Here is a 115,343-nt window from a genome sequence, read left to right as displayed (position 1 = left end):
GAGCTTCAGCGGGCTGGTCTTTTCAGCACGACGGGCCTGGTAATCCAGCTCACCGGCATTGGCACGGTCAAGAATATCCAGCGCGGCCTCTTCCAGCTGTTCGTCCGTCACCACCGCGTCGACGGCGCCCACTTTTAGCGCGGCATCGGCACGGTTTTCGGTACCACCGGCAATCCACTCGATGGCATTATCGGCGCCAATAATGCGCGGCAGGCGTACACAGCCGCCCCAACCGGGCAGAATGCCGAGCTTGGTTTCTGGCAGTCCGATCTTGGCTTTCTCGCCCATCACGCGAAAATCAGTGGTCAGCAATACTTCGCAGCCGCCACCCAGTGCCAGACCATTGATCGCCGTTACAGTAGGGAACGGCAGATCTTCAATAGCGTTAAAAATATCGTGAACCTTGAGATTCATCTCCTCAAGGTAGGCTTCGCCTTTATCAAATAGACTGTGAAACTCGGTGATATCGGCGCCCACGATAAACACATCTTTCCCGCTCGCAATAAGTAAACCTTTTAAGCTATTTTCAGCTTGAATGGCTTTTACTGCTTCGCTCAGCTCTGCGACCACCGCGCTGGAAAGCTTGTTGACGGACTCATCTTTCAGATCGAAAGTGAGCATTGCGATATCATTGCCACTCGGGGTGTCACGACGTGTCACCGTGATGGCGTTGCCTTGATAGATCATCCGCGCTCTCTCCACATTTTCGGGCTGGCTCTGAAAAGAGAACCCGCCACATTTCTCATACGGCTTCCACACGACTTTCATACGGTCGTTTGATTGCCTTAGCTTGGTTGAGTTGCCTGATAACGTCAAGCCCAGACTTTTGGCTAATTTACTCATTTAGTGAGACCAGCGCTCTCCGGCATCCGTTCATAGAGCGCCGTCTGAGTGAATGTAACCGATCCCGCCATAAGCATGGATTTGCAGTAGATCAGCGTTAATCCTGACAGCCTGTTAGAATCGCGCTTCCTATTACTTTGCAGGTTATCTTGTTATGGGCGCACTGCTCACGCCTTCACGTATTGAAGCCATTCAGCAGCGAATTGAACGCATTGTCGAACGCCTCAAGCCCTGGAGCTGGCTTTGGCCACCAATGGCCTTTGCTGCCGGGCTAAGCAGCTTCTTTTTAGTTGATCGCCAGCAGTGGTTAGGCGCAGCGCTGGCGCTGGGATTACTGTTTGCCTGGACGCTACTGCTTTCGGAAGGCTTGATCAGCCGCTGGTTATCGCGCCGGGGTCACCCCACGCCACCCCGGGGCGTAACCACTTTTATTGCCCAGATGATTCACCAGGAGACACTTTTCTTCACCCTGCCGTTTATCTTAGTCACCACGGTGTGGAATAGCGGGCAAACGCTGTTTGCGCTGCTGGTGGGCGGCATGGCAATACTGTCGATTATCGATCCGCTCTACTTCAAAGTCGCGGAGCGCTGGCGCAGTCTCTATTTCGTCTTTCATGCCCAGTGTGTCTTCCTGGTACTACTGGTCACACTCCCCATCATGGTGCACCTTACCACCGGCCAGAGCCTGCTACTGGCCCTGGGGATCACCATTTTGGTGGCCTTGCCAAGTTTTTGGCACTTGCTTAAGCAGCGCTCGCTCAAACGCTGGTGCGCTTTTTTTGTGTTGACGCTGCTACTCGCCTATGGAGCTTGGCTGGGACGTATATGGGTACCGCCTGCCAGTCTCTGGATGACCAGTAGCGCGCTCTCTCCTGGTTTTAATGTTGAGCAGCGCCTGCCTCAAGGCTCGATGGCGTTAACGCCACAAGCCATCAGCGAAAATGGCCTTTATGTTTACACCGCTATTCGGGCACCGCGGGGATTAAGTGAAACTATTACCCATGCCTGGCATCACAATGGTGTGCCAATGGATGTTGTGGAGCTTAATATCGACGGTGGACGCGAGCAGGGTTACCGCGCATGGAGCCACAAGCAAAACTTTCCCGAAGACCCTACTGGCGATTGGCGCATTGATATCATGACAGGTACGGGCCAGCGCTTGGGATTAATACGTTTTGAGGTCTCAGACGATGCTCAGCAAGCCACGCTGGCAGATGGAGAGATACGCGCCAGTGGTCTAAGTGGATTAAACTTACGGCGGTTTGTGCCGGGTAGCCCTAACGATGAAGAGGCGCGACCGGAAGATTGAAGGGTTAAGCGCCTTGCATTCAGCGGCGTAGCTTATGACAATTCGACTACTCACATTTATTGGCAGCTAGTTACCTATGGCTTCAACGATTGGATTTCGCATCGCACGCTTGCCCCACTTATGGCGCTCCATCTTGGATCGCCGCTTGGCGCCGTTGGGATTAACCCAAACACGCTGGGTGACGCTATATCACCTGTGGCGTCTTGGCGAAGGCCATCCGCAGTGCGATCTCGCCCGTGTGATTGGCGTCGAGGCGCCCTCTCTTGTGCGCACCCTGGGCCAGCTCGAAGAACAAGGCTTAGTTGAACGCCGAGCCTGCGACAACGACCGTCGCAGCAAGCGGATTTATCTTACCCCTGCCGCTATGCCGCTGCTGGAACAGATCGACAGCGTTGCGCAACAAGCGCGCAAAGAGATGTTCGCTGGCTTAAGCGAAGAGAACCTCGAACAACTCAACGAATGGTTGGCAGTGATCGAGGCAAACGGCTTGGCGATACAAGCACGGGATCAGGATAATCCGGCATCTTGATCGCTGACTGTGGATGACGCCTGCTCAGTGCCCTTTAATGGCTGGCTGAAAGGCTGGTCGGCACGGCCACGCAGCGCCTCCCGCAGTTGCTGAAATTCGGGTAGATAGGTCGCGAATCGCTCCGCGGTTTGCGACTCCCACCACCAAAGCGTCAATGCATAGGGCGTTGACTGCACCACCAAGGCATCTTGCGGCAAGCGTTCAAGTAGTGTTTTTAACGCTGCGGTGGCGGCATCAGGTAAAGGCCGCAAGGGGGCAATCCGCCAGCGCCAGCCAGCATGAAATGGCGTTAAGGCTTCACTGGCATTGCTGTCTCTTACCAATAGAAAATCAGGGCCCGGCTCTTCCTGGGGATAGTGCCAGCGATAAGCTGGCATGGTGCCTCTAAAATGGTGTAGTGGCGGCTTTTCCAGCTTGATACTGACGCCCTGTTTGGCGATTTGAGTACGCAGCGCCTGCTGGCGTTTTTGACGCGGGCTAGGCTTTAGCCACATCACCGGCGCAATTACAAACAGCATAATAAACACGATAATCAACCATTCCATCTCTACATTTCCTCCCACATAAGCCACACTGTATAAACTAATCTAAAAACCATGACTCAGGTCGCTGTTTTGACCCAAGTCATTGTTAAAACGCTTGCTATTGTTAAAACAGGACACGCCATCTAAAGTAACGGTTATTGAACAAAGAGCCTCTTTGTTACCTACTGCCAAGGAGATATGCCATGAGCTATCACCACATTTTAGTTGCCGTTGACTTAACCAAAGACTCCCACAAGATTCTGGAACGTGCCGTTGCGATCGCTGAACGCAACGACCAAGCCAAAATCTCCATTATGCATACCCTGGAACCGCTTGGGTTTGCCTACGGTGGCGATATCCCCATGGACTTGACCAGCATCCAAGACCAGCTAGATGAACACGCCAAAAAACGCTTAGCCGAAATCGCCGCCCCACATATTGCCGAGGCTGACCAGCACGTAGTGGTGGGTATGCCCGACACTGAAATTCACCGTTTTGCTGAAGAGCACGATGTGGATCTAATCGTAGTGGGCTCCCATGGGCGCCACGGTTTTGCTCTACTGCTCGGCTCAACCTCTACCGGCGTATTGCACGGTGCTCAATGCGATGTGCTAGCCGTTCGCGTCGGTAAAAAAGGCGAAGAAAGCGACGAGTAACCTAAGGCACGATAACGTTTATAAAAAAGGCGCCCATACGGCGCCTTTTAACGTTTTCAAGCTACTCACCGGCAGCCATCGCTTCCAGTTCCATCCAGCGCTCCATGGCAACTTCTAACGCCTTCTGCACTTTTTCAAGCGTTTGCAGCTTAGCCGTAACGGCGTCGGCATCCTGCTGATAAAACGCTGGGTCACCGATTTCACTCTCCAGCACCTCTACTTGCCCCTCAAGACGTTCGATTTCGGCGGGCAGTGCATCTAACTCGCGTTGCAAATTATACGAGAGTTTGACGCTTTTCTTGGTCGCTACTGCAGGTGCTTCAGCTACTTTTTTGGGCGCGTCAGAGGTGGGTTCGGTACGCTGGCGCGCCGCCCCTTCCCAAGGTGCTGGCGGCAGCTTGCCCCCCTGGCGAATCCAGTCGGTATAGCCACCCACGTATTCACGTACAACGCCATCGCCTTCAAAGGCGAGCATGCTGGTCACCACATTGTCCATAAAGGTGCGGTCGTGGGAGACCAGTAGCAGCGTGCCATCGAAATCGAGCAGCAGCTCTTCGAGCAGCTCCAGGGTTTCCATGTCGAGGTCGTTGGTCGGCTCATCGAGCACCAACACGTTAGCTGGCTGAGTGAACAACTTGGCCAGCAGCAGGCGGTTGGACTCGCCACCGGAGAGCGCTTTCACCGGCTGGCGTACCCGCTCGGGGGTAAAAAGAAAGTCCTGTAGGTAGCTCATCACATGACGATCTTTACCGCCCACACTGACACGATCACTGCCTTGGGCAACGTTGTCATAAACGGTTTTTTCCAGTTCAAGCCCGGCGCGCAGTTGGTCGAAATAAGCCACTTTCAGATTGGTGCCCATCTGCACCTTGCCTTCAGTGGGTTCCAACTCGCCCAGCAGGATTTTCAGCAGGGTTGTCTTGCCCGCACCGTTGCGCCCCAGGAAGCCAATACGGTCACCGCGCAGTACCTCAAGATTGATATCGCGCAGTACCACCTCATCGCCAAACCGTTGGGTGACACCTTGCAGCTCCACAACGCGCTTGCCGGTACGCTCACCGCGATCCACCGTCAGGTTGGCATTGCCTTGACGCTCGCGGCGCTGGCTACGCTCGTTACGCATTGCCTCGAGCGCTCGAACCCGGCCTTCGTTGCGGGTACGCCGTGCTTTAACGCCCTGACGAATCCAGGCTTCTTCCTGGGCAAGTTTTTTATCAAATTCGGCGTTCTCCCGCGCCTCTACTTCAAGCTCGTGCTGCTTACGAGCCTGATACTCTTCGTACTTGCCGGGGTAGCACCCTAGCTGGCCACGGTCTAACTCCAGAATATTGGTGGCCAGCTTGGAAAGAAACGCCCTATCGTGAGTAATCAGCAGTACCGCGCCATTAAACGCCAGCAATTGCTCTTCCAACCAGGCAATGGTGTCTAAGTCCAAATGGTTGGTGGGCTCATCAAGCAACAGTAGATCAGGCTCGGCGACCAAGGCACGCGCCAGCGCCACCCGGCGGCGCCAGCCACCGGAGAGCGAGCTCATCTCAGCCGCGGGGGGCAGGCCTAAGCGGGTCAGCACGGTGTCGATACGCTGGTGGAACGACCAGCCATCAATGGCTTCCAGGCGCGTTTGCAGGGTCGCCATGCGATCCATATCGGGGTCGGGATCATTGATCAGATGATCGTACTCGGAGAGTAGCTCCCCGGCTTCCGGCAGGCCTTGGGCGACCATGTCAAAAATGGTCAGGCCGGATGATTCGGGTAACTCCTGAGCCAGCACACCGATCTTGAGGCCAGGTGCCCGCCAAATTGAGCCATCATCGGGCAGGATATCCCCCGCTACCAGCTTCAGCAGAGTGGATTTGCCGGTGCCGTTGCGCCCGACCAGCGCCAGCCGCTCGCCTTTTTCAACCGTCAGGTCGGCGCGATTGAGTAGTACATGGGTGCCGTAGGCGAGTTGCAGCTGTTCGAGTCGTAACAGGGTCACGCGGTGTCCTCCTAAATCGTGAGGCGCACAGTGTAACGCATGAGCGGCCCAGGAGGGGGAACCATATAGAGGTGAATCGTAGAGCGGAAATCACCAGCGTGATACCGTTTTGCCAGCAACTACAATATCTCAACCAAAAAACGACTTTTAAAGGCGGGCTGACAGTGACGGTGACCGTCTCGATGCATTTTGTGAATGAGCTGTTTAAAGGTTTACCCAACAGCACAATACCGCCCACCCGCTACCTGGAGCGGGCGGGGATCTCGCCCTTTTTACTTTCGGCCCCCCATGGCCGCGTCACGGTTGAGCAGTTTGCCGAACTGTATCGCGGGCTGGTGAACGAACTGGACGACGAAACGCCCGGCTTTTTTTCCCGCCCGCTGCGGGGAGGCACCCTGAAGCTGCTGTGTTTAAGCATGCTGGATGCGCCCAATTTGCAGGTTGCCCTGCACCGCTATACGCAGTTTTTCCGTATTCTTCTCGACGACTTTGGCTATGCATTTACGCTCGAAGGGGATCTTGCCCGTATGGCCCTGGTGGAACATGCCCCCTTGACGGGCAGCCGCACTCTGATTCATGAGCTGATGCTCAAGCTGTTTCACGGCATCGCGTCGTGGATGATAGCGCGTAAAATACCGCCCATTTTGATGGAGTGCGCTTACCCCCAGCCGCCGCACAGCGCTGATTATCTCTACTTTTATCCTGGTACAGTACGCTTTGGGCAGCCGCAAACCGCGATCTATATAGATCGCGGTTTTCTTGATCATCCTATCCGCCAGACCAAGAGACACCTGGGCGCTTTTTTAAAGCGCGCCCCCGCAGACTGGTTCTATGTGTCGTTTGCAGATCGCCTGCTCACCCACCGAGTGCGCGAACACCTCTCACGTCATCTGACTACGTCTGGCACCGTGCATAGCGTAGCCGATGCGCTGCATATGTCTGCTCGCACGCTGGCGCGGCATCTCAAAAGGGAGGGCACCCACTTTCAAGCGGTCAAGGATGAGTACCGCCGCGATGTCGCTATTCAGGCACTCACCTGTAGTGAGAAGCCCCTGGTTAGCATCGCGGAGGCGTTGAGCTTTGAGGATCTGGCCTGCTTTAGTCGTGCCTTTAAAACCTGGACAGGCAATTCGCCCGCCGCGTATCGCAAAGCGCGCACGGCGGGCAACGTTCGCTAGCCAGCCCGATAGGCTATATTTCGGTGCGTATACGTTTCTTATCCAGCTTGCCCACGCTGGTTTTGGGTATCTCATCGACGAAACGAATCATGCTGGGAATCCCCCAGCGATTGAGTTTTCCCTGAGCGACAAACTGCTCTAAAAACGCCTGCACGGCTTCAGTGGTGGGCGGGTTGTTCAGATCGGCGGGGACAGCTAACGCCGCTGGCCGCTCTCCCCATTTATCGTCCGTCACCCCGATCACCGCCACTTCGGCAATGCCTGGACACTGGCTGATATAGCTCTCCAGTTCTAACGACGAGAGCCACTCGCCGCCGGTTTTAATCACGTCTTTTATGCGGTCGCTAATGGTCAGAAAGCCCCGCTCATCAAGCGAGCCCACATCCCCGGTATGCAGCCAGCCGTTGCGCCATAGCTCCTCACTGCGTTTCTCCTCTTTATAGTAGGCCTGGGTCAGCCAGGGTGCTTGAACGCGCACTTCACCAACGCTTTTACCATCATTGGGTAGCGGCTCGCCGTCCGCATCGACCACTTGAAGTTTAACCAATGGTATCGGCAGGCCCGCTTTACAGCGCCAGGGTAGCTGGGTCTCAAAATCAGCGTCGCCGATATCCTGCGGCAGAATATCGGCGGTGAGTAGCGGACAGGTTTCCGACATGCCATAAGCACTACGGGTATCAATACCCAACGCCCATGCTTTGCTTGCTAGCGACTCGGTTAACGCACTGCCGCCGACCAATACTTTCCAACCGGCGAGGTCGACCTGTTTTGAGGTAATCGCCTCGGCGCTGACCACCATGTTGAGCAGGGTGGGGACGCAGTGGGAGAAGTCGACCTTCTCGCTGACCAGCAGCTTGACCAGCATTTCCGGCTCGTAGCGGCCAGGGTAGACCTGGGTAGCCCCCATCAGCGTGGCAGTATATGGCACACCCCAGGCGTGAACGTGAAACATGGGGGTAATCGGCATGTAGACCTTGTCGCGGTTGAGCAGCTCAAAACCGGGCGCCTGGAAAGCGCTAGACTCGTTCAAGGTATGCAGCACCAACTGGCGGTGGGTAAAGAAAACCCCTTTGGGATTACCCGTGGTACCGGTGGTGTAGAACAGTGTGGCGACGGCATTTTCATCAAAGGTGGGAAAATCGTAGTGAGTAGGCTGTTGGCTTAATAACGATTCAAACTCGCCCACCAGCGGCAGAGTGGTATCGACTGTTTGCGGGGTCTCCTGACACAGCAGGTAGCCACGTACTTGGGGTAGCTTATCGGCCAGCGGCTCAAGCAGTGGCACAAACTCTTCGTGCACGATGACGAAAACGTCTTCGGCGTGATCCATGGTATAGAGGATTTGCTCCGGAGCCAGGCGCACATTCACCGTGTGGAGTACCGCGCCGATCATCGGAATGGCGAAGAAGCACTCCAGGTAGCGATGGCTATCCCAATCCAGCACCGCCACAACATCACCGGCTTGCACGCCCTGTGATGTCAGCGTATGGGCCAGTTGATGCACCCGCTCACGAAAACGCTCGTAGCTATGGCGGCTCTGATCCCGGTAGACAATCTGATTGTCGCCCGCCATTCGCACGCCTGCCTCCAGCAGGTCGCCAATCATCAAGGCAGGATTTGTCGCAGAGGCCGCGGCGGGTAAAATTTTCGGGGTAACTGAAGGCATAAACACTCCTATAAGCTTGTTCTTGTGGCAATCAAGTCGGATCAGCCGCGCTCGATAAGCAGGGCGATGCCCTGCCCTCCACCAATACACAGCGTTATCAAGCCGTAGCGACCGTTAATACGTTCCAATTCGTGTAGCGCTTTGAGAATCAGAACAGCTCCTGTGGCCCCCACCGGATGCCCCAAGGCAACCGCGCCGCCGTTAGGGTTTAGTTTCTCTAACGGAAAACCTAGCGTGTCGGCCACCGCCATGGCTTGGGCAGCAAAGGCTTCATTGGACTCAATCACATCAATATCATTAATGCTTAGCCCTGCCTGCTGCAGGCAGCGTTTCACAGCAGGAATCGGGCCAAGGCCCATCAGCGTTGGCTCAACGCCTGCTGTTGTGGCAACACGAAGATGCGCCCTGGGCGCTAAGCCCCGCTGTGAGGCTTCATCGGCATGGGCCAGCACCAACGTGGCGGCGCCATCGTTGATACCCGAGGCATTGCCTGCGGTCACCATGCCGTCTTTTTGGAAGGCAGGCTTGAGCCGCGCCAAATCGCTAAGTTGGACACCATCGCGCACGTGTTCATCGCGGGAAAAATGAACCGTTTGCTTACCACGACTGACTTCCACCGCTACGATTTGCTCGTCAAAGCGGCCTTCCGCGATGGCACGCGCCGCTTTTTGATGGCTCTCAAGGGCAAATTGATCCAGCTGCTCACGGCTTAGGCCATACTGTTTAGCGATATTCTCGGCAGTGCAGCCCATATGGCCGCTGCCAAAGGGGTCGCTCAAGATGCCCAGGGTTAAATCCTCAACGTTTACATCACCCATACGCACGCCGTTGCGCGCTTGAGGAGGCAGCAGATAAGCCCCGCGCGACATCGACTCAGCGCCACCTGCCAGCGCTAAGCGGCTGTCGCCCATGGCAATCTGCTGGGCGGCTGAGACCACCGCCTGTACGCCGGAACCACATAGCCGATTGACGTTGAAGGCCCCCGCTTCTTTCGGCACGCCTGCTTCCAGTGCAATATGACGCGCCAGATAGGCATCCTGGGGGCCGGTGGTAATAATGTGGCCGTATACCGAGTGATCGATATCTCCGCCCCCAACGCCAGCACGGCGCAACGCCTCTTTGGCGGTTATCGCCCCCAACTCAAACGGCGCCTTGGTTGAGAGCGAACCGCCAAAACTTCCGATCGCGGTTCGTGCACCGCCTAAAATCACTACATCATCCAACCGCATGGCTCTCTCCTGTGTTCAAACGCATCGTCTTGCTACGCCACTTTGCCCAGCAGCGAGCGGGCGACAACTTCTTTCATGATCTCTGAGCTGCCGGCATAGATCGTTTGTACTCGGGCATCCAGATAAAAGCGTGAAATGAGATATTCGTGGGTGTAGCCGTAACCGCCAAATAGCTGCAGGCAGCGATCCACCGCTTGACACTGCAGCTCGCTGAGCTGCAGTTTTAAAATCGCTGCATCCGTGCTGCTCATGGTGCCCTGGCGGTACTTTTCGACGCAGTGCTCAAAGTAGGCACGGGCCACGTCCAGCTGGGCTTTTATCTCCGCCAAGGTAAAGCGGGTATTTTGAAAATCCGCCACCCGCTGTCCAAACGCTTGGCGCTGCTGTACGTAATCCAACGTCAGCACCAGCGCTCCCTCCACGGCGCCCAGCGCCTGTGCACCAACGCCCAGGCGTTCACGGGGCAGCTCCTGCATTAGGTAGCGGAACCCGGCGCCCTCCTCTCCCAACAGCGCATCATGGGGCAACTGCATTTGATCAAAGGCAAGCTCGGCGGTATCGCTGGCGTGCTGGCCGATCTTTTTAATCGGTTTCCCCCGCGAAAAGCCGGGTAAGCGGGTGTCGACCAAAAAAAGTGACACGCCCTTTGACCCGGCGGAAGGGTCGGTTTTGGCACACACGATCACCAGGTCGGCAAACTGGCCATTGGTGATAAAGATTTTGCTACCGCTTAACTCCCAGCCATCGTTAGTACGCTTTGCCCGGGTTCTCATTGACGCAAGATCACTACCCGCATGGGGTTCAGTCATGGCAATGGCTCCAAGAGCATCGCCACGGGCCATGGCAGGTAGCCAACGCTCACATTGAGCCGCTGTCCCCAGGTTCTGCAGGTAGGGCATAACGATATTGGCGTGGATATTATAGGCACTGGCAAGGCCACCAAAACCCTGGCGGGAGAGCTCTTCCAGCGCCAGCTGGGTGATGGCGATATCGGCCCCTGAACCACCGTGCTGTTCGTCAAGGTCAATGCCGAGCAGCCCCGCAGCGCCCAATGAATGCCATAGTGAACGGGGTATTTCACCCGCTGCCTCCCACTCATCGTAGTACGGGGCAACCTCCTGGCTTAGGCAGCGCTTGATCATGGTGTGAAACAGGTCGGTCGTTTGCTCGTCCATGCTCACTCCTTGAGGTCTTGACGCAGATGGCGCTTGAGAATTTTGCCTGCGGTACTCTTGGGTAGCGCATCGGCAAAGAGGATGCGCTTAGGTACTTTATAAGGCGCCATCAACGTTTTTGCATGATGGATCAGTTCCTCCTCGCTTGCCTCTTGACCCTCTTTCAGTACCACCACTGCCGTAATGGCTTCGATCCACTTCTCATCCGGCTGGCCGATCACCGCCACTTCGGATACCGCCGGGTGCTTGAATAGCCCCTCCTCTACTTCACGGCTAGCCACCAGCACGCCGCCGGTATTGATCACATCCTTGATACGGTCAACAACGTATAAATAGCCCGCTTCATCGAAGTAGCCCACGTCCCCGGAGTGGAACCAACCACCCTGGAAGGCTTCTTCAGTCATCGCCGGTTTATCCCAGTACCCGTTCATAAGCTGAGGTGAGCGGTGGACGATTTCGCCATGCTCGCCGGGTGGGACGTCATTCATATCGAGATCGACGATGCGGGTTTCCACCGTCAGAATCGGCCGCCCAGCGGACGCTGGGCGCTCGGCGTGCTCTTCAGGGCGCAGCACGGTCGCCAAGGGAGCAATTTCGCTCTGTCCATAACAGTTATAGAGCCTTACGCCCGGTATACGCTGCTGGAGCTCCTCCAGTACCGGCACCGGCATAATCGAGGCACCGTAATAGGCTTTGTGGAGGGCGCCAAGGTCAAAGCGATCAAATTCAGCGTGGCGCAGTAGGCTGATCCAGACCGTGGGCGGGGCAAAAAATGACGCGATCTGGTGATTAGCTATGGCGCTTAAGCACAGCTCGGGAAGCGGCGCCTCTAGCAAATAGACAGGCGCACCGAGCAACAGCGCTGGCATCAGAAAGACGTGCATTTGTGCTGAGTGGTAAAGCGGCAGCGCGGCGAGCATGGCGTCGCTGCCTTTGATATCCAGTTCAACCATGCAGGCCATATATTCGGCCATCAGCGCCTGATGGGTCATCATCGCGGCCTTCGGCGCGGCGGTGGTGCCCGAGGTATAGAGCAACTGAGCAAGGCTGGCACCGTCGACCGTCACATTGGGCTCTTCACTATTGGATCCTGACGTAGCATGAGCGAGTACATCAAAGCTTGCTGCATCCTGCCCCTGATCCGCGTGCAGGGTTCCCATCAGGGCTAGATCCAAGCCTTCGGTCGCGACACTCACTTTGTCGGCGAGGCTGATATCGCTGAGCAAACCCGTTGTCCCAGACTGGTCAAGGATATAGCGCAGCTCATCGCTGCTTAAGGCAAAATTGATCGGCACATGTACCAAACCCGCTTTAGCAGCGGCTAGCCAGGCGATGACATAGGTATCGGAGTTTTTGCCATATACCGCCAGCCGGTCACCTGGCGAAAGCCCAGCTGCCAGCAAGCCATTGGCTACGCGGTTGGCTGCCTGGTTGAGCGCTTGATAGCGCCATTGGCGCTCGCCAAATACCAGCGCCAGCTGGTGTGAGTATTTTCGAGCGCTGCGGTTTAAAGCAGCCCCGATACTGTTTTGCTGAATAACCGACGTTTCCGGCATGCCAAATCCTCTGAGTTGTTATTAGCAGAGACTTAAGGAGCCTCTGATTAGCGTAATGAGCGAAGGCCAGACAAGGCAAAAATCAACGAAAAAGCGGAGTTTACGGGTTGTAAATGAGCATTTTGATCGGACTCGCGCACGAGACGATTTTTAACGCCGTATGGCCGAGCGCAATAGTTAATCAGAGGTTTCTTAACTGTTTACCAACGGGCAGACACTCTCTGAAAGCGGACGGAAGGCCTCTTCTGCAGGGATGGTGCGAATAACATGAAAGAGATCATCCTCATCTTGCGACTCTTCAGGTGTTTTCACTTCTACTAAATACATATCGTGAACCATGCGGCCATCCTCACGGATGTAGCCACCGGTGGCGAAAATGTCGTTGATGGGGGTATCGGCCATTTGCTGACGAACGGTTTGAGTGTCATCAGTACCGGTGGCTTCAATCGCTTCAAGGTAGTGGCGAGTACTGGAGTAGAGACCCGCATGTACCATGGTGGGCATGCTGCCGGTACGCTCACGGAAGCGCTCCGCCCATGCGCGGGTTTCATCGTTTAAATCGTAGTACCATGCTTTGGTGAACTGCAGCCCCTGAGCGTTCTCTAAGCCAATGCTGCGTATCTCGGTACTAAACAGCACCATTCCCGCCAGAATCTGCCCTGCCTGGGTAATGCCGAACTCACCTGCTGTCTGCACCGCGTTGATTGTATCGCCACCAGCGTTATTCAGCGCGATGACATCAGCGCCAGAGGCTTGCGCCTGAAGCATAAAGGAGGAGAAGTCACTACTGGGGAAAGGGTGGCGAGCGCTGCCTACGATAGTGCCGCCATTTTCAGTCACTACGCGCGTGACGTCGGCCTCCAGTGCGTGACCAAAAGAGTAGTCAGCGCTTAACAGATACCAATTTTTGTGGCCCTCATCAGTAATCGCCTTTGCCGTACCGTTGGACATCGCCCAGGTGTCATAAACCCAGTGAATATGATTGGGCGAACAGTGCTCGTTGGTAATGCTTGAAGAGACAGCGCCATTGACCAGCCCAAGTTTATCCGCCTCTTCCAGCAGGCTCACCGCCGCCAGAGTGACAGAAGATGCCACCAGCCCGGTGACCATATCGACGTTGCGCTCATCGATCCACTCACGCACGACGCTTGAGCCTACATCCGGGCTATTACGGTCATCGGCGCTAAACACCACAATATTGGCCCCATTGACACTGCCGCCCATATCTTCAATCGCCATATGGATAGCGTCTTCGCCCAACGGGCCAATGGGGTCGCGATAAACGCCGGACATATCGGCTAAATAGCCAATACGGATTTCGTTATCAGAGATACCCTCAGCAGCGACGGTAGTTGGCACATAGCAGGCCACCAGAATGGCAGCGGCGAGAGTGGAAGTAGCAAAGCGGTAAGATGCACGATGAGATGAACGATAAGATTGTTGCATAATTATGTGACTCTCTTTTGTTGTTATTAAAGGGTGTTATTGAATCAATCGTAGTGACGTAGCACGTAATAGCTTGCGTTCATCTTAGGCGGTAATAAGCCCTAGCTGTTTACCTATCGAGCCAGATTTTTTGCAATTCGTGCCATTTCCTTGCGCTCACCTTCTTCAATACACCATTAGTCGATGCTCGCGCATGCCGTTACAATGAATGGTGCCTTTGTATAATTGAACGGGAGAGACCTTTGGCCACTGCTGATGCCGATGACTTTTTACCCGAAGCACTACAGTTTCGGCCTAGCGCTCCTTTGGTGGATATCGGCGCTAACTTGACCCATGAAAGCTTCGAGCGTGATCTTGAGGCGGTTATCCAGCGCGCCCAGGCGGCGCAGGTAACGACCATGATCGTTACTGGCACCGACCTTACCCACGCCAAGCAAGCGGTTGCCCTGGCCAAGCAGTATCCTGGCCTCTACGCCACGGCGGGAGTGCACCCCCATGATGCCAGTCGCTGGGATAAGAACCTTGAACATGCCATGGCGGCCCTGCATGCCATGCCGGAAGTGGTCGCCGTAGGCGAGTGTGGTTTGGATTTTAATCGCAACTTTTCGACGCCCAAGGAGCAGGAGCGTGCCCTTGAAGCGCAGCTGGCTCTCGCAGTAGAAAGCGGTTTGCCGCTGTTTTTACATGAACGAGATGCTGGCCAGCGTATGCGCGAAATCCTGCATGCGTGGCGAGACGACATCAGCCACGCGGTGGTGCACTGTTTTACCGCTGACCGCGATACGCTGTTTGGTTATCTCGACCTAGACTTACATATAGGGTTGACGGGTTGGATTTGCGACGAGCGGCGCGGTCATCACCTGCGCCCATTGGTAAGCGATATACCCTTAGAGCGCTTGATGGTAGAAACCGACTGCCCTTATCTGTTACCCCGTAACCTACCGGCGAAATTAAAGGGTCGCCGACACGAACCGGCGTTGCTACCGTGGATTGTCCGCGAGATCGCCCAGTGGCATGGTATTAGCGAAACAGAGCTAGGTGCGGCAACCACACAGACCGCCCAGCGTTTTTTCCGTCTTCCCACGGAATCTTAAAAGGAGTATTAGCGTGGCCGATTATCCAGGGTTTATAGCCATTGAAACAGGCGAAGACGATGGGCTCCCGCTAGCCATTGCCTGGTCGCTCCCCGATGGCCGGGTGAAGCAAACATTGATTCAGCCGGACGATAGCTGGATCAAAGAGGATACCAATGCCATGGGCGCTTACAGCATGGAAGAGCTGGAGAGCTTAGGGGTTAGTCCGCTTGAGGTAATTCGCGAGCTTGAGAACGACCACTTCTCCGCCACGCTGTATACCAGCGACAATGGCGACGACGAAGCGGCACTAGCGCGCCTTTTTGACACCTACGGGCTTGATCCTTTTGTTGAGCTAGCCCCAGCGTCGGTGCTCTACCCTTCACTTACCCCAGGCGAATGGCACCGCCAACGGCGCGAAACGTTCAGCGAGCTGGGTTTAGAGCCGATGCGCCCAGAGCATGAGCTGGAAGTGATGCTATCGATGCATCAGCGCCTGACCGAAGAGGATTAAGCCGGCAGCGCTTTATCCATTTTATCCAACGTGGCATGCGCCTGTGCCACGGCTTCCGCTAGCGTCGCCTGGTCAGAGTAGAAGCGTTTAAGCGCCACCTGGAAGGCGTTTGCGCGGGCTGGAAAGCCCTCCTTCAAGTAGCGCTGGGCGCGGGCCTCCACTCGCGCTGCAAATGCCTCTATATCTACCTCTATATCGCCGCCTAGATTGTCCACGCTGACATGAAACACGCGACCACAGGCACGGGTGAAGATAGACTCCAACGCCTGTGGCGCAATCTCAGCCTGCTCAAACGCTTTTTGCTGTTCAGCATCGCGCCCATCAGGGCAGTACCAGTAGCCGTAATCCTCTTGTTGGCGCCGCTGTGCTCCCGCAATACACCAATGGCTGATTTCGTGCAGCGCACTGGCATAGTAACCCCGCGCAAAGATAACCTGATGATAAGGGGTTTCACTGTTAGCGGGCCGATAGAGAGGCTCATCCCCGCCCCGAATCAACCGGGTTTGATACCGCTCAGCAAAAATCCCGTCAAAAAGCGCGGTAATATCCTCGAGCGTCCATCGCTCCTGCCTGTCACTCACATTGACCTCGTTTGATACTGGTTTTGGGGCATTATACCCACACGATTAATACAAGCTAACGGCTAACCCCAAAAGTGAGTCGCTCCTGCTAATATAGCGGCCTTTCACAGCAACTTTTCCCCTTCAGGAGCCAACAAGTGGGCGGCTTTACTCAGCAAATTAAATCGGTTTACTGGCCAGAAACACGAATGTTAATGCACTTGGCACTGCCTATTTGCGGTGCTCAGTTGGCTCAGGCAGGGATGAGTGTCGTCGACGTTATGATGACCGGTCGGCATGACGCCACCTCACTTGCCGCTGTATCGGTGGGCTCGAGCCTGTGGATGCCACTCATGCTATTTATGACGGGCACTTTAATGGGGCTTACCCCAATTGTGGCGCATTTGCTGGGTGGGAAGCGCAATGAGGCTATTCGTCCAGCCGTTCATCAGGCGCTTTGGGTCGCGCTGCTACTAGGCGCTATCGCGGCTGTGCTGCTTTGGTCGGCTATCATGCCGATATTTGAATTAATGAGTGTACCCCCAGCGGTCGCCAGCCAGTCTGCCGCCTATCTGTCAGCCGTCGCCTTTGGCATGCCGGGGATCGCCCTATTTCAGGCGCTTAGAGCGTTTTCAGATGGTATGAATCATACCCGCCCGGCGCTATGGATCAGCTTGGTCGGTTTAAGCGTGAACATTCCTGCCAACTACCTCTTGATCTACGGCGGCGATGGTTTAGTTGATCTATTTGGCGCCTGGGTTCCCACTAGTCTGCAACAGTTACCTGCCTTGGGCGCTTTTGGCTGCGGCATTGCGACGGCGCTCTCCATGTGGACGATGGCACTCGCGATGGCCTACTACACGCGCAGGGGAAGTACTTATAAAAGCGTTGCGATTTGGCAAAAACTGACACCGCCCCAGTGGCTAGGTATACGTGAATTAGTGGTGGTGGGCGTTCCCATTGGCGTAGCCATTTTTGTTGAAGTGACTCTGTTCACACTCATTGCGCTCTTCATTGCCAGCTTTGGTGAAGTCACGGTGGGAGCTCACCAAATAGCGCTAAGTTTCACCTCCATTCTGTTTATGCTGCCCCTGTCGCTGAGTATGGCACTGACCGTACGAGTGGGTAATACGCTGGGTCAGCAGCGCTTAGCACTAGCCCGTAAAGTCGCTTGGAATGGAATTGTCATCAGCGTCATCATTGCCGCTATTAACAGCCTCGTACTGTGGGTTAGCGCCGAGCCGGTAATCGCACTTTACACCTCCAATAGTGAGATACAGGCGCTAGCGCTCTCGATCATTGCTTTAGCCGTTATTTTTCAGCTCTCAGACTCGTTACAGGTCAATTTAGCGGGTGCTTTACGCGGCTATAAAGATACCCGCATTGTGATGGTGATTACGGTGCTCTCCTACTGGATTGTAGGCTTGGGTGGCGGCCACTGGCTGGGCTCCTATGGAGTGGGCGAGGTCGCCCCGCTAGGTGTTCATGGCTACTGGATTGGGTTGATTGCGGGCTTGAGCACCGCAGCACTGCTACTTGGCTGGCGTTTACAGCGTATTAGCATTCGGGAGTAAACATGGCTCGATGGAGAAACTTTTCTCTAGCTATCATCCTAAGCGCCCTCCTGTCTGGCTGTGGGGACAACCCCGCTGAGCAGCAGTGGCAGCGTTATCATCAGCAACTCGCCAATGACCTTGCACTATCAAACATTCAAAGAGCTGACCCGGGTAATATTGGCGACTTCCCTGAGCGCCCCGATCGAATTATAGATATCCCCGAAACCCGGGACAGCCTGTTGAATGTATACGCGCTACGCGAATGCCAAATCACGTCGCTAGTCGCTGCACGTAACAATCAACTGGGGCGTGTAGCACCGCCTAGCCAACAGTGGCTATATGAGCGCACTCTATGGCAGCGGCTAAGCACCTGCTTAAATAGCGAAGTTCCCGAGCAGTTAAGCGATGAAGATAGAACGCGCCTAAACCGATTAACCACGACTAAAACGACACAGTTACCCGCGGTAAGCTGGAACGCTATTTTTGATTCCAGCGAGTGGGTTAAAAGCTTCTCACGAGCAAGCCAGCCTTTATCTAACATCGATGAAACTACTATTGCTGGCCAGCTTGAAGCGATCGATTACTTGCAGCAAATGACGGATCACCAGTTTGACCTCGACTGGCAGCAGGACTCTTCAACCCTTGAAAACCATTTGAAAACCCTGCAAGAGCGGCCATTGACCGCTGAGGTGTTGCGCGCCCTGCTACTCGCCACTCAACGCTTAACAGAAGCGAATGCATTGTTAGCTCGGCAGAGTGATACCACACGTTGCTTAAGCCGTTGGGAATCGCCGTCGCTTGAGCGCTTGGAGAACGCTGCCCAGCAGTGGCTAACAGCGATCAATCGCTTAATTGACGCACAGCAGGTAGGCAAGCCAATAGCGATTCAACGCTACCAGGAACGCTGGCTTTCGCTGGATAATGCCCAAGCGCCCTGGGGCCAGTTTCAGCAAGCGCTCTCTGAGCATCAAGCGCTGCGAGCTCGCTTTCCAACTTGTTCAGATAATTAAAAAGCGCAGAACCCTTAACCTTATGAGCAAGTTGTGCTATTTGTGGATATGAGAGGCAAATGAATCAGCTTTGCCAATCTGATGACCACGCAGCATAAGGAGGGACACAATGGGCGCATCCTTGTCACCCCGCTCTGCCCAGGTCATCGACCTGGAAACTGTGCGCCAGCGTCAGCAGGCGCAAAAGTGCCTTGTCCGTTTAGCCCCTGAGCTAGATGGCTTAGAGATGGTGTACCAGCTCGCTGCGAGTCCCGACGCCTACTATGGCTTACCTATTTTGGCCTGGGGGTTAAGAGAGGACGGTAGCGTCATCGGTTTGGTGCCGTGGATGGAAAGCCTGGCAGCCTGCCATGATCTGAACAGCCAGGAAAATGGCTACTTCGTAGGTTATCGCGATCCTGAAACGGAAGAAATTTTTGATACGCCACCGGATCACAAATACCACGAGCTAGTTGCGGCGGCTGAATACTTTGATTATGAGGCTTCTGGCGAAGTCACCCTTATTCAGCAAATCCCCGACACTCTGGGCACCCACGCGCTGTGCATGAATCACCCCGATTCACCCTGGCATATGAAGCCCGTTTACGGTTGGCGTCTCTACAGCGACGGTAGCCTTGACGCGCTCCTTGCCGACGAGAACAAAGCGGCGATGACACCGATTTTGTTAGGGGATGAATGCCTGTACAGCGCTCACGCCCGCCATCAGACCGTTTACTTTTTCCAGCGCCATATCGCCAACCGTATCCTGGAAGAAGATCCAGCGACGCTTGATGCGCTAGCCATGATGGTTGTGGCCAGTGATTAATCGAGTGCCTTAATGTCGCTTTGTGAGCGAGGCCAACATCAACGATTTTGATTTGAGCCTCGCATGGCTTTTCGGGCTATTTCGAAGGGCTATTTCGACGGACTATCTCAAAGGTCTATCTCAAAAGGTTATGCTAAACGAATAAAGTAGAGGTAGTTGCTCTCAGAGACGGTGTGCTGCTCTAGCAGCTCGTGCCCTAAAAACTGACAAAACTTGGGCACATCTCGCGTGGTGGCTGGATCTGTGGCAATCACTTTGAGCACTTGGCCTGGGGTCATGTCGCGCACTTTGTTATGCATCAGCATAATCGGCTCTGGGCAGTAGAGTCCTGTGGTGTCCAATACCGCATCAACGTTGGGTAACGTACCCGTATTATCAGCCATCAATATCCTCGATGTAGGAAACAGAAAGTATGATTAAAGTTATCATCGAACGGCGAATTATGCCCGGTCTTGAAGAAGAATTTGAGCAAGCAGCGCGAGAGGCAATGCGCGTTTCTCTAGGCGTAAGGGGCTTTATCAGTGGTGAAACATTGGTAGAACTGGGTCATACCGATCGCCGACTGATGATTACCAAATGGCGTGACCTCCGCGCTTGGAAGGAGTGGCACTCAAGCGAAGCGCGGGCAATGGCCATGCAGCGTATTTTACCGCTGTTAACCGAAGATGAAACTATCCGGATTTACGAGCCAAGCTATTAAACATGGGTTTCACTAGCATTAATCCCTAAGCCTTACATGCACCGTTACCTCTTCCCTATCGTGATAGAGGTGACGGCATGATACGTTGGCATGCACACCCGCTTTTTCCAGCGACTCTTCCAACGCCGTTAGACAACGAGTTACCTCATCCCAGCGCTTTTTCATGGGCAACTTGAGGTTAAAGATCGCCTCTTTGCACCATTTACGAATCAGCCATCGCTCCACCATGGCTAGCACTCTCACTGGTTTATCAACAATATCGCACACCAGCCAGTCTAGACGTTGTGGTGGCTCCCAGATAAAGCCATCCTCTTTGAGATGATCAATCTGCCCAGTCTTCATCAACTGTGATTCCATTGGGCCATTATCGATGGCATACACGTACATGCCGCGCTGAACCAACTGCCACGTCCAACCTCCTGGAGCGGCCCCTAAGTCAGCTGCTTGCATATGCGGTGCTAGCCGCACATCCCACTCATCCCTAGGAATAAACTCGTGCCACGCCTCCTCCAACTTCAGCGTTGAGCGGCTAGGCGCACGAGAGGGAAAGCGCAGCCGACGAATACCATTAATCAAATCACTACGATTGCCTGGGAAGCTCATCGCCAGCTGCACTTGATCACCGTCAGTCCAGAAAATATGTAAACGTCGTGCGCCCGCGCTGCGCCTTAACGCACCACGTTTTTTCAACATACTTTCCAGCGGCTTGGTAAGCGCCTTAATCAGCCCGGCCAGTGCTTTGCCATCGTTGGTATCCGGCGTTTCATGCCAAATCTCTTCAAAGCTCCAACGGCTGGCTTTGACCTGTTCCAAGATAGCGGTAAGACGATCGTCACGTGAAAGAGTGAGCGCAGGTAAAGCCGCTAAGCTCTGGCGCGCAAAAATCAGCTTTTTAAACGCTGCCTGGCGGTGTAAATCATTTACCGCTTCACCATCAACACGCGTTAAGCTTACCCACCCCTCACCATGAGATGACTCACAGGCGATGCCCTGTAATGCTGCGTGATGCTGTAGCTCTGCCAGCGCATCACTCTCAAACCCAGGACGGCAGTAAACTAACCATGACGTAGGTACCGTTTCACTCACCACTTCACCTCGATTCCGCCCATCACAAACGGTGATGGCTGGCTAATTAATTGGGGCGCATCATAGCATTTATCTAGCTGAGGCGTGAGGCGTGAGGCGTGAGGCGTGAGGCGTGAGGCGTGAGGCGGAACAGGATATTCGGGAGATAGCCATTCACCAACGTTTCCTACTCACGATTCACGACTTACCCTTTACTGCCCACCCTTTACCCCTCACACCTCACCATTTTCCCCTCACAACCTCCCCCACACGCAAAAAAATCCCCCAAGGCATCAGCCCTGGGGGATTTTTCATAATAAGTGCCTGACGATGACCTACTCTCGCATGGGGAGACCCCACACTACCATCGGCGCTAAGCGGTTTCACTTCTGAGTTCGGCAAGGGATCAGGTGGTTCACGCGTGCTATGGTCGTCAGGCGTAACTGTTAATGTACATCATGCTGACTCTAGCGTTGCTTGCTAATTGTGTGCGTCTCATCGCCTGTCGCCCTGGCGTTATGTCGCTTGGGCCACACGCTGCGTATCCGGTTTTCATTGACGTCATCATCGCGACCAGACCCCTTGGGTGTTATAGGGTCAAGCCTCACGGGCCATTAGTACACGTTAGCTCAACGCCTTGCAGCGCTTCCACACCGTGCCTATCAACCAGCTGGTCTCGCTGGGCCCTTCAGGAGGCTCTAGGCCTCAGGGATGTCTCATCTTGAAGGGGGCTTCCCGCTTAGATGCTTTCAGCGGTTATCCCGTCCGACCATAGCTACCCGGCAATGCCACTGGCGTGACAACCGGAACACCAGAGGGTCGTCCACTCCGGTCCTCTCGTACTAGGAGCAGCCCTTCTCAAACATCCAACGCCCACGGCAGATAGGGACCGAACTGTCTCACGACGTTCTAAACCCAGCTCGCGTACCACTTTAAATGGCGAACAGCCATACCCTTGGGACCGACTTCAGCCCCAGGATGTGATGAGCCGACATCGAGGTGCCAAACACCGCCGTCGATGTGAACTCTTGGGCGGTATCAGCCTGTTATCCCCGGAGTACCTTTTATCCGTTGAGCGATGGCCCTTCCATACAGAACCACCGGATCACTAGAACCTGCTTTCGCACCTGCTCGACGTGTCTGTCTCGCAGTCAAGCACCCTTATGCTCTTGCACTCATTGCACGATGTCCGACCGTGCTGAGGGTACCTTCGTGCTCCTCCGTTACTCTTTAGGAGGAGACCGCCCCAGTCAAACTACCCACCACACACTGTCCTCGATCCGGATAACGGACCTGAGTGAGAACGCCAATGATGCCAGGCTGGTATTTCAAGGTTGGCTCCCTCCGAACTGGCGTCCAGAGTTCTAAGCCTCCCAGCTATCCTACACAGGCAACATCAGCGTCCAGTGTGAAGCTATAGTAAAGGTTCACGGGGTCTTTCCGTCTAGCCGCGGGTACACCGCATCTTCACGGCGATTTCAATTTCACTGAGTCTCGGGTGGAGACAGCGTGGCCATCATTACGCCATTCGTGCAGGTCGGAACTTACCCGACAAGGAATTTCGCTACCTTAGGACCGTTATAGTTACGGCCGCCGTTTACCGGGGCTTCAATCAAGAGCTTCGCCTTGCGGCTAACACCATCATTTAACCTTCCGGCACCGGGCAGGCGTCACACCCTATACGTCCGCTTGCGCGTTAGCAGAGTGCTGTGTTTTTAATAAACAGTTGCAGCCACCTGGTATCTTCGACCGGTTCGGGCTAGGAGAGCAAGTCTCTTCACCCTACGCCGGCGTGCCTTCTCCCGAAGTTACGGCACCATTTTGCCTAGTTCCTTCACCCGAGTTCTCTCAAGCGCCTTGGGATTCTCACCCTGACCACCTGTGTCGGTTTGGGGTACGGTCGCACATGATCTGAAGCTTAGAGGCTTTTCCTGGAAGCGTGGCATCAGTGACTTCCTGACCGTGGTCAGTTCGTCTCGTGTCTCGGCTTTAAGACCCCGGATTTACCTAAGGTCTCGGCCTACTCACTTTCACCAGGACTACCAACGCCTGGCTCACCTAGCCTTCTTCGTCCCCCCATCGCAACCATGTCCGGTACGGGAATATTGACCCGTTTCCCATCGACTACGCCTTTCGGCCTCGCCTTAGGGGCCGACTCACTCTGCTCCGATTAGCGTCGAACAGAAACCCTTGGTCTTCCGGCGAGGGAGTTTTTCACTCCCTTTATCGTTACTCATGTCAGCATTCGCACTCGTGATACCTCCAGCGAACTTCTCAATTCACCTTCATTGGCTTACACGACGCTCCTCTACCGCGAATTCCTATCGAAATAGAAACTCACCCGTAGCTTCGGTACCTGGTTTAGCCCCGTTACATCTTCCGCGCAGGCCGACTCGACTAGTGAGCTATTACGCTTTCTTTAAAGGATGGCTGCTTCTAAGCCAACCTCCTAGCTGTCTGAGCCTTCCCACATCGTTTCCCACTTAACCAGGATTTCGGGACCTTAGCTGACGGTCTGGGTTGTTTCCCTTTTCACGACGGACGTTAGCACCCGCCGTGTGTCTCCCACGCTCTACTCACCGGTATTCGGAGTTTGCCTCGGGTTGGTAAGTCGGGATGACCCCCTAGCCGAAACAGTGCTCTACCCCCGGCGGTACTACGTGAGGCGCTACCTAAATAGCTTTCGAGGAGAACCAGCTATCTCCGAGCTTGATTAGCCTTTCACTCCGATCCACAAGTCATCCAAATCTTTTTCAACAGATCCTGGTTCGGGCCTCCAATTGATGTTACTCAATCTTCACCCTGCTCATGGATAGATCGCTCGGTTTCGGGTCTATATCCAGCGACTGTGTCGCCCAGTTAAGACTCGGTTTCCCTACGGCTCCCCTATACGGTTAACCTCGCCACTGAATATAAGTCGCTGACCCATTATACAAAAGGTACGCAGTCACAGAACAAGTCTGCTCCTACTGCTTGTACGCACACGGTTTCAGGATCTATTTCACTCCCCTCTCCGGGGTTCTTTTCGCCTTTCCCTCACGGTACTGGTTCACTATCGGTCAGCCAGGAGTATTTAGCCTTGGAGGATGGTCCCCCCGTCTTCAGTCAAGGTTTCTCGTGCCCCGACCTACTCGATTTCACATGATCAGATTTTCGACTACGGGGCTATCACCCGCTACGGCCACGCTTCCCAGCGTGTTCGCCTAATCAGTCTCATGCTTAAGGGCTGGTCCCCGTTCGCTCGCCGCTACTAGGGGAATCTCGGTTGATTTCTTTTCCTCAGGGTACTTAGATGTTTCAGTTCCCCTGGTTCGCCTCGTACACCTATGTATTCAGTGCACGATACTCATCTTGTGATGAGTGGGTTTCCCCATTCAGAAATGCCCGGGTCACAGGTTGTTGCCACCTCACCGAGCCTTATCGCAGGCTACCACGTCTTTCATCGCCTCTGGCTGCCTAGGCATCCACCGTGTGCGCTTCATTGCTTGACCCTATAACCCGAAGGAGTCTGGACTCGCAATGATCACGTTTCATTTTGCCGGATACGCTTGAGACGTATCACAATTTAAGAAGCACTTCTTGCGAAGTGTTCTTGTCAGCATGATATACATTGTTAAAGAGCGACTGCTATACGCAGTGATAAGGCAACGCCGTAGGCGGCTGGCTTATCACTGCGCATCAACAGCTATCTGATCAGGTAATTCATTGTGGACGCTTACTAACGCGTGACGCATCGTTTAAGGAGGTGATCCAGCCGCAGGTTCCCCTACGGCTACCTTGTTACGACTTCACCCCAGTCATGAACCACACCGTGGTGATCGCCCTCTTGCGTTAGGCTAACCACTTCTGGTGCAGTCCACTCCCATGGTGTGACGGGCGGTGTGTACAAGGCCCGGGAACGTATTCACCGTGACATTCTGATTCACGATTACTAGCGATTCCGACTTCACGGAGTCGAGTTGCAGACTCCGATCCGGACTGAGACCGGCTTTAAGGGATTCGCTGACTCTCGCGAGCTCGCAGCCCTTTGTACCGGCCATTGTAGCACGTGTGTAGCCCTACCCGTAAGGGCCATGATGACTTGACGTCGTCCCCACCTTCCTCCGGTTTGTCACCGGCAGTCTCCTTAGAGTTCCCGACATTACTCGCTGGCAAATAAGGACAAGGGTTGCGCTCGTTACGGGACTTAACCCAACATTTCACAACACGAGCTGACGACAGCCATGCAGCACCTGTCTTACAGTTCCCGAAGGCACACCAGAATCTCTTCCGGCTTCTGTAGATGTCAAGGGTAGGTAAGGTTCTTCGCGTTGCATCGAATTAAACCACATGCTCCACCGCTTGTGCGGGCCCCCGTCAATTCATTTGAGTTTTAACCTTGCGGCCGTACTCCCCAGGCGGTCGACTTATCGCGTTAACTTCGCCACAAAGTGCTCTAGGCACCCAACGGCTGGTCGACATCGTTTACGGCGTGGACTACCAGGGTATCTAATCCTGTTTGCTACCCACGCTTTCGCACCTCAGTGTCAGTGTCAGTCCAGAAGGCCGCCTTCGCCACTGGTATTCCTCCCGATCTCTACGCATTTCACCGCTACACCGGGAATTCTACCTTCCTCTCCTGCACTCTAGCCTGACAGTTCCGGATGCCGTTCCCAGGTTGAGCCCGGGGCTTTCACAACCGGCTTATCAAGCCACCTACGCGCGCTTTACGCCCAGTAATTCCGATTAACGCTTGCACCCTCCGTATTACCGCGGCTGCTGGCACGGAGTTAGCCGGTGCTTCTTCTGCGAGTGATGTCTTTCCTACCGGGTATTAACCGATAGGCGTTCTTCCTCGCTGAAAGTGCTTTACAACCCGAGGGCCTTCTTCACACACGCGGCATGGCTGGATCAGGGTTGCCCCCATTGTCCAATATTCCCCACTGCTGCCTCCCGTAGGAGTTCGGGCCGTGTCTCAGTCCCGATGTGGCTGATCATCCTCTCAGACCAGCTACGGATCGTTGCCTTGGTGAGCCATTACCTCACCAACTAGCTAATCCGACATAGGCTCATCCAATAGCGGGAGCCGAAGCCCCCTTTCTCCCGTAGGACGTATGCGGTATTAGCCTGGGTTTCCCCAGGTTATCCCCCACTATCGGGCAGATTCCTATGCATTACTCACCCGTCCGCCGCTCGTCAGCGGGTAGCAAGCTACCCCTGTTACCGCTCGACTTGCATGTGTTAGGCCTGCCGCCAGCGTTCAATCTGAGCCATGATCAAACTCTTCAGTTTAAGATCTATGTGATCCTTACATGTCACCCGAAGGCAACAAAAGCGGATCAAACTTGGCTCAAGGTTCAAACGAATTCATTCAAAACAGATCCCAAAGGACGAATCCTTTAAAACCTTATTGCTTGAGTCGCTTGCCTTGATATTGGGTGATTTGTCACCAACATCAGCAAGCGCCCACATGAATTACCTGATCAAATTGTTAAAGAGCTGTTTCGCTGCGGTGGCTAGCTAATAAACCAACTGGGCCACTCGGCTTGCCGTTGAACTGGCTTACCTCAGCGAGGAAGGCGTATTCTACGCATTTCCTGGTGGTTGTCAAGGGCGTTGTTTTCGATGCAAACCTGACCACATCCAAAACCGCTAACTCTTTGACAAACCGAAGCTTTTACACTTCATTCACCGCTGGTAACGCTTGGCGTCCCCGGCAGCGGATGCGTACTTTAAGGCCTGACTAATAAGATAGCAAGTAAAAGAAGTTATTGCGTATAAAAAAGCGGCAGAATGCTACCCTTCTGCCGCAAACCACCGATCAGAACGCCTGATCAGAGAGTGCTCTTTTCACATTTTAGCCGTTAATTAAATTTCAAATCCCAGACCAAAATCTTCGCTGGAGATGGCCATCAGGCTTGCAGCACCTGCTTGTATCATCTGCGCATGGGCCTTGGTACGCGGCAATAGACGCTGATAATAGAAGCGAGCAGTATTCAATTTTGCAGCGTAGAAGGCCTTATCGTCACCTTCTAAAGAAATAGACGCCTGTTTGGCCGCGCGTGCAAATAGGTACGCCAGGGTGACATAGCCTGAATACATTAGGTAATCAACACTCGCCGCACCTACTTCCTCACGGTCTTGCATTGCCTTCATCCCCACGCCCATAGTCAGTTCGCCCCACTCTGCATTCAGCTTGGCGAGCGGCCCAACAAACTCTTTGAGTGTAGGGTTGTCGGCTTCAGCTTTACAGAACTTATGGATCTCTTTGGTGAATACCTTCAGCGATTCACCCTGACTCATTAGTACTTTACGACCCAGCAGATCAAGCGCCTGGATACCGGTAGTACCTTCATAGAGTCGAGTAATGCGAGCATCGCGCACCAATTGCTCCATGCCCCACTCTTTAATGAAGCCATGACCACCGTAGATCTGTACGCCCTCGTTAGTGCTTTCAAAACCAACTTCGGTCAGGAAGGCTTTAACAATAGGCGTTAGCAAGCCAAGTAGGGTTTCAGCGTGATCTCGCTCTTCACCCGGCTCACCATGCTCCACCAAATCGAGCATTTGCGCGGTATAAAGCACCAACATACGCCCGCCTTCGGCGAAGGCTTTCTGGGTCAGCAGCATGCGGCGCACATCAGGGTGGACGATAATCGGATCAGCGGGCTTTTCAGGAGCCTGTTTGCCCGATAAGCCGCGCATCTGTAACCGGTCACGGGCATAGCTCAATGAATTCTGGAAACTGGCTTCAACCAACCCCAGCCCTTGAATCCCCACCCCAAGACGCGCAGCGTTCATCATGGTGAACATGCACGCCAGCCCTTTATTGGGCGGCCCTACCAAGTAGCCGGTTGCGTCGTCGAAGTTCATCACACAGGTGGCATTACCATGAATGCCCATTTTGTGCTCGAGCGAACCGCAGGTGACGCCATTACGCTCACCCACATTACCTTGGGCATCGGGCAAGAACTTAGGCACTACAAATAGCGAAATACCTTTAGAACCTTCCGGTGCGCCAGGCAGTTTTGCCAATACCAGGTGGACAATGTTTTCAGCCAGATTATGCTCACCGGCCGAGATAAAGATTTTGGTGCCAGTAATCGCATAGGCATCGCCATCAGCGGGCACTGCTCGCGTCTTGATCAATCCTAGGTCAGTGCCGCAGTGCGGTTCAGTTAGGCACATAGTGCCCGTCCATACCCCTTCTACCAGCTTGGTGAGATACGTCGCCTTCTGCTCATCGGTGCCATGATGGCGAAGTGCGTCTGCCGCACCATGAGAGAGCCCTGGGTACATGCCCCACGCCAAGTTAGTGGCGCAGATCATTTCCGACAACAGCATCGCCAATGAAGGCGGCAGCCCTTGACCACCATGAGCAGGATCGGCGGCCAGACTCGGCCACCCCCCCTCTACGTACTGCTGGTAGGCCTCTTTGAAACCGTTAGGCGCTTTGACCTCGCCCCCTTCCAGTAGGCACCCTTCTTCATCGCCACTCTGATTGATCGGCAGCAGTACATCGCGGGCGAAGCGTGCCCCCTCTTCCAAAATAGCGCTGACAACATCTGGCGATGCATCGTCACCGCTTGGCAGGCGCGCGTAGTGAGCAGGGTAGTCAAGCATCTCGTCCATAACGAAACGCATATCACGAATAGGGGCCTGATAGCTGGGCATCACACTTCTCCTAAGAAAGGGGGGGTTGAAAGCCAAGCAACTCTTAATGGCAGAGAGCTTTCAAACACATGTTTGAAAATTAGCGCGGGCGCCCCTCAGAGTCAAGCGAGCGTTTGAATTTAGCCCAAAAACACTCTAGAACTTTGGTCGCCCAACCAGTAAACCCCTGGTGCAAATAATAAAAAAACTCGCCAACCAAAAGCCGACGAGTCGTTTTATTTTTCTTTTACCTACTGACCATCTAGTTACTGCATGCGAATGCCACCGTCTAAGCGGATCAGTTCGCCATTGAGCATGGGGTTGGTAATAATCTGCTCGGCTAATTGAGCAAACTCATCTGGCTTACCTAAACGCTTAGGAAAAGGTACCGCCGCCGCTAGTGCCTGGGCCGCCTCGTCAGGAATTTCACTCATCATCGGCGTTTCAAATACGCCAGGGGCGATGGCCATCACCCGAATAGCATGGCGCGACAATTCCCGCGCCGCTGGCAAGCTCATACCCACAACACCCGCTTTAGAGGCACTATAAGCACACTGGCCTACCTGCCCATCAAAAGCAGCAATGGACGCAGTATTAATAATCACCCCGCGCTCACCACTCTCATTCGGCGCGTTTTTAGCCATGGCGGCAGCCGCAAGGCGCATGACGTTAAAAGTGCCGACCAGATTGATATTGATCGTTTTCATATAGCTTTCTAAATCAGCCGGGTTGCCTTCACGATCAACCAGCTTGGCCACGCTAACCACACCCGCGCAGTGAACTACGCCTGAAAGCCCGTGCTCGCCACCCAGCGCTACCGCCGCATCTACGGCCTGCTGCATCTGTTCGCCTGACGTAATATCCGCCAGAATGGCGCGTGCGCTTGCCCCCAGCTGCTGGGCATGGGCATTGACACTGTCGTTTAAGTCGCATAACACGACGCGAGCGCCTGCAGCGACTAAGCGCTCAGCGGTAGCCGCCCCAAGACCAGAGGCAGCCCCGGTAATTAAAAAGGTACTCTCCTTAACCTGCATTTCCGTATCCCTTTGGTCGTTATGTATGGTTGCTATATATCGTGGTGGGTTTATTCACTCGCTTTTTTATTCATTTGATTTGGCTACTCACTTGATGGGCTATTGACTTGCTTTGGCTTCTTCTACTGCCTGGGCACGTAATTTAAAGCGCTGAATCTTGCCGCTGGGGGTTTTAGGCAACTCATCGACAAACTCAATAATGCGCGGAAAAGCGTGGGTCGAAAGCCGCTCACGCACTCGCTGTTTGATTTCATCAGCCAGCTCGTCACTGGCTTCATAGCCTTCGCGGAGCACGATATACGACTTGATCACCTCGCCGCGGATCTCATCAGGCTGCCCCACTGCCGCCGATTCGGCGACTGCAGGATGCGTCATCACACTATTTTCAACGTCCGTTGGCCCCACCCGATAACCCGCGGTGGTAATAATATCGTCATCACGCCCGGCAAATTGAAAGGTACCGTCTTCATTGCGGATAACCACATCGCCCGTCAGGTAATAGCCTTCCACAAAGGGATTCTTCTCTTGCCAGGTGTAGCCCTGGAAGAAGTGTGCCGGGGAGTTCTTGATATCGACGGCGAGGACACCAGGCTCCCCGGCAGGCAGCTCTTTATACTCCGCGTCCAAAATTGCCAGTCGATAACCCGGCATCGGCACGCCCATTGCGCCCACATGCTTGAGATGGTCAAGGGCATGGTGGTTATTGCACGTCATGCCGGTTTCGGTCTGGCCGTAGTGATCCATAACCGGGCATCCCAACGACTTCTCAACCCAGGTCACTACTTCAGTATTTAGAGGTTCGCCCGCCGAGCTAGCCGCGCGCAGCTCAAGCGTTTCATGGGCGTCATCAAATAGCCCTGACGCTTTCATTAGGCGGTAAGCGGTCGGCGCGGCAGCAAAATTGGTAATGTGGTGGCGCTTCATAAACGCCAGCGCCCCCTCGGCGCTAAATCCTGCCTCACAAAAATGCGTCGTCACACCAAGCAGTAAAGGCCCGGCAATCGCATAGTAGAGACCATAAGCCCAACCGGGATCGGCCATATTCCAGAAGCGGTCATCGTCACGCAGATCAATGGCCAGCTCCATATAGATCGCAAAAGCGGTCATCCCTGCCAGTGGAACGGCAACGCCTTTCGGCTTGCCCACGGTGCCAGAGGTAAACATTTGCAGAAATGGTGCTTCAGGCGCAAGCCTCGGCGGCTTGTCGTTCATTGACGTATGCGTCAACGCCGCCTGCCAGTCGTGATCATCGGCATGCTCACTGGTCGCCCCGCCCACAGCCAGTACCGGAGGGCATTGGCTAAGGCCATCGAATTTATAGCGGTTAGCGTGATCAGTAATCACCAACTTGGTGCCTGCACGCCCTAGCCGATAGTCCACCGCATCGGGGCCAAAGGCGGTAAACAGCGGCTGGTAGACCGCACCAATACGCCAAGTGGCGAGCACTGCAATCAATAGCTGTGGTGACCGCGGCAGCATGCAGGCAATGCGGTCGCCTATACCCAACCCCTGGGCTTTAAACCACCCTGCCAACTTTGCGCTTTGCTCGTCTAGCTCGGCGTAGCTCAAGGTATGCATATCACCTTGAGAGTCCTCTTGAACCAGCGCCAGCACATCGCCGCGGCCAGCGCGCACATGACGACCACAGCAGGCCTCAAAGGCATTTAGCAGGCCGTCCCGGTGGTCATCCAGACGGGCAAGAACGCGATCAACGGAAAAGTTATCGAGGTAGTGGTAATAGTCGGGCAGTGATTGTGATGTCGCTGTCATGATGGCTCTCTTGTGTTATTGGAAATGAGCTCGTAGTGAGAATAAGCGCAAGCAGTGTTGTTATATTTATCCGTTGACGTTAACGTAAGCTAAAAGATAATAGCAACGCTAAAAGCAAACGACTCAGAGAGCAAGCACTGATATAAGCTGTAGCGTTAGACGTTGGTCGAGGCTGTTGTCAGAGTATTAAGCAGAGGTGGGCATAATCATGGCAACCAGCTCGTCAGCGAGGTCATCAGGCGAGCGTGGCCCGCTGGGGTCGTACCAGCGCACTGTCCAGTTCAGCGCCCCCAAAACAAAACGCGAGACAAGAAAGCGGTCGCCATGGATCAAGCCAGCTTCCAACGCATCGTCGATAACAGCGACCCACAGCGCCTCGTAAGCGTCACGCAAGTGGCTCAAATGAGCACTGGCCGCCGGGTCGAGTCGGCGCCACTCAAAGAGTGCCACCACATGGGCATTGCGGTCGGTAAAGAGGGTTTCGAGATGAGCACGCGCCATGGCACGCAGGCGTACTTCAGGCTCGGCGTCGCATTCGTCGAGCGCTTTACGCGCAATCATCAAGGCATTTTGAGTGCCCTCTTCAATGACCGCAGCAAGGATTTCCTGCTTATCTTTAAAATGATGAAACAGGCTACCGGACTTAATACCCATTTCCTGCGCCAGCATTCGCACCGTCGTGCGATCAAAGCCCTCTTGGACGAATAGCTGAGCAGCGAGGCGCGTCAGTTCCTTGCGGCGAGGGGATGCATTCATTACATTCATGTCATTTACACTAGCGCTTGCTTGGTTACTTTGGAGAGAACCACAGCACCGCCTACGGGTCAACGTATCAACTACCACTTGGCATGATAATCACAATAATCCTGAAGGAGATTGGCCATGAGCAACCCCACCGATGTTGTATTTCTCGCTGCCAAACGCACGCCAATGGGCGGCATGATGGGCAGCCTGGCAAGCATGACAGCCCCACAGCTTGGCGCAGCCGCCATCAAAGCGGCCATTGAAGAGGCGGGAATTGACCCGGCCCTGATCACCGAGGGCATTATGGGCTGTGTACTGCCCGCCGGTGTGAAGCAGGGCCCAGCGCGGCAGGCAATGCGCCAAGCCGGCATTCCGGATGCCAATGGCGCCACCACTATTAACAAGCTGTGCGGCTCGGGCATGAAATCCACCATGCTTGCCCACGATTTAATCAAGGCGGGTAGCGGCGATATTTTGCTGGCTGGCGGCATGGAGTCGATGTCTAACGCCCCCCACGTGCTTACCAAGGCGCGGGGCGGCTATCGGCTGGGGCACGGCGAGCTTAAAGACCATATGTTTTTGGATGGGCTGGAAGACGCCGAAACGGGCAAACTAATGGGCGTGTTTGCCCAGGATGTGGCTACTGAGCGAGGCTACACGCGGGAGCGCCTGGATGATTTTGCTATTGCGTCCCTTGAGCGCGCCATGGCCGCCACCAACTCAGGCCACCTAAGCGCAGAGATCGCACCGGTGATGGTCACCTCTCGTCAAGGCGAAACCCTTGTCGAACACGATGAGCAGCCCTTCCAAGCTAAGCTCGACAAAATCCGCCAGTTGCGCCCCGCTTTTGCCAAAGACGGTACGATTACCGCCGCCAACGCCAGCTCAATTTCCGACGGCGCTTCGGCACTTATCTTGGCGAGTCAGGAAGCTGCAGATCAACAAGGTATTAAGCCGCTAGCGCGTATGCTAGGCCACACGACTCACTCGCGACACCCTAGTGAGTTCACCATCGCGCCAGTGGGTGCGATTGAAAAGCTGATGAAAAAGCTCGATTGGGGCGTGAATGACGTAGACCTATTCGAGATTAACGAAGCCTTTGCGGTGGTGACACTGATGGCCATGGATGACTTGGGCCTGCCCCACGACAAAGTCAATGTGTTTGGCGGCGCCTGCGCCCAAGGCCACCCGATTGGCTCTACCGGCTCACGCATCATCGCTACGCTAATTCATGCCCTGCGCACTAAGGGCGGCAAACGAGGCATTGCCAGCTTATGCATTGGCGGTGGCGAAGCAACGGCTGTCGCCGTCGAGCTAGTTGATTAAGCTGCGCTATTACAAAATATAGCCTTTTGTGAAGCGCCCTGACCCTATTACCGCGTCAGGGCGCTAAGCCATACGGCGGCAAACAACCACCCCAGCCCCAACATGGGGAGCGACCAGCAATGAAACTCCTTCCAAATCCCAGGCTGGCGTGCCAAACGTAGCGCGATTAAATTCGCCATTGAGCCTACCGCCAAACCAAAGCCACCCACGCTAACGCCCCAAGCCAGCGGCTGCCACTCACTCTGCTGGGCAAGCAGTAGGGTCGCTGGCACGTTGGATACGACCTGTGAAAGGAGTACGCCAGCACTAACATCGCCACCCGGCCACTGGCGCATTGAATGTATAAACTGCTGAACAACGCTCAGCTCACCGATGACACTTAGATTTACGAACATCAATACAAACACTATCAGCAGTAGCCAATCAATACTGAATACCGCCCGTCGAGCCACCCATAGCATCGAAAGCAAAACGCCAGCCAGCGCCGATAGCACCCACCCCATGTCTACCGCGGCCAGAAAAAGTGGATAGCCAATAAGCGCCGCCCATAACGGCGCCTTTCGGCGCTCAGCCGTCATCGCAGAAACTGCTTCCAAGTGTATTGACGCTTTCGGAAATGCCAAGGGAATAAAAAGTAAGAGCAACAGCATCAAGCCCACCCCAAGCGGCAACATTACCCATAAAAAGTCGCCGAAGCGAATGCCTGAAAGCTGCCATAAATAGAGATTTTGCGGATTACCAATCGGGCTCAGCGATGAGCCTGCATTCACAGCCAGCGCCTCAAACACAATCAAGCGTTCAATCGGCAGTGTTGCCATTCCCGCCAGACTAAGCGTCAGTGGTACCACAATAAACAGCGCCACATCGTTAGTGACTATCGCCGAGAGAAGCCCCGAAAACAGAATCAAACCGACCGCAAGTCGGCGCTCACCACGCAGTAGAGCTAATAACTGACGACCCCAGAGCGTTAAATAACCACTCAGTTCTAACGCGCGACTGAGCAGCATTAGGCCGGTTAATACTACAAGGGTTGTCCAGTGAACCCGGTCAGCCATTTCACTCAGTGATTGAGGCTCCAGCCAACACAAAACAACCCATAGGATACTCATTGAGAGCAGCATAGGGTCGTTCAGAAAACGCTGAAAAAACAAGCTAAAGGGTGTCACTAACCACTTTGTTGCTAACACGCTACATGACGCTCAGAGAAAATCGCATAATAGCGTTGTAAGCTCAGGAGTAAAGCTAAATTCCTTCATCCAGAATGCTAAGCCGAAGCCAATAATCCCGCCTGACGACGGGCTTGCTCATGGTCATCCGGTAAGGCGCCCTCTTGATGACTGAGCTGCTCCCATTCGGGATAGTCAGTTTGATTTTTATCAATACCAGACAAGCCTGGTTCAATGGCACTCTCCACCACACTAAATTGACCGGCATATTCACGCATCTGCAAAGCTTCTTGGGACAGCACCTCCGCGCTCTGGGCCGCCTGATTGACTAAGCGCATGGTGTCTTGGGTAGTGGTATCGATCTGAGCAACCGCGTGGTTGACCTCCTCAATGCCTCGCCGCTGCTCTTCAGAGGCATGGGTGATTTGCGTCATCAGCGTGTCCACATTCCTCGCTGCTTGCATGATCGCCCGTGTATGTTCACCAGCCTGCTGAGACAATATGCTGCCTTGCTGGACGCTCGCACTCGACGCTTCAATGCGTGAACGAATATCACTGGCGGCACTGGCACTGCGCGTTGCCAGTGCACGCACCTCATTGGCGACCACCGCAAACCCACGCCCGTGCTCACCGGCACGCGCGGCTTCAACCGATGCATTGAGCGCTAAAATATTGGTTTGGAAAGCAATACTTTCAATCATGCGAATAATGCTTTGAATCTCTTCGGAGTGACTATTTATCGCCTCCATGGTGGCGATAAACTGGGTAATCACCTCATCACCCTGCTGCGCTTTTTGAGACACATCTGCCGTTGACTGGTTAACATGCGCCGCACTTTCAGCATTCTGATTCACCGTGGCGGTTAGCTGTTCCAAGCTCGCTGCCATTTGCTGCAAAGCTGACACTTGAGTGTCGGTTTGGCTCGCCAAAAGCTGGTTCTGCTCAGTCATCTCCTGACTATTGCTATATACCTGCTGGCTGCTCGTATTAAGACGATTAACCGTGGCCGTCAGCGAGTGCTGCATCTTATCCAGCTCACTAAATAGCTGACCAATTTCGTTACTTGAGTGCGCCGTTACTGGCGCCGACAGGTCACCGTTAGCAATGCGCTGGAAGTGCCCAGTGATTTTCTTTAATGGGCGAAGCACGTTTTTACGCACGCCCCATACCACTACCGTCACTACCAACAGCGCAGCGCCAAGCGCTGTAATCACGCCCCAAAAAAGTAGCGATGAGACCTGCTCAAAGCGCATAAGCAAGGCGTTACCCCGCTGAGTGGAAGCGCCAATAAAAGCCTCGGCGCTTGCCACAAAGTGCTCGCTACTATCATCCACTCGCGACTCACCCGAGAAAAAGCCTGATATGTCGCGCTCTTCAAGCATCATCATCTGAAGATTGAGATTATTGTTAACAAATGATTGAAAGTTTGACGCTAACTGTTCGACAAACGTCTGCTGATCTTGATCAAAATCACTCGCTGTAAATTGAGTGAAGTTCTCGGACGCCTCATCAAGCAACCGCTGGGCTTCTTCTATCAGAGGGTCAGGTCGATCAAACGAAGGGGTACGAATTAACTCCGCTGCACGGTTCATCTGAATACGCGCACGCAACAGCTGGGTATAGGCGCTATTGAGCTGACTAATTTGTGCCATGTCCCGTTCATGAAGCGACGTAAATGCCTCACGGCCAAAATGGTTGGCGAACAAACCCAGTGCGCCAATGACGACGACCAGGCCGCTAAAGGCCACTAATACAAGCGTCCAACTTGCCTTGACGCTTAAGTTATTAATCCATTTCATCTCGACCCGCCCCTTTCAGTAAGGTTAATCAGATGTGTGGAGAGGCAGCCAGAGCTGTAGGCGCCGACGAATCTCTAATAATGCCTGCTCATAAGCATCTGACTTGCCGATCAAGCGAGGGTCACGAATATCCCAGGATAGAACTTCGCCCGCCTCCCCTTGCCAATCGCGGCAGGCTTGCTGGGATTTGTCGCACAGCACAATGACAAAATCGAAGGTCTCGCTTTCAAACTCATCCAACGACTTACTGCGCAGGCCCTCGGTGGGGAGCCCGTGTTTACGCAACGCTTCAAGTGTCAATGCATGGGGCTCATCCGGTTCAGAACCGGCACTAAACGCTTCAAAACGATCATCTGCCAAATGGCGAAGCAACGCCTCCCCCATCAGAGACCGTGCAGAGTTAGCATTGCAGAGGAACAACACGCGGCGCTTCGTCATAAATAAACAGCCTCTTATGTAGTTAGTGGCTGTCACTCTACGCCGGGTTCATGACGGCAATATTGCAGGCACACAGTTGCCCTAGAAATATACGAAAAAACACATATGATGGAATCATCAAGCTATTAAGACCCAATCCGAGTAAACCGCGATGACCTCACTGACTGATTTTTCCGACCTGAATGATCTGCCTAATATAGACGCTGAATTCTTTGAACCGCCCAGCAGCGAACGGCTGAGGATTCCACATAGCACTGAACACGCACCTAAAATATTGCTGCTATACGGCTCTCTGCGTGAGCGCTCTTTCAGCCGGTTAGCGGTTGAGGAAGCCGCACATTTACTCAATGCCATGGGCGCAGAAACAAGAATCTTTGACCCCAGGGGGCTGCCGTTACCGGATGCAGAAGATGCCAGCCACCCCAAAGTCGATGAGCTACGCCAATTGGCCCAATGGGCAGAAGGGATGGTGTGGTGCTCCCCCGAACGTCACGGCGCAATGACCGGCATTATGAAGGCGCAAATAGATTGGATCCCCCTTGCCCTGGGTGGCGTCCGCCCTACTCAGGGCAAAACCTTGGCGGTAATGCAGGTCTGCGGCGGTTCGCAGTCCTTCAATACGGTCAATCAGCTACGCATCTTGGGGCGTTGGATGCGTATGCTGACGATTCCCAATCAGTCCTCGATACCCAAAGCCTTTATGGAGTTTGATGATAAAGACCGGATGAAGCCTTCACCGTTTTATGACCGTATCGTGGATGTCATGGAAGAGCTGGTGAAATTCACTCTACTAGTGCGTGATCGCAGTGACGTGCTGACGGATCGTTATTCGGAGCGCAAAGAGAGCGCCGAAGAAGTCTCAAAGCGGGTTAATCAACGCGCCATCTAATCAGGAGCTTCACATGCCAGCACTGCAAGACAACGCCTCACCCTCTACCGCCGAAGGCATGGGATTTTTTGAGCGCTACCTCACGCTATGGGTAGCACTCGCCATTGTGGTAGGCATCTTAGTTGGGCAATTTATTCCAGCGGTACCGGAAACGCTGTCACGCTTTGAAGTGGCGCAGGTATCGATTCCGGTGGCGGTGCTCATTTGGGCGATGATATTCCCCATGATGGCGCAAATTGACTTCACCTCGCTACTGGGTGTGCGTCGTCAGCCCAAAGGTTTGATCATTACTACATCAGTGAACTGGTTGATCAAACCTTTCACTATGTTCGCCATCTCCTGGCTATTTCTGATGGTGATCTTTCGACCGTTTATTCCCGCCGAGCTAGCCAGCCAGTATTTAGCCGGTGCAATTCTGCTGGGCGCCGCGCCGTGTACCGCCATGGTGTTTGTGTGGAGCTACCTGACCCGCGGCGATGCCGCCTACACTCTGGTGCAAGTGGCGCTTAATGATCTAATTATGCTGTTCGCGTTTGCCCCTATCGTGGTCTTCCTACTGGGCATCTCCAATATTCAGGTGCCCTGGGACACCGTCGCACTATCAGTGATCCTATATATAGTGATTCCCCTGGCGGCGGGCTATATCACCCGGCAGAGCTTGATTAAAAAACGCGGCGCCGAATGGTACGACAATGTCTTTATGAAGCGCGTTGGCCCGATCACGCCGATTGGTTTGATCATTACCCTAGTGCTGCTGTTTGCCTTCCAGGGCGAGGTCATTCTGAATAATCCGCTGCATATCGTATTGATCGCGATACCGCTGATTATTCAAACGTTCCTGATCTTCTTTATCGCCTATGGCTGGGCTAAAACCTGGCGATTGCCACATAACATTGCCGCACCGGGGGCGATGATCGGCGCCAGCAACTTCTTTGAACTGGCGGTGGCAGCGGCTATCGCACTGTTTGGCTTACAGTCGGGCGCTGCGCTAGCCACTGTTGTCGGCGTATTGGTCGAAGTACCGCTGATGCTCGCGCTGGTCAGGATTGCCAATAAAACTCGCCATCATTTTCCAGTGAACTAGTGGCTTAAATCACTACCCCGTGGCAACGCCAGCGCCATCAATGCACTGGCAGCCACTAAGGCCGCTGACACCCACAAGCAGGCACTCAGCCCGTAAGCCATATACAGCCAGCCCGACAGTAGCGTGCCCACTAAACGCCCCATGGCATTGGCCATATAATAGAAACCAACATCCATGGAGACGCCATCGGCGCGGGCATAATGCACAATCAAGTAACTGTGCCAGCTGGAGTTAATCGCAAACAATACGCCAAAGGCGAGCAAACCGACGACTAACCAGCCTACTTGCGCCAAGGGCAGCATCGCCAACAAAATCGCCAACACCGCCAGTGCCGCCGCCCAGCCGGCGGTAAGCGCCCGCGCATCGCCTTTGATCAACCGGGTTAATTTGGGTGCCTGGGTTTGCACCCCGCCATAACCGATCACCCATACCGCTAACAGCCCACCCACTGTCCAGTGTGTCCAACCGTGTTGATCGTATAAGAACACTGGCAGTGCTACCACAAACCACACATCCCGTGCCGAAAATAGGCAAAAGCGCGCCGCGGAGAGCACGTTAATCGCACGTGATTTTGAGAAGATTTCGGAGAACTTGGGCTTTACTTTTTGGCGGCCTAAATCCGCCTTAAGCCTCAACAGTGAAAGCAGTAACACGCCGCCAAGCATTACCGCCATCACCAACACTGCGGCCTGGAAGCCAATCAACGTTAGCAGCAACCCGCCAACAAAAAAGCCTAGCCCCTTTAACGCGTTTTTAGAGCCGGTCAGCATCGCCACCCACCGGTAGAGTGAACTATTGGCGTTAGCACTCTCTTTTGGCACCAGCACTTTAACGGCGCTTTTAGCGCTCATTTTGTTGAGGTCTTTAGCGATCCCCGACAGCGCCTGAGCAGCCATCACCCAAGCAACTGTCAGCAAGCTAGCGGGCACCATCAGCATAGCAAGCGCAATAATTTGCAGCCCAAGCCCCACATTCATGGTGCGGTTGAGACCCAACCGCGCGCCCAACCAGCCACCTATCAGGTTAGTCACCACACCAAAAGCTTCGTAAAACAGAAACAGCATGGCGATTTCTAACGGCGAGTAACCCAGTTGATGGAAGTGCATGACCACCAGCATACGCAGCGCGCCGTCGGTTACCGTGAACGCCCAGTAGTTGCCGGTAATCAGCATATATTGGCGCACCTCGAAAGGTAGCGCCTTTACCCGCTTTAACAACGATAAATCAGCCACGGCCCACCTGCTCACCGCCTACCTGCCCCCTACCTACCATCAGGGCCAACTCGGCCGTGCGGTTGGCGTAGCCCCACTCGTTGTCGTACCAGGCATAGAGTTTTAGCTGGGTGCCATTGATCACCATGGTGGAGAGCGCATCAATGATCGAGCTGCGCGGGTCGGTGCAGTAATCAATCGACACTAGCGGGCGCTCTTCATAGCCCAAAATACCGGCAAGCTCGCCATCAGCCGCGGCTTTTAGCGCCTGATTGACCTCTTCGACGGTCACTTCGCGCTCAAGCTCGAACACCATATCGGTAAGCGAAGCGTTAGCCAGCGGCACACGAATCGCGTGACCGTTTAGCCTGCCTTCCAGTTCGGGGAAAATAGCAGTGATGGCTTTGGCCGAGCCGGTGGTGGTGGGGATTAAGCTCATGCCGCAAGCCCGGGCGCGGCGCAGGTCTTTATGCGGGGCATCTAAAATGGTTTGAGTGTTGGTGATGTCGTGCACCGTGGTCATCGAGCCATGGCGGATACCAAAGGTTTCCTGAATGACTTTGACTACCGGTGCCAAGCAGTTGGTGGTGCAACTGGCAGCGGTAACGATCTTATGTTGAGCATGATCGTAAAGGTGGTCGTTCACCCCCACCACCACATTAAGCACGTTCGCCTCTTTCATAGGCGCACTCACCACCACACGACCGACGCCTTGATCAATGTACGCCTGCAGTTTATCGGTGGTTTTCATTACGCCCGAGCACTCGATAACGATATCGCAGTTCGACCAATCGCTATCGGCAATTGCTTTATTAGCGCTAAAGACGACAGTTTTTCCATCGAGAACGATAGCGTCATCGGTTGCCAAGATACCCTTCCCTGGTGTCCAGCGCCCGTGAACTGAATCAAACTCCAGCAGGTGGGCAAAGGTTGCCGCATCGCCGCCCGGGTCGTTAATGCGTGTTATTGCTACCGCGCCAGCGTCTACCTGCCCCCACAAACTGCGCAATGCCAAACGCCCAATCCGCCCAAAGCCGTTAATGCCAATACGTAGTGCCATGAGTGCCTCCTAAGCTAACGGTTACACAATCTATTAAGAGAAAGCATAACGGCTATATACGTTAAAACATATATAAACACTTAAAAAAACGCCTACTAACAAACAGGCCCACCACCGTGTAGTAGGCCTGCGTAGTAAGTATTAATTAGCAAGCATTAATTAACCATAACGACCAGAGATATAGTCCTCGGTCTTCTTCTGTGCCGGGGTTGAGAACATCACTTTGGTGTCGTTGTACTCAATGATTTCCCCCAGGTGGAAGAACGCCGTGTAGTCCGCCACCCGCGCCGCCTGCTGCATATTATGCGTCACGGTAATGATGGTGAATTTCTCTTTCAGCTTGTCCATCAGGTCTTCGATGGTGGCGGTGGAAATAGGATCAAGCGCTGAGGTTGGCTCATCCATCAAAATCACATCAGGCTGAACCGCAATAGCGCGGGCAATACACAACCGCTGTTGCTGACCACCGGACAGAGAGGTGCCTGGCTCATGCAGCTTGTCTTTCACCTCGTTCCACAACCCAGCGTCACGCAGCGCTTTTTCAACCAATTCTTCCTGCTCGGCTTTACGGCTGACCAAGTCGTGCATGCGTGGTGCGTAAGCGATATTTTCAAAGATCGACTTAGGAAACGGATTAGGCTTTTGGAAAACCATGCCCACCCGGCGACGGAGCGCCACTTCATCCATTTTAGGTGCGTTAACGTCCAACCCGTCCATCTCGACCAGGCCTTCGGTGCGTACGCTAGGAATCAGGTCGTTCATACGATTCAAGCAGCGTAAGAACGTCGACTTACCACACCCCGAAGGGCCAATCAGCGCCGTCACATTTTTCTGAAAAAGATCAATATTCAGATTCTTCAGCGCTTGGTTTTTGCCATACCACAGATTCAAATCGCGAACCCGGAAACTCAGGTCGTGGCACGCAGCTTCATTTCGTGTATAGGGTTGCCCAACCGCAGGTGTCTGCTGGCCGTTCATTACAGTTGCATGGCTATTCATAGAAATGTCCTCTATAACGCACTGGCCTACCAGCGACGCTCAAATTTCTTACGCATCACAACGGCAAAAGCGTTGAGTGAGATGAGTATGGTGAGTAGCACCAAAATACCGCCAGCAGTTTTTTCCACAAACGCCTGCTCAGGTTCACCAGCCCAGGTGAATATTTGCGCAGGCATCACTGTTGCCGCGTTGGTAAAGGAAACGCCCACATCGGGGATAAAGGCCACCATCCCTACAATAATCAGCGGCGCCGTTTCACCCATCGCTTGCGCCAGGCCGATAATAGAACCTGTCATAATACCCGGCATTGCCAAGGGTAGAACGTGATCCCGCACTACCTGCCAGCGTGAACAGCCCACCCCAAAGCCTGCGTGACGGATGGATTCAGGCACGCTACGCAGTGCGGTACGTGTCGAAATAATGATCACTGGCAGCGTCATCAATGCCAGCGTCATACCGCCCACTAATGGGGACGACCGCGGCACCCCGAAAAAGTTAATAAAGATCGCAAGACCCAGCAGACCAAATAGAATCGACGGGATCGCCGCTAGGTTATTGATGTTAATTTCAATAATCTGGGTTAAGCGGTTATCCGGCGCAAACTCTTCAAGATAAATAGCTGTCATCACGCCGATCGGGAAAGATATCGCCAGGGTGACGATCATGGTCATAATGGTGCCGACCACTGCCGATAAAATGCCCGCGTTCTCGGCAATTTTTGAATCACCCGAACCAAAGAAAGTGGTATTAAAGCGTAGATCCACCTGTCCAGATTCGACTCGGGCATCAAGGGCTTCCTGCTCCTCGTCACTCAAGCGATGCCGGTGTCCCTTCAAGTATTGATCGACATCACTATTCGCTAATACCCACTCCGCTTTACTGGTGCCGATCATGTCAGGATTGTTGCGCAACTCTAATGGAATTGTACGCACCGCCGTACGGCTAATTAACGGCAACAGCTCTTCATCAAACGCCCGCCGCCCATCGGTTTCGGCTTCTTGTGTGTAGCTAATCTCGGTTTGTATATAGGCCTGCTGGAAAGCGGGTAGACCTTTACTCAGCATATCGGCAAAAAACAGCACCAGAAAAAGGCCCGCGAGACCTAACGATCCCATGGTTATCCATTTAAGGCGGGTAGACTTTCGGTGACGCCGCTTAAGCTGCTGGCTGATTTCGTCAAAAGAGTGGCTCATCGAAACAGTTCCTCGGCGTTACAGGTTATTCACGCGGTATTTTTCACGGAAACGACGGATCATCAATACTGACACCAAGTTGAGTGCGAGTGTGATCACGAAGAGCACGAGTCCAAGGGCAAAAGCTGATAATGTTTCGGCACTTTCAAACTCTTGGTCGCCGGTGAGCGCCGCCACGATACGCACAGTCACCGTGGTCATATCTTCCAGCGGATTAGCGGTTAAATTAGGCCGCATACCCGCCGCCATAACCACGATCATGGTTTCACCCATGGCACGAGACATACCCAAGAGCGACGCTGAGATAATCCCCGGCATGGCAGCGGGTACTACCACATCACGAATCGTTTCCCCTTTGGTCATACCGAGTGCCAGCGACCCCTGGCGCATGCTATCGGGCACCGAATTGATCACATCATCAGATAGCGATGAGATAAACGGAATGATCATAATGCCCATCACAATGCCGGGTGCCAGCGCATTGTTATAAGACGCATCGAGCCCCAGAAAACCGGCAATATTGACAATGATCGGCGCCACGGTGATGGCGGCAAAAAAGCCATAAACGACGGTAGGAATACCTGCCAATACTTCTAACACCGGCTTGGCGACGGTACGCACTTTGCGCGGTGCAAATTCAGACATATAAATCGCTGAAAGCAAACCGATAGGCACCGCCACCAGCATAGCGATGGCGGTAATCATAAAGGTGCCAGCAAACAGCGGTACCGAGCCAAACTCAGCGCCGCTACCATCACCGCGACCCGCGGATGCTAAAAAGCTCGCGCCTGGATTCCAAGTGGTGCCGGTGATGAACTCCCAGAAGCTGTGCATTTGGAAAAAGCGCAGCGCCTCGGAAATAATCGAAATTAAAATACCAAAGGTCGTCAAAATGGAGATTAACGCTGCCCCAGCAAGGGTCATGCGAATGACCCGCTCAATGGCTTGACGGGCATGAAAATCGGGTTTTACTTGATTAAGACTCACCAGTAGCCCGATGGCTGCTATCACTAAGCTCGCCGCCAGCAGATAAAGCGTAGGAATGTCGGCGCCCATTAGAAGCAAAACGAAAGCGCCCAAGGCACTCACTACCACGGCTGGCCCGGCGGTGGAGAGTACTGTAAACCAAGCGTATTGGTCAGGCTGGGCGAACATCGCCGTACCCGCGCTACGTAACCGAGTGGCTTTTGAACGGCCAGCAAAAAAAGCCAGCAGCCCCAGCAGCAATAATGCACTGCAAAAAATCAGAAGAAGCTGGTTGGTCTGCATCGCATCTCTCTCACGTGGTCACCGGTTAAGAAACCTATCAACAATAACGGGTCGGCAGCTTGCGCTGCCGACCACTTTTAATCTGACCTACCAACTTACTTAAGAACGTCTGCTGTCATTGAAGTGCGATCTGCAACAGCCTGGCGCCACTCTTCGCGCTCTTCTTCTGGCAGAACGATCAAGCCGATATCACGCAAGTAGCCGTCATCGCCAATCATCATTTCGCTCATAAACATATCGACGTAATCGTACATCGGCGGGACGTCTTCAGCGTGCTGGTTCTTCACGTAGAACCACAGTGAACGCGCGATAGGATAGTCACCGGAGCTGATCGCCTCAGCCTCAGGATCGACGCCATCAATACTGGCGGCGCTGATCGTGTCAGTATTCTCTTCAAGGAAAGAGTAGCCGAAGATACCAAAGGCACCGGTGTCTTCTGAAAGGCGCTGAACGATCAGGTTGTCGTTTTCACCGGCATCGATGTAAACACCGTCAGAACGAATATCGGTGTAGCCTTCATCGCCGTAAACATCCATACCCTCAGACGCAGATTCCATTACCAGCTCTTCAAAAGCATCGCGGGTACCCGAAGTTGTCGGCGGCCCATAAATGGAGATTTCACGGTCTGGCAGCGAAGAATCGATCTCGCTCCAGTTGGTGTAGGGGTTTTCAACTAACTCGCCATCAACCGGCACCATGGCAGCTACCGCCATGAAGATCTGTTCGCGGGTTAAAGCAATGTCATCGTTTTCGCTTGATTGACCCAATACGATGCCGTCAGAACCGATTTTAGCCTCGGTGATATCGGTAACGCCGTTCTCTTCACAACGCTCAAACTCAGACACTTTCATGCGACGAGAAGCGTTAGTAATGTCGGGTGTGCCTTCACCAACACCATTACAGAACAGACGCAAACCGCCGCCCGAACCAGTCGATTCAATAACAGGCGTCGGGTTACCAGTAGTCGCACCGAACTCTTCCGTTACGTAGCTGGCAAACGGGTAAACGGTACTGGAACCAACGATTCGGATTTGATCACGGGCTTGAGCAACACCGGCAACGCTCATTACAGCAGCCGCGATAACGGTGGTTTTTAGAATACGGTTCATGCGAAATACTCCTGTTCATGTAGGGATCTGGCCTTCGCAAGGCATACCTTGCACTGGTTCCATGACAACTTCATGACAGCGAGCAAAACGTAGAAAATTTTTCGTTACATAGAGGCAACCCGACCTTACATCACCACAAAAGTCCTAGCGCCGCGAGGGTGCATAACGCCAGCGAGGCACCTTGCAGCATGCGTCGGTCTAAACGGTGGGCTACGGTATCTGCCAAGGCGTTACCTATTAATACTGCAGGTAGGAAGGTAAGCGCGACCTGGAAATGCCAAAGCTGAATCTGGTCAGCCAAGGCAAGGGTGATTAAGGTCAATAGAGAGGTCAAAATGAAAAAGGCGGCTAGATTGCCGCGCACACGATCAGTGGGTAAGCCGTGCATCAGCAGCACGATGGGTGGGCCACCAATAGCCGCAACGGTGCCAAAAATGCCAGAGAGCACCCCAGCGCCAAACAGCGTTATTCGGTTTACCGGCAACTGAAAGCGGCACAAGGTGACGAGTACCGCAAACAGGACGATGACCGCAATCAGCTTTTCTAACACAAACATGGGGGCGGCGAGTAGCAGCCAAATACCCAGCGCATTGCCGGGAAGGCGCCCCACTAGCGCCATGCCAATGGAATCCAGGCGCACCTCGTGCCAGTAATGACGCACCATCATCAGGGAGACGGTAAATCCGAACAGTACCAGAGTGACCGGCACCAGACGAGGCTCTAGCATCAACAGTAGCGGTGCGCCAATAATGGCCAAACCAAAGCCGGTAGCGCGCTGCACAAAAGCACCCATTAACAGTACGGCGGAGCAAGCTAACCAAGTGCCCATCGGCATATTGACCCAAGCCAGTATGCTATCCATTCAACTTATCCATTCAAACTATCCATACGCCCTATCCATTTGAAAACTATTCATCCGCAGCAGGTGCTTTAGTCAGTTTGCGCACACCGATATTGCCTAGCAACGCAGCGCCCAGCATGGTGAGGACCATGGGCCAAAGATGTTCTACCTCGAACAGCCCTACCATCACTCCCGCGAGGGCGCCGCAGGTAAACTGGATCCCGCCCAGTAGCGCCGTTGCCGTGGCGCTGATATGGCCAAAATGATCCAGTAACGACGAGATCGCGTTGGGCGTGATCAGCCCGATCATACCGGTAAACAGCATAATCAACGGCACCACGATCACTAGCGACGCGATGTCCAAGGCGGTCACCGCTACCAACCCAAGCGCGGCCACCAGCTGTATAAGCAACCCTAAACGCAAATTCTGCTGAGGAGTGCGCTTGCGGAGCAGATGAATATTGACCCGATTAGAGAGCGCAATAACGACCACGTTGACCCCAAACACTAGCGGATAAGTGCCGGGCGAGAGGCCAAAATAGTCGAGATAAAGAAACGGCGAAGCGGTCACAAAGGCAAACAGGCCCGCAAAGGAAGCCGCTACCGCACAGATATAGCCCATGCCTTCACGATGCTTAAGCACGCTGGCGTAGTTGCGTATTACTTGCCGTGGTGAAGCTGCAGGCAGCGACATATCGCGGGTTTCAGGTAACCGCGTTCCTAGCAGCCAGAGCAAAAAGCCCGCGTAGACGGCCAGAAATACAAAAATCAGCCACCAACCGGCAATATGCAACAATAAGCTGCCCACGGTAGGCGCCACCAATGGAGCCAGCATCATGATCATCGCCATGGTGGACATCACTTTGGCGGCCTCGCGCCCGCTAAAGCAGTCGCGCACAATCGCCGCCGAGTTGACCACACAGGCCCCGCCTCCCAACGCTTGAATAAACCGCCAAGCCAGCAGCGTGGGCAAACTGTCCGCCATCGTAATAGCAAGACTTGCCAGCATAAACACCACCAGTCCGCCCAGCAGCACAGGCTTTCTACCCATCCGATCCGAAAGCGGCCCAAAGCATAACTGGCCCAATGCAAAGCCGAACAGGAATACGCTGATGGAGAGTTCAGTACGGTGAATACTGGCGCCGATGCTTTCAGCAATGATACCCATGGCAGGCAAATAAGCGTCGATAGCAAAGGGCGCCAGAGCCGTATTGGCCGCAACCAACAGTGCTACCCGGCGAGGATTCAGATCCATGGGTCTCCTTAAGGCGATAATGTACGCACTGGAATAGATAGGCCGCTAATCATAGCTGATTTTAAGGCCTTTGTCGGGATTGGAGACTATCGGTAGATAGCCCTTGGGAGAGGCCAGGGGCTTATCAAGGAGAGGGGAGCTTAGTGATGCGTAGTGGCGTCTTGCGACTCAAGCATGTCAACCAGTGGCTGAAACTGCTCACGGTTATGCTCGTTCATATGCATTAAAATACGGTGGGCTTCCAGGATACGATCGCGCAGTCCCTCTTCGTCTGCCGGCTCTTGGGGCAGCTCTTCAAGCTCATTGTTGAGCGTACTCGTCTGTTGTAGCGGTGCTTCCATCAGCGTGAAGAAACGCGCAAAGCCCATCACGTCCAACATCTGCCGTACATCAGGATTATCGACAATAATCGTCGGCGGCTGCTCCAGGCGCCCTTTCACCGCCATCGCGACCTTGGCCAAAAAACCAAGCGCCGTCGAATCGACATTGGTGGCTTCACGCAGGTCAATCAATACGGCACGCAACCCCGGCGTCTCGGCAAGACGCTGGGCTTGAGTATCCAGCGTGGCGCAGAGCGTCAAACGCACATCACCACACAGTTTTAGAATAAAAACACCAGAATCGAACGCCGCTTTAATGCGGCCCTCTTCAATCAGCATGACCAAATCCGCTCACCATCATGATTGTTAGATCATCGGGTAAAGCATCGCGCTCTTGGTTGGCATCAAACTCTGCATCCCCTTCGGCAAGGAGTGCATTCGTTTCTGCTAGCCGGTCGCGCAACTGCTCAAGCGTTACACTCTCGCTTACTAATTGCTCAAGCTCCTTGAGCCGCGTGTCGAGCGTTTTACCCGGCAAGCATTCCAATACTCCATCTGAGCAGAGCCATAGACGAAATTTATTCGGCAATGCACAACTCAGCGAAGGATACTCCACATCGGGGAAAAGGCCTACCGGCATTCCCTCGCCTTCTAAACGGCGTAGCTCTCCCTCTGCTGCCAACAGGGGCATGGGAAGTTGCGCGCCGAGCGAATAGTGAAGAGTATGCGCCTCGTGGTCAATAACACCGACAAATAAGGTGGCATGTTTACCAATATCGGTGCCCTGCAGCTCGCGGTTCATCGCCTTTAACCAATCAGGCGGCAGATTTTCCGGATGCTGGCCATCCCACTCACTCAACCAGCGGTTGCATAAATATTTGAGCAGCACGGTAACAAATGCCGACGAGGCACCATGCCCCGATACATCGGCGAAATAGAAGGCACTGTAGCGCTCGTTATAGCGTTGGTAATCGAGAAAATCACCAGACAAATAGAGCGAAGGGGCAAATACGTAGTCGTAATACACCCCGTTAATCACCTTGGGCCGCAGCGGCAACAAACGCCGCTGGATATGCCCTCCGCTCTGCTGATCCATCCGCAGCAGCGCGAGGTGGGTCTCTAGGCTCTCGTTTAACTCCGCCAGACGCGCATGGTCACGCTCGCGCTCCAGCGCCAAATCGTTGAGCTTAATGGCCTTACGGATCATTCGTCGCAACAGCTCGGCGTGTCGCAGCGGATGGACAATATAGTCCACCAGCCCCACATCAATCGCTTTGATCAAGTCGGCGTCCTGACGCGAGTCACTGACTACCAGTGTCGGTAGGCGTCGCGTTAGGTGTGTCCATTGCTGCCGCGGAACTGCCCGAGCATGGGCAACAATGAGCGCCGTGTCAGCAGGCAAATGCGCGATATCCTCAGCGGCAAACACCCACATGCCATCGCAGGTAATCGCTTCAGCCAGCGCATCACGTTCACGACCAGGTTCGTCGATCACCGCGATCAACTGCTTAGAATGATCCATCATAAGCCTCAATCGGTGACTTCGTTGTCACCAAAGTCACTATCATCCTGACCGCTGTCATCAAAATCGCTGTCATCAAAGTCGAAGGTTTCGCTGGCAAAGGGGTCATCACCCAATTCTCCATCGCTCACCTCAAATTGGCGGTTCTGCAAGTAAGCGTCACGAATAAAACGGTAGCGATCACCACGAATTAATTCTTCCTGGTCAAGCAAACCCGCTCGAATATCGATCGCTTTGAGTGCGGTAAGGCCTACTCGAACAATATCGTCTTCTGCATAATTAACGGGGTTCGTTGCCATGTTCGCGGGCATACCGGTGGTATCCCGCAGCGTGCTGGGGCCAAAGAAAGGCAGCACCAGATAACGCGAATCTTCCCACCCCCACACCGCTAACGTTTGGCCAAAATCTTCTTCATCCGCAGTAATTTCCATTAGGGTGGCATAATCTAACAGTCCGCCAATGCCTACCGTGGAGTTAATTAAAAAACGTGACGTGGCGAGGCCCGCGTTTGACGGTTTGCCCTGCAGCACGCTGTTAAGCGCAGTACGCACTTCACCTAAGTTGGAGAAAAAATTACCTACGCCCGTTTCTACCGGGTCGGGGGTAATAGCACGATAGCCTGTTGCCACCGGCTTGAGCGCGTAGCGATCCAACACATCGTTAAACGCAAACACTTTGCGGTTAAAGCCTTCCCAAGGGTCTTCGGGAGCAGTATTTTCCGCCATTTGCGTACTGGCACAGCCTCCGGTTGCGAGTAACGTCACCAGTAGTAGTGGCAACCCTTTGCTACGCAGCGAAAGCGCAGGCTGCGCGTTATTAAACCACTGCCACATGACATTTTCCTTTTTCAATTCCCTTGCACCTTATACAGACATCTACAAACGACGAATAACCACACTGCCCGCGCTATAACCTGCTCCAAAGGAGCAAATCACGCCAATATCGCCCTCCACAAGCGCCTCGCGATGGAGGTGAAAGGCGATGATAGAACCCGCTGAACTGGTGTTGGCGTAACGATCCAAAATAATCGGCGCCTGTGTTTCACTCGGGTCATAGCCCAATACTTTGCGGGCAATCAAATCGTTCATATGCCGGTTAGCCTGGTGTAGCCACATGCGCTTCAGATCGCCACCGGCCAACTCTAAGGAGGCCAAATGATCGGTGATCAATTTAGCCACCATCGGGCAAACTTCTCTAAACACCCGACGCCCTTCCTGCACAAACAGCTTATCCAAGGCGAGTGGGTCACTGTCCGTTACGCGGTTAAGGAACCCTGCATTATTACGGATCGCGTTGGAAAACTGGGTAACCAGACGCGTGCCAAGAATTTCAAACTGCTCATCGGCCACCGCAATAGCGCTATTTTCTAGTACCACAGCGGTACAAGCATCGCCGAAAATGAAGTGGCTGTCACGGTCTCGAAAGTTGAGGTGCGCCGAGCAAATTTCCGGATTGACCACCAGGGCACGCTTCACACTGCCGGAGGCTATGGCGTTGGCAGCCGTTTCCAAAGCAAACGTCGCTGAACTACAGGCCACATTCATATCGAACCCGTAACCACTTGTGCCCAAGGCCTGCTGCACCTCGACCGCCATAGCGGGGTAGGCACGCTCCAGGTTTGAGCAGGCCACGATCACCAGCTCGATGTCAGCAGCTTCTACCTTGGCAGCGGCCAGCGCCTGCCGCGCGGCAGCGGTCGCCATCTCGCACTGAATAGAGGGTTCGTCATTGCCCCGCTGCGGAAGTTTAGGCCGCATACGCTGTGGGTCAAGGATCCCAGCTGCATCGAGCACATAGCGGCTCTTAATACCGGAGGCTTTTTCGATAAATTCGCTGCTTGAATGTGCCAGCGGTTCACGCTCGCCGCGCGCAATGGCTCCGGCATGCTGTTCATTCTCGCTGTCTACCCAAGCATTAAATGCCGCCACCAGGGCCGCATTATCAATGGCGTGTTCCGGTGTATAGAGACCTGTACCGGTAATCACCACATGTGTCATGCCAATCTCCTCTAAGCGGCTTGCCGACGTGACCGGCCATCAATGCTTACGGCGAACCCATCACGTTACTGTGTGCGTAAAATAGCGGTTTTTCCAGCAACTTTTTTCAACCCCTAGCTAAACGCTAGTGATCTCTTGCCAGCGTTTTTCCAATCGTTTTACCGACACCACCATGTTAGTCCCCAACTGCTGTGCAAATAGCGATACTCTAAGCTCCTGCAGCCACCAGCCAAAAGCGACCAATTCAGGATCTTCCACCCTTCCGCGTCGCTCGCTTTCGCGGCGGGCATCAAAGCGGGCCTCTAATGCCTGGACATCTTGCATCATCATTTGATCGCGACCGCGCTCACGGGCGGCTTTTTCAAGCCGAATGAGCGCCGCCTCGGTGTAGCGCGGGTATTCGTCCAGCCAAGCGCCCGCATCGCGAATAAAGCCTGGATAGACCAGACGTTGCATCTGCGCGCTAACATCGCTATACACCAGCGCCAGAGCAAAATTAAGCTTCCCTTTGAGCACCTTACTGACCGCCAGATGCCCTTTTAGCGCGGCCTCTACGCGTACCAGCAGTGCTTTCGCTTCGTCTACAAGCTGACCCTGAGTAGCGTTTAGTCGCTGGCTAAACTCGCCTTCCGAGCGCGGCAGGGGGTGCTGAGCAATCACCTGGGTAAACACCGCAAGCAGCAGATCGTCGATCAAAGCTTGTTTACTACCCACTTTGGCGAACAGTAGCGCGCACTTCTCAACACCCGGCAGTTGTTTAATCGCTTTAACCTGTTCAGGTAGCTTGGCAATTGCCAGCCGAGCGATGCCCTCCTGGTGGGCAGCGTCAGCTTTTGCAGGGTGATCAAACAACGCCACCTTGAACTCGCTGGCGTCAAGACCGCTGGTTTTCGCAATCCTGCTTTCAGCGACCAGGGCAGGATACGCCTCTACGCGAATACCTGCCTGGGTGGTAACGCGCGAAGCGGGCAGCGGCGTCTTGGGTAGCCCGGCCACAGCGGGCTCTTGGCTAACCTGTTCAGCCAGTGCCTGGGCGCCTGCGCTGGCTGCCGCTTCAAAGCGCTGCTCTAAAGCACGCAGATCGCGCCCCTGCCCTAAGGTTTCGCCCGCGTGATCGACCACGCGAATATTCATGATCAGATGCGGTTCGAGCACGTCGAGGCGCCAGTCGTCGGGATGCACCCGCGTCGATGTACGGCGGCGAATGAACTCCCCCAAGGCCTCGGTTAACGGGCGCTGATCGGGCACCAGGGTTTCCAGCGCCGCATCCACCCAATCAGGAATCGGCACCACCTGGCGGCGGATGCTTTTCGGCAGTGACTTCAGAAGCGCAATACACTTTTCACGCAGCAGCCCAGGTACCAACCACTCCAGAGCATGCACCGGCACCTGGGGCAACATTGCAGCGGGAACGGTCAGGGTAACACCGTCATCCTTGGCTTCGGGGTCAAAGTGGTAGCTTACCGGATACGCGACGCCCGCCAGAATCAAATGATCAGGATACTGCGCCTGGGTAACGTCCTCCGCGTCGCGCGCTTTAAGTGAATCAATATCGAAATGCAGTAATTGTGGCTCTTGCTGCTCGGCCTGCTTACGCCAGTGCTCAAAGCCCTTGCCGTTGACTATCTCCGCCGGGATCCGCTGGTCGTAAAAGTCATAGAGCGTGTCTTCATCGACCAGAATATCTCGCCGCCGAGCGCGATCTTCCAGCGCTTCGACTTCGTCGATCAACGCGCGGTTATGAGCAAAGAAGGCACCTTTGGTGTGAAATTCCCCTTCCACCAGCGCACGGCGAATAAACAGCTCCCGGGACTCCTGGGGCGCGATTGGCCCGTAATGTACCTTGCGCCGCGCCACAATCGGCAGACCAAACAGCGTGACCTGTTCAAAGGCCACTACCTGGGCGCGCTTCATTTCCCAATGCGGTTCGCTGTAGCTGCGTTTAACCAGGTGCTGCGCCTGGGGTTCAATCCACTGGGGATCGATTTTGGCCACGGTGCGGGCAAACAGCTTGGAGGTTTCCACCATCTCGAACGCCATGATCCACTTGGGCGACTTCTTGGCCAACCCTGAGCCTGGATGAATCATAAACTTGCGATTGCGGGCGCCGAGATACTCGCGGTTCTCCACCAACGTCCCCAGATTAGAGAGCAGCCCAGAGAGTAGCGCCTGATGCACCTTGCCCGACGTTTTACGCCGCGTTTGACGCGCCTGTTCTTCGCTCTCGTCTTCATTACGGGGCGGCGGCGCGGGCACGTCGATATCCATATCGCGCAGCAGTTGGCGCAGTTGGCGGAAGGTGTCGTGCCATTCGCGCATGCGCAGGTAGTTGATGTAGTGCTCGCGGCACCAGCGGCGCAGTTGATTACCTGAAAGCGCCTCACGGGCATTCTCAATGCCGTGCCAAAGGTTCAGCAAGGCGACAAAATCGGAATCCGGGTCATGCCAGCGCTGGTGAGCTTGGTCGGCCGCCTGGCGCTTATCCGCCGGTCGGTCGCGGGGGTCTTGGATGGCTAGCGCCGAGACGACGATCAGCACATCGCGAAGGCTGCCGAATTCGGCACCCGCCAACACCATTCGCGCCAAGCGCGGGTCAATCGGCAGCCGCGCCAGCTTACGCCCAAGCGGAGAAAGGCGCTGCTTGTCGTCCACCGCCCCCAGCTCGAACAGCAGTCGAAAGCCGTCTTTAACAAAGCGGCTATCCGGTGGATCAACAAACGGAAAGGCCTCGATATCGCCGAGCTTGAGCCCCAGCATCGAGAGAATCACCGAGGCAAGGTTGGTGCGCTGGATTTCCGGGTCGGTAAAGCCGGGCCGGGATAGGAAATCCTCTTCGCTGTAGAGGCGAATGCACACGCCTTCGGCAATCCGCCCACAGCGCCCTTTACGCTGGTTGGCGCTGGCCTGGCTAACCGCTTCTACCGGCAGTCGCTGGATCTTGGAACGGTAGCTATAGCGGCTGATACGTACGAGGCCAGGGTCAATCACGTAGCGAATCCCAGGCACGGTCAGCGACGTTTCCGCGACGTTGGTGGCGAGTACAATGCGCCTGCCACGGTGCGGAGCAAACACACGGTTCTGCTCTTCGTTGGAGAGTCTCGCGTAGAGTGGCAGGATTTCAGTGCCTTTCAGCTCGGCGCGGCGCAGGGTATCGGCGGTTTCACGAATTTCGCGCTCACCAGGTAAAAACACCAGCACATCACGAGGGCCATGCAACCAGCCTTTTTCACGCTCAACGGCTTCAATCTCTTCCACCGCGTGCAGAATGCCCTCTTGCAGCGTGCGGTCTTCTTCATCGTCCTCATCGCGCACCAGCGGCCGGTAGTGTACTTCAACGGGGTAGGTGCGCCCGGTGACTTCCACCACCGGTGCAGGCGTCTTGGTGGTGCCGAAGTGTTTGGCAAAGCGCTCCACGTCGATAGTCGCCGAGGTAATGATGACTTTTAGATCGGGCCGCTTGGGGAGCAAACGTTTGAGGTAGCCGAGTAGAAAGTCGATATTCAGGCTGCGCTCGTGGGCTTCATCAATAATGATGGTGTCGTAACGCAGCAGCAGCGGATCATGCTGGGTCTCGGCCAGCAAAATCCCGTCGGTCATCAGTTTGACCAGGGTCGTCGGGCTGCTCTGGTCGGTGAAGCGCACCTGATAGCCCACCTGCTCGCCCAGAGAGACTTCCAGCTCTTCCGCCAGGCGACTGGCGACACTGCGGGCAGCCAAGCGACGCGGTTGGGTGTGGCCAATTAAGCCACGGCGGCCTCGGCCCAGTTCCAAACACATTTTAGGCAGCTGGGTGGTTTTGCCTGAGCCGGTCTCCCCCGCCACCACCACGACCTGATGATCGCGGATGGCGTTGACAATATCCTCCCGGCGTTCGACCACCGGCAATTCTGGCGGGTAATTGAAGGCGACCTTTTGGCTTTCGCGCTGACTGAGCTGCTGCTGGGCACGACCAAGCTCGCGCTGCACCTCGTCCAAGCCACGGCTAATCGGTTTGCTATCACGTAGGCGACGGTTTAAACCAGCCAGCCGGCGCTCCAGCCGCTCTGCATCGCGCAGCATCACATCGCCCGCGGCCTGTTTCAGCGACGCAAGACGTTGACTATCGGTGGGGGCTGGGGATGTGTCGGTGGTCACGATTGAGTCGGCTTCCATTCGCTTGGGCATTTAACAAGAGATATTAATAACAGATATAAAAAATCAACCCGCTCAATTGAGCGGGTCGTATAGTGTAACGCTTTCAGCGCCGCGACGCCTAACCACAGCGCCGAGTCGTCATGTAACGGTTACGTTTTTGAGGGCTCTTCGTCGCGCAGCTGGCGGCGGAGCACTTTACCCACGTTGGTTTTGGGCAGCTCATCGCGAAACTCTATGAATTTCGGCACTTTGTAGCCAGTGAGCTCTTTTTTGCACCAGTCGCGTAGTGTTTTTTCATCTAGCTGGTCATTTTTACTTACCACAAACAGCTTGATGGCTTCGCCAGCATTTTCATCTGGCACACCGACCGCGGCAGACTCAAGCACATCCGGGTGGGCTGCCACCACATCTTCAACTTCGTTGGGATAAACATTAAAGCCAGAGACCAGGATCATATCTTTTTTGCGATCAACGATGCGGATATAGCCATCATCCTGCAGCACAGCGATGTCGCCGGTGCGAAACCAGCCATCCTCATCGATGGCGTCACGGGTTTCATCTTCACGCTGCCAGTAGCCTTTCATCACCTGTGGCCCTTGCACGCACAGTTCTCCCGGCTCGCCCAATGCCACGTCGTTGCCATCGGCGTCGACGACTTTTACCGCGGTGCCCGCCACGGGCTTACCGATAGTGCCCAGTTGGATCGAATCGGTCGGGTTGAAGCTAACAATGGGAGAAGTCTCGGTCAGACCATACCCCTCGGCAATTGGGCAACCGGTGGTTTTTTCCCAACGCTGCGCCGCTGCTTTGGTCAGCGCCATGCCGCCGGAGATCGTCAGCTTCAATTTGGAAAAATCGAGCTGCTTGAAATCGTCGCGATTACATAGCGCATTAAACAGCGTATTGAGGCCGATAAAAGCGCTAAAGGGCAGCCCCTTGAGCTCTTTGATAAAACCATCCAGGTCGCGAGGATTAGTGATCAGCAAAGAGTGGTTACCGGTTTCCATTAGGAACAGGCAGTTAACCGTAAAGGTATAGATGTGATAAACCGGTAGCGGTGCGATAACCAGCTCTTCGCCATCGGTCAGATGAGTACCAATCGCTTCCCGCGCTTGCAGCATATTGGCGATGAGATTGCGATGGGTCAGCATTGCGCCTTTTGGCATACCCGTGGTGCCACCGGTATATTGAAGCGCGGCTAAATCGTCGTGGCTCCTCTTGACCTCGGTATGACTTAGCGAGGCACCTTTTTTTAGCGCATCACGGAAGCCAACCGCACTGGGCAGTGAATAAGCAGGCACCATTTTCTTAACGTGCTTGACCACTGCATTGATTAACCAGCGCTTGGGCACATCGTGCAAGTCAGCTAGCTGGGTGACGAGCACATGCTTGATATCTGTTTTATCGAGCACTTTCTCCAGCTTGTCCGCCATATTGGCCAAAATCACAATGGCTTTAGCGTTGGAATCCTTGAACTGGTTGGCCATTTCCCGCTCGGTATATAGCGGGTTGGTGTTGACCACTACCAAGCCTGCGCGCAGTGCACCGAATACCGCCACAGGAAACTGCAGTACGTTGGGCAACTGGATGGCGATACGATCACCGGGAACGAGGTCGGTTTCATGCTGTAGCCATGCAGCAAAGTCTGCAGAGAGGCGGTCAAGATCAGCGAAAGAGAGCGTTTTTCCCATACAGGAAAAAGCTGGCTTGTCCTTAAAGCGTGTTACTGCGTTATGAAAAACATCCGTGACTGAATCGTACTGATCCAACCCTTCAAGCGCTGGGCCACGTAAAACGGCGGCGTTGGCGTGTTCGCTCATGGGCAATCTCCGCTATTGGCGTCGGCGTAAGTCACCGACCTTGTTGTTGTCGCTAGGCTCTATCTGAAAAAATAGGTTAAGAAGCCCAACGATATACGACCTCTAACAGGCTGTAAAACGATCGATTGAAACTGACGTTTCAACTTTAGCCCATAGTCGGGCTCACTTGATTTTCTGCTGCGTCCCTCATTCCAATTTAGTAGATCGTTTCTTTATGGACAGTAACGCGCCTGAATTTCTCCATCGCGCCAGACCAATAGCTCACCCGGCACCATGCGCTGCCAGGCTTCATTGTGCGTGAGCGGTTCAGTGGCAATCACTGAAACGATGTCGTCAGGCGTGGTATGTTCGGCAAAATTCACCGTCATCTCGGCGTCGGAGAGTTCCGCCTCGCCGAAGGGCGCGCAGCGGGTAATATGTGCAAGCTTCGTGGCGCAAAATGTATATAAATAGCCGCCATCGGAGAGCAGCATATTGAACACGCCCAGCGCTCTTAGCTGCTCACATAGCTGGTGCAAGCGCTCCCACAGCGTTGTGGGATCTGCTGGCGGGCAAGGAAATTCACGGCGAATCTCCCCCATTAACCAGCAGTAGGCGTACTCGCTATCGGTGCTGCCAACCGGGGTGTAGTTTCCTAACGCTAAACGCTCCCAGCCACTTAATTGCCCATTGTGAGCATAACACCAGGGTCGCCCCCACATTTCGCGCGTGAAAGGGTGGGTATTGGCAAGCTTTACGCCCCCCACGTTGGCCTGGCGAATGTGACTGATCACCACATTGGACTTAATCGGGTAATCGCAAATTAGCCGGGCGATAGGGGAATCGACGGAGGGATGGGGGTCGCGAAAATCGCGGTAACCGCCCTCTTCGTAGAAGGCAATTCCCCAACCATCGCGATGAGGGCCGGTGCCCCCACCGCGATGCAAAAAGCCCGAAAAGCTAAAACAGATATCGGTGGGCACATTGGCGCTCATACCCAGCAGTTCACACATACGCTTTACCAATACATAGACACCCGGCGCTCTCTGCAAAAGCATGGAACCTAAACACAGGCATTAACCAATCACCGGTTCGCGACGGCGTGGTGATTCGCTTTCATCGGCACTCTCTTCTTCCTGGGCGACATACTCATCGTCCCCAGGACGGCGCCACCACCACAGAGCAACGCCAATCAGCGCGCCTAATGCCATCCCCAACACCAGCCACATTAGCCCGCCACGAAGTGCTGCGCCGTTGTTTTCTAAAAACCCAACCGCCGCCACCATCGCCGAAGGTGCCCAACCGGTATAGAATTCACCCTCTTCTATTAACGGCAGCCGGAAAGTGGCGGGTGCCCATATTGCCCCTGCCACCATCCAGGTCAGCACAAGACGTGGCAAGCGAGGCAGAAAAGTGAACGCAAAATAGACCGCGACAATCACTAACAGCGACAGCCCGTAATAACTCAACCACAGTAGTGGCGTTGAATTTGCAAACAGCATAATACCCCTCATATGGGTGAACTCACCCGACGTTGATTTCCCGTTATGGTACCTATCAATTTATGAAAGCACAGCAAGGCATACCTTCAGGCTTACCCGCTGCACGCTATTATCGCGCTAATGACCCGCAATGGCACTGGTTAGAAGAGCGCGATGACCCACAGGTCAGTGCCTTTTTAGAGGCCGCCAACCAGCAACAAGCCGATTGGTTTGCCCCGCTTGCCCCGCTGGAGGAAGCGTTATACCAGAGCCACCTGGCGCGCCGCGAATTAGCCGTGACCAGCCTTAAGACAACGCTTGACCACTTCACGTTCTGGAACGAAACCAGTGCCGAGGATGATTACCCCTGCTGGTGGCGCCACCCCAATCGCCAGCCTGAACAACAGGAATGTTTTTTTGACGTTAGAGCCCGTGCCGCCGAGCACGACTTTTACGACATGGGCGATATGGCGCTGTCACCCGATGAGCAGTGGTTGGCCTGGACAGAAGATACTCAAGGCGACGAGCGTTTTACTCTGTGGCTGAAAGCGCTGCCTAATGGAACGCCCGTGCAACTATTAAGCGATATTGGTGCGGGGCTTTGCTGGGCAGAAGATCAAACTGCCACTACAGCGACGCTGCTGTTCACGCGGTTTGACGACACTCAGCGCCCAGACAGCGTTTGGCGGCTTGCGCTTTCACTGATGGAGCCTGATGCTGCAAATGAGCCAGTATTGGTGCTACGGGAAGAGGATCCTGAGTTTTGGCTCGGTATTGGCAAAACGCGCTCGCGGTCGTGGCTGCTGCTAGAAAGCGGCTCAAAAGACACCAGTGAAATTCACCTATTGGCCGCTCACTCTCCTGATTCAGCCCCGCTGTGTATTCAGCAGCGCCAGGCGGGGGTTGAGTACAGCATTGATCACCGACCAGGCAGCTTTTACCGCCTGCATAACCAGGCAGGTGCTCACTTCCAGCTCGACTTTCTGCCCGAAAGTCAGCTTGGTCAGCCCCAATTGAATTGGCAAACGTTAATCGCCCACCGTGAAGAAGCCACCCTGGAAGGCGTTGATGCGTTCTCTTGGGGGCTGATGCTGGCTGAGCGCGACCATGCCCAGGCGCAAGTGCGTTTGCGGCGTTTACTTTTCGATGCCCAGCATAGCTGCACCCTGGATGAGACCCTGGCACTGCCTGAACAACCCTGTTCGCAGATGCTTGAAGATGCCCCGCACTTCGATACCCAGGTAGTGCGCCTGCGCGAAGAGTCGTTTACCCAGCCGCCCAGCTGGTTTTCACTCGATCTAACCAGTGGCGAACGGACGCTACTGAAGCGGGTACCTGTTTACGGCAACTTACAGCCTGAACAGCTAGTCAGCCGCCGCCTTTGGGCAACCAGCAGCGATGGCGAGCAAGTGCCCGTATCGGTGGTGATGCGCGCCGACCTGGCGGATCAGCCCTTACCCACGCTGCTGTATGGCTACGGCGCTTACGGTGAGGCTCTCGACCCCTGGTTCTCGATCGCCCGGCTGGAACTGCTCGAGCGCGGTGCGGCCTTTGCCGTTGCTCATGTGCGTGGCGGCGGCGAGCGCGGCGAACCCTGGTATTTAAACGGCAAGATGGCCCACAAGGAGAACAGCTTTAACGATTTCCTGGCCGCCCGGGAAGCGCTTGTGGAGCAGGGTGTCAGTGATTCACAGCGCATAGCGGCCTATGGCGCCAGCGCTGGAGGGCTGCTGGTCGGCACCTGCATTAATCGTGCCCCGGAAAAGTTTTGCGCCGCTCTGCTAGACGTGCCCTTCTTAGACGTGCTGCGCACGATGCAGAACCCGGAGCTGCCTCTGACGACCGCGGAGTACAGCGAGTGGGGCAACCCTGAAGAACCAGAGGTCGCCGAGCGAATAGCCACTTACTCGCCTATCGATAATATTAAAGCGCAGTCATACCCCGCCCTGTGGATTGAGGGCAGTTGGTTCGATACCCGGGTCAGCTACTGGGAACCCGCCAAGTTCTATGCCCAGGTGTCCCAGCAGCAACAGGGATCAGCGCCAATTCTGATGCGTACCGATATGAGCAGTGGCCACGGCGGCGCATCCGGTCGGTTCCAAGCCTGGCGCGATACCGCCCGCCAAGACGCGTTTATCCTCTGGGCGCTGGGACTGCACTCGCCAGCACCTTCAACTGCTGAGTAAAGTGCTAAAAGGGAACTACATCGGCAGCACGGCAATAATATGCGACTCCAATTGCTGCTCGGGCACCTCATCTTGGGACACCGCAAAGCTGCGTACGCTGACGCCTTTGCGGTGAACCCGCTCGGCATCATTGCTTAACAGCGGATGCCAACCCGCCAACTTGCGCCCTTCAGCCACCCGCCGGTAACCACAGCTCTGCGGCAGCCAGGTGAACTCTTTAACCAAGGCAGGCGTCAGTTGGGTGCAGTCGGGAACGGTTTCAAAGCGGTTCGCATAATCGCTGCACTGACAGCTGTGAATATCCAGCAAGCGACAAGCAACGTTCAGTACTGCTAACTCCTGAGTATCCTCGTCGTGCAACTTTAGCAGGCAGCACTGCCCACAGCCATCGCATAACGCTTCCCACTCCTGGGGCGTCAACTCTTCGAGGGTAAAGCGCTCCCAAAAACGTTCGCGCATTGCGGTCTCCATCGTCTCCTGGCTCATTATTACGAAAAACTCATTATGATGGGGGTGTATCTTGGTGGCTTAATTCAGCCAATAGTTCGGGCCATAGGGTCTGGAAATCGGCCTCTAACGCTTGATAATCGTCGTACAGCCAAGGCACTAAAGCAGCCAACTGATTGGGGCCAGACAAACGCCGCCCAATCCCGGCAACGGCCCGGCAGGTAAACGCAAAATCAGCATAGCCTCTTAGCCAGTCCTGCTCGACGAGAATCGGCATCATACCGGCCAGTCGGTTCGGCGCGGTACGAGCGGAGAGCAGTCGATAACAGCGCTCAACAATTGCTTCTTGATCCGCCTGCCCTGCCGTATCACGGGCCAGGAAATGATCCCACACCATATCCAGGGCTATCCCCGCATAGCGCCGCTGCCCTGTTGGCGCACGCCGCCGTGCATTAACAACGCTAGGGTGGTTATCTACCCAGGCATCCACCCGACGGTGATGGCGAATGCCCAGTGCAGTAGCAGCAGACCAATCGGCCAAATTGCGCCCCTTAACGCCATCGGCAATTAAATTGCCGTAGAGGAAATCATCGCTACCAGCGCTCACCAACCACGCATGGGCAAGAAAATTCATAGCCGGATGGCGCTACTGTTCGTCAGAACGGGCATCAGAGCGCGAAGCCACATGGGCACGATGCACGTCGAGCAAATAAGCCTCTTTGGGCGGCGGCATTTGCAGGTAGAACCCTTTGTCTTTAATCCCTTCCACCACGTCTGCCGCATTAACCCGTGACAATTTTTTGTCTGCGGTCAACAGCATGGTAAACACCGGTACAGGCTTGCCGAAGGTTTCAAGTAATTGCGCAGGGACGTCTGCAAATCCTTGACGCTTATCGACATATAAATACATTTCATCTTTACGCGAGCTTTTAAAAACCTCGCAAATCAGCTTGTCGCTCATTATGCTCGCTCCTCAAGGGCCTGGGCCAACGCGCCATTCAGACATTCGCCACGCCAACCGGTCGGCCAGGTGAGAGGTTCCCCTGCCAAGTCCTGCATCACCAGTGTTTCAATATCACGGCGGCGCATGAGCATTTCCGGTGCCACACCCAAGTCATTAGCTTTAGCGGTTACCGCCTTCTTGAGTGCTTTAAAGCGTGATTTGAACGTCGGGTGCATGGGGTCTGGCCAACGCTTGGGCAGCGCCTCTTCATCACAGTGCTGGGCCTGTTTGACCATTGCCAGCAGTGCGTCGCCCTCTTTTTTGATCAGCATCGGTTTAACGCCTTCCACCTCAGCGAGCTCGAAGCGATTACTGGGCATCTTTTCGGCGATCGCAAATAGCAGCTTATCGCTAATCAACCAGTTGCGCGGCAAGTCACGACGGCGTGTCTCGCCTTCACGCCAAGTGGTCATTAGCCGATACGCTTCCATTTGCCGGGGCGTTAAGCGCCACAATTGGCGTTGACGGGTATACCACTGCTGGTCGTTATCGACGCTGCGGCCCGCCTGTTCAATTAAGCTAGCACACTCAGCGTCTACCCATTCACGCCGTCCCAGCATGGCGAGTTTTTCAGCCTGAAGCGTCCAGGCTTTTAACAAATAGATCACATCCAGAGCAGCGTACTGGCACTGCGCAGGCGACAGCGGGCGTAATAGCCAGTTTGAGCGGGTCTCTTCCTTAGGCAGGGTTTCGCCGACCCAAAATTCGACCAGCTTTTGATACCCCATTCCAGGATTTTCGCCTAAAAATCCTTGTACTACCTGAGTATCGATTAACGGTTCCGGCAATACACCTGCCCAGTGCTGGAAGACTTCTAGATCTTCGCTGCAGGCGTGCAGTAACTTGATAGCACTATTTTGCAGCAGGGCTCGGAATTTATCAGTACACGGGACGGCTACCGGATCAATCAGATAAGCCTCTTCCCCCGCGGTGAATTGAACCAACGCCGGCACTGGAAAGAACGTGTTCTCTCGGAAAAACTCGGTATCCAGAGCAATTACAGAAGCATCGGCTACTTGCTCACACGCTGCATCGAGCGCCTCTGGAGTATCAAGCCATTGATAAGAGGGGGTCAGAGAGGACAAAAGCATTCTTCCAGGTTGGCGCAAATACTAAAGCATTTGCGTTTTAGGTAGGCTTATTCACTGGCAAACGGCAAGCGACCATTAAATGCACGGCTCAAAGTGCCGCCATCTACGTACTCCAGCTCTCCACCCATGGGAACGCCATAGGCAAGCCGCGAGAGTTTGACACCGTGTTCTGCTAGTAGCGAAGCAATATAATGGGCGGTCGCTTCACCTTCGATGGTGGGGTTAGTCGCCAACACCACCTCTTCGATGAGCCCTTCTGCAACACGCGCTTCCAGTAAGTCTAAACCGATCGACTCAGGCCCCACGCCATCTAGCGGCGAAAGGTGCCCGTGGAGCACAAAATAGCGCCCCTTAAAACCACCGGCTTCTTCAATCGCCAATTGATCGGCAGGCGACTCCACCACGCAAAGTAGTGCATCATCGCGCCGCGGGCTTTCACACAGCATGCAGATCTCTGCTTCAGTGAGCGTGCGGCAGCGCTGGCAGTATCCAACTTCATCGATCGCTTGTTGAATAACCGCCGCCAGACGCTGCCCTCCAGGACGCTCACGCTCCAGCAAATGCATCGCCATGCGCTGAGCCGTTTTGGGCCCAACGCCTGGCAATACGCGAAACGCATCCATTAACTGCTCAACGAGAGGAGAAAAACGCATTGCTTAGAACGGCATCTTAAAGCCGGGCGGAAGGTTCAAACCTGCCGTCGCTTCTTCCATTTTCTGTTTAGAACTGACTTCCAATTTGCGCACTGCGTCATTGACCGCCGCGGCTAGCAAATCTTCCAGCAACTCTTTGTCCTCTTCCATGACGCTGGGGTCAATGGTCACGTTTGAAACGTCATGGCGACCGTTCATGGTGACCTTGACCATACCGGCACCCGCCTCACCCTGGACTTCGGCTTTGGCGACCTCTTCCTGGGCTTGCTGCATTTTTTCCTGCATCTCTTGGGCTTGCTTCATTAAGTTGCCCATTCCACCTTTAAGCATGGTCTGATCTCCAACATACGTAGTTAAAAGGTATAGCTAAAACGAGTGTTTCTATCACGCGTCTAGAAAATGAGCTTAGCGCATAGCGTTGGCAGGCTTTACGCTGGATTCTATCAGCTTTGCCCCAAACGCCTGCTGTAACTTTTGTACATGGGGGTCGTGATTGAGTAGATCAACCGCCTTGGCATGACGCTCTTTATTAAGACGCTCTTCGCGCTGCCGTGGCGTCTCAAGGCTATTAGACAACTCGGCAACGTAAAACGCTATTCGCCTTGGCATGCCCTGCTCTTTTAGCGCCCGCTCAATGCGGGTTTGATGTACTTCCGCCTGCATGGCCTCTTGGCTGGGGTCGAGGCGCAGCGTCAGCAGCGTACCGTCGTCACTCTCGACCAGGCAGTTGCCCGCCAAATTACGGGTTAAGCCACCCAAGCCAAGAGAATCAAAGCACTGCAACCACTGCGCATTATCCAGCTTGCCGGACTGAATGTCCGGCCGGCTTTCTGGCAAGGCTTCTGGCAGGGTTTCTAACAGGGCTCCTGGAACGACCTCTGGTTCAGCTTCTTGCGCTGCAGCCGTTGAGGGCTCCACCGTTTGGGGCGCGGCATCGGGTGAAGGCGCTGAGGCTGGCACTGGCTCAGTAACAGGCTTGGGCTCAGTAAGGAGTTCTGATTCAGACATAGCCTCTGGCTCAGGGGCTTGCTGGGGAGCTTCCACCTCAGACGCTTGCGTATCCGCTTCGACTGCCCAAGGCGGTGGCTCTTGCAGCGGCGGCTCCTCTTTAGCGGCAGACGCTGTCTGCTCAGGGCTTGGCTCTAATGGCGTTTCAGGCTGAGCGCCTGGTGTGGAATGGACTTCTGGCTTTGCATCAGCTGCTGGCGAGGGCTGCGGCGCCGGTGATGGCGTCTCTGCTACTTGGGCACTCGTTTCGGTCGCTGCCGATTGAGAAGGCTCGCGGCGAAGCGGTAGCGGGGTACGCGGCGGTTTCGGTACACCCTGAGGGCGAAATGCCAACATACGCAGCAACGTCATCTCTAACGCGCTGCGCAAATCAGGAGCGTGCACCATGTCCCCACGCCCCTGAATACCAATCTGGTAATAGAGCTGAATGTCTTCAGCAGTGAAGCGGCTTGCCAGCTGCAGGATAGCATCACGATCACCGTGGCTGTTATCCACGGCATCCGGCACCATCTGCGCCACTGCCAAGCGGTGCAGTATGCTCGATAGCTCATCCAACACCGCGGCAAAGTCCGGGCCTTGCTCGGCTAATTCGGCCACTTCGGAGAGCAGGCGCTGTACATCCACATCGGCCAGAGATTCTGCCAGCCCAAGAATATGGCGATGATCCAGGGTACCCAGCATGGCGGCCACATCCGCATGACGAACGACCCCCTGGCCAAACGCAATAGCCTGGTCGGTGAGGCTCATGGCATCGCGCATTGAGCCTTCCGCCGCCTTACCCAATAGCCACAAGGCGCTTTCATCAAAAGCGACGCCCTCTTCACCCAACACATAGGTGAGATGCTCCACCACGCGCTCTGGTGGCATATGTTTGAGGGTAAATTGAAGACAGCGTGAAAGTACCGTCGGCGGCAGTTTTTGCGGATCGGTGGTCGCCAACAGAAATTTAACGTGAGGGGGAGGCTCTTCCAGCGTTTTCAGCAGCGCATTGAAACTGCTGGTGGAAAGCATGTGCACCTCATCGATCAGGTACACCTTATAACGCCCTTGGGTAGGCGCATACTGGACATTGTCCAGCAGTTCCCGGGTATCTTCTACTTTGGTTCTTGACGCCGCATCGACCTCAATAAGATCAACAAAGCGCCCTTCATCAATTGCCTGACAGCTATCGCAATGCCCACACGGTGTAGAGGTAATGCCCTCATCACCACGTCCGTTAGCCGTGCAGTTCAAACACTTGGCAAGAATACGCGCCAAGGTGGTTTTGCCCACACCGCGAGTCCCCGTAAACAGGTAGGCATGATGCAAACGACCCTGATCCAGGGCATTGACCAAGGCGCGTTGAACATGGGCCTGGCCCACGAGTTCGTGGAATGTGCGAGGTCGCCACTTACGGGCCAGAACCTGATAACTCATGAAGCTGTACTTCCTTCGGCGGGCTGACTTGCCCCACGCTGTAGCCAGCGCGGGGCAAAGGCCACGATGCATAACAAAGACGATGCGAGAACAAACGCCATTCTAACGGTTGCACCGCAGCCCGCCAACCGCCTGAATAAAGCGGGCTATTTTAGACAACGCCTAGGCGTTATCACCACCTTCCGCCGCACCAGCACGCTCAGCAGCGGCTTTTACTAGCTTTTCCAGCTCGCCACTTTGATGCATCTCAACCACGATGTCGCAACCACCCACCAGCTCGCCTTCTACCCACAGTTGTGGGAAGGTCGGCCAGTTAGCAATCTTGGGCAGCTCGGCGCGAATATCCGGATTATCCAGAACGTTAACGAACGCAAAACGCTCGCCACAGCTCATAAGCGCTTGGACGGTCTGGGCAGAAAACCCACACTGAGGCAGTTGGGGCGAACCTTTCATGTAAATCAGGATCGGATTTTCGCTAATTTGACGCTGAATGTTTTCGGCAGTTGTGCTCATACTATTTCCTCGCTTATTGATGACCGATGCCCTCTCACTCATCTACTTGGCTTAGCCCTTGAACCAGGCCCTAGAACCTGGTTCTTAAACCTAGCCCTTGTAATGGGTACTTGAGACTAGTACTTAAGAAATCGTACTTAGAATAGTACCTGAGTAGAGCGCTCGGCTTTAACGTGTATATGGCATTCTACGCATGCCGTTCGCGTTGCGCATCCCCTGCAGCATAGCTAGGATAGTGTTTTTGCGCGGAGAGAAGCCCTTATGGCGACACGCCATTTCCTGACCTTGCTAGATTTGACCCCAGATGAGCTGGACTATTTGATCCAGCGTGCCATTACGATCAAAACTAATCTAAAAGCCCAAGGTCCTGTTTACACACCCTTCCCCAACCGTACCCTGGCGATGATCTTTGAAAAATCATCGACGCGTACACGGGTTTCGTTTGAAACGGGAATGGCACAGTTTGGCGGCCATGCACTCTTTCTCTCCCCCCGCGATACTCAGCTGGGTCGTGGCGAACCAATTGAAGACACCGCTCGCGTACTGTCTGAAATGGTCGATGCGGTGATGATTCGCACCTTCTCCCACGCTGGGCTGGAAACCTACGCCAGCGCCAGCAGCGTACCGGTGATTAACGCCTTAAGCGATGACTACCACCCCTGCCAGCTACTTGCCGACGTGATGACCTGGACTGAGCTACGCGGCAGCGTAAAGGGACGCACAGCAGTGTGGATTGGTGATGGTAACAACATGTGCCACTCCTGGATCAATGCCGCTCGCCAATTCGGTTTCCATCTGCGCATTTGCTGCCCGAAAGGCTACGAGCCCCGAGCCGATATTATGGCGGCCGCTGGCGATCAAGTAACGCTGCTGCACGACCCTCAGGAAGCGGTAAAGCACGTCGACCTGATCACCACCGACGTTTGGGCCTCCATGGGCCAAGAGGAGGAGCAGGCGAAACGTGAAGCCGACTTCGCAGGTTTCCAAGTTACTGAAGCCATGCTCGATCAGGCAGACCAAGACGTCCTCTTCCTGCACTGCCTGCCTGCCCATCGCGGAGAAGAGATCAGCCACACGCTGCTCGACGACCCACGTGCCGTGGTTTGGCAGGAAGCAGGCAACCGCCTGCATGCACAAAAAGCGTTGATCGAGTTTTTGCTTCTGGGTAAGGTCACTGAATAAACGATTTACTGCAAACAAAAAAAGCCTCGTTTAAACAACGAGGCTTTTTTCTAATATTGGGTGAAATTTTTGTTGGTGGAGCCTAGCGGGATCGAACCGCTGACCTCAACACTGCCAGTGTTGCGCTCTCCCAGCTGAGCTAAGGCCCCACGTGCTGTCTTTCCAACAGCGAGGCGGATACTACGGTGAACATTTACCGCGGTCAAGTTTTTACATCAGCAGCGGACAACTAATTCTCCTTTGTCGTTAGCTGTGGCACTCTATATGCACATATAGTTAACAAGATAGAGTAGTGTCCAAGGCCAACGCCTGAGTCCATGATGTTTCCAAGCAGGAGCCTGTCCATTGATCAGTGTACTTATCGCCGATGATCATCACCTAGTAAGAACTAGCATTGCTCACCTGCTAAATGAAGAGTGTGACATTAAAATTGTGGGCGAGGTCGACGATGGCGAAAGTGCAGTAACACAGTGTCGCCATTTAAAACCCGACATCGTGTTGATGGATATTCGCATGCCGGGCATAGGCGGGCTCGAAGCCACTCGACGCATTCACCGCAACATGGAAGACGTGAAGGTCTTGATCTTGACCGCGCATATGGAAGACAGCGTGCTGCGCCGCATGCTTGAAGCAGGTGCTTCAGGCTTTTTAAGCAAAGGTGCAGATGCGATAGAAATGACCGATGCCATTCGCCAAGTGTTTCATGGCCGCCGCTATGTCAGTCAGGAAATTGCCCAACGCCTGGCGCTTTCGCACTTCACCGAGGAAGATAATCCGTTTAGCCACCTCTCCCACCGTGAGCTACAGATTGCCCTGATGATCGTTAACTGCCAGCGAGTGCAAGATATCTCCGATCGCCTGCACTTAAGCCCTAAAACGGTAAACACCTATCGTTACCGACTCTTTGATAAACTACAGGTTGCCACCGACGTCGAGCTTACTCACTTAGCGCTCCGTCACGGGCTGGTCGAGGGGTTTGACGCCACCCAAATATAACCCCTATCTTCCCTGCTGTTATCGGGTACCGACACGCTAATATGACCTTTGATTCAAAACAGTTCTTGAGCTCGGTAAGCTCCTCGCCAGGGGTTTACCGCATGCTTGATGAGCAAAGCAATACGCTCTATGTGGGCAAAGCCAAGCGCTTAAAGGCACGCCTAGCCAGCTATTTCCGTGGTCAACTGAATACCAAAACCCAGGCCATGGTGGGGCGTATCGCCGACGTTCAGGTCACCGTCACCCGCACGGAAACTGAAGCCCTTCTGCTCGAACAGACGCTGATCAAACAATTACGTCCGCCTTATAACATTTTACTGCGCGACGATAAGTCCTACCCGTTTGTCTTTGTCACCGACCGCCATCCTTACCCGGCACTTGAGTATAAGCGCGCCCGTCAGCGCAGCGACGATGGTCGCTACCTAGGCCCCTACCCTAGCAGCGGAGCCGTGCGTGAAAGCTTGGCGCTGATGCAAAAGATATTTCATATTCGCAACTGCGAGGACAGCGTCTTTGCCCATCGCTCACGCCCCTGCTTGCAGTATCAGATTCATCGCTGTAGCGCTCCCTGCGTCGACTATATCTCCGCCGAAGACTACCGCCGCGACCTCGAACACGCAGTGATGTGCCTGGAAGGCAAAAGTGAGAGTGTTACTCAAGAACTGATGGAGGCGATGGAAAAGGCCAGCCAGGCACTCAACTTCGAGGAGGCCGCCCGTCTTCGCGACCAGGTTCAGCAACTGCGCCAGCTTCAGCAACGCCAGTTTGTCGACACCGGCGGCGGTGATGCGGATATTTTCGCCCTCGCCCAGCGCCCCGGTGCACTGGGCGTTTCGGTGTTGAGCGTGCGCGATGGTCGCCTGCTGGGGGCGCGTCATCACACGCCGAAAAACGATCTGGATCTACCGCTTGAAACGCTGCTCACCGAAGTAGTCAGCCAATACTATTTCGGTCAACCGCACAACGTGCCCAGCGAAGTGATTACCAGCCACCCGTTAGACGACAGCGAGCTGATTGCCGAAGCGCTGACCCAGCAGGCGGGCAAGCGCATTCGCGTTACCAGCCAAGTGCGCGGCCACCGCGCCCAGTGGCAACAGCTCGCCATTACCAACGCTGAGCAGCAGCTAGCCTCTCAACTGGCCAACCAAACCCAGCTCACTCAACGCTTTACCGCCCTGCAGAAAGCGCTGGGCTTAGCGGACACACCGCAACGCCTGGAGTGTTTCGACATCAGCCATAGCCACGGCGAGGCGACCGTTGCCTCCTGCGTGGTGTTTGATCATCAAGGCCCACGCAAAAGCGATTACCGCCATTTCCGCATTGAAGGGGTAGCCGCCGGTGATGACTACGCTGCCATGCAGCAGGCCCTAACCCGACGCCTTAAGCGCGTGAAAAGCGGTGAAGCAGTCGCCCCTGACATCCTGATCGTCGACGGTGGCAAGGGCCAGCTCAATATGGCCCGCGAGGTGTTTAAAGAACTCGACATCGTCAACATCATTCTATTGGGTGTCGCCAAAGGCACCACGCGTAAGGCGGGGCTTGAAAGCCTGTTTGTGGAAACAGCGGACAATCCGCTAGATTTGGACCCTGCCTCCCCCGCCCTACACTTGATCCAGCATATTCGTGATGAATCACACCGTTTTGCCATTGCTGGCCACCGCGCTCAGCGCGATAAAGCGCGACGCACTTCAACCCTACAAGATATCCCCGGCATTGGCCCCAAACGTCGACGGGAATTACTGCGCTTTTTCGGCGGCCTGCAGGGCGTGCAAAAGGCCAGCCGCGATGAACTCGCTCGCGTACCGGGCATTAATGCGTCGTTAGCCGAGAGTATTTATCGGGCGCTCAACGGATAAACGCCCGTTTGGCATGGATGCCATCGGCCAAGGGGGATAGAATGAGGCCAGACACTTCGAATCCTCTGATTTTCCGGCAAGGATCGCTCTCTGCGATGAATATACCCAACATACTGACACTGGCGAGAATCGCCTTTATTCCGCTGCTAGTGGTGCTGTTTTATCTACCCTTCAGTTGGAGCATGCCCGTGGCGGCCGGTCTATTTGGTCTGGCCTCCATTACCGACTGGCTGGATGGCTATTTAGCGCGACGCTGGAATCAGTCAACGCCTTTTGGCGCTTTTTTAGACCCAGTGGCTGACAAACTCATGGTGGTCGTCGCCCTAGCGCTATTGATCGAGCGTTACGACACCCTGGTGCTGACGCTCCCTGCACTGGTGATTATCGGCCGGGAAATTGTCATTTCGGCGCTGCGTGAGTGGATGGCTGAAATGGGCAAACGCGGCATGGTGGCGGTTTCTTGGATAGGCAAGCTTAAAACCACTCTGCAAATGGTGTCACTGCTGATCTTGCTGGCGCTTCCACCGACGCACGAATTTACGCTGTTAGGCGTTGTGGTACTATATACCGCCGCTATCCTAACGCTGTGGTCGATGATTCAGTACCTAAAAGCCGCCTGGCCGCATCTTAGCCGCTCCATGTAAGCTGCTGATAAGTAAATAAGGAACACACGCTAATTCATTGATTGACAACACGGTGGCGATCCGTATAATTCGCCCTCGAGTCGAGCGGGAATAGCTCAGTGGTAGAGCATCGCCTTGCCAAGGCGAGGGTCGGGAGTTCGAATCTCCTTTCCCGCTCCAACGACTTTTGAGGCTGGATGGCAGAGTGGTTATGCAGCGGACTGCAACTCCGTGTACGCCGGTTCGATTCCGACTCCAGCCTCCATCTTTGTGTAGCAGTGGTGTTTTAAGCAGCACGAAACAGCATTGCGATGTGATTTTTTGTGATGTATAGCCCGGATGGCGAAATCGGTAGACGCAAGAGACTTAAAATCTCTCGGGGGCAACCCCGTGCCGGTTCAAGTCCGGCTCCGGGCACCACTTCTGTTGTTTTACTTCCCCCCCAGCTTTTCTTCTTCAGTCATTTATTTCCTGTATCGGCTTTCTTTACGAAGCCTTTTACTGCGCCTATTCGCGTACTTGAACATCGCGCAATTGTCTCCCCGAGTATCACTCATTTCTTAAGCCAAAGCATCGCTAAACGCTAATCGCCGCGCTATGATGCCTGCCTTCTAACTTTTCGCGCGCGACGAAGCTAGTGACGTTTAGGGTTTGCAATATTTCGATCAGTATCAAGAGGGAGCGGGCACCATGAGCACGCCAACATCCGATGTACTTATCATTGGCGGCGGCGTCGCTGGGCTCACCCTTGCCTTGGAAGTGGCTGATCACAGGTCAGTGACGCTGGTTCGCCCTGCACAAGATGATCAAGGCGCCAGCCGCTGGGCTCAAGGCGGCATTGCCGCCGTGCTCTCGCCTGATGACGACCTCGACGCGCATATCAATGACACCTTGGTGGCTGGCGATGGTCTATGCGATATCGAGGCCGTTCGCTTTACCGTTACCCATGGGCCCGCTGCTATTCAGTGGTTGATTGATCAGGGCGTTCCCTTTACCCCCGAGAACGACCCTGCAGCACGTTACCCATATCATTTAACCCGAGAAGGCGGCCACAACGCACGTCGGATTATCCACGCGGATGATGCCACCGGCCGCGCCGTGGTGGATACGCTTGTAGCCAAAGTAGCACAGCACCCCAATATCACCCAGCGCAACGACCTAACGGTGGTTGGTCTGCTACAAGATTCCCAAGGTGCCTGCCGCGGCGCCTATGGCAGCGATGCCAACCACCAGTGGCACTCGCTCACTGCGCGCCAAACCGTATTGGCAACCGGCGGCGCAAGCGGCCTTTACCGCCACACCACTACGCCCGCTCCCAGTAGCGGCGAAGGCATGATGATGGCTGCAGAGCTGGGTGCTCGGTTAATGAATCTAGAGTTTCAACAGTTTCATCCAACCTGCCTGTTTGACCCCGAAGGCCCGGCGTTTTTGATAAGTGAGGCGGTTCGTGGTGAAGGCGGGCATCTGCTCAATGAGGCGGGAGAGCGTTTCATGTTGGCGCTGGATAAGCGTGCGGAGCTAGCCCCGCGGGATGTCGTCGCCCGCGCCATTGATGCCGAAATACAGTGCAGCGCTCTGGGCCACGTGTGGTTGGATATTCGCCATTTAGGTGAAAAGGCAATTCGCCACCACTTCCCCACTATTCTGGCGCACTGTGCCTGCCGGGGGATTGATATCACCCAGCAGGCTATCCCCGTGGTGCCTGCCGCCCATTATAGCTGCGGCGGTGTCGCCACCAACTTGCAAGGCGCCACGAGCGTTGCCAACCTCTATGCCATCGGTGAAACCGCCTGCACGGGGCTTCATGGCGCCAACCGTATGGCCAGCAACTCGCTGTTAGAGTGCTTGGTATTTGCCCGCAGCTGTGCACAAGCGCTGTTAGCCGACGTGGAACAGCACGGCCAAACGACCAGCGGTAGCGGATTTCAGCCCCCGGCGCAGGCTGCGGCGACTGTCTTACCCAAGGCAGTGCTCAGCGATATACGCCAACAAATGCGCACCACCATGAGCCAGCATGTCTCCATTGTGCGCAGCGCCACCGGGCTAAGTACTGCCCTGACGCACTTGAAGTCACTGCTAAACAGCGTGGAAGAGATTCAGGGAGCCCTAACAGCCCCGGAAGGCAAACGCCTGCACCAGGCCCTACAGCTAGCACTATTGACTGTTCTCGCCGCTCAGCAGCGGCATGAGTCACGCGGACTGCATTACTCCACCGACTGGCCTAGCCGGCAGCCTGAAGCCGTTGCTTCTTCACTTGCGATGAACGACTTAACAGACGCGTTAGCAACAAACCGCTAGCGGCCCGGACGATGAAAGAGCTTGCGCACCTCACGCAAGCTTTGTTGAGGCGCGCTATCAGGCCAGAGCCAAACCCGCTGCTTACCCACATAAAGCCCTATTAACCAGGGCCCTAGATAGTCACAGCGTACTCGATCCGTATCGCCCAGAGCCTCATTTCGCGTGAGAGCCCCCTCTTCAGACTGCGACTCGCGCAGCCAACGACCTTGAACTTGTGGCACCGTCGACGTAAGCGAGAGCACGCCTTTGGGTTGACGAAGATAGCCGCGCCATCCAAGGACAACGCCTAACACCGTTATCGCCACCGCCGCTGGCGTGCCCCCTATCCAATAGCTCAGCGCTACTATCCCGATCAACAGCCCACATTGGGCTAGTAGCCAATACTTAGAGGGTACGATAGGCAGAATTATCGGTGGTTTCAGCATGTTCAACGATCATTTGTACGATACGCCGCTGGCTAGGCTCCTCGGGCCACTCTCGGTGCATCAGCCAGACAAAAAGATCCTGATCCTCGCCTTCAATGAGCTGCTGGTAGGCCAGTTGATCCGCTTCGCCAAGATGGTCAAAACGCTGTTCAAGAAATGGAATAAGCAGCAGGTCAAGCTCCCACATACCGCGCCGGGAGTGCCAGTAAAGCCGTTTGCGCAAAATGGCTGCTGGGGAATTATCGTCGTTCAACGTCAGCCGCTCCAGTTATATAAATGAAAGGCCAGTATACCTAAGCTGTGGGGTCGCGCCAGCGCCCTCCATCGCCTATGCTATTAAAGAGTGTAGAACCTTGTTTTATCTGAATTGTTTTATACTGAATTGCGCAGTATGCTGAATTTGATGTTAGCGAGGTCGAGAGCGCGTCACGGCCTTCAATGTTCGCAGGGAGCCAACCGATGACTAAATCTGAATTAATCGAACAAATTGCGATGCGTCAGCCGGAGTTATCCGCCAAAGATGTTGAAACGGCGGTGCGTATTATCCTGGACGACATGACGGATTCTCTAGCTAGCGGCGGTCGCGTTGAAATCCGTGGTTTCGGCAGTTTTTCACTGCACTATCGGGAGCCGCGGGTAGGGCGCAACCCAAAAACAGGCGATGCAGTCGATTTGGAAGGTAAGTATGTGCCGCACTTCAAGCCTGGCAAGGAGCTACGCGAGCAGGTAGACGCAAGTAGAGCACTAGGCTACTAAAACGCGACTATTAATTTCTGTGGGATGACGTCGCTGCTTGAGTCGTACACAATAGCGCTACCGTGAACGTCACAGACTAGGAAACTCACATGCGTTGGATCAAAGGGCTGATTTTAGCCGTTATTTTGCTGATAGTAGTGCTGGTAGGCATTCTGTTTGCCGTTAATAATCAGCAAACCATTGCCTTAAACCTTATCTGGCTGGAGCTGCCAGCGGTATCACTCTCGGTTTGGCTACTCGCGACCCTGGTGTTTGGCGTCATACTCGGCATGCTCGCCATGCTAGGTGTCTACGTGCGGTTAAAAGCCACCCTGGCCCGCAGCCAGCGCCAGAATAAGCAGCAGCGTAAAGAGCTCGATAGCCTACGCACCCAGGAGTTTAAGGAACTGGCATAAATGCTGGATGTCGCGCTGCTAAGCGTACTGTTGGTCGCCATTGCCATTGGTTACGGGTTAGGTTATCGCCAAGCCTTACGCCGCCGACATCGCACCCATCCGCCTGCGGCCTCGTCTCAAGGCCTCTCCCGGGACTACTTCGTCGGGCTTAATTACCTGCTTAATGAGCAGCCCGACGAAGCGATCAATACTTTTATCAACGTGCTAGCGGTCAACAGTGACACGGTTCACACCCATATCGCCCTCGGCAAGCTTTTTCGTGCCCGCGGCGAGGCCGACAAAGCCGTTAGCATTCACCAAAACCTATTGGCTCGCCCAGCCCTTTCGCAGCACACCAACGAACAGATCCAGCTTGAACTTGCTCGGGATTTTATGGCGCTTGGTGTTCATGACCGCGCCCAGCGGCTACTCAATACCCTGCTGGAGCATAGCGGTGATGATGATCACCGCTATGCTGCCAAACAGCTGCTCGTCGACTTATTAGAGCGTGAAAAAGCGTGGCAGCAAGCCCTTGACGTTATTCAGCCGCTGCTTAAACAGTATCCTAAGATGCGTCGCCCCGCGGCGCACTGGCTATGCGAGCTGGCACTGGAAGAAATTAGTGAAGCCAGTCGACCTCTGGCGAAAAAGCATCTCAAAAAAGCCCTGCAGCTGGATGAGAAATGCGTTCGCGCCACCCTGATGCTGGCCGAACTAGAGATGGACAACGGGCACTATGCCCGCGCTATTGAGCGATTAGACAACATCCCCGGCCAGGAGATAGCGCATATCCCCACCATGCTGCCTGCCCTTAAGCACGCCTATATGCGCAATAATGATGACACCGGCTACGAAGCGCATCTCTATCGCCTGCTTGAGCTAGCGCCTTACACCAGTACCATTATTGCCCTAGGTCAGCTCGTTCATCAGCGTGACGGCGTCGACAAAGCGATTGAGTTGATTGGTGAGCGATTGCGCGCCGTGCCGAGTTTAGGCGGGCTGGATTATTTGATCGATCTGTATATTGAAAGCCAGCGCCTTAGTGGAAAACCTTCCCCGGATACGCGCCTACTGTTACTAAAACATCATACCGATGCGCTGCTGCTTAACCGCACGCGTCATCGCTGCCAGCGCTGCGGCTTTGCTAGCGACGCGTTACAGTGGCAGTGCCCCAGTTGCCGCTTCTGGGGCACGATTAAGCCGGTCATTGGCGTGGAGGGCGAATAGTGTTCGCAAAGCTAAGGTATGCAGAAATATTTAGTGCCCCTCTAGCTCCGCCTCAATCGCCTCAAGCGCTACCATGGGGTCGTCAGCCTGAGTGACGGGGCGACCAATGACCAGGTGGCTGCTTCCCGCAGCCATAGCTTCACTGGGGCCCATCGTCCGCTGTTGGTCATTAGCGACTGCAAAACTTGGCCGAATACCAGGGGTCACTTTCAAGAACGACTCACCGCATAGCGTTTTGATTCGCGCAGACTCCTGGGCCGAGCAGACCACTCCTTGTAAGCCACTCTGCTTCGCCAGCAGCGCTAAGCGCTCCACGTGATCGGCGAGTGGTGCCTTAATACCCAGCTCTGCCAAATCATCGGTCTGCATACTGGTCAATACGGTAACGGCGATTAGATGGGTCGTTAAGGCATTCTGATCCAGACGTTGCACGGCCGCTTCCATCATCCGCCGCCCACCGCTGGCATGTACGTTGACCATCCACACGCCCTGCTCCGCCGCCGCCTGCACAGCGCTGGCAACGGTATTGGGAATATCGTGGAATTTAAGATCCAAAAACACCTCAAACCCGCGCCCATGCAGCGCCTCAAGCACTGCCGGGCCGCTACGGGTGAACAGTTCTTTACCCACTTTCACACGGCATCGGGTGGGATCCAACTGATCAGCCATGCATAGCGCGGCGTCTAGCGACGGGTAATCAAGGGCAATAATAATCGGGGAATCGGTGACCACAACGTTACTCCAAGTACGTTTTTGACCATTATATCAGCCTCTCCCTACTCCTCGCGCCCTCATCATGTAAGCCATTTGCCATATATCCATAGCTAAAATCTTACAACTGCTGTCATATATCGCTGACATAAACACGCTTTAAATAAGGCTAAGTTAACAAGTGCAGCGGCGTTTATCTTGCCCACTGATAACGCGGGCACAGGTAGAAACCTCTACACGACGTCGCATGTGTAAACACAAAAAACCAACGCTATTAAAAGGATCATTGCATATGAAAATGACACTTAAAGGAATGCTGGCCGCACTACTGTTTAGCATTAGCTTAGGGCTTTCCAGTGGCGTGCTGGCACAAGATGTAGCCCCGATTAACGTCAATACTGCCGATGCTGAACTGCTGGCCGAACTACCAGGGATCGGCCCCAGCCGAGCCGACGCGATCATTGAAGAGCGCGAAACCAACGGCGTCTTTGAAAGCGCTGCAGATCTTGAGCGCGTCAGCGGCATTGGGCCTGCCACCGTTGACCGCATGCGCGATCAAGTGACATTTGAATAGCCTCATTGGAGAGCATGTCGCTCGTTAACACCACAGTGCCCGGTGTGTATAAGCACCGGGCACTGTGAATAGCGCACGTTAAATCATCCACATATCCATAAATTTGTGTACTGGCATCGTTTCAAGTGTTGTTTGATGGCTGCACAGCTCGGCGATTTTTTGGCAACGACTTGTCGGAAAGCGAGTTGCCAGATTGCGCTCAAACTTTTCAACCAATAGCGGCATCCCCTCTTCCCGACGACGTCGGTGGCCGACCGGATACTCCACTGTCACTTTATCGGTCGCACTCCCATCGCTAAAAAACACCTGCACTGCATTAGCGATAGAGCGCTTCTCAGGGTCGTGGTAATCCGCCGAATACTCGGCGTTTTCTTCTACCACCATTTTATTACGCAGCTCATCTATTAGCGGATGAGCTGCATGAAAGCTGTCTTCATAGTGCTCGGCGGTAAGCGCACCAAAGATAAGCGGCACCGCTGTCATGTATTGCAGGCAGTGGTCACGATCCGCCGGATTGGCGAGTGCGCCGGTTTTGGAAATAATCCGAATAGCCGAATCGTGGGTGGTGAGCACGATTTTCTCGATATCGGCCAAGCGGTCTTTCACCTGCGGATGGAGCGTCATGGCGGCTTCACAGGCGGTTTGAGCGTGAAACTCAGCGGGGAAGGAGATCTTAAACAGAATGTTCTCCATCACGTAGCTGCCAAACTCCCGCTGAAAGCGTAGGCGGCGGTCAGCTTCCGGTTTGAGGCTCAAATCTTTGTTGGCATGACTGAACAGCACATCGTAGAAGCCCCATTGGGGCGCCGAGAGCGCGCTGGGAATACCCATTTCACCGCGCAGGGCGATATCCGCTAAGCGCACGCCCCGTGAAGTGGCGTCCCCAGCGGCCCAGCTTTTACGTGAACCAGCATTTGGCGCATGACGATAGGTGCGCAGGCTCTGACCATCCACCCAGGCGTGTGAAAGCGCCGAGAGCAACTGTTCACGATTGGCGCCCAACAGCTTGGCGGCCACCGCCGTAGAGGCGACCTTCACCAGCACCACGTGATCGAGGCCAACCCGATTGAAGCTATTCTCCAGCGCCAGCCCCCCCTGAATCTCATGAGCCATGATCATGGCGTTGAGCACATCGCGCATCACTAGGGGTGCTTCGCCTTTAGCGACTCGTTGCTGAGACAGATGGTCAGCCACGGCGAGTATTCCACCAAGATTATCGGAAGGGTGCCCCCACTCGGCGGCAAGCCAAGTGTCGTTATAATCCAACCAGCGAATGATACAGCCGATATCCCACGCCGCCTTAACCGGGTCAAGGCGAAGCGAGGTGCCCGGTATCCGCGACCCAAACGGTACTACCGTGCCCTCCACTATCGGGCCTAAGTGCTTTGTGCACTCTGGAAAACGCAGCGCCAACAGCCCGCAGCCAAGCGTATCCATTAAGCAGTAGCGGGCGGTTTCCAATGCCTCATCGGACGCCACCTGATAATTGAGTACGTAATCGGCAATAGCCTGTAGCTCGGGGTCGTAATCGGGCCGCTCATTGGCTTCGGATGTGGCAGACATGGATCTATCTCCTACTGTTGAATCACCTACTCAGTATGGCCCAAGGAATGCGTCCTAAAAGCTGTCACCAGGAATTCTCACAAATCCTTCCATCAACACCCGCGCGCTGCGGCTCATCAGTGCCTGTTCGATATGCCAACGCCCTTCCACCAGGCTTGCCTCAGCTCCCACCCGCAGGCTGCCGGAAGGATGCCCGAAGGTGACCTCGTTTCGTTTACCGCCACCGGCGGCCAGGTTCACTAATGTGCCTTCAATGGCCGCCGCCGCAGCAATGGCAACGGCGGCGGTGCCCATCATGGCGTGGTGCAGCTTGCCCATGGAGAGCGCTCGCACCAGCAGGTCGATATTCGTCGCCAGTACGTTTTTACCGCTCGATGATACGTAATCCGCCGGCGGCGCTACGAAAGCCACTTTGGGCGTGTGCTGTCGTTTACCCGCTTCGCTGACATCACTGATTAGCCCCATGCGCACAGCACCATGGGCACGGATAGTTTCAAACATCTCAAGCGCCCGGCTGTCACCATTGATGGCATCCTGCAGCTCGGCGCCGGTATAGCCAATGTCGGCGGCGTTAATAAACACGGTGGGAATACCGGCATTAATCAGGGTTGCTTTCAATATCCCCACGCCTGGCACATCAAGCTGATCAATGAGATTACCGGTGGGAAAAATGGCTCCCTCACCATCGGCCGGATCCATAAAGGCCACCGGAATCTCGGCAGCAGGAAAGGTCACGCCATCCAGCTCAAAATCGCCAGTTTCCTGCACTTCGCCATTGACGATAGGCACCCGTGAGACGATGGTTTTCTGTATATTCACCTGCCAAATGCGTACCTCGGCCACCCCGTTTTCAGGAATACGTGCAGGGTCAACAAGACCATTGCTAATCGCAAAAGGGCCGACCGCCGCGGAGAGGTTGCCGCAGTTACCGCTCCAATCCACATAGGGCTTGTCGATGGAGACCTGACCGAACAGGTAATCCACATCGTGTTCTGCCGATTCACTTTCAGACAGAATCACCGTCTTGCTGGTACTTGAAGTGGCGCCCCCCATACCATCAATCTGCTTTTCGTAAGGGTCAGGGCTACCGATGACACGCAGTAGCAACTGATCCCGCGCCACGCCTGGCTGCTGGGCCGCTTCGGGTAGGTCGCTTAGTTTAAAAAACACGCCCTTACTGGTGCCGCCGCGCATATAGGTGGCTGGAATTTTTATCTGCGGCACACGGTTGTTTTGAACTGACTCGCTCATCATTACCACTCCTAAAAATAACCCGGTGCTCTAAGCCTGATTCGAAAAGCTAGGTTCGAAAAGCTAAAGGCACCGGGTTCTCTTCGCCAGCTAGGCCGTTTCAATTAAGCCGCCGTGGACTCAAGAAAGTCCTGAGCAAAACGCTGCAGTACACCACCAGCAGTGTAAATAGACACCTCCTCGGCGGTGTCCAAACGGCACTTCACCGTAACCCGCTCGCTTTCACCGTTTTGGCGGTGGATCACCAGGGTGAGCATCGCCCCTGGCGAAACGGCGCCTTCGACATCAAAGGTTTCAGTGCCGTCCAGGCCCAGTGTCATACGCGTAGTCCCGGGCTCAAACTCCAGCGGCATCACCCCCATCCCGATCAGGTTGGTGCGGTGAATACGCTCAAAGCCTTCGGCGGCGATCGCTTCCACGCCCGCCAGCGCCACGCCTTTAGCCGCCCAGTCCCGTGAGGAGCCCTGACCGTAATCCGCCCCGGCAATAATGATCAGCGGCTGCTTGCGGGCCATGTAGGTTTCAATCGCCTCCCACATGCGGGTGACTTGGCCCTCCGGCTCTACCCGCGCCAGCGAGCCCTGTTTAACGTTGCCGTCGGCATCGCGCACCATCTCGTTGAACAACTTCGGGTTGGCGAAGGTAGCGCGCTGGGCAGTCAGGTGGTCACCGCGGTGGGTGGCGTAGGAGTTGAAGTCTTCCTCCGGCAGGCCCATTTTGGCCAAGTACTCCCCTGCCGCGCTGTTCAACTGAATCGCGTTGGAGGGTGAAAGATGATCGGTGGTGATATTGTCCGGCAGTATCGCCAACGGCCGCATACCTTTCAGAGTGCGCACTTTAGCCATATTGCCCTCCCAGTAAGGCGGGCGACGAATATAGGTGCTCTGGGGCCGCCAGTCATATAGCGGGCTGACCTGAGCGCGGGCACTCTTGTCCAGATCGAACATGGGAATATAGGTCTGGCGGAACTGCTCCGGCTTCACCGACGATTTAACAATCGCATCGATCTCTTCATCCGCTGGCCAGATATCCTTCAAAGTGACGGGATTTCCCGCCTGATCCACGCCCAGGACGTCTTTTTCGATATCAAAGCGAATCGTACCCGCAATGGCGTAGGCGACCACCAGGGGCGGAGACGCCAAAAAGGCCTGTTGGGCATGGGGGTGGATACGGCCGTCGAAGTTACGGTTGCCGGAAAGCACGGCGGTCGCATAGAGATCACGCTCAATAATCTCCTGCTGGATTTTTGGATCCAGCGCCCCGGACATACCGTTACAGGTGGTACAGGCGTAGGCCACAACCCCAAAGCCGAGGTTTTCCAGCTCGCTCATCAACCCAGCTTCTTCCAGGTACATCTTGACGGTTTTCGAGCCCGGCGCCAGCGACGACTTCACCCACGGCTTACGCAGCAAACCCAACCGGTTGGCGTTACGGGCGATAAGCCCGGCGGCGACCATATTTCGTGGGTTAGAGGTATTGGTGCAGCTGGTAATGGCGGCGATGATAACCGCGCCGTCGGGCATTTTGCCCGCTTTCTCTTCCGCCTGTGCCGCCTCAAGCCCAACAGCAATACCACGTTGGGCAAGCTCTGAAGTTGGCAAATGGGCGTGGGGGTTGGAGGGCCCCGCCAGGGTGCGGGTTACCGACGAGAGGTTAAAGGTCAGTACCCGCTCGTACTCAACCTCGGTCAAGCTATCCGCCCACAGGCCGGTGTACTTGGCGTAGGTTTCGACCAGCGCCACCTGTTCATCTTCACGGCCGGTAATTTTCAGGTAGTCGATAGTTTGGCCATCGATGTAGAACATCGCCGCGGTCGCGCCGTATTCGGGGGTCATATTGGAGATAGTGGCGCGATCGCCGACCGTTAGCGCGTCGGCACCTTCACCGTAGAACTCCAGGTAAGCACCAACCACCCGCTCTTTACGCAGGAACTCGGTAATCGCCAGTACCATATCGGTGCCGGTAATGCCGGGCTGCAGCTTGCCGGTCAGCTCCACGCCGACGATATCCGGCAGGCGCATCATGGAGGCACGGCCCAGCATGACGCTTTCGGCCTCCAGACCACCCACACCTACGGAGATAACGCCAAGGGCATCGACCATGGGCGTATGGCTATCGGTACCCACACAGGTATCCGGATAGGCAATGCCGTCGCGGTTCTGCACCACCGGCGACATCTTCTCCAGATTAATCTGGTGCATGATGCCGTTGCCGGGGGGAATCACATCGACGTTCTCAAATGCCGTCTTAGTCCAGTTGATAAAGTGGAAGCGATCATCGTTGCGGCGATCTTCAATGGCGCGGTTTTTCTCGAAGGCGCCCTCTTCCGACCCTGCGTGCTCCACCGCCAGCGAGTGGTCAACGATTAGCTGGGTGGGCACTACCGGGTTGACCTTGGCGGGGTCGCCGCCCTTCTCAGCAATGGCGTCACGCAGCCCGGCCAAATCGACCAGCGCAGTCTGGCCTAGGATATCGTGGCAGACGACACGCGCAGGGTACCAGGGAAAATCCAGGTCACTCTTGCGCTCAATCAACTGTCTTAGCGCATCGGTGAGCAGTTCAGGATCGCAGCGGCGCACCAACTGCTCAGCCAGCACACGTGAGGTATAGGGCAGCTGCGCATAGGCACCGGGCTGGATATCTTCCACCGCCTCGCGAGCATCAAAAAACTCAAGCGCTGTGCCAGGCAGAGGTTTACGGTATTGGGTATTCATAGCAGGCAGACTCACAAGAAGGGGGCTGAAAAAAGCCCGGTGTCCAAGTCACCGGGCAGCAAGCGGTTCAGTCTCGCGCTTCTATCGGCACCCACTCGCTCTTCTCGGGGCCAGTGTAATCGGCGCTAGGGCGAATAATGCGGTTATTGGCGCGCTGCTCAAATACGTGCGCCGCCCAGCCAGTCAGCCGAGAGCAGACGAAAATCGGCGTAAACAGCTTGGTGGGTATATCCATGAAGTGGTATGCGCTGGCGTGGAAGAAGTCTGCGTTACAGAACAGCTTCTTCTCACGCCACATGACCTCTTCGACCCGCTCAGAAACCGGGTAAAGCACCTTATCACCCACATCGTCAGAGAGCTTCTTGGACCAGTGCTTGATAATCGCGTTGCGCGGGTCGGACTCGCGATAAATCGCATGCCCGAAGCCCATAATTTTATCCTTACGCTCCAGCATGCCCATGATCTTGCTTTCTGCTTCTTCCGGCGACTGCCAATCCTCGATCATCGCCATGGCCGCTTCGTTGGCGCCGCCATGCAGTGGGCCGCGCAGCGACCCAATCGCACCGGTCACGCAGGAGTGCATATCGGAAAGCGTCGAGGCGCATACCCTTGCGGTAAAGGTAGAGGCGTTAAACTCGTGCTCGGCGTAAAGAATCAGCGATACGTTCATGACCCGCGCATGCAGTTCAGAGGCGGGCTCGCCGCGCAGCATATTAAGGAAATGCCCGCCTACTGAGTCATCATCCGTTTCGGTATCGATGCGCACACCGTCGTGGGAGAAGCGGTACCAGTAACAAATAATCGAGGGCAGCACCGCCAGCAGCCGATCAGCAACGTCTTGCTGCTGATCAAAATTCTCCTCGGTTTCTAGATTGCCCAGCATTGAAGTGCCGGTGCGCATTACGTCCATCGGGTGAGCGTCTTTGGGGATCTGCTCAAGTACCGTTTTTAATGCATCGGGCAAGCCGCGCAGGCTTTTGAGCTTGCTGATGTAGTGGTCTAGCTCACCCTGATTAGGCAACTTGCCTTTTAACAGCAGGTAAGCGACCTCTTCGAATTTGGCTTTTTCAGCCAGCTCTTTAATATCAAATCCGCGGTAGGTCAGGCCTGAGCCTGTTTTACCTACCGTACACAGCGCGGTGGAACCAGCGCTCTGGCCACGCAGTCCTGCTCCTGTTGCGGGTTTATCAGCCATGGTGTGTCTCCTATTACTGCTTTTATTTTTACTATCGATTTATGAATAAGGTCGTTCATTAAACTTTCGGCAAAGCTATCTTGGTGAGAGGACAGGTTTCCGCGAGGGCGCTGTGAACCCCTCCCTGGGCGCTACTTTTGTCATCCATGACAAAAGACCCTCGCTTCAACCTGTCCTCTCACCAGTTTGCAGAAGAAATCATTTCCAACTGCGCTTCATCTTAACTGGCGGTTTATTGGTCATCGCCTTTCTCGGCAAACAGCGCGTCCAGCTTCTGCTCAAAGTCGTGGTAATTGAGAAAATCGTAGAGTTCGTCGCGGGTTTGCATCAGCGGCACCACGTCTTTTTGGTGGCCGTTGTCGAGGATGCTTTGATAGACCTGCAGTGCCGCAGCGTTCATGGCGCGGAAGGCCGAGAGCGGGTAAAGCACCATGCGGCAGCCAACCTCGCCAAGCTCCGTTTGAGTAAACAGCGGAGTAGCACCGAACTCGGTGATGTTAGCCAAAATGGGTGCATTGACCCGTTCACAGAAGGCTTTGTAATCATCCAGGGTATGAACCGCTTCAGCGAAGATGGCATCTGCACCGGCTTCAACGCAGGCGTTGGCACGCTCAATGGCAGCATCAAGCCCCTCTTTTTGAAACGCATCGGTGCGAGCAATCAAATAGAAGTCGGGGTCGATCTTGGCATCGGCGGCAGCTTTAATGCGGTCGACCATCTCCTGCTGAGAGACAATTGCTTTATTGGGGCGGTGTCCACAGCGCTTTTGAGCCACCTGGTCTTCCATATGTACCGCGGCCACGCCAGCGCGCTGCATTTCTTTTACCGTGCGTGCAATATTGAAGGCACCGCCCCAACCGGTATCGATATCCACCAGCAGGGGCAGCTCGGTAGCGCCGCAGATACGGTGGGCATCTTCCACCACATCATTCATGGTCGTCATGCCCAGATCCGGCAAGCCGAACGAGGCGTTAGCTACGCCGCCACCAGAGAGGTAAATGGCTTGATGGCCAACCTTGTCGGCCATTAGCGCTGTATAGGCATTAATGGTGCCTAAGATCGGCAGCGGACGGTTAGCCTCAAGCGCGGCTCGAAACCGGGCGCCGGGAGTCATCTGGGACATGGGGTGTTTCTCCTATTGCTAATTTCTAGTTATGTTTTAGCTGCGTGATTAAGAGCTTTGCGATTTAGATGCTGACTCTTCGAGGGTCGCTGCATAGCGATCCGCCACATTGGCGCGGGAGGCGCTGACATGGCGGCGCATGAGCAGCTCGGCCAGCTCCGCATCGCCAGCTTCAATGGCATCAACAATGCGATGGTGTTCCACAAAGGCGCGCTGCGGTCGCGTGCCGCTAGCACTGAACTGAGTGCGATAAAGGCGCACAAGGTAGTAAAGGTCATCACAGAGCAGGTTCATTAGCATTTTGTTGTGGCTGCCCTGAACGATGCAGTAGTGAAAATCGAGATCGCCTTCGCGCTGGTAGTAAGCTTCGCCACGCTTTAAATCCGCCTGACCTTCGTGCAGCGCCAGCACATCCCGCAAACCCTGAACCTCTGCCGGTGACATATGCTCAGCCGCCAAGCGCGCCGCCATACTTTCCAGGGCTTCACGCAGGTCAAACAGCTCTAAAAGCTCTTTCATTGAGAGCTTAACCACCCTTGCGCCCACATGGGGAACCCGCTCGATGAGGCGGTGTGCTTCCAGGCGGCGCATCGCCTCGCGCAGCGGCCCACGTGAAATACCGTAGGTTTTAGACAATCCCGGCTCGGTGATCTTACTGCCGGGAGCAAGCTCGCCGCGTACGATGGCATCCTGCAACTGATGAAATACCCGCTCGGCGAGCGTGCGTACTTCAGGGGTTGCCATTTCATGCGGCGAGGAATCGGAATAAGAAGAAGAAACAGGTAAGCTCATGGCGAATTGTCGACAATTAGAAATATAGCGAAACTTTAGCCCCGCGAACCACCGCCGTCAACCTGCTTATAAAGCGACTTTATACATCTTTCGTTGTAGGCAAAAAGTCTAGCTGCAAAAACAGTGTCAACAATCCTCTTCCGAGCGTGAGAAATGCGTCAATCGTGCGACTGGTGCCGATCTTCAACGACCTCTAACATATGCAGCCCTTTTACCGGCCAGGCGTTTGCTTAATGAACCAGGCGTTGACGATAACTGCCCTGCCCTATTCACCCGACCCATTGGGAATATTCGCCTGCCTACGTGCCAGGCCCGGCGCGGTGCTGCTCGATAGTGGCCGCCCTATCGCCACTGGTCGCTTTGATATTATCAGCAGCGACCCGCTTGCCACGCTTGAAGTTGCTCATCATGGCGAAGCAAGCATGGCGTCAGATCAGCTTAGCCCACCGGCGCACATAGCTAACGATGCGTTTGCCCTTCAGCAGTGGCTACTGGATCAACTGGATATTCCTAATGAAACCAGTGAACTCCCTTTTCTAGGCGGGCTAATAGGTTACTGGGGTTACGATTTAGGGCGTAAAACCTTATCGATCAAGAGTGCTCAGGCAAGCCCTGTCACGTTACCGCAAGCCCGTTTGGGGCTTTACGACTGGTGTATCACCCTGGATCACATGGCCCAGCAGGCGTGGTTGATCGCAACCCCTCAGCGCCGTGAGCAGGTGGAAAGCTGGCTTACCCAGACGCCAACGCCGAATAGCGCGTTTACATTGACGAATAGCTTTAAAGCAGAACTTAGCCACACCCAATACGTCGCACGCTTTAACGCTGTGCAGCGCTATATTCGCGCGGGTGACTGCTACCAAATCAATTTGGCTCAGCGCTTTTATGCCGATTACCAAGGGGATGAGTGGCAGGCGTACCTGCAGTTACGTAAAGCGACCCCCACACCCTATTCAGGTTTTATGGCCTGGGGCGATAAGGCCGTACTGTCACTTTCACCCGAGCGGTTTATTCAGTGCAGCAACGGCGAGGTCGAAACACGGCCGATTAAAGGTACCCGCCCGCGGGGGGCCACCCTTGAAGAGGATAAGGCGCTGGCGGAACAGCTATTGAGCAGCACTAAAGATCGCGCTGAAAATGTGATGATCGTTGACCTGCTGCGCAATGACCTGGGCCGCGTCTGCCAGCCAGGCTCCATTCGCGTTCCGCAGCTATGCCGCTTAGAGAGCTACCCTAACGTGCACCACCTAGTTAGCGTGGTGCAGGGAACGCTGGCCGGTAATTACACCCCGCTGGCACTGCTTAAGGCGGCCTTTCCTGGCGGCTCAATTACCGGCGCACCTAAAATTCGCGCGATGCAGATCATTGATGAACTAGAACCCTGCCAACGCAGTGTTTATTGCGGCAGCCTTGGCTATGTCGATGTACGTGGCAGCATGGATACCTCCATCGCTATTCGCACTATGGTTGCCGAGGCGGGAAGACTGCATGTATGGGGCGGAGGGGGCTTAGTAGCAGACTCTCAAGCGGACGAAGAGTACACCGAGACTCTGGATAAAATTCGCCACCTTATTGGCGCTTTGGAATAAGCAGCGCGAGCTCTATATCAAAAAGGAATATAAAAGCCAAACTAAACGGTATTGGGGTTCGCTGCCTCCTGTTTGGTAGCCTAGTCAGTATTATTTAACTTCCGATTAGGAGGCAGTATGTCCTCAGAGCTTGAAGCGATTAACAGAGATTTCGCAAATAATCCTCAAGGATTAGTTGAGTGGGCGCTGACCCAGGGTGCACGACCTATTTGCACCACCAACTTTCGCCCTTTTGAGGCGGTGATTCTTCATATGGTGACCCAGGTGCGCCCGGATATACCCATTGTGTGGATGGACAGCGGCTACAACACCGAAGCGACTTATCAATTCGCTGACGAAGTGATTCAACAACTCAACCTGAACATCGTGAGCTTTGTACCCCGGCGCACGCGCGCCCACCGCGAGGCGCTGGAAGGCCCCATGCCGGGTATCGACGACCCGCGCCACGCAGCCTTTACTCAGGAAGTTAAAATCGAGCCCTTCGAGCGTGCGCTGCGTGAAATGCAGCCCGACGTATGGTTCACCGCACTGCGCGCTGAGGACACCCCCGAGCGCGCAAAAATGCAGCCGGTTAGTCGCAACAGCGATGGCCTATTGAAAGTTGCCCCGTTGCTGCAGTGGAGCGCCAAAGATATGTACCAGTATCTACAGGCGCATAATCTGCCCAATAACTTCGATTACTTCGACCCTACCAAGGTGGAAGAGAAGCGCGAGTGCGGGCTACATTTGCAGCACTAACTCCACACTGCGGGTTAATACTCCGGCAGGTCCAGGTCGTCAAACAACGACTGCTCATGGCGCGGGCCTGCCGTTAATGCTTCATCAACCCGGTCGCGGGTTAAATGAGGCGCAAAGCGCTCCAAAAAATCATACATGTAACCGCGCATAAAGGTGCCACGACGGATACCAATTTTTGTCGTAGAGCTGGCAAACAGGTGGCTTGCATCCAGTGCCACCAAGTCATCATCAAGCGCCTCGTCCACAGCCATATGCGCCACAATGCCAACCCCCATGCCCAGCCGTACGTAGGTCTTGATCACGTCGGCATCGGCGGCGGTTAGCACCACATTGGGTGTTAACCCTTTCGCTTTGAAGGCGTCGTCTAACTGCGAGCGGCCGGTAAACCCAAACACGTAGGTGACCAGCGGATGTTCACCGAGCGCCTCCAGGGTCAACGGGCCCTGATGAGTGGCTAGCGGGTGCCCTTTAGGCACCAGTACGCAGCGGTTCCAACGATAGCAGGGCAGTAGCACTAAATCGGTAAATAGCTCCAGCGACTCGGTCGCGATGGCGAAATCGGCCTGGCCTTCACTGACCATCTGTGCAATCTGCTTGGGCGTACCCTGCTGCATATGCAGCGCCACATCAGGATATTTAAGGGTGAATTCGCTGATAATGGGCGGTAGCGCATAACGGGCCTGGGTATGGGTCGTAGCAATGGCCAGGCTACCGCGGCGCTCATCGCTATGCTCCTGAGCCACCTGCTTGATGTTTTCGGTGAGACGCAGTACCTGCCCGGCCAGGTCAATAATTGACTGCCCGGCAGGCGTCACACGTGTCAAGTGCTTACCACTGCGCGCAAAAATCTCGACGCCAAGCTCATCTTCTAACAAACGTATCTGTTTAGAGATCCCCGGCTGTGAGGTAAATAGACTTTGCGCTGTGGCCGAGACGTTCAGGTTATGTCGATTGACTTCCCAGATATAGCGGAGCTGTTGTAGCTTCATATCCTCACCTTATTTATTCTCTATACAGATCTATGTAGACCGTATCTTGATGTAGGCCGAATCTTTAAGCACACACAGGCGCTGATGCCACATCACGTCTGACGGATCGTGTCGTCACACTCGGCACTCTACAGCACCATATAGAATAAAAAACACCAAAATAATACTTTTATATTATAAAAAAAACGCCCTACCAGCACCCTTTAATTTCTGCTATTTAGTTAACTCACTGTGCAGGAAATTTGCCAGCAACCTTCGCGCCCGCTAACATCTGCCCACACTTGTCGCGATAGACACGAGGCGCACTGAAAGAGCACCAATGGATCGCGTAATGACCGTTGCTCCATTTGAGGCAACGAAACAGTAAGAGCAACGCAAACGGGAGAAGCAAATGGCTAATAATGTTGATGTCACCAACGCCAATTTTGAGCAAGAAGTCCTCAACGCTGAACAGCCTGTGCTAATGAAGTTCTGGGCGCCCTGGTGTGGCCCATGCAAGGTCATGGCCCCGGTCGTTGATGAAGTAGCTGCAGAACGTCAGGAAAGCCTGAAAGTTGTTAGTGTCAATGTAGACGACGCACCAGAAATTGCTGCCGAGCAAGGCGTCCGCGGTGTACCTACCGTCATGCTGTTTAAATCCGGCACCAAAGTCGCTTCACTGGTTGGCGCGCAATCTAAGTCACAACTGACGCAATTCATCGAACAAAACGCCTGATGAATGTGTAGCACTTGTAATAGCCGCCGACTCTGTCGGCGGTAACACGCCTTCGCTAAATTTCCTTCCTAATTTTTGCGTTTCCACGGCGGCAGACTCGCATCGCTTACCCGAATATCTTTTACACGACGCCTTCCAGGCCCTAACAGCCTAGCGATCCACCGTGTTTGTGGGTGACTATCAAGTGCGATCTTCAACGTCATCGTTAGTACCACCGAAAGTAGCATCCCCGCCGCACCAAAGATCCACCCCCATACCACCAGCGATAAAAACGCCACAAATGTAGAAAGCCCCAACGCCTGCCCCATTACCCGCGGTTCAATCAGATTGCCGAGCACAAAGTTGATGACCAAATAAGCAGAGGCTAGCAGTAACGCCTGAAAAGCACCGCCGTCTTGGGCGACCAACAGCAACAACACGGGGGGGATCGCCGCCAGCGCGGAGCCAATATTGGGAATAAAGTTGAGTGCAAAGGCCAACACGCCCCACAACAGCGGAAAATCCACGCCTACAATCATGCAAGAGAGCCATACCAGCGCCCCAGTGGCCAGGCTAATCATGGTTTTTACGGCTAGATAGCGCTTCAGCGTTAAGCTGAACTCACTAAAACGCTTCAAGCTAGGCGCCGGATTTTCCAATGCGCGGGAAATTTTATCGCGCACGTTCAACGTCTCGAACAGCATGAATATAACCAGCAGTCCAACAATGATGCCCTGCATAAAGAGGTTGCCTAGCTGACCCAGTAAGGCAGGCATCCAAGAGCCCTCATCCTCCATTTCAAACAGCGAGTTAATCTGGTCGGGATTAATTGCTAGCCCGCGTGAAGAGAGCGCATTAAGTAAATTCCAATACTGTTCATAAAGCCGCGACTCAATTTCCGGCAACGCTGCCACGAAGGTACTGAAGCTATTGACCACCAGCAGGCCAATCAGCGATATAAACGCCAGCAATACCATCAATGTTAGAAATGCCGACATTCGCATGCTTAAGCCACAGCGATGCAGCCATTGCACCGGTGAAGTACACACTACTGCGATAAATATCGCGAGCAGCAACGGCACTAACAAATCAGCACCTGCTTTCATTCCAGCGATGATCACTACCAACGCAGCGAGTGCCAAGGTGGCATTGAGGGGAATACTGCGGTAATCCTCGTCCGACAAGTTCGACATAATCCATCCCTAGCTTGTTGTCCATATATGATGGCTGCATTCGGCGTATTGCACAAACCGTGCAAATAATAAGCAACTGTTTTGCGTCCACTCTTCCGTACTGAACTTTCTTTTCTACTTCGCTTCAAAGCTGCGTCTACTTGAATGATTTATACCCGGTTTTAACTTGGCGGCGCCACTGCCCGCTCACTAAGGAAAACATTTATGCAAGCCATACCAGCTAACCTTCAAAAACCAGGCTCTAAACGTTTACGCAATGGCCTACTAGGCGGCGCTCTATTGGCACTCCTTAGCGCTCCTTTTGCACACGCTTCACCGTCAACACCGCCCCAGCCAAGCTTGCATGTTCAAGCGCAGTCTTGGGTTGAGGTAGAACCCGACAAGGCCACCCTGAATGCACGATTGTGGGAAAACACACCCGCCCTTTCCACCTTGGAAGAGAGCGATAGTAGCGCACTTAGCGATGCCCGCGAGCGCTTAGAGACCCGCGCCAGCGAATTAATCGAACAAATGGAAGCCACCGGCCTTGAACGCAATGCCATCAATGCAGGCTCGCTAAATGTCTATCCTGAGCATATTCAAGGGCCACGCAATGAAGATGGCGAGCATGAGACCCTGCAGCGCACACGTCTTGAGCGCCCGATCACCGTCGAACTCACCGACCTTGGTCAGTTAAGCGAGGTGTTAGACGCGCTAATAGCCGCTGGTGTTAACTCATTGGATGGCGTGCAGTTTGACCTACAAGACCGCGACGCTGCCACTGACGAAGCGCTGGTCAAAGCGCTGGAGAAAGCGCAACACAAAGCAAACCTGATGGCCGACAGCTTAGATGCTGAGCTTGGTCATGTGCAGCGCATTGAAGAGACGCAATCACCTATCTTCCAGCCGCGCATGATGGCGATGCGTGCAGAAAGCGATGCCGCTGGCGCCAGTCAATCCAGTGCCGCCAGCGATTACAGCCCCGGCACCATCCGCATTGATGCCGGGGTTAGCGTTGAGTGGGCGCTTAAAGGGCCAGACACTCCACGCCGCCCAGATAGCGACGTAGCGGCTCAGGAATAATCACCGAGCCATCTGCCTGCTGGTGGTTTTCAAGCACCGCCAGCAGGCAACGACCAACCGCCAGCCCTGAACCGTTCAGCGTATGTAGCAACTGCGGCTTTTTGGAATCCGGATGGCGATACCGCGCTTGCATACGCCGGGCCTGGAAATCCTCGCAGTTAGAGACAGACGAGATCTCCCGGTAAGTCTCCTGGCTGGGCAGCCACACTTCCAAGTCGTAGGTCTTCGTGGCCCCAAAGCCCATATCCCCAGTGCATAGCGTCACTACGCGATACGGCAACGCCAGTGCCTGCAGGATCGCCTCTGCATGACCACGCATCTCTTCCAACGCTTCGTAGCTCTTCTCCGGCTCCACAATCTGCACCATCTCGACTTTATCGAACTGATGCTGGCGGATCATTCCGCGGGTATCGCGCCCGTGCGAGCCCGCCTCGGAGCGGAAACAGGGCGTATGTGCGGTAAGCTTCATCGGCAGCGCTGCCTGCTCGACAATTTCATCGCGTACAAAGTTGGTCAGCGGTACTTCTGAAGTGGGAATCAGGTGGTACTCGCGCTCATCGTCCAACTTGAACAAATCTTCGCCAAACTTCGGCAGTTGGCCGGTGCCCATCAGCGAATCGCGGTTGACCATATACGGCACGTAGCACTCTTCGTAGCCGTGCTGTTCGGTTTGGGTATCCAGCATAAACTGCGCCAACGCCCGATGCAGGCGCGCTATGGGCCCACGCATGACCGCAAATCGAGCGCCAGTGATTTTAGCCGCCAGCTCAAAATCGAGATAACCCGACTGCTTACCCAGATCAACGTGATCCAACACCTCGAAATCAAACTCCCGCGGCGTGCCCCAGCGGTGCAGCTCGACATTCTCGTCTTCGCTTTTGCCTTCCGGCACGCTTTCATGGGGCAGGTTGGGAATACCGCTGATAGCGTCGTCCCATTCTTCCTGGACGTCGGCTAGCTCGCGCTTGGCTTTATCCAGGCGATCACCTAAATCGCTGACTTCATCCAGCAGCGGCTGAATATCTTCACCGTTGGCCTTGGCTTTACCAATCGCTTTGGAGCGCATATTGCGCTCATTTTGCAGCTGCTCGGTTTGCGTTTGCAGCTCGCGGCGACGCGACTCCAGCGCCTGCAATCCCGCTTTATCAAGCACAAAGCCCCGCCGGGCCAGTTGTTGAGCAACCGTGTCAAGATCACCGCGCAGCAGTTTCGGATCGAGCATGAATCCTGTCCCTTGGCCTGAAAACAATAAAAGCACCGCGCCAATGCGCGTGCATAAAGGGGTCTATTGTAGGCAAAAGCGCGGCGGGGGGCTATGGGTGGCCTCAGGGGCTAAGCAATAGCTTGTACAGTGTAAACATTTAGCTATAGAAAAAGGGGATACTTTAAGGCTAAGGTGACTAAATAATTAATCATGTTGAGCCATGCAAATGCCACCTAAATCGTCGCACTTTTACGCTCACTCACTCCCAGAAACAGACAAGCAAGCCTGGCAAACCCTAGATGATCACTTACAGTGTGTCGCCGAAATGGCAGCAACACGCGCTGAACGCTTTGGTATGGCAGATGCAGGATATGCAGCGGGTCTTTTGCATGATTTAGGCAAATACAGCGCGCCTTTTCAGCGGCGACTGGAAGGTTCTTCAGAACGTGTTGATCATTCCACTGCAGGCGCTATTGTCGCTAAACAACGCTTCAAAGGAGGAATCGGCGACTTGCTGGCCTACTGTGTTGCGGGCCATCATGCAGGGCTTGCCAATGGCCGTGATTCAGGCGAACGCTCCCCGCTTAGTGAACGCCTTAAAGCGGATGATATCCCTGCCATAGATAACGCTTGGCAAGATGCGCTTACGCTTCCACAGGAGCTACGTCCTCCTGGCACGTTTACCCAACGTTCAGAACGGGGTTTCTTTCAACTCGCGTTTCTCACCAGAATGCTTTTTTCATGTTTAGTTGATGCAGACTATATCGATACCGAAACCTTCTACGCCCAACATGAAAACGGCTTAGCACGGCAACGCGGTGGCGGCGCTTCGCTAACGCTGCTTCGAGATGTGCTCAATCAACACTTGGAAACCTTCGACACCGAAAAAGGCATTAACCAATTACGTGGGCATATCCTGCGTGAGGTACGTAACAAAGCGGGAATGAGACCCGGCTGTTTCAGCCTCACGGTACCCACTGGCGGTGGCAAAACCCTCGCTTCCCTCGCCTTCGCCCTGGATCACGCCATCACCCACGGCATGGATCGCGTTATTTATGTTATCCCCTTCACCAGTATCGTAGAACAGAACGCTGCCGTGTTTCGGAAGGCGCTGAGCAAATATGGCGCTGAAGCAGTGCTCGAACACCACAGCACCTTTGATGCTGAAAAAGCGTCAAAAGGCGATAAAGATAGTCTTGATAAACTCAGACGCGACAGTGAGAACTGGGACGCACCGATTGTCGTGACAACATCTGTGCAGTTCCTGGAAAGCCTATTTGCCGCTAAAACATCACGCTGCCGCAAATTACATAATATTGCCCATAGCGTCGTGATTCTGGATGAAGCACAGACAATGCCCCTGCCCTTGCTGCGCCCAAGCGTTGCCGCACTGGATGAACTCGCGCTGAATTATCACGCCAGCATTGTGCTCTGTACCGCGACCCAACCCGCCCTGCTTGAAACTAATGACGCAGCCCGCAGTTTCACAGGTGGCTTCAAAGACGTTGAGGAGCTGGCCCCCGATCCAAAAAACCTGTATCGAAAGTTAAAGCGGGTGACGGTAAAGCATATTGGCTGCTTAGATGACGACCAGCTGCGCCACGAGCTCCTAGACGTCGATCAGGTACTGTGCATCGTCAATAACCGCCGCCACGCCAAAGCCTTGTATGAATCTATCGCCGATCAGCCAGGGGCTTTTCACCTGACCACCGCCATGTGCGCTGTTCATCGGCGGCAGGTATTACATCATATTCGTGAAACACTAAAAGAAGGCAAACCATGCCGGGTGGTGTCTACGTCATTAATAGAAGCGGGCGTGGATGTAGACTTTCCGAGGGTGCTGCGCGCCGAGTCGGGGCTAGATTCCATCGCCCAGGCCGCAGGGCGCTGTAACCGGGAAGGTAAACGAACCGCTGAAGAAAGCGAAGTGCGTATTTTTGCAACTGCCAATGAGGAGTGGGCGCCGCCGCCCGAGCTAAAACAGTTCGCCCAAGCCACTCGCGAAGTACTACGCCAACACGGTCACGACCCGCTTTCGCTGGAAGCGATAGAGGCGTATTTCACGCTACTTTACTGGCAGCAAGGGCCTGACCAACTCGACAAGCACCAACTGCTCTCGCTGATTGAAAAAGGGCGGCTTGACGGTCTGCCCTTTGAAACCCTCGAGCAGGAATTTCGCCTCATCGACAACAATCAACGAAGTGTCATTATTCCCAGAGACACTGACGCACGCAAAGCGATTAAAGATCTCGCCTTTGCCACAAGCCCTGGCGGCATCGCCCGAAAAGTGCAGCTCTATACAGTGCAAGTGCCCCATAACGGCTTTAGAGCCCTGGAAAAAGTCGGTGCCATTGCGCCTATCGAACCGGATAAATTTAATGACCAATTCATGCTGCTGGTCAATGAAGACCTCTACGATGATGCGCTAGGGTTGAACTGGAGCGACCCAACCTTTATGCGAGCCGAAAGCTTACAGTGGTAAACATACAAAATTACATAGGGAGCTATTATGTCATACGGGGTTCGACTGCATATCTGGGGTGACAGGGCCTGCTTTACGCGGCCAGAGATGAAAGTAGAGCGTGTGTCCTATGATGTGATTACACCCTCGGCGGCACGTGGCATTCTGGAAGCCATCCACTGGAAACCCGCCATTCGCTGGTGCGTAGACCGTATCCACGTGCTCAAGCCCATTCAATTTGAGTCGCTGCGGCGAAATGAAGTCGGCGGCAAGCTCTCAGCTGCATCAGTAACAAAAGCTATGAAAGCGGGCCGCGTTGATGATGTGGCCTATTTTGTTGACCAGAACCGCCAACAGCGCGCCGCCACCATTTTACGCAATGTAGCTTACGTTATTGAGGCGCACTTTGAATTTACCCCACGTGCGGATGATAGCGACACGCCCGGCAAACACCTGGATATTTTCAATCGCCGCGCTCGCCAAGGCCAATGCTTCCACACTCCCTGCATGGGCACCCGCGAATTCCCGGCGAATTTTGCGCTCATTGAAATTGAGCAGCCTCTCCCTTCTTTTGACCCAGCATTAACCGGTGAAAAAGACCTTGGCTACATGCTGCACGATATTGACTTTGCAAACGGCAAAACATCGCGATTTTTTCGTGCCAAGATACAAGATGGCGTGATTGAAGTGCCTCCCTTCCAGGAGACACTCGCATGATACTGACCGCCCTCAATGACTACTACCAGCGGCTCTCCAAAGAAAGCAAAGTACCGCAGTCCGGCTTTAGTACAGAAAAAATCAGCTTTGCCTTGGCATTCGATCAAAATGGTGTGCCACAGCAGATTGATGATCTACGTGACACCTCAGGCAAAAAACCCCGTGCCCGCCCTTATCAGGTGCCTGTTGATAAACGTCGTACATCGGGTATTCACGCCTACCCACTTTGGGATAAAACTGCGTATGCATTAGGAGTAACAGCCGGAGAAGGCAAACGCTTAAACGATGAACATGCCGCCTTCAAAACCCGCCAGTTTGACCTTTTCCGTAACAGTGATGACAAATCACTCCTGGCTTTTTTGAAGTTCTTAGATCAATGGCACCCTGAAAAGCTATCCTCGCTGCCCGGTTACAGCGAGGAGGTACTAGATAGCAATATTATTTTTCGGCTAGATGGACAACGACAATACTTACATGAAAACGATGACGCTCGCCAAATTTGGAGCACTGCCCTCGAAGAAAATACCGGCATTTATGGGCAGTGCTTAATCACCGGTGAAAACGCCGTACTAGGTACGGATCACCCTGCCATTAAAGGCGTTAGAGACGCACAATCGTCGGGTGCCTCGCTAGTCTCATTTAACAGCGAGGCCTACGAGTCTTACGGCTTTCGTAAAAATCAAAACGCGGCTATTTCCACATCAGCAATTTTTGGCTACACAACGGCGCTTAACTATTTACTGCGTGGCGATGCAGACAACCAACAACGCCTGCAAATAGGCGATACCACGCTGGTTTTCTGGGCAACTGCGCAAACATCAAAGGCGGCGCAATCAGCGGAAAGCTTCTTCGCGGTACTCAACCACCCCCCCAGCGATGAGCAAGAAGCGAGCAAACTAGGCTCCCTACTTGCCCAGGTAGCTGATGGCCGCCCACTAAAGGAAGTCGCTCCAGAACTAGAACCCGAAACGCAATTTTACGTACTAGGCCTCGCTCCCAATGCCGCTCGTCTATCCGTTCGTTTTTGGTTGGTTGATAGCCTGGAACATTTAACTAAGCATTACGCACAGCATTACCGAGATCTAGATATCCAGCCTGCACCATGGAAAGGCATTGCCCCCAGCGTTTGGTGGTTAACCCTGCAAACAGCGCCTATTCATGGCGCACGGCCAAAATCAGAAGATGTTCTGCCCCAGCTTGCTGGCGAAATGATGCGCGCCATTATCACAGGGCAGCGTTATCCCCGACCGCTACTTACCAGTGTTGTTATGCGTTTTCGCAGTGATGGCAATATCAACGGCTTACGCGTCGCACTTTGCAAAGCGGTGTTAGCCCGAGAGGCTCGCTTAACCACGCACTTAAACTCGAACAATCAGGAGGTTTCCGTGAGCCTTGATAAAAGCTCCACCCATCCAGGTTACTTATTGGGCCGCTTATTTGCCGAATTAGAAAACGCCCAACGTGGCGCACTTGGTAGAGAGTTAAATGCCACCATTAAGGATCGCTACTACGGTGCCGCCTCGGCGGCGCCCGCCAGCGTTTTCCCTATGCTGCTGCGCAATGTGCAGAACCATCTTTCATCCATGCGTAAAAAAGACAAAAGCGGTATTGCATACACTATTGAAAGTGAAATCAGTCAAATTATTGACGGGCTAGGCGATACCTTCCCGCGCAGCCTAGGTATCGAAGAACAAGGGCGTTTTGCCATTGGTTACTACCATCAATCACAAACGCGATTCGCTAAGAAAGACAACGCGAATAGCGATGAACAATCTGAACAGGGAGACTCAGAATGAGCACCATTGCTAACCGCTACGAATTTGTCCTTTTATTTGATGTAACCAACGGCAACCCCAACGGCGACCCTGATGCAGGCAACCTGCCACGGCTCGACCCAGAGACCAACCAGGGGCTTATCACAGATGTTTGCCTAAAACGTAAAATTCGTAACTACGTCGCTCTCGAAAAAGAACACGACGCTGGCTATGCCATTTATATGCAAGAAAAGTCAGTGCTCAACAACCAGCATAAAAAAGCTTATGAAGCGCTGGATATTAAACCTGAATCTAAAAAGCTTCCCAAGGAAGCGGAAAAAGCGCGCCAAGTAACCAAATGGATGTGCAATAACTTTTTCGACGTGCGCACCTTCGGCGCAGTCATGACAACCGAGGTAAACTCCGGCCAAGTACGCGGCCCTGTCCAGATGGCCTTTGCCAGCTCTATCGATCCCGTCATACCCATGGAAGTCTCCATTACCCGTATGGCGGTTACCAACGAAAAGGATCTTGAAAAAGAGCGTACCATGGGGCGCAAGCACATAATTCCTTATGGCTTATACCGCGTACATGGCTACGTCTCTGCAAAACTAGCTGAACGTACCGGTTTTTCAGAGGACGATTTAGCTCTTTTATGGCGCTCTCTAATCAATATGTTTGAACACGACCGCTCTGCCGCGCGTGGTGAGATGTCCACCCGAAAACTTGTTGTTTTCAAGCATGATCACCCAATGGGTAACGCGCCCGCCCATGTGCTCTTCGATAGTGTTCAAGTGAAGCGTGTTGAGGGGAAAGAAGATACACCGGCACGCCACTACAGCGACTATCAAGTCAACATCGCCAGCGAGTCACTCCCGCCTGGTGTGACGGTAGAAGAACACCTATAGGTGAAACGCCATGGAAGAAGAGGCACGCCCCATTCCGCTTTCGGCCCTGCAACATACGCTGTTCTGCCCGCGCCAATGCGCGCTGATCCATGTAGAGCAACAATGGGCAGAAAACCGTTACACTGCTGAGGGCCGTTTATTACACGAACGCGCTGACCAGTTGGGGCATCAGCGTCGCCGGGGCGTACACACTTCCATGGCCTTGCCTTTGGCAAGTGAACAGCTGGGATTGAGTGGTATTGCCGATGTTGTAGAGTTTGATGAACGTCAATCACCTTTGACTGTACGCCCTATTGAGTACAAACGCGGGCGACCTAAAGCGCACCGTGCGGATGAGGTGCAGCTTTGCGCTCAGGCGCTCTGCCTGGAAGAGATGCTAGATATCCACATCGACTCTGGTGCCCTATTTTATGGCAAAACACGACGGCGCAAATAAGTCGTCTTTGATGACACTCTACGCACGTTAACTCATCGCATTATTGAGCAAACCCGCGCTATTTTTGATGAGCAGCAGACGCCGCCGGCTATTTACGATGCCAAGAAGTGTGATCACTGCTCCCTTGTCGATATTTGCCAACCTCAAGTGTTTGGCAAACAGCGCTCCGCAAGCCACTGGCTTAACCGTCAACTTGATGCCCTGGATGAGTGACGCCAATGCGACGACAATTAAACTCACTGTACATCACCACCGAAGGTGCTTGGCTTAAAAAGGAAGGCGCCAACATTGTCATGCAGGTAGAAGGGAAAGAGCGCGCCAGGCTTCCCATTCATATGCTGGAGTCCCTTGTATGCTTTGGGCGTGTACTGGTATCCCCGCCGTTAATGGGATTCTGCGCTGAACAAGGCGTTACCATCACCCACCTGTCACCGAACGGGAAATTCTTGGCGCGTATTGAAGGCCCCGTCTCTGGCAATGTATTACTCAGGCGCACTCAATATCGAGTCAGTGATAACGAAGACTCCTGTTCGAGCCTAGTTAGTAGCCTTTTGATTGGTAAAGTCCATAACCAGCGCGCTGTTCTCGCCCGGGGCATTCGCGATTATGGCAGCAAGTTGCCTCCTCATGATCGCCAGCGCCTGGAAGCGGCTCGTGACCGGCTAAGCCGCATCGCACGTAATTTACTGCAACCTGCCACAACCAATGAGCTACGGGGCCTAGAAGGCGAAGCCGCCCAAGTATATTTCAGCGTCTTCAATTTATTAGTGCGCCAAGAAGGTGGTGCTTTTGAGTTTAAAGGCCGTAATCGCCGCCCGCCGAGAGACCGCATTAATGCGTTATTATCGTTTTTGTATACGCTACTCACCCACGACTGCCGTTCAGCACTAGAAAGCGTCGGCTTAGACCCCGCCGTAGGCTTTTTACATCGGGATCGCCCAGGTCGTCCCAGCCTTGCATTAGACCTTGCTGAAGAGTTCCGCCCTTTATTAGGTGACCGCCTAGCCCTTTCGCTTATCAATCGACGCCAGCTACGCGAAAAGGACTTTAATATTACTGAAAGCAATGGCGTCGTTATGACCGATGATGCCCGCAAGCTGGTTCTAACTGCTTACCAAGAGCGAAAGCGTGAAGAGTTATTGCATACGTTTATTGATGAAAAAGCACCTATAGGCATGCTGCCCATACTGCAAGCTCAATTAATGGCGCGTCACCTGCGAGGTGACTTAGATGCTTACCCACCTTTCCTTTGGAAATAGCATACTGAGGGCAATATCATGATGGTACTGGTCAGTTACGATGTCAGCACCTCCTCAGAGGGTGGTGAAGGCAGGCTGCGGCGAGTAGCAAAAGCGTGTCGAGATGTAGGGCAGCGAGTACAATTTTCCGTGTTTGAAATTGAAGTCGATCCCGATCAATGGGTACGCTTCCGTCAACGCTTGATCGACTTGATTGATGACGAGGTGGACAGCTTACGCTTTTACTTCTTAGGCCGAAATTGGAAAAACCGCATCGAACATATTGGCGCCAAGCCCGCCTTAGATATGAATGGCCCTTTAGTTTTTTAATGTTTCTCTTGTTTGCGAACCGCAAGTGTTTTGCCAAACCCCGTCAGGTTCGCAGCTCTTTAATAAATTGATTTTAATAATAAATTCTTTCGCCAACTCCTTTGCACCAAGCAAGATCGTCTGATACTCAGCGTTTCGCAAAAGCATGTCTTTTTGCTTTTATTTTTCATGATGTTATAAACAGAACGGTCGCGCCCCGCCCGGGGCGTGCGGATAGAAACTCGCCGACCGACACGGACGCCGAGAGCTTTATGAAGTCGCGCCCCGCCCGGGGCGTGCGGATAGAAACATCCTAAATTAAGGTTACTTTGAAAACTAAAAAAGTCGCGCCCCGCCCGGGGCGTGCGGATAGAAACGTGTAGACAATCTGGGTCGCCCTACGCACTTTAACGGTCGCGCCCCGCCCGGGGCGTGCGGATAGAAACTTTAATCGTTGCGCCGCATTTTGTGCATTCGTACTCGTCGCGCCCCGCCCGGGGCGTGCGGATAGAAACTGTGGTTAAGGATTTACGTGAGCGCTTTGGCGTGGTCGCGCCCCGCCCGGGGCGTGCGGATAGAAACGCGAGGTTATCCGCTATGCCGATGCTTGGCAGAATGTCGCGCCCCGCCCGGGGCGTGCGGATAGAAACAAACACCTCGTTAAGCGTACCGGCTAACGGGAATGGTCGCGCCCCGCCCGGGGCGTGCGGATAGAAACTATCTACGCAAGAGGTGGCCGAGTTTTACAGCCAGTCGCGCCCCGCCCGGGGCGTGCGGATAGAAACTGTGCCGATTGGCAAGATCGTGTCAGAATACCGCGTCGCGCCCCGCCCGGGGCGTGCGGATAGAAACCAAGGTTATGGCAGCGCGAAACCGCGGCGGATCGGTCGCGCCCCGCCCGGGGCGTGCGGATAGAAACTTGCGTTGAGTTTGACAGGCGTTGCGCTGATATTGTCGCGCCCCGCCCGGGGCGTGCGGATAGAAACGTGCGTGATATCCGGTTCTGGCCCATTGATGAACGTCGCGCCCCGCCCGGGGCGTGCGGATAGAAACTGCTGCTTGCTGCACGTAAGCACCAGCCGCATTAAGTCGCGCCCCGCCCGGGGCGTGCGGATAGAAACCGCCAGTGCCGGGTGGCGAATATGAGGTCATGTGGTCGCGCCCCGCCCGGGGCGTGCGGATAGAAACACATAAAACAGCGTGGTGCTACTCCATGCGTACTGGTCGCGCCCCGCCCGGGGCGTGCGGATAGAAACACCGCCACCCTCGCGTATCCGGCGTGCAATGGCGTCGCGCCCCGCCCGGGGCGTGCGGATAGAAACGCCAACAGTTTCAAACGTAAGCGCATCGTAGCCCGGTCGCGCCCCGCCCGGGGCGTGCGGATAGAAACATCCAAGAGTCAGGTGGTGCGGCCAGCATCCTGGTCGCGCCCCGCCCGGGGCGTGCGGATAGAAACATCCAGAGAGGCAGCCACGTTGGAAAGCGGCGCATGTCGCGCCCCGCCCGGGGCGTGCGGATAGAAACGCTGGGGTAAAACACCCCCACGCGATATGCGGGCAGTCGCGCCCCGCCCGGGGCGTGCGGATAGAAACTAGCTTAGCAGTGCTTAGCAACGCAAACGCCGCTTGGTCGCGCCCCGCCCGGGGCGTGCGGATAGAAACCACCGCCGTCGCCCGGAGTTGATCTTCCAGCGAAGTCGCGCCCCGCCCGGGGCGTGCGGATAGAAACAACCATGCTCTTGAATGCGTGCGGTACTGGCACTGTCGCGCCCCGCCCGGGGCGTGCGGATAGAAACGCCGCCCATGGTTAGCGCGGCGTTTTGGCCGTCGATGTCGCGCCCCGCCCGGGGCGTGCGGATAGAAACGTTTACTTTGGCGTGGGCCCTTGGTGCGTTTGGATGTCGCGCCCCGCCCGGGGCGTGCGGATAGAAACTGTGGAGTCAATGTCGCCATTGAAATTACCTCAAGTCGCGCCCCGCCCGGGGCGTGCGGATAGAAACTGTACGTTACTGTCACTCCTGCGATGGAGCTTTGTCGCGCCCCGCCCGGGGCGTGCGGATAGAAACTTTGCAGCTAGTGAAGCCGTCCTCTTTTTGGCTGGGGTCGCGCCCCGCCCGGGGCGTGCGGATAGAAACATGCATATGTAGTGATTCATCCCAACCACCCCTCAAGTCGCGCCCCGCCCGGGGCGTGCGGATAGAAACTGTTGACGCCCGCTCGCCTTGTTGGTTGCCGATGTGTCGCGCCCCGCCCGGGGCGTGCGGATAGAAACCTGGGCTACCTGAATCAAACGGAGTTGCTTAAATGGTCGCGCCCCGCCCGGGGCGTGCGGATAGAAACCCTCGCTATGACGTTACTACTTCCACGCTAGGCGGGTCGCGCCCCGCCCGGGGCGTGCGGATAGAAACTGGCCTATCGATGAACTAGAGCCCGGCGGGCTGCCGTCGCGCCCCGCCCGGGGCGTGCGGATAGAAACCAATCGAAACATCGCCCCCCTGAACTCTTACTCCGGTCGCGCCCCGCCCGGGGCGTGCGGATAGAAACCTAGGTCGCGGACCACACCAAGCAAGACGCGCCGTCGCGCCCCGCCCGGGGCGTGCGGATAGAAACAACAACGTCATGCTTTGCGCGTACTGCTGAGTAGTCGCGCCCCGCCCGGGGCGTGCGGATAGAAACCAGCTCATCACAAATTAGGTCACGCAGCGGCAATAGTCGCGCCCCGCCCGGGGCGTGCGGATAGAAACCCAAGCTCCAACTTTGCGTATATAGACCAGGCCGGTCGCGCCCCGCCCGGGGCGTGCGGATAGAAACTGTCAGTAGAAAACCAGAACAATAAACTTTGCATGTCGCGCCCCGCCCGGGGCGTGCGGATAGAAACATTGCGCTAGCTCCTCTGCTGTGTAATCGCGTGACGCGTCGCGCCCCGCCCGGGGCGTGCGGATAGAAACTTAACAGCATTGCTGCCACTAAAATAGATAAAACGTCGCGCCCCGCCCGGGGCGTGCGGATAGAAACCACGCTAGGCGGCACGGGTACGGTAACTTTCAACGGTCGCGCCCCGCCCGGGGCGTGCGGATAGAAACCTGGCTATGCGGTGAAATACTTCCGCTGGACGGATGGTCGCGCCCCGCCCGGGGCGTGCGGATAGAAACAATGGCGACATTGACCCCACAGAAAGCGGACTTTGGTCGCGCCCCGCCCGGGGCGTGCGGATAGAAACATCTCAGTGGGCAGTCCGAATTAAGCAGGGTGTTAGGTCGCGCCCCGCCCGGGGCGTGCGGATAGAAACATGCGCAAGTTAGCAGGCTCGGCGCTTTTTTGACGGTCGCGCCCCGCCCGGGGCGTGCGGATAGAAACAGCATATCCAGGCTCGCTAAGTAGCGGGTAAGCGTGTCGCGCCCCGCCCGGGGCGTGCGGATAGAAACCACGTATACCTACACGGCCACACGAACGCCATAGAGTCGCGCCCCGCCCGGGGCGTGCGGATAGAAACCATGGGTGTGCGTATAGCTTTGCTGCATCCTCCAGCGTCGCGCCCCGCCCGGGGCGTGCGGATAGAAACACCGAATACGACTCAACCGAGCATGATGCTATCTGGTCGCGCCCCGCCCGGGGCGTGCGGATAGAAACAGGATTAGCCGAGTAAGCACAGTGTCGAAAACGTCAGTCGCGCCCCGCCCGGGGCGTGCGGATAGAAACTCGAAGCGCCCCGAGAAGAAGGCTCCAAAGCCTAAATGTCGCGCCCCGCCCGGGGCGTGCGGATAGAAACACCCTTCCGAATGCCGACTCTTGGCGAATCGGCAAGTCGCGCCCCGCCCGGGGCGTGCGGATAGAAACTCTGGCAGCGGCTCATCAAGCGTACCTGTATCAGTCGTCGCGCCCCGCCCGGGGCGTGCGGATAGAAACTGCATACACTCGCGGCAATCCTTCACCGCCACAGTCGCGCCCCGCCCGGGGCGTGCGGATAGAAACATTACTGTGTTTGCCGTGATGGCCACCTCCTGGCGGGTCGCGCCCCGCCCGGGGCGTGCGGATAGAAACAGTACGCTCTAGCTTTTCGGCAATCTGCCTAACGCGTCGCGCCCCGCCCGGGGCGTGCGGATAGAAACGGCAGCATCGACATTAGTGCTAACGATCTGATCGAGTCGCGCCCCGCCCGGGGCGTGCGGATAGAAACACAACAGCCATCACGCGAGCTGCCGGAACTACCTTGTCGCGCCCCGCCCGGGGCGTGCGGATAGAAACATCGGGTACCGTGCGCTTTTCCGCCGCCTTTGGCGTCGCGCCCCGCCCGGAGCGTGCGGATAGAAACAGCACTGGCAATCTGCTGAATATCGGCACCACGGCGTCGCGCCCCGCCCAGGGCGCGCGGAGAGAAACTCTAAATGGTGACTCATCGACGCGCCGGGGGCAAATGTCGCGCCCCCACGAGGCGTACGGATAGAAACCGCAAAGAGTAGCGACCTGAATAAAAACACCTGCGTAACTCACGTGGTAAGCCTATGGCGCATCCGCGAATACAGCGCGCAGCGCTGCTTAGATGATCGGCAACAGCGGCTAAAATTATGCATTATTTGTAGTGGCTCCAAAGCCGAAGCACTTTAATTACCCCTTCGTCTTCAAGTACCTGGCAAACCAAACGATGCTGAATATTGATGCGCCGTGAATAAGCCCCCGCAAGATCACCGATGAGCTTCTCAAACGGAGGTGGTTTCCGATACGGGTCTTCTGCGATCAGTGCTAGCAGCTCCTGTGCCTTTGGCTTCAATCCGCTGGAGGCTAACTTCTTCGCGTCTTTCTGAGCGTGTTTGGTGTAAACCAACTTCCATGTCACCAGTCCAACTCCTCGTCGCACTCATCCACTGGGGTCTCCATTCCCTCACGAACAGACTCTCGCATCCCTGGCACAGAAAGCAGGAAAAGCGTCTCCTGAATGGCAGACCAGTCCTCCTCCGCCACCAGAACGGCTTTATTCCGCTTGCCCATAATGACAATGGGCTGATGAGATTCGGCAGTCTCATCAATCAACCGATAAAGATTGCTGCGCGCCTCTGTTGCAGATATTCCGGTCATAACGCACCTCTAATTTATCCCGCATCACCTTGACTGTACGCTATCCAGTACGTACGTCAAAACGAACGTACTATTTAACCCTATTTAGGCTCGAATTAAATCACCACAATTCAGAGCTTTGTTCTGATCGTTGTATTTTCAAAATAGCTGTAGCGTGAGCCCTCAACCTCAAGTAGCGCGTGGTATGCCTGCGGCTGAGCAGCATTTAACTCTCGGACTTAACGCATGTGCTATGACCACTCGGTATATCCATCCCAGCCCGTTAGCCAAAAGTGATAGAGTGCCCGCCGATTCGTCTAACGAATCGATAAATAATAGGTTTTAACACTTTTGACAGGAGAAGCGCAGTGCAGGAGACAACACAGCAAGGAAAGTTTGCCTGGTGGCGACGAATTGCCCTATGGAAGAAGATTCTCGCCGGCTTGGCGTTGGGTATTTTGGCAGGCGCGCTATTAGGCGAGACCGCCAGCGTGTTTAAACCGCTGGGCGATATTTTTATTAACGCCATTATGATGCTGATTGTGCCACTAGTGTTCTCCACTCTGGTGGTGGGTATTACCTCAATGCGCGACCCCCAGAAAATGGGGCGTATTGGCGCGCGTACCATTACGCTCTATTTGGTCACCACCGCCTTTGCTATCTCCATTGGTCTGGTACTTTCCACCCTGCTGCAGCCGGGCGTGGGCGTTGATTTAAGTTTTGACTCTGAAGTGGCCGCTAACGAAGCGCCATCGCTGGTCTCTATTCTGGTTAACTTAGTGCCGCGTAACCCGTTGGACGCCCTGGCCAACGGCAACATTATGCAGATCATTGTGTTTGCCATTGGTTTAGGTATTTCGCTAACGTTGATTGGCGATAAAGGCGAGCCGGTCATGAAGGTCTTCGATAGCTTTGCCGAGGCAATGTACAAGCTCACCGGCATTGTGATGGCGTTTGCGCCCTTCGGCGTATTTGGCTTAATCGCCCACGTCTCCGGACAGTACGGTTTAGAGATATTGCTGCCGCTGGCCAAGTTGATTGGCGTGGCGTACCTGGCCAGCATTCTTCACGTGCTGGTGATCTACTCGGGTTTGATCTCGTTACTGGGGCGGCTAAACCCCATGCGCTATTTGCAGGGCAGTCTGGACGCTATTGTTGTGGCGTTCTCGTCCGCTTCTTCTGCGGGCACCCTGCCGGTCTCTATACGTTGCGCGCAGAAGAACCTGGGCGTTTCCGAAGGGGTTTCAGGGTTTGTGTTACCGGTAGGCGCCACCATCAATATGGATGGCACCGCGCTTTACCAGGGCGTGGTCGTGCTATTCATCGCCCAAATGACTGGCACTGATTTGAGCATGATGGATTACGGCATGATTGTCGCCACCGGCACACTGGCCTCCATTGGTACCGCAGGCGTACCAGGCGCTGGCCTGATTATGCTCTCGATTGTGATGGCCCAGGTTGGTCTGCCGCTGGAAGCTATCGCCGTGGTCGCGGGGATTGATAGGATCCTTGATATGGCACGCACCAGCGTCAACGTTGCCGGTGATTTGATGGTGACAACCCTGGTAGGTAAAAGCGAAGGGGAGCTCAATGAAGAGATCTACAACCGCCGCTAGTATGAACTCAGGCATTTATAGCGTGTAAAGAAGCGCAACTCATTATGCGATCAGCAAGCATCCCGTCACAGAAAAACACCCGGCAAATGCTAGGTGTAGGCAGGGATGCTTTGATACCGTCTCTCGATAGCAACTGCAAGGGGGATTTACCCTCCTTGCAGTTAATATTTACTTTGGGACTTCAACACGCCAAACGCAATATGCGCCAATTCCGCATAGCCGCTTCCAACACCAATAACGTTGGTTTGCCACGGGCTCAAACTTCAGTTTGCTGGCATCAATGCCGATACATGCCATCACGTTGTCTCGCGTTGTTCGTACAGCTTCTTTCGGAGTGCTAAAGACTTTGGATACCGTTCAAATTGACGTGATAAAGAACATCTACGAAGCAGGGCCAATGCCCTTGTTCATTTGGAGACTCAGTTGACGATGGACAGTTTCAAGCTCCAAACCCAGGAATAAAGAAAAATTCCAAGCATCAAAACAATCACGAAAACATCAATTCATATAAGTCCCACCGTTAACATTAATAGTTTCTCCAGTGAGAAAATCAGACATACTGGACGCAAGAAAAAGCACAACATCTGCTACATTTTTAGGTGTTCCTAATCTTTTCAAAGGCACATTAGATGTGACTTTTTCAAAGTAATCATCTGACCATTGTTTAATCATATCGGTTTCAACAGGACCAGGACTAACACCATTAACATTTATATTATACCTTGCCATCTCAAGAGCAAGATGCCTTGTTAAGTAATCAACACCAGCTTTAGATGCTCCATATGAAGGGGCAGCATTCTTATGCCCCGACTTAGCAGTACTAGAACTAACATTAACAATTTTACCGCACCCCCTCTCGACCATATGAGATAAAACTGCCTTGCTGAAATAAAAATTTCCATTCAGGTTAACATCGACTACATGATGCCAATCATCTAACTCAACATCTAAAGTAGCGCTGCGCATATTAATGCCAGCATTATTTACCAATATATCAATCTTCCCAAAAAGTCCTATTGTTTTCTTAGAAACCTCTTCTGCAGTTTCAGGATTAGTAACATCTCCAGCAAAAACCAGACACTCCCTTCCCATTTTTTCCACATCGCTGTAAACTTCATTTAACAGCTTTAAGTTTGTGCCAACAATAGTTAAAGAGGCTCCATTCTCAGCCAGCGTATTAGCAATACTCCTGCCTATACCTCTACTAGCACCCGTTACGATCGCTACCTTATCAGCTAACATCATCGCCATTAACCTCAAAAATGAATTCAATTACTAATTGATGGCTTATTACATCAACAAGTCCGGTAGGAATGTCACAATTTTCGGGAATACAATAATACTAAGTATAGACACAAGGTAAATAATGACAAAAATGACAATATGTTTCATCATTTTCAGTACGTTTGTACCGGCTATTTTTGCTGACAATAAAGTAGACAACCCATAAGGCGGCGTTACCGTCCCCAGCCGAATAGCCATCACCGTTACAATACCTGCAACAACCGGATCAACGCCTAATTCGCGTATAACAGGAACGGACATAGGCACAAAGATTAGCATGGCTGAATTTGGCTCCATAAAGGTACCAAGGATAAAATACAGCAACACCAGCACTAATAAAAAAGTAAAGGCGTTAAAATCATTTTCAATAATAAAACTAATGACTGGATCTAGCGCTTGATAATAAGATAAGACCCAAGATAAAAACGAAGCAGCGGCAATCAATATATAGATAGAGGCTGAATCCGTCACAGCCCTGTGCATAACTTCTTTATAATTTTTAAAGCTTCTTTCCTTTTTAATAAAGAAGGCCACAACAAATACATACACCACGGCAATCGCGGCGGCTTCCGTTGCGGTGAATACACCTGCCATTATCCCCACAATGACAATTAAAAACAAACTAACGGGAAAAATGCTTTTCTTGATCGCCAACCGCTTGGAAAGCTTATCATCCTCACTTAAACCAAGAAGTTCATTACTCACAGGCCCAACATTATTTTTATGAGCATAATAGTAGGCGTAAAACATTTGGGTTGCACCAATCAGAACCCCTGGAATAATCCCTGCTATAAACAACGAAGCGACAGAGGTCTGTGATAAAGCACCATACACTATTAATAAAATACTAGGAGGTATTATCGACCCTATGGTAGAAGATGCAGCGGTTATCGTTGCTGCAAACTCTTTGCTGTAACCTGCTTTTACCATGGCAGGTATTAAAATTCGGCCTAGCGATGCAACATCTGCTACTGAAGAGCCCGATATAGCCCCAAAAAACACACTCGTTACAATATTTATATGTGCCAGGCTGCCTTTCAAGTTACCCACTAAGGATTTAGATATATAAATTAAGTCATCTGTTACTTTTGTCAGGTTGAGCAACGCACCACAAAAAATAAATAGCGGGATCGCTAACAGTGTAAAGCTTGAAAAGGACTCGATCATAACAGAACTAGCTTGAGTCAAGCTTACGAGCGGCTCGAAGATGATAGGAATCGCTGCAGCGATAACTATACTGAACGCAACAGGAACGCCAATCAACAAGCAAACAAGGAAAACAGAAATGATTGTCAGCAAAATCATTTACTTTGAACCTCTTTCTTATGTTTCTTAAAAAACAAGCCCCTAGCATTGAGCAAATGAAAATAAACCATGAGTATCGAGCCCACCAAGAATGCTGAATAATAATAAATTAGGGAAGGCTGCGAAGAAAGAAATCGAATCGATACTAATTCCGACCTAACCAACCCTGACTTGAAAGCAGCAACGCCAATAAAAACCAGTATCACAATACCCACAAGAGTAAGAAAATAGACGATGGCATCTCTTATTTTAGTTCCTCTTTCGCTCAAATAATCCGAGAGTATGTCAATTTCCAAATGTGCCTTTTCCTTTACTGCTATAGCAGACCCCACAAAAACAAGCCACAGTAGAGAAAACTTCCTTAACACCTCTAGCTCCGGTATGGAATAAGAGAACACATACCTTGTGATCACCCCAGTAAACAACGTTACTGAAATTAGCACCAGCATGAACATACCTATCAATGATACCGATCTTAACAGTAAAGAATTAATTTTTTCATTCCACATGTCACAACCTCCAAAGAGGTACTACCCTCAAACCTTAGGGCAGTACAAACTCACTATCAGTTAAAGGTTTCGTTAACGACATCTTCCACATCATATTTTTCAGCCAATTCATTTAACTGAACCCGCGATCTTTCAATAAAACTCTCTCGATCAGGATCTGTAAAACTCACACCAAAATCATTTTCTAACGTTGCGATATCTTCTTCAGTTTTTTCAAAAGCTTTACTGATATATTCAGGCTGAACGACATCCCGTGCTCTTTCGATTGCGTCTTTATGTTCACCAGACAATGCTTCATATCGTTCGTTATTCATGACCACAAAACCAAGATCTAAACGGTGCTGTGTTCTAGCTATGTATTTGGCTACTTCGCCAAACCGCTGTTGAATCATTGCATCTAAACTATTTTGCGACCCATCTGCGACGCCTGTTTGTAGCGCAGAGTATACTTCGTTAAAGGCAATGCTCGTGGGGTCAGCCCCTAAGTTACGCCACCACTCAAGCTCAGTAGACCCTGTGCCACTGCGCATTGTTTGCCCTTCTAGGTCTTCAACAGAATTAATGGGGAAGGTACTAATGATATTTCTTTCCAGGCCGCCCTCATACATAACTGTCTTCAAACCAGGATTTTCTAGAAGCAAATCCTCGAAATATGAAAGTTCACCTTCTGTATTCACGATAGATTCGAAATGTTCTCTATCTTTAAACAGATAATAAGCACCCAGCACTTCAAACACGGGATTTTGTTCAGCGAACCAGCCTGAGTCTGAGTAGATCATATCAATATCACCAGAGATGACTGACTGATATAAGCTTGAGGCGTTGCCTAGGGTTCCATCAGTGTGAACGGTGACTTCGATCTCTCCGTTACTCTGACTTTCAATTTCTTCGCCAAATGCTGTAAGCGCTCTCGCTAGCAGTGAGTTCTTAGGTGTAATCGTCGCAGCTACCAACTTCACTGTTTCTTCGCTTGCGGAAGCTTGCTCAGAATCTTCATTCGAGCAACCACTAATGACGGTAAACAAAGCTCCTGACAACAATAGAACTGTTGTTTTGTGCAACATAGTCTTTTCTAAAATCATTGTTTGTTCTCCTTTAACACAAACTAAGCGTTTAACCCGCTCTTGTGTGATTGTATTAGCGGTCTGTAACGTTGGGCCTCAGGGCGACTTCGTAAAGGCGCCGCATACGATATCGACTGCGCAAAGATTCAACCGAAGTGAGGCAGTCGCATACAACAGCAATAAAAATCGAAGGCACTGAATCAGTGACCTGCAATTTATCAATGCTGTTGCTCCTCTTCACGCCTATTGACATCTATGATCTCTCTCAACGCTCAGCGTCCTACCACAATGGCTTCAGCCAACAATGTTGTCAATTACGGAAATACATAAAATTCATCTTAAGAAAATATATAAAAATAAGTCATTGTTAATAAAGAATTTTTAAAACAAATAACCCTTTAGTCTATACGCTTATTTTTACTCTATAACTTGACAACATCTTTTCCAATGATGATGCTCATCGTCATAAAGGCAGCGATAACACACCCATGCCGCTAAGGAGTGAGTACAAAAAATGACACCTGACGAAATCGCAGCAAAAATGAACGGGGCCTCCGTCTCGCGCCCTGGCGGGACCGAAGCTATTCTGCCGTCAGCAGCCGTACAAAATCATGCCGCTTTCCTATCCGCCCTTCCCGATGGCGCACTGCTCTGCACGTGGTTCGGGGGAACACTCGAAGGCAAGTCGGATATCTCCATTCACGCATCAGTGCTGTCGCCTAACGCAGATACCTGGGGACCCGCGCAACGCCTTACCGACGACGCGACCCGGTCTGAACAAAATCCAATCATCTTTATATCGCCCGAGGGCGAAATAATTCTGTTCAATACGGCTCAACCTTCGGGCAATCAGGATGAAGCCAGGGTGATCATGCGCCGACTTGAGGTAAAGGGCGCGCATGTAACCAGTGGCCCCAGCCGTGACCTGGGTTTGCCGGATGGAACCTTTATCCGCGCCCCACTGAGTGTTAGGCAGAACGGCGAGTGGTTGCTGCCACTATTTCGCTGTAACCCTCGCCCAGGCCAACGCTGGAATGGCAGCTACGATACGGCTGCAGTAGCGGTCTCGAAAGACCGAGGCGAAACATGGGCAATTGCAGACGTGCCTGATTCGCCAGGGGCTGTTCACATGTCAACGGTGACGCTCGAAAACGATAAGCTGGTAGCCTTCTATCGTCGCCGCCAAGCAGATTTCGTACACCGTTCAGAAAGCCTCGATGGCGGTCAAACCTGGACATCCCCCACGCCCACCAACGTACCTAACAACAACTCCTCAATTGGCGTGACACGGCTCGCCGATGGGCGAATCGCTATGGTCTGCAATCCAGTATCAGCAGCAATGTCTCAGGATCGCCGCGAGTCTCTGTATGACGAGCTAGGCGAGGAGGATGATCGGCCAAATGCTTCGGGCGGCTGCCAGCCGATCTGGGGTGTTCCACGCGCCCCCTTGGCGCTATGCCTTTCCGAAGACGATGGACGCACCTTCTCTTATCAAGTCGTTATCGAGGAGGCCACAGGCACATGCCTCTCCAACAACTCGGTGGACGGCCACAACAAAGAGTTGTCTTACCCCGTCATTCTGCAGCGAGACAATGGGCAGGTGGAAATCGCCTACACCTTATACCGCCGAGCTATCAAGCATGTTCGGCTCAGCCTTGATTGGATAAACGGAGCAGCCGTATGAGCGATATTCTCGGTATTACTATGGGCGACCCCGCTGGAGTCGGCCCCGAAATAACCATCAAGGCGCTGGCCGAGATGACGCCCGAAGAGCGAACGAAAACGCGCGTTTTTGGCAACC

The 115,343-nt window shown here is 54.1% G+C and carries 96 protein-coding genes, 4 tRNA genes, 3 rRNA genes, 1 pseudogene and 1 CRISPR repeat array (2 of these 105 running past the window's edge); of the genes and pseudogenes, 40 read left to right on the top strand and 64 right to left on the bottom strand.

All coding sequences use genetic code 11. The annotated features are described in order from the left end of the window. Window positions 1–687, bottom strand: the 5' portion of a protein-coding gene (gene fadB / locus HZS52_RS14200) for a fatty acid oxidation complex subunit alpha FadB (RefSeq protein WP_190373011.1). 1,509 nt of this gene lie to the left of the window's left edge; the window shows 687 of its 2,196 coding nt (coding positions 1–687); the start codon lies at window positions 685–687; the stop codon falls past the left edge of the window. 310 nt (window positions 688–997) lie between these two features. On the opposite strand from fadB, the gene HZS52_RS14195 reads away from it, so the two are divergent. Further along, complete coding sequence (locus HZS52_RS14195) at window positions 998–2,152, top strand: DUF5924 family protein (RefSeq protein ID WP_190373010.1); 1,155 nt, start codon at window positions 998–1,000, stop codon at window positions 2,150–2,152. A 76-nt stretch (window positions 2,153–2,228) separates the two neighbouring features. After that, window positions 2,229–2,681, top strand: coding sequence for a transcriptional regulator SlyA (gene slyA, locus HZS52_RS14190; protein ID WP_027958888.1), 453 nt, complete (start codon window positions 2,229–2,231; stop codon window positions 2,679–2,681). On the opposite strand, the gene HZS52_RS14185 is transcribed toward slyA, so the two are convergent. Next, window positions 2,660–3,226, bottom strand: a complete 567-nt coding sequence (locus HZS52_RS14185; protein ID WP_035538416.1) for a hypothetical protein — start codon at window positions 3,224–3,226, stop codon at window positions 2,660–2,662. The genes slyA and HZS52_RS14185 overlap by 22 nt on opposite strands. A gap of 182 nt (window positions 3,227–3,408) precedes the next feature. Between HZS52_RS14185 and HZS52_RS14180 the strand changes: the two genes are divergently transcribed. Beyond that, a complete protein-coding gene (locus HZS52_RS14180) occupies window positions 3,409–3,861 on the top strand; it encodes a universal stress protein (RefSeq protein ID WP_022522962.1) in 453 nt (150 codons plus the stop codon). A gap of 61 nt (window positions 3,862–3,922) precedes the next feature. Here HZS52_RS14180 and HZS52_RS14175 read toward each other — a convergent pair whose 3' ends face one another. Then, the gene (locus tag HZS52_RS14175; protein ID WP_190373009.1) at window positions 3,923–5,839 is read right to left on the bottom strand and encodes an ATP-binding cassette domain-containing protein; all 1,917 of its coding nucleotides are present in this window, start codon (window positions 5,837–5,839) and stop codon (window positions 3,923–3,925) included. A gap of 164 nt (window positions 5,840–6,003) precedes the next feature. Between HZS52_RS14175 and HZS52_RS14170 the strand changes: the two genes are divergently transcribed. Further along, window positions 6,004–7,017 (top strand): AraC family transcriptional regulator, encoded by a 1,014-nt coding sequence (locus tag HZS52_RS14170; protein ID WP_141440911.1) that lies wholly within the window; start codon window positions 6,004–6,006, stop codon window positions 7,015–7,017. A 13-nt stretch (window positions 7,018–7,030) separates the two neighbouring features. On the opposite strand, the gene HZS52_RS14165 is transcribed toward HZS52_RS14170, so the two are convergent. From HZS52_RS14165 to HZS52_RS14145, 5 genes are all read right to left on the bottom strand, one after another. Next, window positions 7,031–8,683 (bottom strand): fatty acid--CoA ligase, encoded by a 1,653-nt coding sequence (locus HZS52_RS14165; RefSeq protein WP_022522959.1) that lies wholly within the window; start codon window positions 8,681–8,683, stop codon window positions 7,031–7,033. A 41-nt stretch (window positions 8,684–8,724) separates the two neighbouring features. Beyond that, on the bottom strand, window positions 8,725–9,912 hold the full coding sequence (bktB, locus tag HZS52_RS14160) for a beta-ketothiolase BktB (protein ID WP_022522958.1): 1,188 nt from the start codon (window positions 9,910–9,912) through the stop codon (window positions 8,725–8,727). A gap of 32 nt (window positions 9,913–9,944) precedes the next feature. Further along, entirely contained in the window at window positions 9,945–11,087 is a 1,143-nt protein-coding gene (locus tag HZS52_RS14155; RefSeq protein ID WP_190373008.1) for an acyl-CoA dehydrogenase family protein, read from the bottom strand. 2 nt (window positions 11,088–11,089) lie between these two features. Then, complete coding sequence (locus HZS52_RS14150) at window positions 11,090–12,643, bottom strand: fatty acyl-CoA synthetase (protein ID WP_190373007.1); 1,554 nt, start codon at window positions 12,641–12,643, stop codon at window positions 11,090–11,092. Window positions 12,644–12,835: 192 nt separating this feature from the next. Continuing rightward, window positions 12,836–14,089, bottom strand: a complete 1,254-nt coding sequence (locus HZS52_RS14145) for an ABC transporter substrate-binding protein (protein WP_190373006.1) — start codon at window positions 14,087–14,089, stop codon at window positions 12,836–12,838. Between the two features lie 242 nt (window positions 14,090–14,331). On the opposite strand from HZS52_RS14145, the gene HZS52_RS14140 reads away from it, so the two are divergent. Together HZS52_RS14140 and HZS52_RS14135 are read left to right on the top strand one after the other, a co-directional pair. Beyond that, window positions 14,332–15,183 carry a TatD family hydrolase gene (locus HZS52_RS14140; RefSeq protein WP_190373005.1) on the top strand — a complete coding sequence of 284 codons (852 nt, stop codon included), beginning with the start codon at window positions 14,332–14,334 and terminating at the stop codon, window positions 15,181–15,183. A 13-nt stretch (window positions 15,184–15,196) separates the two neighbouring features. After that, a complete protein-coding gene (locus HZS52_RS14135) occupies window positions 15,197–15,676 on the top strand; it encodes a hypothetical protein (protein ID WP_022522953.1) in 480 nt (159 codons plus the stop codon). Here HZS52_RS14135 and HZS52_RS14130 read toward each other — a convergent pair. After that, window positions 15,673–16,257, bottom strand: coding sequence for an elongation factor P hydroxylase (locus HZS52_RS14130; protein ID WP_027958879.1), 585 nt, complete (start codon window positions 16,255–16,257; stop codon window positions 15,673–15,675). The two genes, HZS52_RS14135 and HZS52_RS14130, sit on opposite strands and share 4 nt — an antisense overlap. Before the next feature lie 137 nt (window positions 16,258–16,394). Here HZS52_RS14130 and HZS52_RS14125 point away from each other — a divergent pair, with 137 nt between their 5' ends. From HZS52_RS14125 to HZS52_RS14115, 3 genes are all read left to right on the top strand, one after another. Beyond that, on the top strand, window positions 16,395–17,810 hold the full coding sequence (locus HZS52_RS14125; RefSeq protein ID WP_041159550.1) for an MATE family efflux transporter: 1,416 nt from the start codon (window positions 16,395–16,397) through the stop codon (window positions 17,808–17,810). Window positions 17,811–17,812: 2 nt separating this feature from the next. Then, window positions 17,813–18,802 carry a DUF3080 family protein gene (locus HZS52_RS14120; protein WP_138801658.1) on the top strand — a complete coding sequence of 330 codons (990 nt, stop codon included), beginning with the start codon at window positions 17,813–17,815 and terminating at the stop codon, window positions 18,800–18,802. 109 nt (window positions 18,803–18,911) lie between these two features. Then, window positions 18,912–19,607 carry a hypothetical protein gene (locus HZS52_RS14115; RefSeq protein ID WP_009288633.1) on the top strand — a complete coding sequence of 232 codons (696 nt, stop codon included), beginning with the start codon at window positions 18,912–18,914 and terminating at the stop codon, window positions 19,605–19,607. Window positions 19,608–19,735: 128 nt separating this feature from the next. On the opposite strand, the gene tusA is transcribed toward HZS52_RS14115, so the two are convergent. After that, window positions 19,736–19,990, bottom strand: coding sequence for a sulfurtransferase TusA (tusA, locus tag HZS52_RS14110; RefSeq protein WP_022522949.1), 255 nt, complete (start codon window positions 19,988–19,990; stop codon window positions 19,736–19,738). A 29-nt stretch (window positions 19,991–20,019) separates the two neighbouring features. Between tusA and HZS52_RS14105 the strand changes: the two genes are divergently transcribed. Beyond that, window positions 20,020–20,307 carry an antibiotic biosynthesis monooxygenase family protein gene (locus HZS52_RS14105; RefSeq protein ID WP_022522948.1) on the top strand — a complete coding sequence of 96 codons (288 nt, stop codon included), beginning with the start codon at window positions 20,020–20,022 and terminating at the stop codon, window positions 20,305–20,307. An 18-nt stretch (window positions 20,308–20,325) separates the two neighbouring features. On the opposite strand, the gene rlmM is transcribed toward HZS52_RS14105, so the two are convergent. From rlmM to HZS52_RS14065, 8 genes are all read right to left on the bottom strand, one after another. After that, window positions 20,326–21,396 (bottom strand): 23S rRNA (cytidine(2498)-2'-O)-methyltransferase RlmM, encoded by a 1,071-nt coding sequence (gene rlmM, locus HZS52_RS14100; protein WP_190373004.1) that lies wholly within the window; start codon window positions 21,394–21,396, stop codon window positions 20,326–20,328. Window positions 21,397–21,694: 298 nt separating this feature from the next. After that, a 5S ribosomal RNA gene (gene rrf / locus HZS52_RS14095) occupies window positions 21,695–21,810 on the bottom strand. A gap of 155 nt (window positions 21,811–21,965) precedes the next feature. Next, window positions 21,966–24,863, bottom strand: a 23S ribosomal RNA gene (locus HZS52_RS14090). Window positions 24,864–25,110: 247 nt separating this feature from the next. After that, a 16S ribosomal RNA gene (locus tag HZS52_RS14085) occupies window positions 25,111–26,643 on the bottom strand. Together the 16S, 23S and 5S rRNA genes form the textbook arrangement of a ribosomal RNA operon. Window positions 26,644–27,219: 576 nt before the next feature. Further along, entirely contained in the window at window positions 27,220–29,025 is a 1,806-nt protein-coding gene (locus HZS52_RS14080; protein WP_190373003.1) for an acyl-CoA dehydrogenase C-terminal domain-containing protein, read from the bottom strand. Window positions 29,026–29,270: 245 nt separating this feature from the next. Next, complete coding sequence (locus HZS52_RS14075; protein WP_022522939.1) at window positions 29,271–30,038, bottom strand: SDR family NAD(P)-dependent oxidoreductase; 768 nt, start codon at window positions 30,036–30,038, stop codon at window positions 29,271–29,273. Window positions 30,039–30,137: 99 nt separating this feature from the next. Then, on the bottom strand, window positions 30,138–31,808 hold the full coding sequence (locus tag HZS52_RS14070; RefSeq protein WP_009288032.1) for an AMP-binding protein: 1,671 nt from the start codon (window positions 31,806–31,808) through the stop codon (window positions 30,138–30,140). Window positions 31,809–31,994: 186 nt separating this feature from the next. After that, window positions 31,995–32,564: a TetR/AcrR family transcriptional regulator gene (locus tag HZS52_RS14065; RefSeq protein WP_190373002.1), complete on the bottom strand. Its 570-nt coding sequence runs from the start codon at window positions 32,562–32,564 to the stop codon at window positions 31,995–31,997. A 126-nt stretch (window positions 32,565–32,690) separates the two neighbouring features. Here HZS52_RS14065 and HZS52_RS14060 point away from each other — a divergent pair, with 126 nt between their 5' ends. Beyond that, entirely contained in the window at window positions 32,691–33,878 is a 1,188-nt protein-coding gene (locus tag HZS52_RS14060; RefSeq protein ID WP_138800555.1) for an acetyl-CoA C-acyltransferase, read from the top strand. 47 nt (window positions 33,879–33,925) lie between these two features. Here the strand turns inward: HZS52_RS14060 and HZS52_RS14055 are convergent, their stop codons facing one another. From HZS52_RS14055 to HZS52_RS14045, 3 genes are all read right to left on the bottom strand, one after another. Next, entirely contained in the window at window positions 33,926–34,987 is a 1,062-nt protein-coding gene (locus HZS52_RS14055; RefSeq protein ID WP_223827929.1) for an SLC13 family permease, read from the bottom strand. Window positions 34,988–35,142: 155 nt separating this feature from the next. Further along, window positions 35,143–36,843 carry a methyl-accepting chemotaxis protein gene (locus tag HZS52_RS14050; RefSeq protein WP_190373000.1) on the bottom strand — a complete coding sequence of 567 codons (1,701 nt, stop codon included), beginning with the start codon at window positions 36,841–36,843 and terminating at the stop codon, window positions 35,143–35,145. A 24-nt stretch (window positions 36,844–36,867) separates the two neighbouring features. Next, window positions 36,868–37,281 carry an arsenate reductase ArsC gene (locus HZS52_RS14045; RefSeq protein ID WP_022522933.1) on the bottom strand — a complete coding sequence of 138 codons (414 nt, stop codon included), beginning with the start codon at window positions 37,279–37,281 and terminating at the stop codon, window positions 36,868–36,870. A gap of 151 nt (window positions 37,282–37,432) precedes the next feature. On the opposite strand from HZS52_RS14045, the gene arsH reads away from it, so the two are divergent. Then, window positions 37,433–38,170: an arsenical resistance protein ArsH gene (gene arsH, locus HZS52_RS14040; protein WP_317890268.1), complete on the top strand. Its 738-nt coding sequence runs from the start codon at window positions 37,433–37,435 to the stop codon at window positions 38,168–38,170. Between the two features lie 13 nt (window positions 38,171–38,183). Beyond that, a complete protein-coding gene (gene arsB / locus HZS52_RS14035; RefSeq protein ID WP_190372999.1) occupies window positions 38,184–39,254 on the top strand; it encodes an ACR3 family arsenite efflux transporter in 1,071 nt (356 codons plus the stop codon). Here arsB and arsJ read toward each other — a convergent pair. The 16 genes from arsJ to HZS52_RS13955 all read right to left on the bottom strand — a co-directional run bounded on the left by arsJ (window position 39,251) and on the right by HZS52_RS13955 (window position 59,465). Further along, the gene (arsJ, locus tag HZS52_RS14030; protein WP_223828135.1) at window positions 39,251–40,426 is read right to left on the bottom strand and encodes an organoarsenical effux MFS transporter ArsJ; all 1,176 of its coding nucleotides are present in this window, start codon (window positions 40,424–40,426) and stop codon (window positions 39,251–39,253) included. The genes arsB and arsJ overlap by 4 nt on opposite strands. A 52-nt stretch (window positions 40,427–40,478) precedes the next feature. Then, on the bottom strand, window positions 40,479–41,525 hold the full coding sequence (locus HZS52_RS14025) for an ArsJ-associated glyceraldehyde-3-phosphate dehydrogenase (protein WP_190372997.1): 1,047 nt from the start codon (window positions 41,523–41,525) through the stop codon (window positions 40,479–40,481). Between the two features lie 159 nt (window positions 41,526–41,684). After that, window positions 41,685–42,524 carry a phosphate ABC transporter ATP-binding protein PstB gene (gene pstB, locus HZS52_RS14020; protein WP_009288023.1) on the bottom strand — a complete coding sequence of 280 codons (840 nt, stop codon included), beginning with the start codon at window positions 42,522–42,524 and terminating at the stop codon, window positions 41,685–41,687. A gap of 26 nt (window positions 42,525–42,550) precedes the next feature. Next, window positions 42,551–43,717, bottom strand: coding sequence for a phosphate ABC transporter permease PstA (gene pstA / locus HZS52_RS14015; RefSeq protein ID WP_009288022.1), 1,167 nt, complete (start codon window positions 43,715–43,717; stop codon window positions 42,551–42,553). Between the two features lie 18 nt (window positions 43,718–43,735). Beyond that, complete coding sequence (pstC, locus tag HZS52_RS14010; protein ID WP_009288021.1) at window positions 43,736–44,986, bottom strand: phosphate ABC transporter permease subunit PstC; 1,251 nt, start codon at window positions 44,984–44,986, stop codon at window positions 43,736–43,738. 95 nt (window positions 44,987–45,081) lie between these two features. Further along, window positions 45,082–46,095, bottom strand: a complete 1,014-nt coding sequence (locus HZS52_RS14005; RefSeq protein WP_009288020.1) for a PstS family phosphate ABC transporter substrate-binding protein — start codon at window positions 46,093–46,095, stop codon at window positions 45,082–45,084. Window positions 46,096–46,225: 130 nt separating this feature from the next. Then, window positions 46,226–46,957, bottom strand: a complete 732-nt coding sequence (locus HZS52_RS14000) for a sulfite exporter TauE/SafE family protein (protein WP_190372996.1) — start codon at window positions 46,955–46,957, stop codon at window positions 46,226–46,228. A 46-nt stretch (window positions 46,958–47,003) separates the two neighbouring features. After that, window positions 47,004–48,191, bottom strand: coding sequence for a multidrug effflux MFS transporter (locus HZS52_RS13995; RefSeq protein ID WP_190372995.1), 1,188 nt, complete (start codon window positions 48,189–48,191; stop codon window positions 47,004–47,006). Window positions 48,192–48,331: 140 nt separating this feature from the next. Further along, window positions 48,332–48,850, bottom strand: coding sequence for an STAS domain-containing protein (locus HZS52_RS13990; protein ID WP_022522924.1), 519 nt, complete (start codon window positions 48,848–48,850; stop codon window positions 48,332–48,334). Next, window positions 48,840–50,033, bottom strand: coding sequence for a PP2C family protein-serine/threonine phosphatase (locus HZS52_RS13985; RefSeq protein WP_027958456.1), 1,194 nt, complete (start codon window positions 50,031–50,033; stop codon window positions 48,840–48,842). The genes HZS52_RS13990 and HZS52_RS13985 overlap by 11 nt, the downstream gene beginning before the upstream one ends. Before the next feature lie 8 nt (window positions 50,034–50,041). Further along, entirely contained in the window at window positions 50,042–50,866 is an 825-nt protein-coding gene (locus HZS52_RS13980) for an MlaA family lipoprotein (RefSeq protein ID WP_035537982.1), read from the bottom strand. A gap of 42 nt (window positions 50,867–50,908) precedes the next feature. Further along, window positions 50,909–52,030: a beta-ketoacyl-ACP synthase III gene (locus tag HZS52_RS13975; protein ID WP_027958455.1), complete on the bottom strand. Its 1,122-nt coding sequence runs from the start codon at window positions 52,028–52,030 to the stop codon at window positions 50,909–50,911. 117 nt (window positions 52,031–52,147) lie between these two features. Beyond that, complete coding sequence (gene hrpA, locus HZS52_RS13970) at window positions 52,148–56,182, bottom strand: ATP-dependent RNA helicase HrpA (protein WP_190372994.1); 4,035 nt, start codon at window positions 56,180–56,182, stop codon at window positions 52,148–52,150. A gap of 131 nt (window positions 56,183–56,313) precedes the next feature. After that, window positions 56,314–57,984 (bottom strand): AMP-binding protein, encoded by a 1,671-nt coding sequence (locus HZS52_RS13965; protein WP_190372993.1) that lies wholly within the window; start codon window positions 57,982–57,984, stop codon window positions 56,314–56,316. Between the two features lie 212 nt (window positions 57,985–58,196). Continuing rightward, window positions 58,197–58,976: a class II glutamine amidotransferase gene (locus HZS52_RS13960; protein ID WP_027958452.1), complete on the bottom strand. Its 780-nt coding sequence runs from the start codon at window positions 58,974–58,976 to the stop codon at window positions 58,197–58,199. 63 nt (window positions 58,977–59,039) lie between these two features. Continuing rightward, window positions 59,040–59,465 (bottom strand): hypothetical protein, encoded by a 426-nt coding sequence (locus HZS52_RS13955; RefSeq protein ID WP_022522917.1) that lies wholly within the window; start codon window positions 59,463–59,465, stop codon window positions 59,040–59,042. Window positions 59,466–59,527: 62 nt separating this feature from the next. On the opposite strand from HZS52_RS13955, the gene HZS52_RS13950 reads away from it, so the two are divergent. Further along, window positions 59,528–61,630 carry a S9 family peptidase gene (locus HZS52_RS13950; protein ID WP_190372992.1) on the top strand — a complete coding sequence of 701 codons (2,103 nt, stop codon included), beginning with the start codon at window positions 59,528–59,530 and terminating at the stop codon, window positions 61,628–61,630. A 15-nt stretch (window positions 61,631–61,645) separates the two neighbouring features. On the opposite strand, the gene HZS52_RS13945 is transcribed toward HZS52_RS13950, so the two are convergent. The 8 genes from HZS52_RS13945 to grxD form a co-directional block, all read right to left on the bottom strand. Then, on the bottom strand, window positions 61,646–62,101 hold the full coding sequence (locus HZS52_RS13945; protein ID WP_041159210.1) for a YcgN family cysteine cluster protein: 456 nt from the start codon (window positions 62,099–62,101) through the stop codon (window positions 61,646–61,648). Window positions 62,102–62,132: 31 nt separating this feature from the next. Beyond that, the gene (locus HZS52_RS13940; protein ID WP_190372991.1) at window positions 62,133–62,711 is read right to left on the bottom strand and encodes an acyl carrier protein phosphodiesterase; all 579 of its coding nucleotides are present in this window, start codon (window positions 62,709–62,711) and stop codon (window positions 62,133–62,135) included. Between the two features lie 12 nt (window positions 62,712–62,723). Next, window positions 62,724–63,038: a YcgL domain-containing protein gene (locus HZS52_RS13935; RefSeq protein WP_022522914.1), complete on the bottom strand. Its 315-nt coding sequence runs from the start codon at window positions 63,036–63,038 to the stop codon at window positions 62,724–62,726. Continuing rightward, on the bottom strand, window positions 63,038–64,171 hold the full coding sequence (gene rnd, locus HZS52_RS13930; RefSeq protein WP_022522913.1) for a ribonuclease D: 1,134 nt from the start codon (window positions 64,169–64,171) through the stop codon (window positions 63,038–63,040). The genes HZS52_RS13935 and rnd overlap by 1 nt, the downstream gene beginning before the upstream one ends. Window positions 64,172–64,218: 47 nt before the next feature. Then, window positions 64,219–64,824: a recombination mediator RecR gene (gene recR, locus HZS52_RS13925; protein ID WP_009288010.1), complete on the bottom strand. Its 606-nt coding sequence runs from the start codon at window positions 64,822–64,824 to the stop codon at window positions 64,219–64,221. 3 nt (window positions 64,825–64,827) lie between these two features. After that, on the bottom strand, window positions 64,828–65,154 hold the full coding sequence (locus HZS52_RS13920; RefSeq protein WP_022522912.1) for a YbaB/EbfC family nucleoid-associated protein: 327 nt from the start codon (window positions 65,152–65,154) through the stop codon (window positions 64,828–64,830). Between the two features lie 75 nt (window positions 65,155–65,229). Further along, window positions 65,230–67,248, bottom strand: a complete 2,019-nt coding sequence (gene dnaX / locus HZS52_RS13915) for a DNA polymerase III subunit gamma/tau (RefSeq protein WP_190372990.1) — start codon at window positions 67,246–67,248, stop codon at window positions 65,230–65,232. Window positions 67,249–67,410: 162 nt separating this feature from the next. Further along, complete coding sequence (grxD, locus tag HZS52_RS13910) at window positions 67,411–67,761, bottom strand: Grx4 family monothiol glutaredoxin (RefSeq protein ID WP_022522910.1); 351 nt, start codon at window positions 67,759–67,761, stop codon at window positions 67,411–67,413. Between the two features lie 261 nt (window positions 67,762–68,022). On the opposite strand from grxD, the gene argF reads away from it, so the two are divergent. Next, on the top strand, window positions 68,023–68,943 hold the full coding sequence (argF, locus tag HZS52_RS13905; protein WP_009288008.1) for an ornithine carbamoyltransferase: 921 nt from the start codon (window positions 68,023–68,025) through the stop codon (window positions 68,941–68,943). A 73-nt stretch (window positions 68,944–69,016) separates the two neighbouring features. Here the strand turns inward: argF and HZS52_RS13900 are convergent. After that, window positions 69,017–69,092: transfer RNA gene (locus tag HZS52_RS13900), tRNA-Ala, on the bottom strand. Window positions 69,093–69,288: 196 nt separating this feature from the next. On the opposite strand from HZS52_RS13900, the gene uvrY reads away from it, so the two are divergent. From uvrY to nadB, 7 genes are all read left to right on the top strand, one after another. Further along, window positions 69,289–69,939: a UvrY/SirA/GacA family response regulator transcription factor gene (uvrY, locus tag HZS52_RS13895; protein WP_009288007.1), complete on the top strand. Its 651-nt coding sequence runs from the start codon at window positions 69,289–69,291 to the stop codon at window positions 69,937–69,939. Window positions 69,940–69,980: 41 nt separating this feature from the next. After that, window positions 69,981–71,795, top strand: a complete 1,815-nt coding sequence (gene uvrC / locus HZS52_RS13890) for an excinuclease ABC subunit UvrC (protein WP_009288006.1) — start codon at window positions 69,981–69,983, stop codon at window positions 71,793–71,795. A 95-nt stretch (window positions 71,796–71,890) separates the two neighbouring features. Then, window positions 71,891–72,439, top strand: a complete 549-nt coding sequence (pgsA, locus tag HZS52_RS13885; RefSeq protein ID WP_022522907.1) for a CDP-diacylglycerol--glycerol-3-phosphate 3-phosphatidyltransferase — start codon at window positions 71,891–71,893, stop codon at window positions 72,437–72,439. 84 nt (window positions 72,440–72,523) lie between these two features. Further along, a tRNA-Gly gene (locus HZS52_RS13880) sits at window positions 72,524–72,598 on the top strand. 11 nt (window positions 72,599–72,609) lie between these two features. Continuing rightward, window positions 72,610–72,683: transfer RNA gene (locus tag HZS52_RS13875), tRNA-Cys, on the top strand. A gap of 68 nt (window positions 72,684–72,751) precedes the next feature. Further along, window positions 72,752–72,838, top strand: a tRNA-Leu gene (locus HZS52_RS13870). 270 nt (window positions 72,839–73,108) lie between these two features. Then, window positions 73,109–74,716, top strand: a complete 1,608-nt coding sequence (gene nadB / locus HZS52_RS13865; RefSeq protein WP_190372989.1) for an L-aspartate oxidase — start codon at window positions 73,109–73,111, stop codon at window positions 74,714–74,716. Here nadB and HZS52_RS24430 read toward each other — a convergent pair. Then, the gene (locus HZS52_RS24430; RefSeq protein ID WP_022522905.1) at window positions 74,713–75,141 is read right to left on the bottom strand and encodes a hypothetical protein; all 429 of its coding nucleotides are present in this window, start codon (window positions 75,139–75,141) and stop codon (window positions 74,713–74,715) included. The genes nadB and HZS52_RS24430 overlap by 4 nt on opposite strands. After that, window positions 75,101–75,394, bottom strand: coding sequence for an FAD assembly factor SdhE (locus HZS52_RS13855; RefSeq protein WP_022522904.1), 294 nt, complete (start codon window positions 75,392–75,394; stop codon window positions 75,101–75,103). Before HZS52_RS13855 ends, HZS52_RS24430 begins: the two co-directional genes overlap by 41 nt. A gap of 206 nt (window positions 75,395–75,600) precedes the next feature. Here HZS52_RS13855 and HZS52_RS13850 point away from each other — a divergent pair, with 206 nt between their 5' ends. The 3 genes from HZS52_RS13850 to lapB all read left to right on the top strand — a co-directional run bounded on the left by HZS52_RS13850 (window position 75,601) and on the right by lapB (window position 77,498). After that, window positions 75,601–75,897 carry an integration host factor subunit beta gene (locus tag HZS52_RS13850; RefSeq protein ID WP_008959540.1) on the top strand — a complete coding sequence of 99 codons (297 nt, stop codon included), beginning with the start codon at window positions 75,601–75,603 and terminating at the stop codon, window positions 75,895–75,897. An 89-nt stretch (window positions 75,898–75,986) separates the two neighbouring features. After that, the gene (locus tag HZS52_RS13845; RefSeq protein WP_027958442.1) at window positions 75,987–76,292 is read left to right on the top strand and encodes a LapA family protein; all 306 of its coding nucleotides are present in this window, start codon (window positions 75,987–75,989) and stop codon (window positions 76,290–76,292) included. Beyond that, a complete protein-coding gene (lapB, locus tag HZS52_RS13840) occupies window positions 76,293–77,498 on the top strand; it encodes a lipopolysaccharide assembly protein LapB (protein ID WP_009288003.1) in 1,206 nt (401 codons plus the stop codon). Between the two features lie 30 nt (window positions 77,499–77,528). On the opposite strand, the gene pyrF is transcribed toward lapB, so the two are convergent. Next, window positions 77,529–78,230 carry an orotidine-5'-phosphate decarboxylase gene (gene pyrF / locus HZS52_RS13835; protein WP_027958440.1) on the bottom strand — a complete coding sequence of 234 codons (702 nt, stop codon included), beginning with the start codon at window positions 78,228–78,230 and terminating at the stop codon, window positions 77,529–77,531. 271 nt (window positions 78,231–78,501) lie between these two features. On the opposite strand from pyrF, the gene HZS52_RS13830 reads away from it, so the two are divergent. Next, a complete protein-coding gene (locus tag HZS52_RS13830) occupies window positions 78,502–78,783 on the top strand; it encodes a ComEA family DNA-binding protein (protein WP_022522901.1) in 282 nt (93 codons plus the stop codon). A gap of 78 nt (window positions 78,784–78,861) precedes the next feature. On the opposite strand, the gene prpD is transcribed toward HZS52_RS13830, so the two are convergent. The 6 genes from prpD to HZS52_RS13800 form a co-directional block, all read right to left on the bottom strand. Beyond that, entirely contained in the window at window positions 78,862–80,346 is a 1,485-nt protein-coding gene (gene prpD, locus HZS52_RS13825) for a 2-methylcitrate dehydratase (RefSeq protein ID WP_190372988.1), read from the bottom strand. A 54-nt stretch (window positions 80,347–80,400) separates the two neighbouring features. Next, complete coding sequence (prpF, locus tag HZS52_RS13820) at window positions 80,401–81,600, bottom strand: 2-methylaconitate cis-trans isomerase PrpF (RefSeq protein ID WP_138800533.1); 1,200 nt, start codon at window positions 81,598–81,600, stop codon at window positions 80,401–80,403. Between the two features lie 101 nt (window positions 81,601–81,701). Next, window positions 81,702–84,311 carry a Fe/S-dependent 2-methylisocitrate dehydratase AcnD gene (acnD, locus tag HZS52_RS13815; protein ID WP_190372987.1) on the bottom strand — a complete coding sequence of 870 codons (2,610 nt, stop codon included), beginning with the start codon at window positions 84,309–84,311 and terminating at the stop codon, window positions 81,702–81,704. 67 nt (window positions 84,312–84,378) lie between these two features. Next, window positions 84,379–85,506: a bifunctional 2-methylcitrate synthase/citrate synthase gene (gene prpC / locus HZS52_RS13810; protein ID WP_022522897.1), complete on the bottom strand. Its 1,128-nt coding sequence runs from the start codon at window positions 85,504–85,506 to the stop codon at window positions 84,379–84,381. Window positions 85,507–85,738: 232 nt separating this feature from the next. Then, on the bottom strand, window positions 85,739–86,629 hold the full coding sequence (gene prpB / locus HZS52_RS13805; protein ID WP_022522896.1) for a methylisocitrate lyase: 891 nt from the start codon (window positions 86,627–86,629) through the stop codon (window positions 85,739–85,741). A gap of 48 nt (window positions 86,630–86,677) precedes the next feature. Then, window positions 86,678–87,421 carry a GntR family transcriptional regulator gene (locus HZS52_RS13800; protein ID WP_041159202.1) on the bottom strand — a complete coding sequence of 248 codons (744 nt, stop codon included), beginning with the start codon at window positions 87,419–87,421 and terminating at the stop codon, window positions 86,678–86,680. A 233-nt stretch (window positions 87,422–87,654) separates the two neighbouring features. Between HZS52_RS13800 and pabB the strand changes: the two genes are divergently transcribed. Together pabB and HZS52_RS13790 are read left to right on the top strand one after the other, a co-directional pair. Continuing rightward, on the top strand, window positions 87,655–89,010 hold the full coding sequence (gene pabB, locus HZS52_RS13795; RefSeq protein WP_190372986.1) for an aminodeoxychorismate synthase component I: 1,356 nt from the start codon (window positions 87,655–87,657) through the stop codon (window positions 89,008–89,010). A 117-nt stretch (window positions 89,011–89,127) separates the two neighbouring features. Continuing rightward, on the top strand, window positions 89,128–89,748 hold the full coding sequence (locus tag HZS52_RS13790; RefSeq protein ID WP_022522893.1) for a phosphoadenosine phosphosulfate reductase domain-containing protein: 621 nt from the start codon (window positions 89,128–89,130) through the stop codon (window positions 89,746–89,748). A 14-nt stretch (window positions 89,749–89,762) separates the two neighbouring features. Here HZS52_RS13790 and cysB read toward each other — a convergent pair whose 3' ends face one another. Further along, window positions 89,763–90,737 carry an HTH-type transcriptional regulator CysB gene (cysB, locus tag HZS52_RS13785; protein ID WP_009287995.1) on the bottom strand — a complete coding sequence of 325 codons (975 nt, stop codon included), beginning with the start codon at window positions 90,735–90,737 and terminating at the stop codon, window positions 89,763–89,765. Between the two features lie 391 nt (window positions 90,738–91,128). Between cysB and trxA the strand changes: the two genes are divergently transcribed. Beyond that, window positions 91,129–91,452 carry a thioredoxin gene (trxA, locus tag HZS52_RS13780; protein WP_007113240.1) on the top strand — a complete coding sequence of 108 codons (324 nt, stop codon included), beginning with the start codon at window positions 91,129–91,131 and terminating at the stop codon, window positions 91,450–91,452. 68 nt (window positions 91,453–91,520) lie between these two features. Here trxA and HZS52_RS13775 read toward each other — a convergent pair whose 3' ends face one another. Beyond that, the gene (locus HZS52_RS13775) at window positions 91,521–92,624 is read right to left on the bottom strand and encodes an AI-2E family transporter (protein ID WP_009287994.1); all 1,104 of its coding nucleotides are present in this window, start codon (window positions 92,622–92,624) and stop codon (window positions 91,521–91,523) included. A 204-nt stretch (window positions 92,625–92,828) separates the two neighbouring features. On the opposite strand from HZS52_RS13775, the gene HZS52_RS13770 reads away from it, so the two are divergent. Next, window positions 92,829–93,686 (top strand): SIMPL domain-containing protein, encoded by an 858-nt coding sequence (locus HZS52_RS13770; protein ID WP_027958434.1) that lies wholly within the window; start codon window positions 92,829–92,831, stop codon window positions 93,684–93,686. On the opposite strand, the gene serS is transcribed toward HZS52_RS13770, so the two are convergent. Beyond that, entirely contained in the window at window positions 93,631–94,908 is a 1,278-nt protein-coding gene (gene serS, locus HZS52_RS13765; protein WP_027958433.1) for a serine--tRNA ligase, read from the bottom strand. The two genes, HZS52_RS13770 and serS, sit on opposite strands and share 56 nt — an antisense overlap. A gap of 208 nt (window positions 94,909–95,116) precedes the next feature. Between serS and HZS52_RS13760 the strand changes: the two genes are divergently transcribed. The 7 genes and pseudogenes from HZS52_RS13760 to cas2 all read left to right on the top strand — a co-directional run bounded on the left by HZS52_RS13760 (window position 95,117) and on the right by cas2 (window position 102,734). Further along, window positions 95,117–97,372, top strand: a complete 2,256-nt coding sequence (locus tag HZS52_RS13760; RefSeq protein ID WP_190372985.1) for a CRISPR-associated endonuclease Cas3'' — start codon at window positions 95,117–95,119, stop codon at window positions 97,370–97,372. Window positions 97,373–97,399: 27 nt separating this feature from the next. Next, a complete protein-coding gene (cas5c, locus tag HZS52_RS13755) occupies window positions 97,400–98,068 on the top strand; it encodes a type I-C CRISPR-associated protein Cas5c (protein ID WP_190372984.1) in 669 nt (222 codons plus the stop codon). Further along, window positions 98,065–99,864 carry a type I-C CRISPR-associated protein Cas8c/Csd1 gene (cas8c, locus tag HZS52_RS13750; RefSeq protein WP_190372983.1) on the top strand — a complete coding sequence of 600 codons (1,800 nt, stop codon included), beginning with the start codon at window positions 98,065–98,067 and terminating at the stop codon, window positions 99,862–99,864. Before cas5c ends, cas8c begins: the two co-directional genes overlap by 4 nt. Next, the gene (gene cas7c, locus HZS52_RS13745; protein ID WP_190372982.1) at window positions 99,861–100,730 is read left to right on the top strand and encodes a type I-C CRISPR-associated protein Cas7/Csd2; all 870 of its coding nucleotides are present in this window, start codon (window positions 99,861–99,863) and stop codon (window positions 100,728–100,730) included. The genes cas8c and cas7c overlap by 4 nt, the downstream gene beginning before the upstream one ends. A 10-nt stretch (window positions 100,731–100,740) precedes the next feature. Continuing rightward, window positions 100,741–101,379: pseudogene (cas4, locus tag HZS52_RS13740) on the top strand (CRISPR-associated protein Cas4). Window positions 101,380–101,384: 5 nt separating this feature from the next. Next, window positions 101,385–102,425, top strand: a complete 1,041-nt coding sequence (gene cas1c / locus HZS52_RS13735) for a type I-C CRISPR-associated endonuclease Cas1c (RefSeq protein ID WP_190372981.1) — start codon at window positions 101,385–101,387, stop codon at window positions 102,423–102,425. An 18-nt stretch (window positions 102,426–102,443) separates the two neighbouring features. Beyond that, window positions 102,444–102,734: a CRISPR-associated endonuclease Cas2 gene (cas2, locus tag HZS52_RS13730; protein ID WP_113270882.1), complete on the top strand. Its 291-nt coding sequence runs from the start codon at window positions 102,444–102,446 to the stop codon at window positions 102,732–102,734. Window positions 102,735–102,922: 188 nt separating this feature from the next. Next, window positions 102,923–107,092: direct repeats of the CRISPR family, unit length 33 nt; unit sequence GTCGCGCCCCGCCCGGGGCGTGCGGATAGAAAC. Between the two features lie 190 nt (window positions 107,093–107,282). On the opposite strand, the gene HZS52_RS13725 is transcribed toward cas2, so the two are convergent. After that, window positions 107,283–107,546, bottom strand: coding sequence for a Txe/YoeB family addiction module toxin (locus tag HZS52_RS13725; protein ID WP_190372980.1), 264 nt, complete (start codon window positions 107,544–107,546; stop codon window positions 107,283–107,285). Next, on the bottom strand, window positions 107,543–107,785 hold the full coding sequence (locus HZS52_RS13720; RefSeq protein ID WP_125746783.1) for a type II toxin-antitoxin system Phd/YefM family antitoxin: 243 nt from the start codon (window positions 107,783–107,785) through the stop codon (window positions 107,543–107,545). The genes HZS52_RS13725 and HZS52_RS13720 overlap by 4 nt, the downstream gene beginning before the upstream one ends. Window positions 107,786–108,132: 347 nt before the next feature. Here HZS52_RS13720 and HZS52_RS13715 point away from each other — a divergent pair, with 347 nt between their 5' ends. After that, window positions 108,133–109,380 carry a dicarboxylate/amino acid:cation symporter gene (locus HZS52_RS13715; RefSeq protein WP_190372979.1) on the top strand — a complete coding sequence of 416 codons (1,248 nt, stop codon included), beginning with the start codon at window positions 108,133–108,135 and terminating at the stop codon, window positions 109,378–109,380. A 498-nt stretch (window positions 109,381–109,878) separates the two neighbouring features. Here HZS52_RS13715 and HZS52_RS13710 read toward each other — a convergent pair whose 3' ends face one another. From HZS52_RS13710 to HZS52_RS13695, 4 genes are read right to left on the bottom strand one after another with little or no spacing between them, the layout of a single operon-like run. After that, window positions 109,879–110,625 (bottom strand): SDR family NAD(P)-dependent oxidoreductase, encoded by a 747-nt coding sequence (locus tag HZS52_RS13710; RefSeq protein WP_190372978.1) that lies wholly within the window; start codon window positions 110,623–110,625, stop codon window positions 109,879–109,881. A gap of 45 nt (window positions 110,626–110,670) precedes the next feature. After that, window positions 110,671–111,969 carry a TRAP transporter large permease gene (locus HZS52_RS13705; RefSeq protein ID WP_159177004.1) on the bottom strand — a complete coding sequence of 433 codons (1,299 nt, stop codon included), beginning with the start codon at window positions 111,967–111,969 and terminating at the stop codon, window positions 110,671–110,673. Continuing rightward, window positions 111,966–112,478 (bottom strand): TRAP transporter small permease, encoded by a 513-nt coding sequence (locus HZS52_RS13700; protein ID WP_190372977.1) that lies wholly within the window; start codon window positions 112,476–112,478, stop codon window positions 111,966–111,968. The genes HZS52_RS13705 and HZS52_RS13700 overlap by 4 nt, the downstream gene beginning before the upstream one ends. A 56-nt stretch (window positions 112,479–112,534) precedes the next feature. Continuing rightward, complete coding sequence (locus HZS52_RS13695) at window positions 112,535–113,560, bottom strand: TRAP transporter substrate-binding protein (RefSeq protein WP_159177006.1); 1,026 nt, start codon at window positions 113,558–113,560, stop codon at window positions 112,535–112,537. 496 nt (window positions 113,561–114,056) lie between these two features. On the opposite strand from HZS52_RS13695, the gene HZS52_RS13690 reads away from it, so the two are divergent. Both HZS52_RS13690 and pdxA read left to right on the top strand, forming a co-directional pair. Further along, window positions 114,057–115,226, top strand: a complete 1,170-nt coding sequence (locus HZS52_RS13690; RefSeq protein ID WP_022522885.1) for a sialidase family protein — start codon at window positions 114,057–114,059, stop codon at window positions 115,224–115,226. Beyond that, window positions 115,223–115,343 carry the beginning of a 4-hydroxythreonine-4-phosphate dehydrogenase PdxA gene (gene pdxA / locus HZS52_RS13685; protein WP_022522884.1) on the top strand. The gene runs 833 nt beyond the window's last position, so 121 of the gene's 954 nt are visible here — the first part of the coding sequence; it begins with the start codon at window positions 115,223–115,225; its stop codon lies off the right edge, out of view. The genes HZS52_RS13690 and pdxA overlap by 4 nt, the downstream gene beginning before the upstream one ends.

This window comes from Vreelandella titanicae (assembly GCF_014697095.1).
Lineage (GTDB): Bacteria > Pseudomonadota > Gammaproteobacteria > Pseudomonadales > Halomonadaceae > Vreelandella > Vreelandella titanicae.
Note: the sequence above shows the minus strand (reverse complement) of the source record. Positions and strands in the feature narration are given on the sequence as shown.

What these genes read in the sequence shown, in the direction of transcription:
- HZS52_RS14195 (WP_190373010.1), top strand. Translation starts at nt 998, where the DNA reads ATGGGCGCACTGCTCACGCCTTCACGTATTGAAGCCATTCAGCAGCGA.
- slyA (WP_027958888.1), top strand. Translation starts at nt 2,229, where the DNA reads ATGGCTTCAACGATTGGATTTCGCATCGCACGCTTGCCCCACTTATGG.
- HZS52_RS14185 (WP_035538416.1), bottom strand. Translation starts at nt 3,226, where the DNA reads ATGGAATGGTTGATTATCGTGTTTATTATGCTGTTTGTAATTGCGCCG.
- HZS52_RS14180 (WP_022522962.1), top strand. Translation starts at nt 3,409, where the DNA reads ATGAGCTATCACCACATTTTAGTTGCCGTTGACTTAACCAAAGACTCC.
- HZS52_RS14165 (WP_022522959.1), bottom strand. Translation starts at nt 8,683, where the DNA reads ATGCCTTCAGTTACCCCGAAAATTTTACCCGCCGCGGCCTCTGCGACA.
- bktB (WP_022522958.1), bottom strand. Translation starts at nt 9,912, where the DNA reads ATGCGGTTGGATGATGTAGTGATTTTAGGCGGTGCACGAACCGCGATC.
- HZS52_RS14155 (WP_190373008.1), bottom strand. Translation starts at nt 11,087, where the DNA reads ATGGACGAGCAAACGACCGACCTGTTTCACACCATGATCAAGCGCTGC.
- HZS52_RS14150 (WP_190373007.1), bottom strand. Translation starts at nt 12,643, where the DNA reads ATGCCGGAAACGTCGGTTATTCAGCAAAACAGTATCGGGGCTGCTTTA.
- HZS52_RS14145 (WP_190373006.1), bottom strand. Translation starts at nt 14,089, where the DNA reads ATGCAACAATCTTATCGTTCATCTCATCGTGCATCTTACCGCTTTGCT.
- HZS52_RS14120 (WP_138801658.1), top strand. Translation starts at nt 17,813, where the DNA reads ATGGCTCGATGGAGAAACTTTTCTCTAGCTATCATCCTAAGCGCCCTC.
- HZS52_RS14115 (WP_009288633.1), top strand. Translation starts at nt 18,912, where the DNA reads ATGGGCGCATCCTTGTCACCCCGCTCTGCCCAGGTCATCGACCTGGAA.
- tusA (WP_022522949.1), bottom strand. Translation starts at nt 19,990, where the DNA reads ATGGCTGATAATACGGGTACGTTACCCAACGTTGATGCGGTATTGGAC.
- HZS52_RS14105 (WP_022522948.1), top strand. Translation starts at nt 20,020, where the DNA reads ATGATTAAAGTTATCATCGAACGGCGAATTATGCCCGGTCTTGAAGAA.
- HZS52_RS14080 (WP_190373003.1), bottom strand. Translation starts at nt 29,025, where the DNA reads ATGCCCAGCTATCAGGCCCCTATTCGTGATATGCGTTTCGTTATGGAC.
- HZS52_RS14075 (WP_022522939.1), bottom strand. Translation starts at nt 30,038, where the DNA reads ATGCAGGTTAAGGAGAGTACCTTTTTAATTACCGGGGCTGCCTCTGGT.
- HZS52_RS14070 (WP_009288032.1), bottom strand. Translation starts at nt 31,808, where the DNA reads ATGACAGCGACATCACAATCACTGCCCGACTATTACCACTACCTCGAT.
- HZS52_RS14065 (WP_190373002.1), bottom strand. Translation starts at nt 32,564, where the DNA reads ATGAATGCATCCCCTCGCCGCAAGGAACTGACGCGCCTCGCTGCTCAG.
- HZS52_RS14060 (WP_138800555.1), top strand. Translation starts at nt 32,691, where the DNA reads ATGAGCAACCCCACCGATGTTGTATTTCTCGCTGCCAAACGCACGCCA.
- HZS52_RS14055 (WP_223827929.1), bottom strand. Translation starts at nt 34,987, where the DNA reads ATGAGTATCCTATGGGTTGTTTTGTGTTGGCTGGAGCCTCAATCACTG.
- HZS52_RS14050 (WP_190373000.1), bottom strand. Translation starts at nt 36,843, where the DNA reads ATGAAATGGATTAATAACTTAAGCGTCAAGGCAAGTTGGACGCTTGTA.
- HZS52_RS14045 (WP_022522933.1), bottom strand. Translation starts at nt 37,281, where the DNA reads ATGACGAAGCGCCGCGTGTTGTTCCTCTGCAATGCTAACTCTGCACGG.
- arsH (WP_317890268.1), top strand. Translation starts at nt 37,433, where the DNA reads ATGACCTCACTGACTGATTTTTCCGACCTGAATGATCTGCCTAATATA.
- arsB (WP_190372999.1), top strand. Translation starts at nt 38,184, where the DNA reads ATGCCAGCACTGCAAGACAACGCCTCACCCTCTACCGCCGAAGGCATG.
- arsJ (WP_223828135.1), bottom strand. Translation starts at nt 40,426, where the DNA reads ATGCTGATTACCGGCAACTACTGGGCGTTCACGGTAACCGACGGCGCG.
- HZS52_RS14025 (WP_190372997.1), bottom strand. Translation starts at nt 41,525, where the DNA reads ATGGCACTACGTATTGGCATTAACGGCTTTGGGCGGATTGGGCGTTTG.
- pstB (WP_009288023.1), bottom strand. Translation starts at nt 42,524, where the DNA reads ATGAATAGCCATGCAACTGTAATGAACGGCCAGCAGACACCTGCGGTT.
- pstA (WP_009288022.1), bottom strand. Translation starts at nt 43,717, where the DNA reads ATGAGCCACTCTTTTGACGAAATCAGCCAGCAGCTTAAGCGGCGTCAC.
- pstC (WP_009288021.1), bottom strand. Translation starts at nt 44,986, where the DNA reads ATGCAGACCAACCAGCTTCTTCTGATTTTTTGCAGTGCATTATTGCTG.
- HZS52_RS14005 (WP_009288020.1), bottom strand. Translation starts at nt 46,095, where the DNA reads ATGAACCGTATTCTAAAAACCACCGTTATCGCGGCTGCTGTAATGAGC.
- HZS52_RS14000 (WP_190372996.1), bottom strand. Translation starts at nt 46,957, where the DNA reads ATGGATAGCATACTGGCTTGGGTCAATATGCCGATGGGCACTTGGTTA.
- HZS52_RS13995 (WP_190372995.1), bottom strand. Translation starts at nt 48,191, where the DNA reads ATGGATCTGAATCCTCGCCGGGTAGCACTGTTGGTTGCGGCCAATACG.
- HZS52_RS13990 (WP_022522924.1), bottom strand. Translation starts at nt 48,850, where the DNA reads ATGCTGATTGAAGAGGGCCGCATTAAAGCGGCGTTCGATTCTGGTGTT.
- HZS52_RS13985 (WP_027958456.1), bottom strand. Translation starts at nt 50,033, where the DNA reads ATGGATCATTCTAAGCAGTTGATCGCGGTGATCGACGAACCTGGTCGT.
- HZS52_RS13980 (WP_035537982.1), bottom strand. Translation starts at nt 50,866, where the DNA reads ATGTGGCAGTGGTTTAATAACGCGCAGCCTGCGCTTTCGCTGCGTAGC.
- HZS52_RS13975 (WP_027958455.1), bottom strand. Translation starts at nt 52,030, where the DNA reads ATGACACATGTGGTGATTACCGGTACAGGTCTCTATACACCGGAACAC.
- hrpA (WP_190372994.1), bottom strand. Translation starts at nt 56,182, where the DNA reads ATGGAAGCCGACTCAATCGTGACCACCGACACATCCCCAGCCCCCACC.
- HZS52_RS13965 (WP_190372993.1), bottom strand. Translation starts at nt 57,984, where the DNA reads ATGAGCGAACACGCCAACGCCGCCGTTTTACGTGGCCCAGCGCTTGAA.
- HZS52_RS13960 (WP_027958452.1), bottom strand. Translation starts at nt 58,976, where the DNA reads ATGTGTGAACTGCTGGGTATGAGCGCCAATGTGCCCACCGATATCTGT.
- HZS52_RS13955 (WP_022522917.1), bottom strand. Translation starts at nt 59,465, where the DNA reads ATGCTGTTTGCAAATTCAACGCCACTACTGTGGTTGAGTTATTACGGG.
- HZS52_RS13950 (WP_190372992.1), top strand. Translation starts at nt 59,528, where the DNA reads ATGAAAGCACAGCAAGGCATACCTTCAGGCTTACCCGCTGCACGCTAT.
- HZS52_RS13945 (WP_041159210.1), bottom strand. Translation starts at nt 62,101, where the DNA reads ATGGAGACCGCAATGCGCGAACGTTTTTGGGAGCGCTTTACCCTCGAA.
- HZS52_RS13940 (WP_190372991.1), bottom strand. Translation starts at nt 62,711, where the DNA reads ATGAATTTTCTTGCCCATGCGTGGTTGGTGAGCGCTGGTAGCGATGAT.
- HZS52_RS13935 (WP_022522914.1), bottom strand. Translation starts at nt 63,038, where the DNA reads ATGAGCGACAAGCTGATTTGCGAGGTTTTTAAAAGCTCGCGTAAAGAT.
- rnd (WP_022522913.1), bottom strand. Translation starts at nt 64,171, where the DNA reads ATGCTTTTGTCCTCTCTGACCCCCTCTTATCAATGGCTTGATACTCCA.
- recR (WP_009288010.1), bottom strand. Translation starts at nt 64,824, where the DNA reads ATGCGTTTTTCTCCTCTCGTTGAGCAGTTAATGGATGCGTTTCGCGTA.
- HZS52_RS13920 (WP_022522912.1), bottom strand. Translation starts at nt 65,154, where the DNA reads ATGCTTAAAGGTGGAATGGGCAACTTAATGAAGCAAGCCCAAGAGATG.
- dnaX (WP_190372990.1), bottom strand. Translation starts at nt 67,248, where the DNA reads ATGAGTTATCAGGTTCTGGCCCGTAAGTGGCGACCTCGCACATTCCAC.
- grxD (WP_022522910.1), bottom strand. Translation starts at nt 67,761, where the DNA reads ATGAGCACAACTGCCGAAAACATTCAGCGTCAAATTAGCGAAAATCCG.
- argF (WP_009288008.1), top strand. Translation starts at nt 68,023, where the DNA reads ATGGCGACACGCCATTTCCTGACCTTGCTAGATTTGACCCCAGATGAG.
- uvrC (WP_009288006.1), top strand. Translation starts at nt 69,981, where the DNA reads ATGACCTTTGATTCAAAACAGTTCTTGAGCTCGGTAAGCTCCTCGCCA.
- pgsA (WP_022522907.1), top strand. Translation starts at nt 71,891, where the DNA reads ATGAATATACCCAACATACTGACACTGGCGAGAATCGCCTTTATTCCG.
- nadB (WP_190372989.1), top strand. Translation starts at nt 73,109, where the DNA reads ATGAGCACGCCAACATCCGATGTACTTATCATTGGCGGCGGCGTCGCT.
- HZS52_RS24430 (WP_022522905.1), bottom strand. Translation starts at nt 75,141, where the DNA reads ATGCTGAAACCACCGATAATTCTGCCTATCGTACCCTCTAAGTATTGG.
- HZS52_RS13850 (WP_008959540.1), top strand. Translation starts at nt 75,601, where the DNA reads ATGACTAAATCTGAATTAATCGAACAAATTGCGATGCGTCAGCCGGAG.
- HZS52_RS13845 (WP_027958442.1), top strand. Translation starts at nt 75,987, where the DNA reads ATGCGTTGGATCAAAGGGCTGATTTTAGCCGTTATTTTGCTGATAGTA.
- lapB (WP_009288003.1), top strand. Translation starts at nt 76,293, where the DNA reads ATGCTGGATGTCGCGCTGCTAAGCGTACTGTTGGTCGCCATTGCCATT.
- HZS52_RS13830 (WP_022522901.1), top strand. Translation starts at nt 78,502, where the DNA reads ATGAAAATGACACTTAAAGGAATGCTGGCCGCACTACTGTTTAGCATT.
- prpD (WP_190372988.1), bottom strand. Translation starts at nt 80,346, where the DNA reads ATGTCTGCCACATCCGAAGCCAATGAGCGGCCCGATTACGACCCCGAG.
- prpF (WP_138800533.1), bottom strand. Translation starts at nt 81,600, where the DNA reads ATGATGAGCGAGTCAGTTCAAAACAACCGTGTGCCGCAGATAAAAATT.
- acnD (WP_190372987.1), bottom strand. Translation starts at nt 84,311, where the DNA reads ATGAATACCCAATACCGTAAACCTCTGCCTGGCACAGCGCTTGAGTTT.
- prpC (WP_022522897.1), bottom strand. Translation starts at nt 85,506, where the DNA reads ATGGCTGATAAACCCGCAACAGGAGCAGGACTGCGTGGCCAGAGCGCT.
- prpB (WP_022522896.1), bottom strand. Translation starts at nt 86,629, where the DNA reads ATGTCCCAGATGACTCCCGGCGCCCGGTTTCGAGCCGCGCTTGAGGCT.
- HZS52_RS13800 (WP_041159202.1), bottom strand. Translation starts at nt 87,421, where the DNA reads ATGAGCTTACCTGTTTCTTCTTCTTATTCCGATTCCTCGCCGCATGAA.
- pabB (WP_190372986.1), top strand. Translation starts at nt 87,655, where the DNA reads ATGAACCAGGCGTTGACGATAACTGCCCTGCCCTATTCACCCGACCCA.
- HZS52_RS13790 (WP_022522893.1), top strand. Translation starts at nt 89,128, where the DNA reads ATGTCCTCAGAGCTTGAAGCGATTAACAGAGATTTCGCAAATAATCCT.
- cysB (WP_009287995.1), bottom strand. Translation starts at nt 90,737, where the DNA reads ATGAAGCTACAACAGCTCCGCTATATCTGGGAAGTCAATCGACATAAC.
- trxA (WP_007113240.1), top strand. Translation starts at nt 91,129, where the DNA reads ATGGCTAATAATGTTGATGTCACCAACGCCAATTTTGAGCAAGAAGTC.
- HZS52_RS13775 (WP_009287994.1), bottom strand. Translation starts at nt 92,624, where the DNA reads ATGTCGAACTTGTCGGACGAGGATTACCGCAGTATTCCCCTCAATGCC.
- HZS52_RS13770 (WP_027958434.1), top strand. Translation starts at nt 92,829, where the DNA reads ATGCAAGCCATACCAGCTAACCTTCAAAAACCAGGCTCTAAACGTTTA.
- serS (WP_027958433.1), bottom strand. Translation starts at nt 94,908, where the DNA reads ATGCTCGATCCGAAACTGCTGCGCGGTGATCTTGACACGGTTGCTCAA.
- HZS52_RS13760 (WP_190372985.1), top strand. Translation starts at nt 95,117, where the DNA reads ATGCCACCTAAATCGTCGCACTTTTACGCTCACTCACTCCCAGAAACA.
- cas5c (WP_190372984.1), top strand. Translation starts at nt 97,400, where the DNA reads ATGTCATACGGGGTTCGACTGCATATCTGGGGTGACAGGGCCTGCTTT.
- cas8c (WP_190372983.1), top strand. Translation starts at nt 98,065, where the DNA reads ATGATACTGACCGCCCTCAATGACTACTACCAGCGGCTCTCCAAAGAA.
- cas7c (WP_190372982.1), top strand. Translation starts at nt 99,861, where the DNA reads ATGAGCACCATTGCTAACCGCTACGAATTTGTCCTTTTATTTGATGTA.
- cas1c (WP_190372981.1), top strand. Translation starts at nt 101,385, where the DNA reads ATGCGACGACAATTAAACTCACTGTACATCACCACCGAAGGTGCTTGG.
- cas2 (WP_113270882.1), top strand. Translation starts at nt 102,444, where the DNA reads ATGATGGTACTGGTCAGTTACGATGTCAGCACCTCCTCAGAGGGTGGT.
- HZS52_RS13720 (WP_125746783.1), bottom strand. Translation starts at nt 107,785, where the DNA reads ATGACCGGAATATCTGCAACAGAGGCGCGCAGCAATCTTTATCGGTTG.
- HZS52_RS13710 (WP_190372978.1), bottom strand. Translation starts at nt 110,625, where the DNA reads ATGATGTTAGCTGATAAGGTAGCGATCGTAACGGGTGCTAGTAGAGGT.
- HZS52_RS13705 (WP_159177004.1), bottom strand. Translation starts at nt 111,969, where the DNA reads ATGATTTTGCTGACAATCATTTCTGTTTTCCTTGTTTGCTTGTTGATT.
- HZS52_RS13700 (WP_190372977.1), bottom strand. Translation starts at nt 112,478, where the DNA reads ATGTGGAATGAAAAAATTAATTCTTTACTGTTAAGATCGGTATCATTG.
- HZS52_RS13695 (WP_159177006.1), bottom strand. Translation starts at nt 113,560, where the DNA reads ATGATTTTAGAAAAGACTATGTTGCACAAAACAACAGTTCTATTGTTG.
- HZS52_RS13690 (WP_022522885.1), top strand. Translation starts at nt 114,057, where the DNA reads ATGACACCTGACGAAATCGCAGCAAAAATGAACGGGGCCTCCGTCTCG.